Source organism: Pantoea deleyi (genome assembly GCF_022647325.1).
GTDB lineage: Bacteria > Pseudomonadota > Gammaproteobacteria > Enterobacterales > Enterobacteriaceae > Pantoea > Pantoea deleyi.
Genome location: NZ_CP071405.1, coordinates 3,436,962 through 3,550,447, shown reverse-complemented (window position 1 = coordinate 3,550,447; position 113,486 = coordinate 3,436,962). Strand labels below are relative to the sequence as shown.

General features: G+C 57.4%; 105 protein-coding genes and 2 tRNA genes (1 of these 107 only partly in view). 62 read left to right on the top strand and 45 right to left on the bottom strand.

Annotation, left to right across the window (positions count from 1 at the left end):
- The first annotated feature begins 110 nt into the window (after positions 1 to 110).
- From J1C59_RS16685 to J1C59_RS16670, 4 genes are all read left to right on the top strand, one after another.
- Positions 111 to 404 (top strand): co-chaperone GroES, encoded by a 294-nt coding sequence (locus J1C59_RS16685; protein ID WP_003848316.1) that lies wholly within the window; start codon positions 111 to 113, stop codon positions 402 to 404.
- 48 nt (positions 405 to 452) lie between these two features.
- Positions 453 to 2,102 carry a chaperonin GroEL gene (groL, locus tag J1C59_RS16680; RefSeq protein WP_128083967.1) on the top strand — a complete coding sequence of 550 codons (1,650 nt, stop codon included), beginning with the start codon at positions 453 to 455 and terminating at the stop codon, positions 2,100 to 2,102.
- Positions 2,103 to 2,312: 210 nt separating this feature from the next.
- Positions 2,313 to 2,468 (top strand): YegP family protein, encoded by a 156-nt coding sequence (locus J1C59_RS16675; protein ID WP_128083968.1) that lies wholly within the window; start codon positions 2,313 to 2,315, stop codon positions 2,466 to 2,468.
- A gap of 314 nt (positions 2,469 to 2,782) precedes the next feature.
- Positions 2,783 to 3,130 (top strand): DUF4156 domain-containing protein, encoded by a 348-nt coding sequence (locus J1C59_RS16670; RefSeq protein ID WP_128083969.1) that lies wholly within the window; start codon positions 2,783 to 2,785, stop codon positions 3,128 to 3,130.
- A 54-nt stretch (positions 3,131 to 3,184) separates the two neighbouring features.
- Here the strand turns inward: J1C59_RS16670 and epmB are convergent, their stop codons facing one another.
- Positions 3,185 to 4,213, bottom strand: coding sequence for an EF-P beta-lysylation protein EpmB (gene epmB, locus J1C59_RS16665; RefSeq protein ID WP_128083970.1), 1,029 nt, complete (start codon positions 4,211 to 4,213; stop codon positions 3,185 to 3,187).
- A 43-nt stretch (positions 4,214 to 4,256) separates the two neighbouring features.
- Between epmB and efp the strand changes: the two genes are divergently transcribed.
- The 3 genes from efp (at position 4,257) to J1C59_RS16650 (ending at position 5,243) form a co-directional block, all read left to right on the top strand.
- A complete protein-coding gene (efp, locus tag J1C59_RS16660; RefSeq protein ID WP_111142263.1) occupies positions 4,257 to 4,823 on the top strand; it encodes an elongation factor P in 567 nt (188 codons plus the stop codon).
- Positions 4,824 to 4,874: 51 nt separating this feature from the next.
- Positions 4,875 to 5,006 (top strand): entericidin A/B family lipoprotein, encoded by a 132-nt coding sequence (locus J1C59_RS16655; RefSeq protein WP_111142262.1) that lies wholly within the window; start codon positions 4,875 to 4,877, stop codon positions 5,004 to 5,006.
- A gap of 102 nt (positions 5,007 to 5,108) precedes the next feature.
- Positions 5,109 to 5,243, top strand: coding sequence for an entericidin A/B family lipoprotein (locus tag J1C59_RS16650; RefSeq protein WP_003848302.1), 135 nt, complete (start codon positions 5,109 to 5,111; stop codon positions 5,241 to 5,243).
- Between the two features lie 52 nt (positions 5,244 to 5,295).
- Here J1C59_RS16650 and J1C59_RS16645 read toward each other — a convergent pair whose 3' ends face one another.
- Positions 5,296 to 5,823: a lipocalin family protein gene (locus J1C59_RS16645; protein ID WP_128083971.1), complete on the bottom strand. Its 528-nt coding sequence runs from the start codon at positions 5,821 to 5,823 to the stop codon at positions 5,296 to 5,298.
- 135 nt (positions 5,824 to 5,958) lie between these two features.
- Between J1C59_RS16645 and epmA the strand changes: the two genes are divergently transcribed.
- The gene (epmA, locus tag J1C59_RS16640) at positions 5,959 to 6,936 is read left to right on the top strand and encodes an elongation factor P--(R)-beta-lysine ligase (RefSeq protein WP_128083972.1); all 978 of its coding nucleotides are present in this window, start codon (positions 5,959 to 5,961) and stop codon (positions 6,934 to 6,936) included.
- A gap of 139 nt (positions 6,937 to 7,075) precedes the next feature.
- Here the strand turns inward: epmA and degS are convergent, their stop codons facing one another.
- The 3 genes from degS to zapG form a co-directional block, all read right to left on the bottom strand.
- Positions 7,076 to 8,137, bottom strand: a complete 1,062-nt coding sequence (gene degS / locus J1C59_RS16635) for an outer membrane-stress sensor serine endopeptidase DegS (protein WP_128083973.1) — start codon at positions 8,135 to 8,137, stop codon at positions 7,076 to 7,078.
- 89 nt (positions 8,138 to 8,226) lie between these two features.
- Positions 8,227 to 9,600: a serine endoprotease DegQ gene (degQ, locus tag J1C59_RS16630; protein ID WP_128083974.1), complete on the bottom strand. Its 1,374-nt coding sequence runs from the start codon at positions 9,598 to 9,600 to the stop codon at positions 8,227 to 8,229.
- A 109-nt stretch (positions 9,601 to 9,709) separates the two neighbouring features.
- Complete coding sequence (gene zapG / locus J1C59_RS16625; RefSeq protein ID WP_128083975.1) at positions 9,710 to 10,111, bottom strand: Z-ring associated protein ZapG; 402 nt, start codon at positions 10,109 to 10,111, stop codon at positions 9,710 to 9,712.
- Positions 10,112 to 10,289: 178 nt separating this feature from the next.
- Between zapG and zapE the strand changes: the two genes are divergently transcribed.
- The 5 genes from zapE (at position 10,290) to sspB (ending at position 13,943) form a co-directional block, all read left to right on the top strand.
- Positions 10,290 to 11,417, top strand: a complete 1,128-nt coding sequence (zapE, locus tag J1C59_RS16620) for a cell division protein ZapE (protein WP_140916836.1) — start codon at positions 10,290 to 10,292, stop codon at positions 11,415 to 11,417.
- Between the two features lie 227 nt (positions 11,418 to 11,644).
- Positions 11,645 to 12,073 carry a 50S ribosomal protein L13 gene (rplM, locus tag J1C59_RS16615; RefSeq protein WP_111142167.1) on the top strand — a complete coding sequence of 143 codons (429 nt, stop codon included), beginning with the start codon at positions 11,645 to 11,647 and terminating at the stop codon, positions 12,071 to 12,073.
- Between the two features lie 15 nt (positions 12,074 to 12,088).
- Positions 12,089 to 12,481, top strand: coding sequence for a 30S ribosomal protein S9 (rpsI, locus tag J1C59_RS16610; protein ID WP_008925401.1), 393 nt, complete (start codon positions 12,089 to 12,091; stop codon positions 12,479 to 12,481).
- A gap of 331 nt (positions 12,482 to 12,812) precedes the next feature.
- Positions 12,813 to 13,454: a stringent starvation protein SspA gene (sspA, locus tag J1C59_RS16605; protein ID WP_009092481.1), complete on the top strand. Its 642-nt coding sequence runs from the start codon at positions 12,813 to 12,815 to the stop codon at positions 13,452 to 13,454.
- A 3-nt stretch (positions 13,455 to 13,457) separates the two neighbouring features.
- Positions 13,458 to 13,943 carry a ClpXP protease specificity-enhancing factor gene (gene sspB / locus J1C59_RS16600; protein WP_128083976.1) on the top strand — a complete coding sequence of 162 codons (486 nt, stop codon included), beginning with the start codon at positions 13,458 to 13,460 and terminating at the stop codon, positions 13,941 to 13,943.
- A 110-nt stretch (positions 13,944 to 14,053) separates the two neighbouring features.
- On the opposite strand, the gene J1C59_RS16595 is transcribed toward sspB, so the two are convergent.
- Both J1C59_RS16595 and J1C59_RS16590 read right to left on the bottom strand, forming a co-directional pair.
- Complete coding sequence (locus J1C59_RS16595; protein WP_128083977.1) at positions 14,054 to 15,811, bottom strand: sulfite reductase subunit alpha; 1,758 nt, start codon at positions 15,809 to 15,811, stop codon at positions 14,054 to 14,056.
- 184 nt (positions 15,812 to 15,995) lie between these two features.
- A complete protein-coding gene (locus J1C59_RS16590) occupies positions 15,996 to 21,527 on the bottom strand; it encodes a glutamate synthase-related protein (protein ID WP_128083978.1) in 5,532 nt (1,843 codons plus the stop codon).
- 890 nt (positions 21,528 to 22,417) lie between these two features.
- Here J1C59_RS16590 and arcB point away from each other — a divergent pair.
- Together arcB and mtgA are read left to right on the top strand one after the other, a co-directional pair.
- Positions 22,418 to 24,751: an aerobic respiration two-component sensor histidine kinase ArcB gene (arcB, locus tag J1C59_RS16585; protein ID WP_128083979.1), complete on the top strand. Its 2,334-nt coding sequence runs from the start codon at positions 22,418 to 22,420 to the stop codon at positions 24,749 to 24,751.
- Between the two features lie 887 nt (positions 24,752 to 25,638).
- Positions 25,639 to 26,358, top strand: a complete 720-nt coding sequence (mtgA, locus tag J1C59_RS16580; RefSeq protein ID WP_128083980.1) for a monofunctional biosynthetic peptidoglycan transglycosylase — start codon at positions 25,639 to 25,641, stop codon at positions 26,356 to 26,358.
- Between the two features lie 3 nt (positions 26,359 to 26,361).
- Here mtgA and npr read toward each other — a convergent pair whose 3' ends face one another.
- From npr to J1C59_RS16525, 11 genes are all read right to left on the bottom strand, one after another.
- The gene (gene npr / locus J1C59_RS16575; protein WP_128083981.1) at positions 26,362 to 26,634 is read right to left on the bottom strand and encodes a PTS phosphocarrier protein NPr; all 273 of its coding nucleotides are present in this window, start codon (positions 26,632 to 26,634) and stop codon (positions 26,362 to 26,364) included.
- Positions 26,631 to 27,485 (bottom strand): RNase adapter RapZ, encoded by an 855-nt coding sequence (gene rapZ / locus J1C59_RS16570; protein WP_003851114.1) that lies wholly within the window; start codon positions 27,483 to 27,485, stop codon positions 26,631 to 26,633. Before rapZ ends, npr begins: the two co-directional genes overlap by 4 nt.
- Positions 27,486 to 27,532: 47 nt before the next feature.
- Positions 27,533 to 28,012 carry a PTS IIA-like nitrogen regulatory protein PtsN gene (gene ptsN, locus J1C59_RS16565; RefSeq protein ID WP_008925405.1) on the bottom strand — a complete coding sequence of 160 codons (480 nt, stop codon included), beginning with the start codon at positions 28,010 to 28,012 and terminating at the stop codon, positions 27,533 to 27,535.
- 154 nt (positions 28,013 to 28,166) lie between these two features.
- The gene (hpf, locus tag J1C59_RS16560) at positions 28,167 to 28,454 is read right to left on the bottom strand and encodes a ribosome hibernation promoting factor (protein ID WP_128083982.1); all 288 of its coding nucleotides are present in this window, start codon (positions 28,452 to 28,454) and stop codon (positions 28,167 to 28,169) included.
- Between the two features lie 21 nt (positions 28,455 to 28,475).
- Positions 28,476 to 29,909: an RNA polymerase factor sigma-54 gene (gene rpoN / locus J1C59_RS16555; protein WP_128083983.1), complete on the bottom strand. Its 1,434-nt coding sequence runs from the start codon at positions 29,907 to 29,909 to the stop codon at positions 28,476 to 28,478.
- Between the two features lie 48 nt (positions 29,910 to 29,957).
- Positions 29,958 to 30,683: an LPS export ABC transporter ATP-binding protein gene (lptB, locus tag J1C59_RS16550; RefSeq protein WP_009092467.1), complete on the bottom strand. Its 726-nt coding sequence runs from the start codon at positions 30,681 to 30,683 to the stop codon at positions 29,958 to 29,960.
- Positions 30,684 to 30,688: 5 nt separating this feature from the next.
- On the bottom strand, positions 30,689 to 31,240 hold the full coding sequence (lptA, locus tag J1C59_RS16545; protein WP_111139601.1) for a lipopolysaccharide ABC transporter substrate-binding protein LptA: 552 nt from the start codon (positions 31,238 to 31,240) through the stop codon (positions 30,689 to 30,691).
- The gene (gene lptC, locus J1C59_RS16540) at positions 31,215 to 31,787 is read right to left on the bottom strand and encodes an LPS export ABC transporter periplasmic protein LptC (protein WP_128083985.1); all 573 of its coding nucleotides are present in this window, start codon (positions 31,785 to 31,787) and stop codon (positions 31,215 to 31,217) included. The genes lptA and lptC overlap by 26 nt, the downstream gene beginning before the upstream one ends.
- Entirely contained in the window at positions 31,784 to 32,350 is a 567-nt protein-coding gene (gene kdsC, locus J1C59_RS16535; protein ID WP_128083986.1) for a 3-deoxy-manno-octulosonate-8-phosphatase KdsC, read from the bottom strand. Before kdsC ends, lptC begins: the two co-directional genes overlap by 4 nt.
- A 13-nt stretch (positions 32,351 to 32,363) precedes the next feature.
- The gene (kdsD, locus tag J1C59_RS16530; protein WP_140916837.1) at positions 32,364 to 33,347 is read right to left on the bottom strand and encodes an arabinose-5-phosphate isomerase KdsD; all 984 of its coding nucleotides are present in this window, start codon (positions 33,345 to 33,347) and stop codon (positions 32,364 to 32,366) included.
- A 16-nt stretch (positions 33,348 to 33,363) separates the two neighbouring features.
- Positions 33,364 to 34,344, bottom strand: coding sequence for a calcium/sodium antiporter (locus tag J1C59_RS16525; RefSeq protein ID WP_128083987.1), 981 nt, complete (start codon positions 34,342 to 34,344; stop codon positions 33,364 to 33,366).
- Between J1C59_RS16525 and J1C59_RS16520 the strand changes: the two genes are divergently transcribed.
- The 8 genes from J1C59_RS16520 (at position 34,343) to murA (ending at position 39,377) form a co-directional block, all read left to right on the top strand.
- The gene (locus tag J1C59_RS16520) at positions 34,343 to 34,600 is read left to right on the top strand and encodes a hypothetical protein (protein ID WP_139805861.1); all 258 of its coding nucleotides are present in this window, start codon (positions 34,343 to 34,345) and stop codon (positions 34,598 to 34,600) included. The genes J1C59_RS16525 and J1C59_RS16520 overlap by 2 nt on opposite strands.
- Positions 34,572 to 35,387, top strand: coding sequence for a phospholipid ABC transporter ATP-binding protein MlaF (mlaF, locus tag J1C59_RS16515; RefSeq protein ID WP_128083988.1), 816 nt, complete (start codon positions 34,572 to 34,574; stop codon positions 35,385 to 35,387). Before J1C59_RS16520 ends, mlaF begins: the two co-directional genes overlap by 29 nt.
- Positions 35,388 to 35,391: 4 nt before the next feature.
- Positions 35,392 to 36,174: a lipid asymmetry maintenance ABC transporter permease subunit MlaE gene (mlaE, locus tag J1C59_RS16510; RefSeq protein ID WP_128083989.1), complete on the top strand. Its 783-nt coding sequence runs from the start codon at positions 35,392 to 35,394 to the stop codon at positions 36,172 to 36,174.
- 4 nt (positions 36,175 to 36,178) lie between these two features.
- A complete protein-coding gene (gene mlaD, locus J1C59_RS16505) occupies positions 36,179 to 36,724 on the top strand; it encodes an outer membrane lipid asymmetry maintenance protein MlaD (protein WP_128083990.1) in 546 nt (181 codons plus the stop codon).
- A gap of 15 nt (positions 36,725 to 36,739) precedes the next feature.
- Positions 36,740 to 37,375, top strand: coding sequence for a phospholipid-binding protein MlaC (gene mlaC, locus J1C59_RS16500; RefSeq protein WP_128083991.1), 636 nt, complete (start codon positions 36,740 to 36,742; stop codon positions 37,373 to 37,375).
- Positions 37,375 to 37,680, top strand: a complete 306-nt coding sequence (gene mlaB / locus J1C59_RS16495; protein WP_128083992.1) for a lipid asymmetry maintenance protein MlaB — start codon at positions 37,375 to 37,377, stop codon at positions 37,678 to 37,680. The genes mlaC and mlaB overlap by 1 nt, the downstream gene beginning before the upstream one ends.
- Positions 37,681 to 37,793: 113 nt before the next feature.
- Positions 37,794 to 38,051, top strand: a complete 258-nt coding sequence (gene ibaG / locus J1C59_RS16490) for a BolA family iron metabolism protein IbaG (protein ID WP_003851098.1) — start codon at positions 37,794 to 37,796, stop codon at positions 38,049 to 38,051.
- 66 nt (positions 38,052 to 38,117) lie between these two features.
- A complete protein-coding gene (gene murA, locus J1C59_RS16485; protein WP_111139592.1) occupies positions 38,118 to 39,377 on the top strand; it encodes a UDP-N-acetylglucosamine 1-carboxyvinyltransferase in 1,260 nt (419 codons plus the stop codon).
- Positions 39,378 to 39,446: 69 nt separating this feature from the next.
- On the opposite strand, the gene J1C59_RS16480 is transcribed toward murA, so the two are convergent.
- Entirely contained in the window at positions 39,447 to 39,731 is a 285-nt protein-coding gene (locus J1C59_RS16480) for a helix-turn-helix domain-containing protein (RefSeq protein WP_140916838.1), read from the bottom strand.
- Between the two features lie 234 nt (positions 39,732 to 39,965).
- The gene (ispB, locus tag J1C59_RS16475; protein WP_140916839.1) at positions 39,966 to 40,937 is read right to left on the bottom strand and encodes an octaprenyl diphosphate synthase; all 972 of its coding nucleotides are present in this window, start codon (positions 40,935 to 40,937) and stop codon (positions 39,966 to 39,968) included.
- A gap of 258 nt (positions 40,938 to 41,195) precedes the next feature.
- Between ispB and rplU the strand changes: the two genes are divergently transcribed.
- From rplU to cgtA, 3 genes are all read left to right on the top strand, one after another.
- Positions 41,196 to 41,507 carry a 50S ribosomal protein L21 gene (gene rplU, locus J1C59_RS16470; protein WP_008925416.1) on the top strand — a complete coding sequence of 104 codons (312 nt, stop codon included), beginning with the start codon at positions 41,196 to 41,198 and terminating at the stop codon, positions 41,505 to 41,507.
- Positions 41,508 to 41,522: 15 nt separating this feature from the next.
- Positions 41,523 to 41,780 carry a 50S ribosomal protein L27 gene (gene rpmA, locus J1C59_RS16465; protein WP_063878150.1) on the top strand — a complete coding sequence of 86 codons (258 nt, stop codon included), beginning with the start codon at positions 41,523 to 41,525 and terminating at the stop codon, positions 41,778 to 41,780.
- Positions 41,781 to 42,021: 241 nt separating this feature from the next.
- A complete protein-coding gene (cgtA, locus tag J1C59_RS16460) occupies positions 42,022 to 43,194 on the top strand; it encodes an Obg family GTPase CgtA (protein WP_128083993.1) in 1,173 nt (390 codons plus the stop codon).
- 146 nt (positions 43,195 to 43,340) lie between these two features.
- Here the strand turns inward: cgtA and dacB are convergent, their stop codons facing one another.
- Positions 43,341 to 44,774: a serine-type D-Ala-D-Ala carboxypeptidase gene (gene dacB, locus J1C59_RS16455; RefSeq protein WP_128083994.1), complete on the bottom strand. Its 1,434-nt coding sequence runs from the start codon at positions 44,772 to 44,774 to the stop codon at positions 43,341 to 43,343.
- Between the two features lie 247 nt (positions 44,775 to 45,021).
- Here dacB and greA point away from each other — a divergent pair, with 247 nt between their 5' ends.
- A complete protein-coding gene (greA, locus tag J1C59_RS16450) occupies positions 45,022 to 45,498 on the top strand; it encodes a transcription elongation factor GreA (protein ID WP_128083995.1) in 477 nt (158 codons plus the stop codon).
- Positions 45,499 to 45,604: 106 nt separating this feature from the next.
- Here greA and yhbY read toward each other — a convergent pair whose 3' ends face one another.
- Positions 45,605 to 45,898, bottom strand: a complete 294-nt coding sequence (gene yhbY, locus J1C59_RS16445) for a ribosome assembly RNA-binding protein YhbY (RefSeq protein WP_010251809.1) — start codon at positions 45,896 to 45,898, stop codon at positions 45,605 to 45,607.
- A 127-nt stretch (positions 45,899 to 46,025) separates the two neighbouring features.
- On the opposite strand from yhbY, the gene rlmE reads away from it, so the two are divergent.
- From rlmE to J1C59_RS16365, 17 genes are all read left to right on the top strand, one after another.
- The gene (rlmE, locus tag J1C59_RS16440; protein WP_128084012.1) at positions 46,026 to 46,655 is read left to right on the top strand and encodes a 23S rRNA (uridine(2552)-2'-O)-methyltransferase RlmE; all 630 of its coding nucleotides are present in this window, start codon (positions 46,026 to 46,028) and stop codon (positions 46,653 to 46,655) included.
- Between the two features lie 113 nt (positions 46,656 to 46,768).
- Positions 46,769 to 48,694 carry an ATP-dependent zinc metalloprotease FtsH gene (gene ftsH / locus J1C59_RS16435; protein WP_111139586.1) on the top strand — a complete coding sequence of 642 codons (1,926 nt, stop codon included), beginning with the start codon at positions 46,769 to 46,771 and terminating at the stop codon, positions 48,692 to 48,694.
- A gap of 78 nt (positions 48,695 to 48,772) precedes the next feature.
- Positions 48,773 to 49,606 (top strand): dihydropteroate synthase, encoded by an 834-nt coding sequence (gene folP / locus J1C59_RS16430; RefSeq protein WP_128083996.1) that lies wholly within the window; start codon positions 48,773 to 48,775, stop codon positions 49,604 to 49,606.
- Positions 49,607 to 49,608: 2 nt separating this feature from the next.
- Positions 49,609 to 50,943, top strand: a complete 1,335-nt coding sequence (gene glmM, locus J1C59_RS16425) for a phosphoglucosamine mutase (protein WP_128083997.1) — start codon at positions 49,609 to 49,611, stop codon at positions 50,941 to 50,943.
- 217 nt (positions 50,944 to 51,160) lie between these two features.
- Positions 51,161 to 51,499, top strand: coding sequence for a preprotein translocase subunit SecG (gene secG, locus J1C59_RS16420; protein ID WP_128083998.1), 339 nt, complete (start codon positions 51,161 to 51,163; stop codon positions 51,497 to 51,499).
- A gap of 37 nt (positions 51,500 to 51,536) precedes the next feature.
- A tRNA-Leu gene (locus J1C59_RS16415) sits at positions 51,537 to 51,623 on the top strand.
- Positions 51,624 to 51,682: 59 nt separating this feature from the next.
- A tRNA-Met gene (locus J1C59_RS16410) sits at positions 51,683 to 51,759 on the top strand.
- 211 nt (positions 51,760 to 51,970) lie between these two features.
- A complete protein-coding gene (rimP, locus tag J1C59_RS16405) occupies positions 51,971 to 52,423 on the top strand; it encodes a ribosome maturation factor RimP (RefSeq protein ID WP_139805862.1) in 453 nt (150 codons plus the stop codon).
- Positions 52,424 to 52,447: 24 nt separating this feature from the next.
- Positions 52,448 to 53,935 carry a transcription termination factor NusA gene (gene nusA / locus J1C59_RS16400; protein ID WP_128084000.1) on the top strand — a complete coding sequence of 496 codons (1,488 nt, stop codon included), beginning with the start codon at positions 52,448 to 52,450 and terminating at the stop codon, positions 53,933 to 53,935.
- 17 nt (positions 53,936 to 53,952) lie between these two features.
- Complete coding sequence (gene infB, locus J1C59_RS16395) at positions 53,953 to 56,646, top strand: translation initiation factor IF-2 (protein ID WP_128084001.1); 2,694 nt, start codon at positions 53,953 to 53,955, stop codon at positions 56,644 to 56,646.
- A gap of 65 nt (positions 56,647 to 56,711) precedes the next feature.
- A complete protein-coding gene (gene rbfA, locus J1C59_RS16390) occupies positions 56,712 to 57,119 on the top strand; it encodes a 30S ribosome-binding factor RbfA (protein WP_128084013.1) in 408 nt (135 codons plus the stop codon).
- Positions 57,119 to 58,063, top strand: coding sequence for a tRNA pseudouridine(55) synthase TruB (gene truB / locus J1C59_RS16385; protein WP_140916840.1), 945 nt, complete (start codon positions 57,119 to 57,121; stop codon positions 58,061 to 58,063). The genes rbfA and truB overlap by 1 nt, the downstream gene beginning before the upstream one ends.
- Positions 58,064 to 58,194: 131 nt before the next feature.
- On the top strand, positions 58,195 to 58,464 hold the full coding sequence (gene rpsO / locus J1C59_RS16380) for a 30S ribosomal protein S15 (protein ID WP_003851063.1): 270 nt from the start codon (positions 58,195 to 58,197) through the stop codon (positions 58,462 to 58,464).
- Between the two features lie 310 nt (positions 58,465 to 58,774).
- Positions 58,775 to 60,910, top strand: a complete 2,136-nt coding sequence (gene pnp, locus J1C59_RS16375; protein WP_140916841.1) for a polyribonucleotide nucleotidyltransferase — start codon at positions 58,775 to 58,777, stop codon at positions 60,908 to 60,910.
- Between the two features lie 129 nt (positions 60,911 to 61,039).
- The gene (gene nlpI, locus J1C59_RS16370) at positions 61,040 to 61,924 is read left to right on the top strand and encodes a lipoprotein NlpI (protein ID WP_128084002.1); all 885 of its coding nucleotides are present in this window, start codon (positions 61,040 to 61,042) and stop codon (positions 61,922 to 61,924) included.
- A 105-nt stretch (positions 61,925 to 62,029) separates the two neighbouring features.
- A complete protein-coding gene (gene yrbN, locus J1C59_RS21890; protein WP_098053093.1) occupies positions 62,030 to 62,086 on the top strand; it encodes a protein YrbN in 57 nt (18 codons plus the stop codon).
- A 16-nt stretch (positions 62,087 to 62,102) separates the two neighbouring features.
- Positions 62,103 to 63,995 carry a DEAD/DEAH family ATP-dependent RNA helicase gene (locus J1C59_RS16365; RefSeq protein ID WP_128084003.1) on the top strand — a complete coding sequence of 631 codons (1,893 nt, stop codon included), beginning with the start codon at positions 62,103 to 62,105 and terminating at the stop codon, positions 63,993 to 63,995.
- A 55-nt stretch (positions 63,996 to 64,050) separates the two neighbouring features.
- Here the strand turns inward: J1C59_RS16365 and J1C59_RS16360 are convergent, their stop codons facing one another.
- On the bottom strand, positions 64,051 to 64,797 hold the full coding sequence (locus J1C59_RS16360; RefSeq protein ID WP_140916842.1) for an SDR family NAD(P)-dependent oxidoreductase: 747 nt from the start codon (positions 64,795 to 64,797) through the stop codon (positions 64,051 to 64,053).
- Between the two features lie 174 nt (positions 64,798 to 64,971).
- Between J1C59_RS16360 and J1C59_RS16355 the strand changes: the two genes are divergently transcribed.
- Complete coding sequence (locus J1C59_RS16355) at positions 64,972 to 65,892, top strand: AraC family transcriptional regulator (protein ID WP_128084004.1); 921 nt, start codon at positions 64,972 to 64,974, stop codon at positions 65,890 to 65,892.
- Here the strand turns inward: J1C59_RS16355 and J1C59_RS16350 are convergent, their stop codons facing one another.
- From J1C59_RS16350 to ubiU, 3 genes are all read right to left on the bottom strand, one after another.
- Positions 65,893 to 66,903 (bottom strand): luciferase-like monooxygenase, encoded by a 1,011-nt coding sequence (locus J1C59_RS16350; protein WP_128084005.1) that lies wholly within the window; start codon positions 66,901 to 66,903, stop codon positions 65,893 to 65,895.
- Positions 66,904 to 67,019: 116 nt separating this feature from the next.
- Positions 67,020 to 67,898 (bottom strand): U32 family peptidase, encoded by an 879-nt coding sequence (locus J1C59_RS16345; protein ID WP_128084006.1) that lies wholly within the window; start codon positions 67,896 to 67,898, stop codon positions 67,020 to 67,022.
- A gap of 9 nt (positions 67,899 to 67,907) precedes the next feature.
- Positions 67,908 to 68,903, bottom strand: a complete 996-nt coding sequence (gene ubiU, locus J1C59_RS16340; RefSeq protein ID WP_128084007.1) for a ubiquinone anaerobic biosynthesis protein UbiU — start codon at positions 68,901 to 68,903, stop codon at positions 67,908 to 67,910.
- 200 nt (positions 68,904 to 69,103) lie between these two features.
- Between ubiU and ubiT the strand changes: the two genes are divergently transcribed.
- Both ubiT and J1C59_RS16330 read left to right on the top strand, forming a co-directional pair.
- The gene (gene ubiT / locus J1C59_RS16335) at positions 69,104 to 69,634 is read left to right on the top strand and encodes a ubiquinone anaerobic biosynthesis accessory factor UbiT (protein ID WP_422615477.1); all 531 of its coding nucleotides are present in this window, start codon (positions 69,104 to 69,106) and stop codon (positions 69,632 to 69,634) included.
- The gene (locus J1C59_RS16330) at positions 69,628 to 70,134 is read left to right on the top strand and encodes a GNAT family N-acetyltransferase (RefSeq protein WP_128084008.1); all 507 of its coding nucleotides are present in this window, start codon (positions 69,628 to 69,630) and stop codon (positions 70,132 to 70,134) included. Before ubiT ends, J1C59_RS16330 begins: the two co-directional genes overlap by 7 nt.
- On the opposite strand, the gene J1C59_RS16325 is transcribed toward J1C59_RS16330, so the two are convergent.
- The gene (locus J1C59_RS16325; RefSeq protein WP_167498247.1) at positions 70,118 to 70,411 is read right to left on the bottom strand and encodes a GIY-YIG nuclease family protein; all 294 of its coding nucleotides are present in this window, start codon (positions 70,409 to 70,411) and stop codon (positions 70,118 to 70,120) included. The genes J1C59_RS16330 and J1C59_RS16325 overlap by 17 nt on opposite strands.
- Before the next feature lie 75 nt (positions 70,412 to 70,486).
- Here J1C59_RS16325 and J1C59_RS16320 point away from each other — a divergent pair, with 75 nt between their 5' ends.
- A complete protein-coding gene (locus tag J1C59_RS16320) occupies positions 70,487 to 70,915 on the top strand; it encodes a YhbP family protein (RefSeq protein WP_128084010.1) in 429 nt (142 codons plus the stop codon).
- A gap of 34 nt (positions 70,916 to 70,949) precedes the next feature.
- Here J1C59_RS16320 and J1C59_RS16315 read toward each other — a convergent pair whose 3' ends face one another.
- Complete coding sequence (locus J1C59_RS16315) at positions 70,950 to 71,471, bottom strand: type 1 glutamine amidotransferase domain-containing protein (RefSeq protein WP_111139567.1); 522 nt, start codon at positions 71,469 to 71,471, stop codon at positions 70,950 to 70,952.
- A gap of 144 nt (positions 71,472 to 71,615) precedes the next feature.
- Here J1C59_RS16315 and J1C59_RS16310 point away from each other — a divergent pair, with 144 nt between their 5' ends.
- Complete coding sequence (locus J1C59_RS16310; protein ID WP_140916843.1) at positions 71,616 to 72,251, top strand: NAD-dependent epimerase/dehydratase family protein; 636 nt, start codon at positions 71,616 to 71,618, stop codon at positions 72,249 to 72,251.
- On the opposite strand, the gene nrdG is transcribed toward J1C59_RS16310, so the two are convergent.
- The 3 genes from nrdG to galR all read right to left on the bottom strand — a co-directional run bounded on the left by nrdG (position 72,243) and on the right by galR (position 76,103).
- Positions 72,243 to 72,710, bottom strand: coding sequence for an anaerobic ribonucleoside-triphosphate reductase-activating protein (nrdG, locus tag J1C59_RS16305; protein WP_128086925.1), 468 nt, complete (start codon positions 72,708 to 72,710; stop codon positions 72,243 to 72,245). The genes J1C59_RS16310 and nrdG overlap by 9 nt on opposite strands.
- Entirely contained in the window at positions 72,707 to 74,845 is a 2,139-nt protein-coding gene (gene nrdD, locus J1C59_RS16300; protein WP_128086924.1) for an anaerobic ribonucleoside-triphosphate reductase, read from the bottom strand. The genes nrdG and nrdD overlap by 4 nt, the downstream gene beginning before the upstream one ends.
- Before the next feature lie 256 nt (positions 74,846 to 75,101).
- Positions 75,102 to 76,103, bottom strand: coding sequence for an HTH-type transcriptional regulator GalR (galR, locus tag J1C59_RS16295; protein ID WP_111138561.1), 1,002 nt, complete (start codon positions 76,101 to 76,103; stop codon positions 75,102 to 75,104).
- 190 nt (positions 76,104 to 76,293) lie between these two features.
- Between galR and J1C59_RS16290 the strand changes: the two genes are divergently transcribed.
- The 8 genes from J1C59_RS16290 (at position 76,294) to lplT (ending at position 93,354) form a co-directional block, all read left to right on the top strand.
- Positions 76,294 to 78,567: a molybdopterin guanine dinucleotide-containing S/N-oxide reductase gene (locus tag J1C59_RS16290; RefSeq protein WP_140916844.1), complete on the top strand. Its 2,274-nt coding sequence runs from the start codon at positions 76,294 to 76,296 to the stop codon at positions 78,565 to 78,567.
- 278 nt (positions 78,568 to 78,845) lie between these two features.
- Positions 78,846 to 80,585 (top strand): penicillin-binding transpeptidase domain-containing protein, encoded by a 1,740-nt coding sequence (locus tag J1C59_RS16285; protein ID WP_128086444.1) that lies wholly within the window; start codon positions 78,846 to 78,848, stop codon positions 80,583 to 80,585.
- A 425-nt stretch (positions 80,586 to 81,010) separates the two neighbouring features.
- Complete coding sequence (locus J1C59_RS16280) at positions 81,011 to 82,219, top strand: efflux RND transporter periplasmic adaptor subunit (RefSeq protein ID WP_128086445.1); 1,209 nt, start codon at positions 81,011 to 81,013, stop codon at positions 82,217 to 82,219.
- Complete coding sequence (locus J1C59_RS16275) at positions 82,216 to 85,458, top strand: efflux RND transporter permease subunit (RefSeq protein ID WP_128086446.1); 3,243 nt, start codon at positions 82,216 to 82,218, stop codon at positions 85,456 to 85,458. Before J1C59_RS16280 ends, J1C59_RS16275 begins: the two co-directional genes overlap by 4 nt.
- Entirely contained in the window at positions 85,455 to 88,556 is a 3,102-nt protein-coding gene (locus J1C59_RS16270; protein WP_140916845.1) for an efflux RND transporter permease subunit, read from the top strand. The genes J1C59_RS16275 and J1C59_RS16270 overlap by 4 nt, the downstream gene beginning before the upstream one ends.
- A gap of 3 nt (positions 88,557 to 88,559) precedes the next feature.
- The gene (locus J1C59_RS16265; protein ID WP_140916846.1) at positions 88,560 to 89,927 is read left to right on the top strand and encodes an efflux transporter outer membrane subunit; all 1,368 of its coding nucleotides are present in this window, start codon (positions 88,560 to 88,562) and stop codon (positions 89,925 to 89,927) included.
- Positions 89,928 to 90,016: 89 nt separating this feature from the next.
- On the top strand, positions 90,017 to 92,164 hold the full coding sequence (aas, locus tag J1C59_RS16260) for a bifunctional acyl-ACP--phospholipid O-acyltransferase/long-chain-fatty-acid--ACP ligase (protein ID WP_128084066.1): 2,148 nt from the start codon (positions 90,017 to 90,019) through the stop codon (positions 92,162 to 92,164).
- On the top strand, positions 92,164 to 93,354 hold the full coding sequence (gene lplT, locus J1C59_RS16255; protein ID WP_128084067.1) for a lysophospholipid transporter LplT: 1,191 nt from the start codon (positions 92,164 to 92,166) through the stop codon (positions 93,352 to 93,354). Before aas ends, lplT begins: the two co-directional genes overlap by 1 nt.
- Before the next feature lie 50 nt (positions 93,355 to 93,404).
- Here lplT and ridA read toward each other — a convergent pair whose 3' ends face one another.
- The 4 genes from ridA to argF form a co-directional block, all read right to left on the bottom strand.
- The gene (gene ridA, locus J1C59_RS16250; protein WP_111138546.1) at positions 93,405 to 93,791 is read right to left on the bottom strand and encodes a 2-iminobutanoate/2-iminopropanoate deaminase; all 387 of its coding nucleotides are present in this window, start codon (positions 93,789 to 93,791) and stop codon (positions 93,405 to 93,407) included.
- A 72-nt stretch (positions 93,792 to 93,863) separates the two neighbouring features.
- Positions 93,864 to 94,328: an aspartate carbamoyltransferase regulatory subunit gene (gene pyrI / locus J1C59_RS16245; protein ID WP_128084068.1), complete on the bottom strand. Its 465-nt coding sequence runs from the start codon at positions 94,326 to 94,328 to the stop codon at positions 93,864 to 93,866.
- A gap of 11 nt (positions 94,329 to 94,339) precedes the next feature.
- On the bottom strand, positions 94,340 to 95,275 hold the full coding sequence (gene pyrB / locus J1C59_RS16240; protein WP_128084069.1) for an aspartate carbamoyltransferase: 936 nt from the start codon (positions 95,273 to 95,275) through the stop codon (positions 94,340 to 94,342).
- 301 nt (positions 95,276 to 95,576) lie between these two features.
- On the bottom strand, positions 95,577 to 96,584 hold the full coding sequence (gene argF / locus J1C59_RS16235) for an ornithine carbamoyltransferase (RefSeq protein ID WP_128084070.1): 1,008 nt from the start codon (positions 96,582 to 96,584) through the stop codon (positions 95,577 to 95,579).
- A 161-nt stretch (positions 96,585 to 96,745) separates the two neighbouring features.
- Here argF and rraB point away from each other — a divergent pair, with 161 nt between their 5' ends.
- Complete coding sequence (gene rraB / locus J1C59_RS16230; protein ID WP_111138543.1) at positions 96,746 to 97,168, top strand: ribonuclease E inhibitor RraB; 423 nt, start codon at positions 96,746 to 96,748, stop codon at positions 97,166 to 97,168.
- Between the two features lie 55 nt (positions 97,169 to 97,223).
- The gene (gene miaE / locus J1C59_RS16225) at positions 97,224 to 97,985 is read left to right on the top strand and encodes a tRNA isopentenyl-2-thiomethyl-A-37 hydroxylase MiaE (RefSeq protein ID WP_128084071.1); all 762 of its coding nucleotides are present in this window, start codon (positions 97,224 to 97,226) and stop codon (positions 97,983 to 97,985) included.
- A gap of 34 nt (positions 97,986 to 98,019) precedes the next feature.
- On the opposite strand, the gene J1C59_RS16220 is transcribed toward miaE, so the two are convergent.
- Positions 98,020 to 98,520: a GNAT family N-acetyltransferase gene (locus J1C59_RS16220; RefSeq protein ID WP_128084105.1), complete on the bottom strand. Its 501-nt coding sequence runs from the start codon at positions 98,518 to 98,520 to the stop codon at positions 98,020 to 98,022.
- Between the two features lie 95 nt (positions 98,521 to 98,615).
- On the opposite strand from J1C59_RS16220, the gene J1C59_RS16215 reads away from it, so the two are divergent.
- Positions 98,616 to 99,836, top strand: a complete 1,221-nt coding sequence (locus tag J1C59_RS16215; RefSeq protein WP_128084072.1) for a hypothetical protein — start codon at positions 98,616 to 98,618, stop codon at positions 99,834 to 99,836.
- A 252-nt stretch (positions 99,837 to 100,088) separates the two neighbouring features.
- On the opposite strand, the gene J1C59_RS16210 is transcribed toward J1C59_RS16215, so the two are convergent.
- The 3 genes from J1C59_RS16210 to pepA form a co-directional block, all read right to left on the bottom strand.
- A complete protein-coding gene (locus J1C59_RS16210) occupies positions 100,089 to 102,944 on the bottom strand; it encodes a valine--tRNA ligase (protein WP_128084073.1) in 2,856 nt (951 codons plus the stop codon).
- Positions 102,945 to 102,949: 5 nt separating this feature from the next.
- On the bottom strand, positions 102,950 to 103,408 hold the full coding sequence (locus J1C59_RS16205) for a DNA polymerase III subunit chi (protein ID WP_128084074.1): 459 nt from the start codon (positions 103,406 to 103,408) through the stop codon (positions 102,950 to 102,952).
- Between the two features lie 65 nt (positions 103,409 to 103,473).
- A complete protein-coding gene (pepA, locus tag J1C59_RS16200) occupies positions 103,474 to 104,985 on the bottom strand; it encodes a leucyl aminopeptidase (RefSeq protein WP_009092357.1) in 1,512 nt (503 codons plus the stop codon).
- A gap of 268 nt (positions 104,986 to 105,253) precedes the next feature.
- Between pepA and lptF the strand changes: the two genes are divergently transcribed.
- Both lptF and lptG read left to right on the top strand, forming a co-directional pair.
- Positions 105,254 to 106,354, top strand: a complete 1,101-nt coding sequence (gene lptF, locus J1C59_RS16195) for an LPS export ABC transporter permease LptF (RefSeq protein ID WP_128084075.1) — start codon at positions 105,254 to 105,256, stop codon at positions 106,352 to 106,354.
- A complete protein-coding gene (gene lptG / locus J1C59_RS16190) occupies positions 106,354 to 107,430 on the top strand; it encodes an LPS export ABC transporter permease LptG (protein WP_140916847.1) in 1,077 nt (358 codons plus the stop codon). The genes lptF and lptG overlap by 1 nt, the downstream gene beginning before the upstream one ends.
- A gap of 95 nt (positions 107,431 to 107,525) precedes the next feature.
- Here lptG and J1C59_RS16185 read toward each other — a convergent pair whose 3' ends face one another.
- The 6 genes from J1C59_RS16185 to J1C59_RS16160 all read right to left on the bottom strand — a co-directional run.
- Positions 107,526 to 108,641, bottom strand: a complete 1,116-nt coding sequence (locus J1C59_RS16185; RefSeq protein WP_128084076.1) for a M20 family metallopeptidase — start codon at positions 108,639 to 108,641, stop codon at positions 107,526 to 107,528.
- Entirely contained in the window at positions 108,638 to 109,396 is a 759-nt protein-coding gene (locus tag J1C59_RS16180) for a glutamine amidotransferase (protein WP_128084077.1), read from the bottom strand. The genes J1C59_RS16185 and J1C59_RS16180 overlap by 4 nt, the downstream gene beginning before the upstream one ends.
- Before the next feature lie 12 nt (positions 109,397 to 109,408).
- Positions 109,409 to 110,488, bottom strand: a complete 1,080-nt coding sequence (locus J1C59_RS16175; RefSeq protein ID WP_128084078.1) for a phosphotriesterase family protein — start codon at positions 110,486 to 110,488, stop codon at positions 109,409 to 109,411.
- Positions 110,489 to 110,491: 3 nt separating this feature from the next.
- On the bottom strand, positions 110,492 to 111,493 hold the full coding sequence (locus J1C59_RS16170; RefSeq protein WP_162287370.1) for an ABC transporter permease: 1,002 nt from the start codon (positions 111,491 to 111,493) through the stop codon (positions 110,492 to 110,494).
- A 22-nt stretch (positions 111,494 to 111,515) separates the two neighbouring features.
- Entirely contained in the window at positions 111,516 to 112,262 is a 747-nt protein-coding gene (locus J1C59_RS16165) for an ATP-binding cassette domain-containing protein (protein ID WP_162287371.1), read from the bottom strand.
- A 375-nt stretch (positions 112,263 to 112,637) separates the two neighbouring features.
- Positions 112,638 to 113,486: the 3' portion of a LacI family DNA-binding transcriptional regulator gene (locus tag J1C59_RS16160; protein WP_128084081.1), read on the bottom strand. It continues 174 nt past the right edge of the window; 849 of the gene's 1,023 nt are visible here — the last part of the coding sequence; the start codon falls outside the window, past its right edge; it ends in the stop codon at positions 112,638 to 112,640.

The window sequence follows — 113,486 nt, the reverse complement described above, 5'->3', positions numbered from 1 at the left end:
GAAAGTGGGTGGGGGTGTCCCTATCTCTCAGGTCACGAGGCCGGAAGCCATGCAGCCCGGTGTTCAACCCCAAAACTGAATGATTGGACTTCTCAAAGGAGAGCTATCAAATGAAAATTCGTCCATTGCACGATCGCGTTATCGTCAAGCGTAAAGAAGTTGAAGCTAAATCTGCTGGCGGCATCGTGCTGACCGGTTCCGCAGCTGGTAAATCCACCCGTGGTGAAGTACTGGCTGTCGGCAACGGCCGCATCCTTGAGAGTGGCGACGTTAAGCCGCTGGACGTGAAGGTTGGCGATGTTGTGATCTTCAACGAAGGTTACGGCGCGAAAACCGAGAAAATCGATAACGAAGAGGTGCTGATCATCTCTGAGAGCGACATTCTGGCGGTTGTTGAAGCGTAATTTTTTCGCGTAATTCACTGAACGAAACGAATTTAAGGGATATTTAAAATGGCAGCTAAAGACGTAAAATTCGGTAATGACGCACGCGTAAAAATGCTGCGTGGCGTGAACGTACTGGCAGATGCAGTAAAAGTTACCCTGGGCCCGAAAGGCCGTAATGTGGTTCTGGATAAATCTTTTGGTGCACCGACCATCACTAAAGATGGTGTTTCAGTCGCACGTGAAATCGAGCTGGAAGACAAGTTCGAGAACATGGGCGCGCAGATGGTTAAAGAAGTGGCCTCTAAAGCGAATGACGCAGCAGGCGACGGTACCACCACTGCAACTGTCCTGGCACAATCTATCATCACCGAAGGCCTGAAAGCGGTTGCAGCGGGCATGAACCCGATGGACCTGAAGCGCGGTATCGACCAGGCCGTTGTGTCTGCAGTTGAAAAACTGAAAGCGCTGTCTGTGCCATGCTCAGACTCTAAAGCGATCGCGCAGGTCGGGACTATCTCTGCTAACTCCGATGAAACCGTGGGCCAGCTGATTGCTCAGGCGATGGAGAAAGTGGGTAAAGAAGGCGTGATCACCGTTGAAGAAGGCACCGGCCTGCAGGACGAGCTGGATGTGGTTGAAGGTATGCAGTTCGATCGCGGCTACCTGTCACCGTACTTCATCAACAAGCCAGAAACCGGCGCCGTTGAACTGGAATCGCCGTTCATCCTGCTGGCTGACAAGAAAATCTCTAACATCCGCGAAATGCTGCCAGTGCTGGAAGCCGTTGCGAAAGCAGGCAAACCACTGCTGATCATCGCTGAAGATGTTGAAGGCGAAGCGCTGGCGACGCTGGTGGTCAACACCATGCGCGGCATCGTTAAAGTGGCTGCGGTTAAAGCACCAGGCTTCGGCGACCGTCGTAAAGCCATGCTGCAGGATATCGCTATCCTGACCGGCGGTACCGTGATCTCTGAAGAGATCGGTATGGAGCTGGAAAAAGCCGCGCTGGAAGATCTGGGCCAGGCAAAACGCGTGGTTATCAACAAAGACACCACCACCATCATCGACGGTGTGGGTGAAGAGGCGACAATCCAGGGCCGTGTGACCCAGATTCGTCAGCAGATCGAAGAAGCCACCTCTGATTACGACAAAGAAAAACTGCAGGAGCGCGTAGCGAAACTGGCAGGCGGCGTGGCCGTTCTGAAAGTAGGCGCAGCGACTGAAGTTGAAATGAAAGAGAAGAAAGCCCGCGTTGAAGATGCGCTGCACGCAACCCGTGCTGCCGTCGAAGAAGGCGTGGTTGCGGGTGGTGGTGTGGCGCTGGTTCGCGTTGCCGCTCAGCTGTCTGAACTGCGTGGTCAGAACGAAGATCAGAACGTGGGTATCAAAGTTGCGCTGCGCGCAATGGAAGCACCACTGCGTCAGATCGTCTCTAACGCCGGTGAAGAGCCATCTGTTGTGGCTAACAACGTGAAAGCGGGCGACGGTAACTACGGTTACAACGCGCAGACTGAAGAGTACGGCAACATGATCGACTTCGGTATCCTGGACCCAACCAAAGTGACCCGTTCTGCACTGCAGTACGCGGCCTCTGTTGCCGGTCTGATGATCACCACCGAATGTATGGTCACTGACCTGCCAAAAAGCGATGCACCTGATTTAGGCGCAGGCGCTGGCGGCATGGGTGGCATGGGCGGTATGGGCGGCATGATGTAATCGCCGTTGACGCCTTAGTCAGCTCAGAACCCCCGACCGGAAACGGTCGGGGGTTTTTTTTCGTCTGTTACTTACCCCCGTCACTTACCGAAACCACCCATTTATGTTCTGCATCATGGTCTGAAGCCGCCGGGATGGCATAACGTTGCCCTGAGGTGACTGACACCTCCCTCTGGAACGGACAAATCAAAGACAAAGGGAAACTGAAAAATGAACGATAAATGGACGTTTTACAAAGACGAAGCCGGTAAGTGGCGCTGGAGAAGAACTGCCTCTAACGGCAATATTACCGGCGCATCCAGCCAGGGCTATGTCAACAAGGCTGACTGCATCGACAATGCACGACGTAATGGCTACACGGGCTGATCGCCTGGTCTGATAATCCCGCCCCCGGTCGGAAACGGTCGGGGGTTTTTCTTTTGGGCAGGAAAATAGTATAAGTAGTGGCGCAATCGTTCGTCTTTTCTCTTGATATCTCCCGCTGTCTGCACGCTGGCTGTTGCCGCCTCACCGGATGACCTGCTGCGGTAAGTTCATCGGCACGCGCAAACCTGCCAGCCTGAGCACAGTATGAAATATTAAGGTGATATAACGGGATTAAGGCAATGAATGTTCAGAAAAAAACGATCTTTTTCTGCTACGCTGCCACCCGACTCTGATGATAATAAATGGGGATTACAATGCGGATTAACCTCTTGCCCGGCCTGATCGCTGGCGCGGTATTGCTGGCGGGCTGCAGCAGCTCTACGCAACTCTCTTCAGCCGGACAGCGCGTGACCTTTACCGATCAGCAGCCTGCCAGCACCTGTCAGCTTCTGGGTAACATCACCGGCTCACAGAGCAACTGGCTGAGCGGTGCGGGCGGCGAAACCAGCGCACTGCGCGGTGCGGCCAATGACCTGCGTAACCGCGCAGCGGAAATGGGCGGCAACGTAATTTATGGTGCGACCAGCCCGACGCAGAATCTGCTGTCCGCGTTTGCGCCACTCGACAGCAAAATGAGCGGTCAGGTCTATAAGTGCCCGTAATCTGAAAACGGACATCCTGCCCCGTCCCATCGGCCAGCCAGTTGCTGGCCGTTTTTATTCCTGACGCAGCTGCAAATCCAGCGGCGTTTTGCTGGGCTCGCCGCCAATCTCACGCGCCAGTTTCGGCACCAGATAGCCGGAAACCTGTGACAGGAGTGTCCGCACCAGCTGGCGAGCCTCATCATCGGAGACAAAGAAGTGCGCGGCGCCCTGAACCTTATCCAGTACGTGCAGATAGTAGGGCAGAATGCCGGCATCAAATAAGGCGTTGCTGAGCGTGGCCAGCGTCTGCGCATTATCGTTGATGCCGCGCAGCAGCACGCTCTGATTCAGCAGCGTCACACCGGCCCGCTTCAGGCTGCGCATCGCCGCACGCAACGCCTCATCGATTTCCTGCGCATGGTTGATGTGCGTCACCATCACAACCTGAAGACGCGTCCCGGCCAGCATCTGACAGAGCGGGTCGGTGATGCGCGCCGGTATCACCACCGGCAGACGGCTGTGGATACGCAGGCGCTTCAGGTGTGGGATCTGCTCCAGCGCGGCGATCAGCCAGGCCAGCTCATGATCTTTCGCCATCAGCGGATCGCCGCCGGAAAAGATGATCTCATCCAGCTCAGGATGCGCAGCAATATAGTCCAGCGCCGCCTGCCAGCTACGCTTATTGCCGGGGTTATCCTGATAGGGGAAGTGGCGGCGGAAGCAGTAGCGGCAGTTGACGGCGCAGCCGCCTTTTACCAGTAGCAGAGCCCGGTTTCGGTATTTATGTAGCAGTCCAGGCACAACGTTGCTTTGTTCATCGAGCGGATCGGTGCTATAACCGGGCGCATCGATGAATTCCTGGCGACGGGTTAACACCTGAAGCAGCAGCGGGTCGTGCGCATCGCCCTTTTTCATCCGGCGGATGAAGGCATGCGGAACACGCAGGGCGAAAAGACGTCGCGCATCCGCACCTTCAGCCAGCTCTGTGTGCTGATCGAGGGCTAAAATTCGCAGTAATTCATCAGGTTCGGTGACAACATCCGCAAGTTGCTGCAACCAATCTTCTCTGGAAGGTGTTTTTAGGGTTACAATGTGTGCCATTTTTTTGGCTTAGTACCAGTGTCAATTTTCGTAGAGGGCCTTCATGGCGACTTATTCTAGCAACGATTTCCGTCCCGGTCTTAAAATCATGTTCGAAGGCGAGCCTTATGCCATCGAATCCAGTGAGTTCGTTAAACCGGGTAAAGGCCAGGCATTTGCGCGTGTTAAAATGCGTCGCCTGCTGACGGGTTCTCGCGTTGAGAAAACCTTTAAATCTACCGACTCCGCCGAAGGCGCAGACGTGGTCGATACCAACCTGAACTACCTGTATAACGACGGTGAGTTCTACCACTTCATGCACCCGGAAAGCTTTGAGCAGTTCCCGGTTGAAGAGAAGACCGTGAGCGATGCAGCAAAATGGCTGCAGGACAATGCGGAGTGTATCGTTACGCTGTGGAACGGTCGTCCGATCGCCGTTCAGCCACCGAACTTTATCGAAGCTGAAGTCGTTGAAACCGATCCAGGCCTGAAAGGCGATACCGCAGGCACCGGCGGCAAGCCCGCTAAACTCTCTACCGGCGCGGTCGTGAAAGTGCCACTGTTCGTACAAGAGGGCGAAGTGGTGAAAGTTGACACCCGCTCTGGCGAATACGTGTCACGCGTAAAATAAGTTTCGCAGGCGCATCTTCGGGTGCGCCTTTTTCTTGTCTGAGAGAAAAAAATGTTCAAGCTGGCAAAATTAATCGCGTTCGCGTTGCTGGTCTCCTCTGCATTAAGTGCCTGCAACACATTCCACGGTTTTGGCGAAGATGTCTCCCACCTGGGCGGTGCCATTTCGCGCGCGGCAAAATGACCTTAACGGATTGTCCTTTTTAGCGTTCTGACGGCAGCAACCGGCGGAAATCCGGCTATGCTTAAAACGCTGTACTTTACATCCATCAAAAAGGACATTGTCATGTTAAAGAAAAGTATCGCCGCAATCTTCTCTGTACTGGTGCTCTCTTCTCTGCTGACGGCGTGTAATACCACGCGTGGCGTCGGTGAAGATGTCGAAGCGGGTGGCCAGGCCATTCAGAACAGCACGAAATAACCTGTTATTCCAACCGGTACGAAAGGCTTTTCGTACCGGCTTGTCAGCCCGCTCACTGTTTCTGTTTTACCCAGATCAACTCATCAACCGGGAAACCATCCCGACGCGCCTGTTCTACCAGCTTCTCTTTTACGCCCGGTTCCAGCTGTGGTGTGCGTGACAGTATCCAGAGATAGTGACGATTCGGGCCACACACCATTGCATAGCGGTAGTCGGGATCGAGGGCGATGACGTTATAGCCACCGTAGAAGGGACCAAAGAAAGAGACTTTCAGCGAGGCGCGCTGTGGCTCACCGGTAAAGTACGCTTTGCCGACGCTCTCCTGCCAGCGCTGCTTTTTGACGTTATACCCGCGATTGATCACTTTCAGGCCGCCATCCTCGCGCGGGCTGTAGTTTGCCGTGACCTGTTCCAGGCCGCGCTCAAAGGGGTGATTGAGGCGGGCAATCTCATACCACTGACCGAGGTACCGCTGGCTGTCAAAGTTTTCCACGACCGTAACGTTTTTGGGTGGTGTGGTGCTACAGGCGACTGAGAGAAAAGCACTCAGGCTGGCAACAACTGTTTTCCATGGAGACATAGCAGGATTCCTTTGTGATTTAACCGCTTAAGTATAGAAGCCGAAACGCGGTTTTTGGCGGCGCAGGCGCGAGATTGTTTGCCGCAGACATTGCAGGTAGACTGCCTCCCCTCATTTGCATCAGGAGTCATCACCATGAGCGAAACGGCAAGCTGGCAACCAAGCGCATCCATCGCCAATTTGTTAAAACGCGCCGCTATTTTAGCAGAAGTGCGTCGTTTCTTTGCCGATCGCGGCGTGCTGGAAGTGGACACGCCGGCGATGAGCCAGGCCACCATCACCGATATCCATCTGGTACCTTTCCAGACGCGATTTGTCGGGCCTGGCGCAGCGCAGGGGCGCGATCTCTGGCTGATGACCAGCCCGGAATACCACATGAAACGGCTGCTGGCGGCGGGCAGTGGCCCGATCTACCAGATGGGGCGCAGCTTCCGTAATGAAGAGGCGGGACGTCACCACAATCCGGAATTCACCATGCTGGAGTGGTATCGGCCGCACTACGACATGTACCGTCTGATGAATGAAGTCGACGACCTGATGCAGCAGGTGCTGGAGTGCGACAGCGCAGAGTCGCTCTCCTATCAGCAGGCGTTTATCCGCCATCTGGAACTGGATCCTCTCTCGGCGGATAAAGCGCAGCTGCGTGAAGCAGCAGAGAAGCTGGGCGAAGGTGAGCTGGCGCGTACAGAAGAGGATCGCGATACGCTGCTGATGCTGCTGTTTATGCTGGGCGTCGAACCGAAGATTGGTCAGGATAAGCCGTGCTTTGTGTACCATTTCCCGGCCAGCCAGGCCGCTCTGGCCGAGATCAGCACCGAGGATCACCGCGTGGCCGAGCGCTTTGAGGTCTATTACAAGGGCATCGAGCTGGCCAACGGTTTCCGTGAGCTGACCGACAGCCGTGAACAGCGGCAGCGCTTTGAGCAGGATAACCGTCGCCGTGCGGCGCGGGGTCTGCCCGTCCATCCTATCGATACCTATCTGCTGGATGCGCTGGCCCACGGCATGCCTGCCTGTTCCGGCGTGGCGCTGGGCATTGACCGCCTGATTATGCTGGCGCTGAAGGCGGAGTCATTGAGTGAGGTGATCGCGTTTCCGGTGGATCGCTGCTAATCAGTTATCTGCAAACGATGACGGATGACGGGGGAAGGGATGGCCCGGCTGAAGAGCCAGGGTGGCGAGGCCGATCGCCAGGGATGGCGGCTTTCTTTGCGATCGGCCGGGCCATCCCTGACCTTGCACGGATGTTCAGCTAGCTGCTGCTGTCCGGAAACTCCTGAATGGTCACCGGCAGCGTCAGCTTCTGGTCGTTGCGCAGCACCTGCACATCAATCACCGACCCCGGACGAATCTCCGCGACCTGATCCATCGTCTCCTGCGCGGAGATGGCCGGTTTGCCATTCACGCTGAGCAGAACATCATTGGTCTGAATTCCGGCTTTGTCCGCAGGCCCGTCAGGGGTGATCCCACTGACGATAATCCCCTGAACCCGATCCAGATTGCTGCCCTGTCCATGCAGGGGCGGAAGTTCGCGTCCGGTAATGCCGATATAGCCACGGATCACCCGGCCATCGCGAATCAGCTTATCCATGATTTTCGAAGCCAGCACGGTAGGAATGGCGAACCCGATCCCTTCCGGCGTTTCGCCGTCGTTGCTTTTATCGAAGGTCAGGGTATTGATGCCCATCAGCTCGCCAAGCGAGTTAATCAGCGCACCGCCGGAGTTACCCTGATTGATCGACGCATCCGTCTGCAGGAAATTCTGCCGGCCAGAGGAGCTTAATCCCACCCGGCCCGTCGCACTGATAATGCCCTGCGTCACTGTCTGACCGAGGTTGTAAGGGTTGCCAATCGCCATCACCACATCCCCGATATGCGCCTGACGGTTTGGATTGATTGGAATCACGGGCAGGCCGGAAGCGGTGATCTTCAGCACCGCCAGATCGGTCATGCCATCGGAACCGACCAGCGTTGCCTCAAAGAAACGGCCATCCTGCAGCGCGACGATAATCTGATCGGCATTATTAATGACGTGCTTATTGGTGAGGATGTAGCCTTTTGCATTCATGATTACCCCGGAACCCAGGGTCGTGATGCCACGGTTGTTGTTGCCGTGGGCGCTGCGATTGTACACGTTGACCACGGCGGGCACGGCGCGGCGCACCCCCTGATTGAAGCTAAAGGGTGTTTCGTCGGTGATGTTTTCGTGGTTATAGAGGGCGTCGCTGCCCATACGCAGTGCAGGCAGTGCTGCGAGTAAGATACCCGCCACAATCAGGCCCAGCACCACGGAACGCAAAAGTTTAAGAAACATGGTGTTAAATCACGCCAGGGGAGATCGCAGGGGAGAATAGCATGAGAGCGGCGGACACACACGCGCTTGTGTCCGCCGTAATGCGAGGTTTATCTCAACAACAGATAGATACTTTCATCGCCGCGCACCACATTCAGTGCCAGAACCGGTGGTTTGCCTTCCAGAATTTTGCGCATTTCAGCAATCGTCTGCACCCGGTTGCGGTTAACGCCGATGATCACGTCATCCTTCTGCAGGCCAACCTGCTCAGCTGGCGTGCCTTTTTCGATGGTATCGACCTTCACGCCTTTATCGCCGGTTTTGGTCTGTCCATCACTCAGCGTGGCACCCTGAAGGGCCGGTGACATCAGCTGTGCGCTGGCGGTGGTCTGCGCGCTCTGCTCCAGCGTTACGGTCACGGTTAAAGGTTTGCCTTCACGCAGCAGGCCGAGTTTCACCTGTTCGCCTGGCGGCGTGGTGCCCACTTTTACGCGCAGCTCCGCAAAGCTGGTGATCGGCTTATCGTTGATCGAGGTAATGATATCGCCAGACTTCACGCCCGCTTTCTGTGCGGCCGACTGCGGTAACACTTCCGAGACGAACGCGCCGCGCTGTGCATCGACGTTGAACGCTTTGGCCATGTCCGCCGTCATTTCTGTGCCTTTGATGCCCAGCTGACCGCGCTTCACTTCACCAAATTTGATCAGCTGCTGCGCGAGGTTCATCGCCATATCGCTCGGAATCGCAAAGCCGATACCGATGTTACCGCCGCTGGAGGCGAGAATAGCCGTGTTGATGCCGATCAGTTCGCCGTTGAGGTTCACCAGCGCACCGCCTGAGTTACCGCGGTTAATCGCCGCATCGGTCTGGATAAAGTTTTCCAGCCCTTCCAGGTTGAGGCCGCTGCGACCCAGCGCCGAGATAATCCCGGAGGTCGCCGTCTGACCCAGGCCAAACGGGTTGCCGATCGCCACCGCGAAATCGCCGACTTTCAGCTGGTCAGAGTCCGCGACTTTAACCTGCGTAAGGTTTTTCGCGCCCTGAATCTGGATCAGCGCGATGTCGGTCTGCTCGTCATGGCCGATCAGTTTGGCTTCATATTCACTGCCGTCGCCCAGCTGGACGTTGATCTTGTCTGCGCCATTCACCACATGGTTGTTGGTCAGCACATAGCCTTTGGCGGCATCAATGATCACGCCAGAACCCAGCCCCTCAAAAGGCTGCGGCTGGCTGTTTCCGCCAGGCATCTGACCGAAAAAGCGTTTCAGCGGCTCAGGGATATCCTGCGCCTGCGCACCGGTATCGGTGCCTTCGACGTGAACACTGACCACGGCAGGCAACACTTTTTCCAGCATCGGTGCCAGGCTTGGCAGCGGCTGATCCGCGACCTGTGACGGCAGCGTGGCCATCGCGGCCGGCGCGGCGGCAAGGCTCATCCCGATACTCAAGGCTAATGCGCTAAACAGGCGTGTTTGTTTTTTCATTGCTACAACGCTCTCGCTGCAAAATGTGGGAGGAAGTAATGAGTGTGACAGTCGTTTGTGATCAGGGTTCGCAAAAACAGCGGGCGCAGACGGGCTGCGCCCAAAAAGATTAGTCGCGGGCAGGACGTTCGCCGCGCAGCAGGCCGGATGCGCCTTCAGAATAGTCGCGTGGCATCTGCACCGGGGCCTGATCGTTGTCCGCTTCGGCCTCAGTGAGCTGATAGGCAAACGGATTTTTCTGGCCAGGCAGATTCGGCAGCAGGTCATTTGAGCCTTTTGCCATGTGCTGATAAAGCTGACGATAGTCGCGCGCCATGTTATCCAGCAGCTCTGCGCTCTGCGCAAAGTGGTTGGTCAGCTCTTCGCGATAGTCAGCCAGCTCCGCTTTCGATTTTTCCAGCTCGTACTGCATGCTGCGCTGCTCGCGCAGCTTTCTGTTGCCAAAACGCATGGCGACTGCGCCGACAATAATACCTACCACTAAACCAATTAGCCCGTATTCCCAGGTCATAATGACTCCCGTGTTATTTCCATTGTTCCGTAGGGCGTTGCACCATTTCAATAATAGTCACTATACCCGTTAATCTTATGGTTGTGGAACTCCGGAGCAGCATGGCTTAGTGTAGAACGGCCTTTTTTTCAGCAACCGTGGTATGAATCAGACACCATACAGGGACTTTGAAACAACAATGCAAACCTCAACTCCGCTTGCACGCTATGAGCAGGCGCTGTCGCAGGGCGAATTCAGGCCCGATGACGTACAACGCGAAGCCATTACCCGTTTAGACGCGCTGCAGCAGGCGCTGGTCGCCCGACAGCACTCTGTCGCGCCAGCCGCTTCCGGCCTGCTGGGTCGTCTGTCAAAATTGATCGGCAAAGAGAAAAACGAGACGCCAGAGCCGGTGCGTGGGCTTTACATGTGGGGCGGTGTTGGCCGCGGAAAAACCTGGGTCATGGATCTCTTTTTTCAGTCTATTCCTGGCGATCGCAAACTGCGCCTGCACTTCCACCGCTTTATGCTGCGGGTGCATGAAGAGCTGACGCAGTTGCAGGGGCAGAGTGACCCGCTGCTGATCATCGCGGACAGGTTCAGAGCCGAAACGGACATCCTCTGTTTCGATGAGTTTTTTGTCTCAGATATCACCGATGCAATGCTGCTCGGCACGCTGATGGAGGCCCTGTTCGCGCGCGGCATCGCTCTGGTCGCCACCTCGAATATCCCGCCTGACGATCTCTACCGCAATGGCCTGCAGCGTGCGCGCTTCCTGCCGGCGATTGAACAGATCAAACGGCACTGCGATGTGATGAATGTCGATGCCGGCATCGACTACCGGCTGCGCACGCTGACCTCCGCGCATCTCTGGAACTATCCGCTGAACAGCGAAACCCACGCCGAAATGACGCGGATGTTTAACGCGCTGTCCGGCAGTGAGCCGGAGGCGGCGCCGGTGCTGGAAATCAATCACCGCCAGATGCCAACCCTGGGCGTCAGCGACGGCGTGCTGGCGATTAAATTTACGACCCTGTGCGGGGAAGGGCGCAGCCAGCATGACTACATCGCGCTGTCGCGCCGTTTTCACAGCGTGCTGCTCTATGATGTCCCGGTGATGATTTACAAAACCGAGGATCAGGCGCGCCGTTTCCTGGCGCTGGTCGATGAGTTCTATGAGCGCCATGTGAAGCTGGTCGTGGCGGCGGAGACCTCCCTGAGCGAGATCTATCAGGGCACGCGGCTGAAGTTTGAGTACCAGCGCTGCCTGTCCCGGCTTCAGGAGATGCAGAGCGAAGAGTATCTGCGTTTACCGCACCTGCCGTAAGAATAATCGGGATAAATACCGAAATAGGGTTCGATTTTTGTAATCGACTTCTCTATAATCTTGCGACCCCACGTTACAGCAAAGGATTTTTTTCCCAAATCCTCTGTGTTCCAGTAACTCTATCCGAAGGGGTGGCTTGCTGGTCAAAATGGTCGTGTGAGCCTCATTCGTTTACTTAAGCGTTTGGGATTTCACCAACGTGTAACTTAATTTGGGTAAGCTTTTCGATGAAAACTTTTACAGCTAAACCAGAAACCGTCCAACGTGACTGGTTTGTAGTTGACGCAACAGGCAAAACTTTGGGTCGCCTGGCGACTGAACTGGCGCGCCGTCTGCGTGGTAAGCATAAAGCGGAATACACTCCGCATGTTGATACCGGTGATTACATCATCGTCCTGAACGCAGACAAAGTTGCTGTTACCGGCAACAAGCGTACTGACAAGATCTACTATCACCACACCGGCCACATCGGTGGTATCAAACAGGCGACCTTTGAAGAGATGATTGCTCGCCGTCCTGAGCGTGTGATTGAGATCGCGGTTAAAGGCATGCTGCCGAAGGGCCCGCTGGGTCGTGCTATGTACCGTAAACTGAAAGTTTACGCAGGCAACGAGCACAACCATGCGGCACAGCAACCGCAAGTTCTTGACATTTAATCGGGATTAAAGGCAATGGCTGAAACTCAAAACTACGGCACTGGTCGCCGCAAAAGCTCTACCGCTCGCGTATTCATTAAGCCGGGTAGCGGTAACATCGTAATTAACCAACGTTCTCTGGAACAGTACTTCGGTCGCGAAACTGCCCGCATGGTAGTTCGTCAGCCGCTTGAGCTGCTGGACCTGGTTGGTAAATTCGATCTGTATGTCACTGTTAAAGGTGGCGGTATTTCTGGTCAGGCTGGTGCGATCCGTCACGGTATCACCCGCGCTCTGATGGAATACGACGAATCACTGCGTGGCGAGCTGCGTAAAGCTGGCTTCGTAACGCGTGACGCGCGTCAGGTTGAACGTAAGAAAGTCGGCCTGCGTAAAGCACGTCGTCGTCCTCAGTTCTCCAAGCGTTAATTGTTTGCAGCTCCGGCTGCATCAGTTGGCACAAAAAACCCGCTTCGGCGGGTTTTTTATTTTCTGTTCTCTGCCGCAGTCCCGGCAAAAACCGTAACCCCACGCTCAATTTACCTGCAAAGATTCATTCCACGCCCACAAGCAGCCTAAAATCTGGTAAACTCTGTGTCACTTTGCGCCCGCAGGCCGGTGCGTTATGCGCCTGCCCACTGTCGGGGCGTCAGTATCTGTGGCGCAGCTCACCAGGTTGCGTGCGAGTTCAATGGGCAAGTGAGTCGCCGTGTGGTTGGCTATTCGCAGTATCTTTTTGTGAACAAACTTGGAGGTTTTCATGGCTGTCGCTGCCAACAAACGTTCGGTAATGACGCTGTTTTCTGGTCCTACTGACATTTTCAGCCATCAGGTTCGTATCGTCCTGGCGGAAAAGGGTGTCAGCGTAGAGATCGAGCAGGTCGAAATGGATAACCTGCCGCAGGATCTGATTGACCTCAATCCGTATCGCACGGTACCGACGCTGGTAGATCGTGAGCTGACGCTGTATGAATCACGCATCATCATGGAATATCTGGACGAGCGCTTCCCGCATCCACCGCTGATGCCGGTTTACCCGGTTGCCCGTGGTGACAGCCGCCTGATGATGCACCGCATCGAGCAGGACTGGTACAGCCTGATGCGTAAAGTTGAGAACAGCAGCGGTCAGGAAGCGGAAGCTGCACGCAAGCAACTGCGTGAAGAGCTGCTGGCCATCGCCCCTCTGTTTGGTCGTACGCCTTACTTCATGAGCGAAGAGTTCAGCCTGGTGGATTGCTACCTGGCTCCGCTGTTATGGCGTCTGCCTTCTATGGGCATCGATCTGATCGGCTCTGGTTCAAAAGAGCTGAAAGGTTACATGAACCGCGTATTTGAGCGTGACTCTTTCCTCGCTTCATTGACTGAAGCTGAACGTGAAATGCGCCTGCAAGCCCGGGCTTAACGTATGGAAATGTCGCAACTTACTGCACGTCGTCCCTATCTGCTGCGCGCCTTCTATGACTGGCTGCTCGACAACCAGCTGACGCCGCATCTGGTAGTCGACATCAATCTGCCGGGTGTGCAGGTGCCGCTGGAGTATGCGCGTGATGGGCAGATCGTTCTGAACATCGCGCCACGCGCCGTAGGCAACCTCGATCTGGCCAACGACCAGGTGTCATTTAACGCCCGCTTCGGCGGCGTACCGCGCCAGGTGAATGTGCCGATGGCGGCGATTCTGGCTATCTATGCGCGTGAAAACGGCGCCGGAACGATGTTCGAACCGGAACCGGCTTACGAGCTGGGTACGCAGGAGACGTCAGAAGGGCAGGAAGAGACCATGATGTCCGTGATTGATGGCGATCGTCCTGACGATGCCGGTGATGATGAGACACCGCCTGATAACGATCCGCCGCCGCGTGGTGGACGCCCTTCACTGCGCGTCGTGAAATAGTCATCTTCCCATCGTGAATACCCGCTGACCGGCGGGTATTTTTTTGCCTGCGAGCCATAAAAAAATCCGGCTGCCTGCGCAAGCCGGATTTTCTCAGCTGACCGCCGCGATCAATAGACGTCGCGCAGGTAGCGTTTTTCTTTTTTCAGTTGGTCGACATAGTCCGCTGCGCGCTCGGTAGAGAGCCCGCCAAACTGCCGGACCACTTCATACAGCGCGTTATCCACATCCTTCGCCATGCGTGAGGCATCGCCACAGACGTAGAAGTAAGCCCCTTCCTGCAGCCAGGCGTAAAGCTCGGCACCCTGCTCAAGCATCCGGCTCTGCACGTAGATCTTCTTCTCCTGATCGCGTGAGAACGCCAGATCCAGGCGGGTCAGCAGACCGCTGTCGCGCCAGGCCAGTAACTCATCCTGATAGATAAAGTCATGTTCCTGATGCTGATCGCCGAAGAACAGCCAGTTTTTGCCCTGTGCGCCGGTGGCCTGGCGCTCCTGCAGGAAGGCGCGGAAGGGCGCGATGCCGGTGCCCGGTCCCACCATGATCAGCGGCGCGCTGTTGTTAGCCGGTACGCGGAACGCTTTGTTAGGTGAGATAAAGATGGCGGGCTTCTCGCCGCGACGCACGCGCTCGGCCAGATAGGTCGAGCAGACGCCACCGCGATTACGGCCACCGCTGTGATAACGCACGGAAGCCACGGTCAGGTGAACCTGATCAGGATGCGCTTTCGAGCTGGAGGAGATCGAGTAGGCGCGGTGCTGCAGCGGACGCAGCAGGGCCACAAACTCAGGCACCGCCAGCGTGCGTGTCAGCTCAAGCTGCAGCAGATCGAGGGTATCTTTGCCCCACAGCCAGACGCCCAGCGCATCTTTATCATCATGCTGCAACACATGACGCAGCTCCTGGTTGGTGGTGTTCTGACCGACCCATTCGATTAACTTGCGCGACGGCTCGGAGATCTCGAACTGATAGGTCAGCAGGTCACCCAGGCTGCGGTCAAAGCCCGGCACCGGCGTCTGGTAGTCAGCGTTAAGCTGCGTCAGCAGCAGGCTGACCAGCGACGGCTCGTTGACCGGGATGACACCCAGCGCATCGCCCGCTTCATATTTCAGGCCGCTGCCAGCGAGGTCAAACTCGAAATGACGGATATCCTTGGCCGACTGCTCACCTGACAGGCGCTTATTGGTGATCAGCGCCGCGGCATACGGATTCGATTTGTTGCTGCCCGGGATCACCGGCGCTTCCGGCGCGCTTTCCAGCACGGTGCCGCTGCTGCCCGCGCTGGCGGCGAACTGTGGCATGGAGCTGTTCAGCCACTCGCTGGAAGGCTCTTCGTAGTCGATGTCGCAGTCGATACGATCGACCACGCGTTTCGCGCCCAGCTGCTCCAGGCGCATATCGATAAATTTACCCGCCTGGCAGAAGCCGTCGTAGCCGGTGTCACCAATCGCCAGTACGGCGAAGTGCATCTGCTCCAGACGCGGCGCGGTACTGGCCGAGATCGCATCCCAGAACAGCTGCGCGTTGTCCGGCATTTCGCCTTCGCCATAGGTCGAGGTGACGATCAGCACATGGCGCATCGTGGCGAACACGTCGAGATCGACATCGCCCAGCGCCTGAACCACCGGCACCAGACCTTTCGCGCGGGCAGATTTCGCTGCGGTCTGCGCCAGCGCTTCGGCGTTACCGGTCTGGGAACCGTAAAGGATATGCAGCTGCGTGGTGGCGGCAGCGCCCGTTCCGGCGGCAGGTTGCTGTTTGTCTTCTAACACCAGCAGTCGGGAGTGAAGACCGGCAAGAAAGCCAGCCAGCCAGTACTTCTGATCGCCGTTGAAAGGGGCATCTTCTGGAATATAAGGAATTTTCATGGGTACTTTTACTCAATCCCGTTCTCGCCCGTCATCAGTGGCGTTGTCCGGTGTGAAAGCGGTTCCGCTGTCCCGCGCCGCAGCGTCTGCGGCAGGGGAGAGCGGTTCTGCTTCTGTCCGGTACAACGATTAACCCGGGCAATGATCATTAATAATATTCAGTTCCGCCTGATCCCGGTCAGGGTCAGGAGAGTTTACCCACTGCCGCTGCGATTTCCGGCAGTGCCGCACGTGCAAACAGCTCTTCAAAGTCAGGCAGGTGGCCCAGCACTTCCCGGTTACAGGCATCCTGATACATGATCCAGCCATAGGTCGCCAGGCTGTCCATGGAGCGGATGTTACGCTGCGTCAGGGCGGCTTTGTAATCTGACATACGCTTGGTGCCAATCAGGCTGGCCAGTTCATCATCGTTGTAGCTTTCGATGGCGGAACGGGCATGACGCTGCAGCTTGCTGACCAGCGCAAAGTCTTCGGTCATCAGCAGATTACGCACGGCTTTTTCGACCGCCGGATCTTCGACCGGTGTGCCTTTCGGCAGTTTCGCCAGGGCCAGCTGCTGGGCAAAGCTCAGCACGGTGTAGTTATTCAGCAGGACGAACATCTCCAGCGTATCGGTCGCGCCATAGGCCGGAACGGCGCCGTTAGCGATGGTTTTACCCTGACGCCATGCTGCCTTGAACTTCGCAACCTGATGACCCGCCAGCGCCGTCGACAGCTCTTCGAGCAGATCTTTGCGGCTTTTGGCTTTCAGGATCTCGCCGCCATCCTGGTAGAGCAGCAGCGAACGCGGCATCACATACACAAAGTGGTGACACTCGGTTTCCCAGTTTTCCAGCAGCCAGGCGGCGCGTGGCGACCGGGTAGCGGCCAGATGCCAGTTCAGCATGGTCAGCACCGCCTGCTTATGCACCTGCGCCATCTCGTCCTGATCGGCAATCGAGCCGAACTGCACGGAATCCCCGGCTGCATGGCTGGCCAGCGTGCCGTAGGGATCGTACTGGTAGGCGAAGCCACCGCTCATGCCGTTACCAAAGCCTTTACCAAAGGTTCCCAGGTTGAGGATGGCACCGTTGGTCATATATTCGCAGCAGAAGTCACCGACGCCTTCCACCACCGCCGTCGCGCCAGAGTTACGCACCGCGAAACGGTCACCCGCCTGGCCCTGGACGAACAGACGCCCGCCGGTGGCGCCGAACAGCGCAAAGTTACCGATCAGCACGTTGCCATCGCTATCCTGCGCGCCGCCGCCAGGCGACATCACGATAAGCTCACCGCCACACTGGCCTTTGCCGACACCGTCGTTACAGGTGCCGTAATGGGTCAGCTGCATACCGTCGTTGCAGAAAGCGCCAAATGACTGACCGGCGGATCCGGTGGTGGCGATTTTCACGCTTTCAGGAGCCAGATAGCGGCGACCGCGATCGTCGGTCAGAACGGCAGGCATCGCCCGTAACTGCTCCGCCGTCAGCTGATGGTTCAGCATGCGTTCGATATCGATCGCCAGCTGGCCGCCAACGCTTTTGTTACGGTTATTCAGGACGATGTTGTCACCCAGGGTGACAGCAGGATTCCCCTGATCCACCAGCGACAGCTTCAGCTGCTCAACCCAGCCATCATCCAGCTCAAAATCTTTTTCCAGATAGACAGGCTTGTCGATTTTCAGCTCCGGCACCACGGTGAGCATGGCGCGTAAATCGAGTTTGCCCACTTCCAGCGGGTGATCCATCAGGTGCAGCAGGTCGGCGCGGCCGCGTGCTTCACGCAGAGAGCGCAGGCCCATACGCGCCAGGATCTCACGCACCTCGTGCGCCACGTTGAGGAAATATTGCGCCAGCTGACGTGGATCGCCATCAAAGGCTTCGGCATTGGTGGTTAACCCGGCCGGACACTTCACGTTGCAGTTCTTCGCCATCACGCATTTCAGCATCATCAGCGCGGTGGTACCAAATTCAAAACTGTCACCGCCCAGCAGCGCCGATTTCACCACGTCGCTGCCGGTCTGTTGCGCGCCCGAGCAGCGCAGCAGCACTTTCTCGCGCAGGCCGTTTGCACAGAGCGCCTGGTGGACCTCGGCGATGCCGATCTCCGCCACACGTCCGGTATATTTCAGGCTGGTCACCGACGCTGCGCCGGTGCCGCCGGTGTTACCCGCGACGTTAATCACGTCAGCGCCCGCTTTCGCCACGCCGACCGCGATGGTGCCGATCCCTTCCGACGAAACCAGCTTAACGATCACGCGTACCCGCGCGGCTTTGCAGTCGTGGATCAGCTGCGCCAGATCTTCGATGGAATAGGTATCGTGATGCGGCGGAGGCGAGACCAGCTCGACCCCAGGTGTACCGCCACGCGCCGCCGCAATCTCGACGGTGACTTTGGCGGCCGGCAACTGACCACCTTCGCCGGGCTTCGCGCCCTGGCCGATTTTAATCTCCAGCTCTTCCAGCATCGGATCGGCCAGATAAGCGGCCCAGACGCCGAAGCGGCCCGACGCCAGCTGCTTGATGCGTGAGGCGCGGATGGTGCCGTGACGCGAATAGTGTTCGCCACCTTCACCACAGTTACTCATGCCACCAACCATGTTGGTGCCGTGTGCCACCGCTTCATGCGCCGGTGCGACCAGCGCGCCGTGGCTCATGGCCCCGGAAGCAAAGGTGCGGGTAATTTCACAGGCTGGCTGTACTTCGCTCAGCGGCAGTGAGGGCAGGGTGGTGAAAATACGGGACAGGTAATCTGCCGCTTTGCCATACGCGGTGACCTTCAGACCGCCGCTGACCACCTCGCTGCTCTCGATGTCGTCGCCGAAGCGCGATTTCAGGGCGCGGGAGAGATTCTGCAGGCGTTCGCTTTCAGGTTTCAGCCCCTCAATGGCATCGGTCAGACGCAGCATAAAGTGGTTCAGGCTGCCATCTTCCGCCTCGCACACCATGCCACGAATGGCAAAGCCGTTGTTGGTCAGGGAGTAGCGGCCCAGCTTGCGGCGGAACTCTGCTTCGCTGTCGATATGGGTCAGATCCGCCGGGAAGGTCAGAATGTCGCGCAGCGCCGCCGGGCGACGTTTACGCTCTTCATACATCAGGCTTGAGAACTGACGGTAATCGGCCGTAATGGCAAAATTATTGATGACCTCATCCGGAATGCGCTCGAAGCTGCTGTCTTTAAACGTCTCTGGCTTGATGCCAAAGGCGTTATCGAGCCGGGCCAGCGTCATCAGACGGATGAAGTTATCCTCTTCGCGGGCTTTGTCGGCAAAGCGAATCGGCTCTTCGGTCATGTCGATAAAGGTCCGCACGGCGATGGTGCCGTAAGAGTGACCGGCCCCCTCTGCGCGCTCTTTAAACAGGCCCAGCAGCGGCACGTCAGATTCACCCTCAATCCTGAGCGCGCTCTGATGCCAGTCAACCGCCATCTGGGCGATGGTGGCGAAGCCTGCGCCGCCCACCGGCGTTTTAATGTTCGGGAAATACTTTTTCAGCACCGGATCGTCGGTGTTGAGGAAGTTAGGCTCGAAGAATTCACCACAGCTGTAGCTCTCCACGGTGCAGAGACCCACTTTGCCCATGGTTTTCATCAGCGCTTTTTCGGCGGCTTTGGCATAGCGCTTAAAGGCTTTGTTGCCCTCTTCGCCTTCACCATATTTCTCCTCTGCGCGCATCTGAACGCCCAGCGGATAGATTGCAGAGGCACCGAAGCCCAGGGTCGCGGCGATGTGGTGCGAGGAGATGCTCTGGCCGCTTTCTACTACCAGCGAGACATCCAGACGCAGCCCTTCCTGCACCAGACGCTGGTTGATGGCAGAAACCACCAGCAGCATCGGGATCGCGGCGTGCTTCGAGGAGATGTGGCGATCGGTCAGTACGGCGATGCCGCCCTGAGATCGGGCAAAATCCACCACCTGCTGTGCCAGGTCGTCGATCGCTTTTTCCAGCGCGTTGGCGTTCGCCGTCATGCTCAGCAGATCTTTGCCGACCACCGGCTCATAAAGCATCTCAAAACGGGCATAAGGCGCAATGGTCTGCTCGCGTAAGCGCAGCATATCCAGATGGCTGAGGATCGGGGTAGGCACCACGATCTGACGGCCTTTGCTGCGACCCAGATGCGGTTTTGCGCCCAGCGCGACCCGCAGCGTCATGCCATCTGCTTCACGGATGGAGTCGAGCGGCGGGTTAGTTACCTGTGCAAAGCGCTGAGAGAAGTAGTGCGCCATGCCGCCTTCGTGATCGGATAAGCCGTTGATGGCGTTGCCGTAACCCATCGCAGAGATCTTCTCTGCGCCGGTGTTCAGCATCGGGTCCATCATGAACTTGAAGCTTTCCTGGTTGTAGTAGTAGGCAACAAAACGCTGATAGGTTTTCAGATCGCCACGATAGCGCAGCGGTGAACCCTGCTGCTCCGCCGGGATCTCGGGCAGGTCATCCAGTCCGACGCGGGCTTCACGCAGCAGCGCCAGATAATCTTTTTCCGCAGCCAGTTTTTCCAGCGCCTGCAGCGTGGTGTAGCTGCGTTTTTCACGATGATCGAAATAGAGCATCCCACCCGCTTCGATACGGCCACGGCGCAGCACGCTTTCCGGTGGGAAGGCGATCTGGCCCGCTTCCGACATCGCACCGATATAGTCCGCGGTTTCGACGGAACGCAGAGGACGCAGGCCAAGGCGGTCGAGACGCGCACCGATCACTTCGCCGTTGCCGAAGATTAACGCGGCAGGGCCGTCGTTCTTCTCTTCGTACAGGGAGAAATACTCCAGCATGGCGCGGACTTCGGGCGACAGCTCGGTGTCGTTCTCCCAGGCGGGCGGCATCATGGAGACCACGGCGGTGATCAGGTCGAGGTTGTCCTCCATCAGGCGGCTGTGGATGCTCTGATCCAGCCGTGAGCTGTCGGACTGACCTTTCGGCCGCACGATTTTCTTGCCACGGGCCAGCGCCAGCGCGGCTTCCGCGATGCGGTTTTTACGATCCGTGTTCAGCTCACCGTTGTGCGCCATCAGACGGAACGGCTGCGCCATCGTGGTATGAGGATCGGTGTTGGTTGAGAAGCGGGTATGGAAAAACAGCCCACGCACCTGATGATCGGGATCGGTCAGATCTTTGAAGTAGGGGATCACTTCATTGGAGTTCAGGCGGGCCTTAAACACCTGCGTACGCGAGGAGAGCGACAGCGGATAGAGTCCGCCAAATTCGCTGTCGGTAAACGCACGGGCTTCAATCGTTAACAGGGCGCGATAGATGCGTTGTTCGAAGTCGTTCTGATCGACCACGTCCTGCGGGGCAGTGAAAATCCACTGCAGAATCGGTAACTGGAACTGCACGGCGGCCGGGCGCGTTACGCTGCTGTCCAGCGGCATATCACGCTTCATGATGATCGGCAGGCCAAAGCTGCTCAGTGTCTCATCCACCAGGCGCTCGGCGTTTGCCCGCAGCTCTGCATCTTTCGGCACAAAGAAGTTGCCGACGCCAAAGCGACCCGCTTCCAGCGGCTCGCCGGTAATCTTGCGGAAGAAATGCAGCGACAGGTCGACGTTGACCCCCGCGCCGTCACCCACGCCTTCTGCTGACATCCCGCCGCGGTGGGGCACCGTACACAGGGCGCTGTGCGCCATCTGCAGAATCTCGTGGGTCTGCTCGCCGTCCTTACGCGTAATGAAACCTACACCACAGCTGTCACTGCCTGCTGTCGGATCATACAAGCCATAGGATTGAGGTTTTTTAGTGGACATTGAGGGTCTCCTTAAACTGCTTTGACATTACCTGCACTGTTTCAGGGTCTGAGCGCTACCAGGGCGCAGCTTTACTTTTCTCGCCATGATCTGTCGAGCACGCGTCATAGCCCTGAGCATTTCTCTCCAGACATCGGTAAAACGTCTTTTATTGAGCTGCTCTGATTTCCGGTCTCGTAAAGGAGATGACTTAAACCACGCGGGAGTCTTCTTGTTGCATAGATATGCCGAGACAATGACCCGTCTGGAAAGCTTTCAGCGGATTTCCAACTTATCGGGAAAGCGTAATCAGGTCAAATAGGGCGGTCAGGCGGGCTAATCAGAGGTTTTATGGGTTTAAGTTGATGAATATTATGCGTTTTATGGTTTAAAATGTGCCACTCTGGCACCCGGCGATCGGCCGAGAAATGTGAACTGACTCACTGTAGGGCAGGCGTCAGATCTCTGCACAATGCTGGTGAGAGTGGGATAAACAGCATTAAATGCTGTTCAGCACAGATGATACATAGCATGTATCTGTTTTTCTTATGTCCGCCTTTTTGAATGAAACCACGACGGGTTATAAGAAAAATTAATCAGCATAGGTATGCTTAAAACATCACTAAAGATGAATGAGTATTCATATAAACGGGATGGACCTGCGCAACAGAACGTTGCCAGGATATTGAAAAAAGGCCGTACAGAGAAATCTGAGATTCGCTGGCGGCCTTACAGATTATGCATTTGGCACAATCAGTCAAGGGTTTTAACCGTTTTGTCCTTAACGTCGCCGAACGGCCGCGCGGATGCACCATAATGGCGCATCTGCGTCCGGATCTTCGCGTGACGGGCTGCGACGTCACCGGGCTATCTGCGTTATAGTGAGGCGGTTTCTCTTTCAGGGAGTGGGTATGAAGCAAATTCGTCTGTTGGCGCAGTACTACGTTGATTTGATGGTCAAGCTGGGACTGGTGCGGTTCTCGCTGCTGCTGGCGTCGGCGCTGGTGGTGCTGGCGATGATCGTCCAGATGGCGGTCACGATGGTACTGCGGGGCCATGTTGAGAGTATCGACGTGGTACGTTCGGTCTTTTTCGGGCTGCTGATCACGCCCTGGGCGGTCTATTTCCTGTCGGTGGTGGTCGATCAGCTGGAGGAGTCGCGGCAGCGGCTGGCCCGGCTGGTGGATAAGCTGGAGGAGATGCGTACCCGCGATCTGGAACTTAACCAGCAGATGAAAGAGACCATCACGCAGCTGAATCAGGAGATCAGCGACCGTAAAAAAGCGGAGCTGGCGCGTGAACAGGTGATGGACAAGCTGCGTGAAGAGGTGACGCGTCGCGAACAGGCGCAGATCGAGCTGGAACAGCAATCCTCTTTCCTGCGCTCCTTCCTGGATGCCTCGCCGGACCTGGTGTTCTATCGCAACATCGACAAACAGTTCTCCGGCTGTAACCGGGCGATGGAGCTGCTGACCGGCAAAAGCGAAAAACAGCTGATTGGCCTGACGCCGCGTGACATCTACGATGATGAAGCGGCGACCAAGGTGCTGGAGACGGATGAGAAGGTGTTCCGCCATAACGTCTCGCTGACCTATGAACAGTGGCTGCAATATCCCGACGGCCGCAAAGCCTGTTTTGAGATCCGTAAAGTGCCCTATTACGACCGCGTCGGTAAGCGCAGCGGGCTGATGGGCTTTGGCCGCGATATAACCGAGCGTAAGCGCTATCAGGACGCGTTAGAGAACGCCAGCCGGGAAAAGACCACCTTTATCTCAACGATCAGCCACGAGCTTCGTACGCCGCTTAATGGCATTGTCGGCCTGAGCCGGATTCTGCTGGACACCGATCTGAATCAGGAGCAGCTCAAATACCTGAAAACCATCCATGTCTCGGCCATCACGCTGGGCAACATCTTCAACGATGTGATTGAGGTGGACAAGATTGAACGCCGTAAAGTGCAGCTGGATAACCAGCCGCTCGATTTCACCGGCTTCCTCGCCGATTTAGAAAATCTCTCCGGTCTGCTGGCGCAGCCTAAAGGGCTGAAGTTTGTGCTCGCGCCGCAGCTGCCCCTGCCGCACATGATCGCCACTGACGGCACACGCCTGCGTCAGATTCTGTGGAACCTGATTGGCAACGCGGTGAAGTTCACCCAGCAGGGGGAGATCCTGGTGCGGGTGGCCTACGAGCAGGATGAGACCCTGCGCTTCGAGGTGCAGGATTCCGGTATGGGGATCCCGCAGGATGAGCAGGATAAGATCTTTGCGATGTACTATCAGGTCAAAGATCAGCACGGCGGTAAACCGGCGACCGGCACCGGCATCGGACTGGCGGTGTCCCGCCGTCTGGCGCAGGCGATGGGCGGCGATATTCGTGTTCACAGCGCGCCAGGGCAGGGCTCCTGCTTTACCGTCGAGATCCACGCGCCGCGCATTGCGGAAGAGGTGGAAAACGAAGGCGTGGAGGACAGCCTGCCGCTACCGGCCCTGCACGTCCTGCTGGTTGAGGATATTGAGCTGAACGTCATCGTGGCGCGTTCGGTCCTGGAGAAGCTGGGCTGCAGCGTCGAGGTCGCCATGACCGGCCAGGCGGCGCTGGCGATGTTTGACCCGCTGGAGTTTGATCTGGTGCTGCTGGACATTCAGCTGCCGGATATGACCGGGCTGGATGTCTCACGCGCTATTCGCCAGCAGTATCAGGGCACCCATCTCCCACCGCTGGTGGCGCTCACCGCCAACGTCCTCAAAGACAAAAAAGAGTATTTCGACGCGGGCATGGATGATGTGCTCAGCAAGCCTCTGGCGGTTCCGGCACTGACGGCGATGATCAAAAAGTACTGGGATTATCAGTCTGAACCGGAAGAGGAGACCTCTGCCGGGCGCGATGATAAAACTCTGATGCTGCTGGATGTCGCGATGCTTGAACAGTATATCGAGCTGGTTGGACCGGGCCTGATCACCCAGAGCCTGACGATGTTCGAAAAAATGATGCCGGATTACCTGGCCGTGCTGGAATCCAACCTGATGGCGCGGGATCAGAAAGGGATCGCCGAAGAGGGCCACAAAATCAAAGGCGCGGCGGGTTCAGTGGGACTGCAGCGGTTACAGATGCTGGCGAAACAGATTCAGAGTCCGGAGCTGCCGGCGTGGTGGGACAACGTGACGGAGTGGATTGATGAGCTGAAGCACGAGTGGCGACACGATGTGCAGGTATTGCGCGACTGGGTGGCAGGACAGGAACGCTGATACGCCAGAAAAAAATGACCCCAGCCGAGGCCGGGGTGCGCGAATACTGCGCCAACACCAGGGAAATCATTGCGGCCGCTATGATCTGAATAATTAATGCAGCCGCAGGGTATTGGTTAACACTGTCATCACCTTAGCAAATCCCTCTTCACATGCGACAAGATTCATTAAAAATTGTGATATTGAGCAGCGTTTAAATACAGAAAACATTAATTTGGCAACACAGTCAAGTAAGGAATCAATTTACGTGCTGCATTGCTGAAAAAATAGCCATTTTTGCCCTTTTTCGGGTAGTTTTAACGCGCCTGTGAAGGCGAAGCGCGCCGCAGAGGCTATCGGTGACGTCACCGTTAACACCGGCATCACCGGCAGCGCTAAGGCGCTGATATTGCAAGTAAGCGCCCCGAAATGACACGAATAATTCAAAACCATCCGGAATGGTAAAAAAGAATCTGATGCTTTCTCTTTTTATCCGGATGACTTAAGGACAATTACTGAGCGAAAACAGGACCAGCGCAAAGACGACTGTCGCCGTTAAGCGCTGTTTATTTAAACGTTATAACGATAATTCTGATTAATATATAGACCGTAAAAGGATCAGAAAAAAATGAAAGTTAAGCAGAGTGAATCATTTTAACCGGCGCTTATTATCCATTATTAAGTGTTTATCTGGAAAGCAAACGCGAGGCCGTGAGGAATGGAACCGATTCCTTTTTGCCGGAAGTCCTTGAACTATTTCGAACTGTTGCAGCATGTTGATGCAAAATGATTGAATAAAGTCTGGAAACGGCCGGCTGAATTCCAGCAAAATTCGTAAAAAGCCCGTTAACGGGGCAGTGATTACATGTGTGATTGATTAACGTCTGAAACAGGTATGGGAAGATTGCATGAACAAGCATAAAGGAAGCATCGGACAGCGTGTCAGACGGATCGTGGGCCGTATTGTACTGGTCTGGCTGGGCCTCTGGCTGGCGGGAATTTTACTCTTTGCCTTCCTGCCGGTTCCGTTCTCCGCGGTGATGGCGGAACGGCAGATCGGGGCCTGGCTGCGCGGTGATTTTAGTTATGTCGCCCATTCAGACTGGGTCGGGCATGATGCGATCTCACCCTGGATGGGGCTGGCCGTCATCGCCTCGGAAGACCAGAAGTTTCCCACCCACTGGGGGTTTGATGTGGCGGCGATTGAGTCGGTGCTGGACAGGAAGGAGAGCCAGATGCGTGGCGCCTCCACGCTGTCACAGCAGACGGCGAAGAATCTCTTTCTGTGGGATGGGCGTAGCTGGTTGCGGAAAGGGCTGGAAGCGGGTCTGACGGTGGGGCTGGAAACGGTCTGGACGAAACGGCGCATTCTGACCGTCTATCTCAACATTGCCGAGTTCGGGCCGGGGATCTTTGGCGTCGAGGCGGCATCGCAGCGCTACTTCCACAAGCCAGCCAGCCGGCTGACGGCGGCAGACGCGGCGCTGCTGGCGGCGGTGCTGCCTAACCCAATTCGCTACCGTGCGGCGGCGCCCTCCGGCTATGTCAGAGAGCGGCAGCAGTGGATCCTGCGTCAGATGCGTCAGCTGGGCGGCGAGGGCTTTTTACAGCGTAATCAGCTCGACTAAGCCTTAATCTTCATCGAAGCCCGCTTCGAACAGTTCGATGACCGCCGCCAGCGCCGGGACTTCTTCCGGGCCGCTGGCTTCGATCTCAATATGCCCGCCTTTGGCCGAGTCGAGCATCAGCAGCGCAATCACGCTGCTGGCTTCGGCTTCGGTGCCCGCCTCGTTACGCAGCAGCACGTCGGCGTCAAAGCTCTGCACCAGCTCAAAGAGCTTCATTGCCGGACGGGCGTGCATACCCAGCTTATTCCTGATTTCTACAGTTTGTCTGACGGTCATGATTTGCGCTTTTCCAGCGTGCGATGGCGTGACTGTACATTCTTACCGCGTGAACGGAAGTAATCGGCCAGCTGCTCGGCAATATAGACGGAGCGATGTTTACCGCCGGTACAGCCAATCGCCACGGTAAGATAGCTACGGTTGTTGGTTTCCAGCATCGGCAGCCAGAGTTCTAAATAGCTGCGCGTCTGGTAGATAAAATTGTGTACTTCGGTGTGGCGATCGAGGAAGGCGGCTACCGGACGATCGAGGCCGGTCATCGGTCGCAGCTTGGGATCCCAGTGTGGATTGGGCAGAAAGCGTACGTCAAACACATAGTCTGCATCAATGGGGATGCCATGCTTGAAGCCGAAGGATTCAAACACCATGGTCAGCTCGCGTTCGCGCTTGCCCAGCAGGCGGGTACGCAGCATCTCGGCCAGCTCATGCACCGACATCTCGGAGGTGTCGATGATCAGGTCGGCGCGGGAGCGCAGCGGCTCCAGCAGATCGCTCTCTTCGTCAATCGCGCTCTCCAGCGACAGGTTCTTGCTGGAAAGCGGGTGCAGACGGCGCGTATCGCTGTAACGCCGAATCAGGGTATTGCGATCGGCGTCGAGAAAAAGCAGCTGCGGTGAAAAGGAGTCGGGCAGATTATTCAGCGCGGTTTCGAAAATTTCAGGGGATTCAGGCATGTTCCGGACATCGATACTGACCGCCGCCGAAATATTGCGCTCAGCCAGCGAGTTCGCTAACTCAGGCAGCAGCACGACCGGCAGGTTGTCGACGCAGTAGAATCCCATATCTTCCAGCGCACGGAGCGCCACTGACTTCCCCGAGCCTGAACGACCGCTAACGATCATCAGCACCATGACCTTCTCTCCCGTTTTAAAACCGGCACCCGGCCGGTAAAGACGCGTTACTGCTCTGTCTGGATTTCCGTAATAATGGCGTAGAGCTCTTCATCACTCTGCGCCGCGCGCAGACGGCGGCAGACCGTTTTATCTGCCAGACGTTTTGCCACCAGTGAAAGGGTGTGCAGGTGCGTTTTGCACTGGTCAGCCGGCACCAGTAAGGCAAACAGCAGATCGACCGGCTGGTTATCGACGGCATCGAACGCAATCGGCTGTTCGAGGCTGATAAAGACCCCGACCGCACGCAGCGTATCCTCTTCCAGCTTGCCGTGAGGAATGGCGATACCGTTGCCGATACCGGTACTGCCCATGCGTTCACGGGTCAGGATCGCTTCAAAAAGCGTCTGGTGCGGCAGGTTGAGCTGCTTTGCGGCCAGTTCGCTGATGATTTCCAGCGCACGTTTTTTGCTCTGGCAGTGTACGCCGCTGCGGGTGCAGTCAGGCGAAAGCACCGTGCTCAATTCCAGTGTAAGATCGTTGTTCATTATCGTTTCACTTGCGAGTTCACCAGGCCATTCACCGCCAGCGCGTCCAGACGCGGGAGACAAACGGCGCCTCTGCTCAGATGACAAAACGGGGCGGATTATCCGCCCCATCCTGTCGGCTCTGCGCGGCAGGCGCGCGTAGCTGGCGTGAAGGTTAGTGTTTTTTCAGTTTATCTTTGTGTTTGGTCAGCTGACGGGCGAGCTTGTCGATCAGCCCGTCAATGGCCGCATACATATCTTCCGCTTCCGATGTGGCGTGCAGCTCGCCACCGTTCACGTGAAGCGTTGCGTCCGCCACCTGAGTGACTTTCTCAACTTTCAGGACAATATAGACCTGATTGATATGTTCGAAATAGTGTTCCAGTTTGGCAAATTTACCGTTGACGAATTCACGCAGAGGTTCGGTGATTTCAACGTGTTGCCCGGTCAGGTTCAGCTGCATAGGTCTTCCTTCTCATTTCTGTCAAACCAGCTGTTTACGCTGGTTCGATGGCGGGATGGACAAAGACTCACGATATTTGGCGACGGTTCGCCGTGCCACCATAATCCCCTGATCAGATAACATGGAGGTCAGTTTACTGTCGCTCAAGGGTTTGGCTGGATTTTCCGCCGAAATTAATTTTTTCACCAGCGCCCGGATCGCCGTCGAAGAGGCTTCACCGCCACCTTCGGTATTGACGTGACTGGAGAAAAAGTACTTCAGTTCGAAGATCCCCCGCGGGCTGTGCAGATACTTCTGCGTCGTCACACGGGAAATGGTCGACTCGTGCATCTCAACGGCCTGGGCGATATCGGCCAGCACCATCGGACGCATAAACTCTTCACCCTGCTCGAAAAACGCCTGCTGCTGTTCAACGATACAGCGCGTCACCTTCAGCAGCGTATCGTTGCGGCTCTCCAGGCTCTTGATCAGCCAGCGCGCTTCCTGCAGATTACTGCGGATGAACTGGCTGTCGCTTTCGTTGCGCGTGGCGCCACCCATCGCGGCATAGTGCTGGTTGATCTTCAGGCGCGGCACGCTGTCGGCGTTCAGTTCAACCGTCCAGCGGCTGCCGACCTTGCGCACCAGCACGTCGGGAATGACATACTCCGGTTCGCCGGTGTTAATCGACTGGCCCGGACGCGGATCCAGCGACTGAATCAGCAGCATCGCCTCTTTCAGCACCTCTTCCTTCAGGCGCGTCACCCGCATCAGGCTGCGAAAATCGTGATTCGCCAGCAGGTCAAGATGTTCGCCGACGATCAGGCGCGCCTCTGCCAGCATCGGCGTTTCGGGCGCATACTGCGAAAGCTGCACCAGCAGACAGTCACGCAGGTCGCGCGCGCCGACGCCGATCGGGTCGAAGCGCTGGATGCGTTTCAGCACCGCTTCCACTTCATCCACTTCCAGCTCGTCGTTGCCGATGCTGTCCAGGATCTCTTCAAGCGAAACGGTAAGATACCCGGTGTCATCGATAGCGTCGACGATAGAGGTCGCAATCGCGCGATCGGTGTCACTGAACGGCGTCAGCCCGACCTGCCACATCAGATAATCCTGCAGGGACTGGGTGGTCTCGCCCTGATAGACCGGTAACTCATCATCCTGATAGTCGGTGCCGGTGCCTGACGGCGTGCCAGCCGTGTAGATCTCATCCCAGGTGGCATCCAGCGGCAGTTCATCGGGCATCTCTTTCTGCTCAAGGGCTTCGCGGGTGTCCAGCGCCTCGGCCTCGGACGATTCCCGGGCGTCGATCTCTTCGTGCAGTTCGGTCTGCTCAAGCAGCGGATTGCTTTCCAGTGCAAGCTGTAACTCCTGCTGGAGTTCAAGCGTAGAGAGCTGCAGCAGACGAATGGCCTGCTGCAGTTGTGGCGTCATTGCCAGCTGTTGGCTGAACCTGAGTTGTAAACCTTGCTTCATAGACAGGATGGTAGTTCCCAGGTAAACATCAGTATTAACGACACCTTATCAGAGTCTGAACTCTTCACCCAAATAAACCCGCTTCACCTGCTCATCGGCGAGGATTTCGTTCGGGGTTCCGTGCGCAATCAGGTGGCCCTGGCTGACGATGTAAGCCCGCTCACAGACCGCTAAGGTTTCACGCACGTTGTGGTCGGTGATCAGCACGCCCAGGCCGCTGTCACGCAGATGCTCGATGATCTTTTTGATGTCGATAACGGAGATCGGGTCAACACCAGCAAAGGGCTCATCCAGCAGGATAAACTTCGGGTTGGCCGCCAGCGCACGCGCGATCTCAACACGACGGCGTTCACCGCCCGACAGCGCCTGGCCCATGCTGTCGCGCAGGTGTTCGATGTGGAACTCTTCCATCAGTTCGCGGGCGCGATCCTGACGCTGCTCTTCCGTCAGATCGTCGCGGATCTGCAGGACGGCCATCAGGTTATCGTAGACGCTCAGGCGACGGAAAATAGAGGCTTCCTGCGGCAGATAGCCGATGCCGCGACGTGCGCGGGCGTGCAGTGGCAGGATGCTGATATCTTCATCATCGATGACAATACGACCCGCGTCGCGGGGCACGATCCCCACCACCATGTAAAAGGTGGTGGTCTTACCGGCACCGTTCGGGCCCAGCAGGCCGACAATCTCGCCGGACTTTACCTGCAGACTGACATCTTCTACCACGCGACGGCCTTTATAGGCCTTCGCCAGGTTTTCTGCGATTAATGTGGCCATAGCTATCAGTTACTCTTCTTTCCGCTGGTGGACGAACCTTTATCCTGAAGTTGCGACGGCACCAGGACGGTGGTGACGCGCTTGTTCTGGCCCTGGCTGTAAGCCTGCATTTTCTGCTCTTTCACCAGGTAGGTAATACGATCGCCTTTGATGTTGCTGTCCTGCTGCTCAATGAACGCATTGCCGGTCAGTTCAACGAAGTCATTAGCCAGTTCGTAGTGCAGTTTGGCGGCGTGACCCTGCACTGGCTTGCCGCTGTCCTGCATCTGATAGAAGGTCGCGGGGTTGCCGTAGGCGTCGACGATGGTCTTCTTGCTGTCGCCACCCGGACGGGTCACCACGACTTTATCGGCCGTGATTTTAATGGAGCCCTGGGTCACGATGACATTGCCGGTAAAGGTCGCGACGTTGCCCTGCAGGTCCAGCGCCTGATTCTGCGAGTCAATGTTTACGGGCTTGTCCGAGTCACCGGTCAGGGCCAGCGCGGGAACGCTGGTTGCCAGCAGTACCGAGGCCAGCAGGAGCTTCAGGCTATTTTTGTTCATTTTGAATTTCATAAGAGGTTTTGACCTTCTCGATTAACTCGGCGTTTTTCGTCCGTAAATTGCCGCGCATTTTCATGCCAGTGGAGTTAAAGCTGCGGCCATACAATGTCACCTGATCATCAGAGGTAACGTCCTGAGTGACAAGATTGATCTGCGCATTATCGGTTTTAATGCGTTCAAGCTGAGAATCCTGCGTCAGGGTATTCAGCTCAACATGGCCATAAAGATAAAGCATACGATCTTTGGTGAGCTTTGCTTTATCTGCCCGTAGCGACCAGGTCGGGATTTTGTTCTCATCAAAGGTGGTCATTACCGGATTGTCGAACCAGCTCAGCTCGTCGTCCGAGAAATAGGTCACTTTGTCCGAGGTCAGTTTATAGGACAGCGCGCCCTGCGGGTTATAAACCACAGTGTGTGAATCGGCACTGGTATAGGTCGGTGACTGCGTGCTATTGCCGACCGGCGTGCCATCGTCATCCTGGTTAGTAAGATTCCAGCCGATCAAAACCAGTGCAATCAAGGTCAGAATCAGCGTTATCCAACGCCTGCTTTTACTCATACTGATTGCCCTTTGGCATCCTCAAATTTGTTCTGCGCCATTAAGATCAGATCACACACTTCACGTACCGCGCCGCGTCCGCCGGCGATCCGCGTAACATAGTGCGCGCGCGGCAGCAGAATCGGATGTGCATCCGCCACCGCCACGCTTAATCCTGCTTTCGCCATTACCGGCCAGTCGATCAGATCGTCACCGATGTAGGCGACCTGGTCGTCGGAAAGAGACAGTTTATCCAGAAGTTCACGATAGGCCAAAAGCTTATCCGATTGTCCCTGATAAAGATGGCGGATGCCGAGCGTTTTGCAGCGATCTTCCATCAGTCGGGCATTGCGGCCGGTAATAATAGCCACTTCCACATCAGAGGTCAGCAGGCAGCGGACGCCGTAGCCATCCCGCACGTTGAATGCCTTTAACTCTTCGCCATTGTTCCCCATGTAGATCACGCCGTCGGACATCACGCCATCGACGTCGCAGATCAGCAGACGGATCTGGCTGGCGCGCGCCATCACCTCGGCGCTGACCGGGCCGTAGCAGGTATCAATCGGGGAGGTTGCCTGTTGCATTTTCTCTTCCTGTTCAGACTACGCCAGCGCGCAGCATGTCATGCATATGTACCACGCCGAGCAGATGGTCGTCATCGGCCACCAGAATCGAGGTAATGTTTTTTGTCTGCATCAGATTCAGCGCTTCAACCGCCAGCATGTTCGGCCGGACGCGAATGCCGCCAGGCGTCATCACTTCACCAATGGTGGCACGCTGAAAATCGATGCCCATATCAAAGATGCGGCGCAGGTCACCATCGGTAAAGATCCCCTCAATTTTCATCAGGCCGTCGACGATCACCGTCAGGCCCAGATTCTTGCGGGTGATCTCCAGCAGCGCATCACGCAGAGAGGCGTCGCGGGTGACGTGCGGCAGTTCATCGCCGCTGTGCATAATATCCGCCACATGCAGCAGCAGCTTGCGGCCCAGCGCGCCACCGGGGTGGGAGAGGGCAAAATCTTCTGCCGTGAATCCGCGCGCTTCCAGCAGCGACACCGCCAGCGCATCGCCCATCACCAGGGTCGCCGTGGTGCTGGTGGTCGGGGCTAGGCCCAGCGGGCAGGCTTCCTGGGGGACGTGCACGCAGAGATGCACATCCGCCACCCGGCCCATCGCGCTTTCGGGCCGCCCGGTTATGCAGATCAGTGCGATGTGCTGACGCTTTAACACCGGGATCAGGGCAAGGATCTCATTCGACTCTCCGCTGTTGGAGATGGCGATCACCACATCATTTCTGCTCACCATGCCCAGGTCGCCATGGCTGGCTTCCGCCGGATGAACGAAGAAGGCGGGCGTGCCGGTGCTGGCGAAGGTCGCCGCCATTTTTTTACCGATATGGCCAGACTTCCCCATGCCCATCACCACCACTTTACCCTGGCAGCCGTAGATCAGGGCGCAGGCGCGGGCGAAATCGTCATTGATATATTGATCGAGCTGTTCCAGTCCTTCACGCTCGATGCGGAGCACGGTCTTGCCCGCTTGCTGAAAATCAAAGGCCGTTGGTTGCTGATATGACATAGTGAGTCTGTCCTTGTTAACCGTTCATGAATGCCGGCTGTATCCACAGCAGCGTCACCCAGACGAAGAAACCACAGAATAAAATCAGGCCCGCCGTCCGGCCTACCCGTCGGCGACGAAGCAGGCAGAGCAGGGCAAACAGTGCGCTGACGCCCAGCATCACCCAGTAATCGCGGGCAAAGGCATGATAATCGACGCTGCCCGGATGAATCAGTGCCGGCAGTCCCAGCACGATGGCAATATTATAAATGTTGGCACCGATCAGGTTGCCGATCGCAATATCATCTTCGCCTTTCAGCGCGCCAGCAAGCACCGTGGCCAGCTCGGGCAGGCTGGTGCCCACGGCGATCAGGGTCAGGCCCATCACCAGTTCGCTGACGCCAAAGTAGTCGGCAAAGGCCGTGGCGTTGTCGATCACCATCCGCGTCGACATCGGCAGAATAATCAGCGCCACCGCCAGCCACAGAAAGGCCACCGTGTTGCCGCTCTCTTCGCGTGGCAGTTCAGCCAGCTGCTCGCGCGTCAGGGTGTCGTTGTTGTCCTGCTCCGCTTTACGCGCGATGCGAATCACCACCATCAGATAAATAGCGGCAATCGCGATCAGGCCAATTCCATCAAGTCGGCTAAGCTGATTGTCAAACAGCATGAAACCGCTGAGCAGGGTGACCAGTAACATCAACGGCAGCTCACGGCGAATCAGATTGGAGTGAACGCTGAGCGGATGTATTAGCGCAGCGGCACCCAAAATCAGTAGAATGTTGGTAATGTTCGAGCCCAGCGCGGTGCCCACTGCCAGATCCATCTGGCCATGCTGCGCCGCTGAAAAGGAGAGGATCATCTCTGGCAGCGAGGTGCCGATGCTGACGACGGTCATGCCGATAATCAGTGGCGGAATGCCAAATGAACGACACAATATAGAGGCGCTAAACACCAGACGATCGGCACCATAAGCCAGTAAAAGCAAACCGATAATCAGCAGTGCAGAAGCTACGAACATGAAAAATCCTTGCATTAAAACCCGGGCCGGCAATGCCTTTCCCGACCGGTTTACGGTTCTGTTTGGCGAGACAGGCGCTGATTTTGACCGTCTGAACGGCAAAAGTAAATTTAATGACCATTTTCGGCAAATCTTAGCGGTAAGTTTCTGTAAAGCTATCGTGAATCATGACCGAACAGGCTACCATCGTACCCCATGTTTACGCCCGATCCTGACAAGAGGTGACAATGATCCAGCAGCAAACGAATCTGGTTGAGGTTCGTGGCGTGAGTTTTTCGCGCGGAGATCGCACAATCTTCGATGACATTTCGCTGACCGTGCCAAAAGGCAAAGTGACGGCGATTATGGGGCCATCGGGGATAGGAAAAACCACTCTGCTACGCTTGATTGGGGGGCAGCTTCAGCCGACCCAGGGTGAAATCCTGTTTCGTGGCGAAAACATTCCGTCATTATCCCGCGCTAAATTGTATGAAGCGCGCAAGAAAATGAGCATGCTGTTCCAGTCCGGCGCGCTGTTCACGGACCTGACGGTCTATGAAAATGTGGCCTGGCCTCTGCGTGAGCATACGCAGCTCCCTGCGCCGCTGCTGCACAGCACCGTGCTGATGAAGCTGGAGGCGGTGGGCCTGCGTGGCGCCGCGCAGCTGAAACCGGCTGAGCTGTCGGGCGGCATGGCGCGTCGTGTGGCACTGGCGCGTGCTATCGCGCTTGAGCCGGAACTGATCATGTTCGACGAGCCTTTCGTCGGTCAGGATCCCATCACCATGGGCGTGCTGGTTAAGCTTATCGATGAACTGAACCATGCGCTGGGCCTGACCTGCATTGTGGTCTCGCACGACGTACCGGAAGTACTGAGTATCGCGGACTACGCCTATATCGTGGCCGGACAAAAAATTATCGCACAGGGCACCACGCCCGCACTGCGTGAGAATAACGACCCGCGAGTTCGCCAGTTTATCGATGGCGATGCGGATGGTCCGGTTCCCTTCCGTTTTCCTGCCGGCGACTATCTCGCAGAGTTAACCGGCTCAGGGAGTAATTAAACAGATGGTCTTGAAGGCGCTGGCGTCGTTTGGTCGTCAGGGAATTGAAACGTGCGCCAGTTTTGGACGCGCAGGCTTAATGCTGTTTCACGCGCTGGTCGGCAAACCGGCGTTCCGTAAACATGCGCCGCTACTGGTTAAGCAGCTCTATAGCGTAGGCGTGTTGTCGTTACTGATTATTGTGGTCTCGGGCCTGTTTATTGGCATGGTGCTCGGCCTGCAGGGGTACCTGGTGCTGACCACCTACGGGGCCGAAACCAGTCTGGGGATGCTGGTGGCGCTGTCGCTGCTGCGCGAGCTGGGGCCGGTGGTAACCGCGCTGCTGTTTGCCGGACGGGCGGGATCGGCGCTGACGGCCGAAATCGGCCTGATGAAAGCGACCGAGCAGCTCTCCAGCATGGAGATGATGGCGGTGGATCCGCTGCGCCGCGTCGTCTCGCCACGCTTCTGGGCGGGATTTATCAGCATGCCGCTGCTGGCTCTGATCTTTACCGCCGTCGGTATCGCGGGGGGCGCGCTGGTGGGCGTGAGCTGGAAGGGCATTGATCCGGGCTTCTTCTGGTCAGCCATGCAGAACGCGGTCGATTTCCGGACTGACGTGGTTAACTGCATTATCAAAAGCGCCGTATTTGCCGTCACGGTGACCTGGATTGCCCTCTTTAATGGCTATGACGCGATTCCCACTTCTGAAGGGATCAGTCGCGCGACGACGCGTACCGTAGTACATGCTTCACTGGCGGTGCTCGGGTTGGATTTTGTGCTGACAGCACTGATGTTTGGGAATTGATGCAATGCAAAGCAAAAAAAGCGAAATCTGGGTTGGCATTTTTATGATCATGGCGTTGATCGCCGCACTGTTTCTCTGTCTGCGCGTCGCCGATCTGAAGTCGATGGGCACCGAGCCGACGTGGAAACTCTACGCGACCTTCGACAACATCGGCGGCCTGAAAGTGAGTTCGCCGGTGAAAATCGGCGGCGTCGTGATTGGCCGGGTGACGGACATCGAACTGGAGCCAAAAACGCTGCTGCCACGGGTGACCATGGACATCAGCGATCAGTATGCCGATAAAATTTCCGATACCAGCTCGCTGGCGATCCGCACCCAGGGCCTGCTGGGTGAGCAGTTCCTGTCGCTCAACTTAGGATTTGACGATCCTGAGCTGGGCTCGGCGATGCTGAAAGATGGCGATACGCTGCGCGATACGAAATCAGCCATGGTGCTTGAAGATTTGATCGGCCAGTTCCTTTATAAGAGCGGCGATAACAAGCAAAACAGCGACAACAAGGATGCGCAGGAAGGCAGCAGTGCTGCGCCTGCGGCACCGGCTCAACCTTAAAGAAGAGGGTATACCATGTTTAAACGTTTACTGATGATTGCCATGCTGGTGGTGGCCGTGCCGCTGACGGCAACCGCCGCTGACCAGAGCAATCCTTACAAACTGATGAACCAGGCGGCGGAGAAAACCTTTACCCGTCTGAAGAACGAGCAGCCGAAAATTAAGCAGAACCCTAACTATCTGCGTGAGATTGTCCGTCAGGAACTGCTGCCCTATGTGCAGATCAAATATGCCGGCGCGTTAGTGCTGGGTCGCTACTACCGTGACTCCACACCGGCTCAGCGTGAAGCCTATTTCAGCGCCTTTGCGGACTATCTGGCGCAGGCTTACGGTCAGGCTCTGGCCCTCTACAACGGGCAGAGCTATCAGGTGCAGCCTGAACAGCCGCTGGGCGATGCCAACATTGTCGCCATCCGCGTCTCCATCATCGATCCTAACGGCCGTCCGCCGGTTCGCCTCGACTTCCAGTGGCGTAAAAACAGCCAGAGCGGAAACTGGCAGGCGTATGACATGATCGCCGAAGGCGTCAGCATGATCACCACCAAGCAGAATGAGTGGAGCGACCTGTTGCGCACCAAAGGTATTGATGGTCTGACGGCGCAGCTGAAATCCTCTGCCGCTCAGCCTATCACGCTGGATAAACAACAATAATGCACGAATCGTTACGCTGGGAGCGGGAAGCCAGCACGCTGCTGCTGAAAGGCGAACTGGATCGCGACACGCTGATGGGGCTCTGGCAGCAGCGTGAGACCCTGATCCGGGATGTCGACACCATCGACGTTGCGGCGCTGGATCGCGTTGACTCCTCCGGGCTGGCTCTGCTGGTGCACCTGCGGGAAATTGCGCGTGCCCAGGGGATTACGCCACGCTTTACGGGCATCAGCGACAAACTGCAGTCGCTGATTACGCTTTACAATCTGCAACAGATTATTGTTTCTGCGGATAAAAGCGCCTGATTTCCGCCTGTTATGCTAAGCCCCTGTTTTTGACAGGGGCTTTTGCGTATTTAAGAGTCAGCCGCTTTCCTCTACTATGTCAGCCTTATTATTATTAAGCGAAGTTAAGACCAATGGAAAACAGTGAAATTCAGGCCGTGCTGATGGCAGCACTGCCTTTAGACGAAGTGCATGTGATGAGCAATGACGGCAGCCATTTTCAGGTCATCGCCGTTGGCGAACTGTTTGGTGAGCTGAGCCGCGTGAAAAAACAGCAGGCTGTCTATGCGCCGCTGATGGAATTCATCGCCGATAACCGCATGCATGCTGTCTCTATCAAAACCTATACTCCCGCTGAATGGGCGCGTGACCGTAAACTCAACGGTTTCTGATCCCCGGCGGGGTGAACTCGCGGTCAGCGAGTCCAATCTTTAGCTAGTTAATTGAGAGCCGTGTTAATGGACAAATTTCGTGTGCAAGGCCCCACCCGCTTAAGTGGTGAAGTAACCATTTCCGGGGCGAAGAACGCCGCGCTTCCTATTCTGTTTGCTGCCCTGCTGGCCGAAGAGCCGGTAGAGATTCAGAACGTACCAAAACTGCGCGACATCGATACCACCATGAAGCTGCTGAGCCAGCTGGGTGCGAAGGTGGAACGCAACGGTTCTGTGCACGTCGATGCCAGCGCGGTCGATGTTTTCTGTGCGCCTTACGATCTGGTTAAAACCATGCGTGCCTCTATCTGGGCGCTGGGGCCGCTGGTGGCACGTTTTGGTCAGGGTCAGGTTTCCCTGCCGGGTGGCTGCGCGATCGGCGCACGTCCGGTTGACCTGCACATTACCGGTCTTGAACAACTGGGTGCAGAGATCAAGCTGGAAGAGGGCTACGTGAAAGCCTCCGTCAATGGCCGCCTGAAGGGCGCGCTGATTGTGATGGATAAGATCAGCGTGGGCGCCACCGTCACTATCATGAGTGCGGCGACGCTGGCGACCGGTACGACCGTGATCGAGAATGCGGCGCGTGAGCCGGAAATTGTCGATACCGCGAATTTCCTGAATACCCTGGGTGCGAAAATCAGCGGCGCAGGCAGCGACAAAATCACCATCGAAGGCGTCGAGCGTCTGGGTGGCGGTGTCTATCGCGTACTGCCCGACCGTATCGAAACCGGCACCTTCCTGATCGCGGCAGCCATCTCGGGCGGCAAAGTGGTCTGTCACAAAACCCAGCCGGATACGCTGGATGCGGTGCTGGCTAAGCTGCGCGATGCGGGTGCCGATATCGAAACCGGAGAAGACTGGATCAGTCTGGATATGCACGGCAAGCGGCCAAAAGCGGTCAACGTGCGCACCGCACCGCATCCGGGTTTCCCGACCGACATGCAGGCGCAGTTCACCCTGCTGAACATGGTGGCCGAAGGCACAGGCGTGATCACCGAAACCATCTTCGAAAACCGTTTCATGCATATCCCGGAACTGATTCGTATGGGCGGACATGCTGAGATCGAAAGCAACACCGCGATCTGCCACGGCGTTGAAACCCTGTCGGGCGCGCAGGTGATGGCAACCGATCTGCGCGCGTCAGCCAGCCTGGTGCTGGCGGGTTGTATCGCAGAAGGCACGACGTTCGTCGACCGCATCTATCATATCGATCGTGGCTATGAGCACATCGAAGATAAGCTGAAAGCGATGGGCGCGAATATCGAGCGCGTCAGCGAAGAGTAATCCCGCTGAAACGCTGAAGAGCCAGCCCTCCGGGGCTGGTTTTTTTTCGCCTGAGGATCGTCAGGGATCTCAGACGCTGCCGGAACGATCGACAGGCGTCCGGATACGTTTTTTGCGATCCAGCAGGCAGTGGGTCTCCGGATCGTAATAGCGGCTGGGCCAGATCTCGCCGGGATGGACGTTGATCGCGTCGGCGATCAGCCATTCTCCCTTGGGCCAGGGGCGCGTCAGCGCATTCGCCAGCGTGGATGAACTCAGGCCGGCTGCGCGGGACAGCGCCGCCAGCGTCATTCCCCGCTTATGCAGCGCCGCGATAACATCAGCCGGATGCCAGTCTTCCTTTCGTTTTTGCATAACCTGTCTCCTTTTCCCTGTCATGACGCCATCCGGCAGTACGCCGGATGGCTTTTCCTGTTATCTGGAAATATGACTTTTTTATAGCAAATAATTTCCGGTAGTTTCCAGTAATATTTGCCTCCGCTGTCCGGTCTGTGTGGCCGTGCGCAAAAGGGATGCAACCGCAGAGCGGTAACAGAGAAAAGTGGGAGAAGGGCAATAAAAACGGAGCCGGGCGGCTCCGTCAGAGGATTAAAAGTCGCGCTGCACGGACATGTGTGCCAGCGACTCCAGCGCGCTGCGCCAGGGGGATTCAGGCAGGATACGCAACGCCTCAATGGCTTTATCCGCCTCCTGCTCGGCGCGGCTGCGCGTCCACTCCAGCGACCCGCACTGGTGCATCGCCTCCAGCACCGGCTCCAGCAGATGACGGCCATTGCCCTGTTCGATCGCTTCCCGGATCATCTTCGCCTGCTCAGGCGTGCCGTGCTGCATTGCATGCAGCAGAGGCAGTGTCGGTTTGCCTTCGCTCAGGTCATCGCCGGTGTTTTTACCGAGCGTCTCGCCGTCTGCGCTGTAATCCAGTAAATCGTCGATTAACTGGAAAGCGGTACCCAGATAGCGCCCATAATCCTGCAGGGCTTTTTCCGCTTCCGGGGTGGCGTCAGCCAGGATCGCAGAGGCCTGGGAGGCCGCTTCAAACAGGCGCGCGGTCTTGCTGTAGATGACGCGCATGTAGCTCTCTTCGGTGATATCCGGGTCGTTCACGTTCATCAGCTGCAGGACTTCGCCCTCAGCGATCACGTTTACCGCTTCGGACATCAGCGCCAGGATACGCAGCGACCCCATGCTGGTCATCATCTGGAAGGCGCGGGTGTAAATAAAGTCACCGACCAGCACGCTTGCCGCATTGCCAAACGCCGCGTTCGCGGTCGCTTTGCCACGACGCATATCGGATTCATCCACGACATCGTCATGCAGCAGCGTGGCGGTGTGGATAAATTCGATCAGCGCCGCATTGGTCACGTGCAGATCGCCCTTGTAGCCCATGGCGCGTGCGGATAGCACGGCAATCATGGGACGGATACGCTTGCCTCCACCACTGATGATGTAGTAGCCCAACTGGTTGATGAGCGAGACATCTGAATTCAGCTGGTCGAGGATGGTCTGGTTAACGGCAGCCATATCCTGTGCGGTTAATTCATTAATCTGTTCTAAGTTCATTCGTCTTTTCAGCTATGACTCGTTATCTCTGCCATGGTAAGTGGTTTACCCAGCCAGCGTTCAGGTAATCTGTTACTGATTGTACTTGAATTTTGTGGCTGAGAAACGGTTGCATTTACCCTGTGTTTTTTTTCTGCAAGAGTGTGCAAAGTGCTCTTGTCTTCTTCTGGAGTTTTGCGTAGAATTCGCGCCCTATTGTGAATATTTAGCGCGCCGCCTGATGAACTAAAAAAGGCAAGCGCAGAAGCGGAGTTTTATATGTACGCGGTTTTCCAAAGTGGTGGTAAACAACACCGAGTAAGCGAAGGTCAGACCGTTCGCCTGGAAAAGCTGGACATCGCAACCGGTGAAACCATCGAGTTCGACCAGGTTCTGATGATTGCTAATGGCGAAGACGTGAAAATCGGCGCGCCACTGGTTTCAGGCGGTATGATCAAGGCAGAAGTTGTTGCTCACGGTCGTGGCGAGAAAATTAAGATCGTTAAGTTTCGTCGTCGTAAGCACTACCGTAAGCAAGCTGGCCATCGCCAGTGGTTCACTGATGTGAAAATCACTGGTATCACGGCGTAAGAGGAGATCTGACAAATGGCACATAAAAAGGCTGGTGGTTCGACTCGAAATGGTCGTGACTCCAATGCAAAACGTCTGGGTGTTAAGCGTTTCGGTGGCGAATCTGTTCTGGCAGGTAGCATCATCGTTCGTCAGCGTGGCACCAAATTCCACGCTGGTAACAACGTAGGTTGTGGTCGTGACCACACCCTGTTTGCTACCACAGACGGCAAAGTAAAATTCGAAGTTAAAGGTCCGAACAACCGTAAATACATCAGCATCGTTGCTGAGTAAGGTTGTCGTGACGCAGACGTTTAACGTCTGAACGCACGAATTAAAGGCCCCGCAGCTCCTGCGGGGCTTTTTACATTCTGCGCTCTGTTGCGGTAACGCAACGCATCACAAAAGTTTGCTGTACACTTTATGTACGCTCTGGCGAAAGCCAATTCTGATTTATCCGCCGCTGGTCAGCGCAGAAGACCCTGGCGGACCCGTCTGCAGAGTGCTGCAGGCGATTGTGTGACGGAGAGTTAAAATGAAGTTTGTTGATGAAGCGACAATTCTGGTCGTCGCCGGCGATGGCGGTAATGGTTGCGTCAGCTTCCGCCGCGAAAAATATATCCCGAAGGGCGGCCCTGACGGGGGTGATGGTGGTGATGGCGGTGACGTTTATCTGATCGCCGACGAAAACCTCAATACCCTTATCGATTATCGTTTCGAAAAATCGTTCCGCGCCGAGCGTGGGCAGAACGGCCAGAGCCGTGACTGTACCGGCAAACGCGGTAAAGATATCGAAGTTAAAGTGCCGGTCGGCACCCGTGTTATCGATCAGGGCACCGGCGAAACACTGGGCGACATGACGCGCCACGGCCAGAAACTGATGGTCGGCAAAGGCGGCTGGCATGGCCTGGGCAATACCCGTTTCAAATCCTCAGTGAACCGCAGCCCGCGTCAGAAAACCATGGGTACGCCGGGCGAGAAGCGCGATCTCCAGCTGGAGCTGATGCTGCTGGCCGACGTTGGGATGCTGGGCCTGCCGAATGCCGGTAAGTCGACCTTTATCCGTGCTGTCTCAGCCGCTAAACCCAAAGTGGCGGACTATCCGTTTACGACGCTGGTGCCGAGCCTCGGCGTGGTGCGTATGGACAGCGAGCAGAGCTTTGTCGTGGCCGATATCCCTGGCCTGATCGAAGGGGCGGCCGAGGGCGCGGGCCTGGGCATTCGCTTCCTGAAACACCTTGAGCGCTGCCGCGTTCTGCTGCACCTGATCGACATCGATCCTATCGATGAAAGCGATCCGGTCGAAAATGCGCGCATCATTCTGGGCGAGCTGGAAAAGTACAGCGAGAAGCTGTTCAACAAGCCACGCTGGCTGGTCTTCAACAAGGTTGACCTGATCGGTGAAGAAGAGGCGCAGGCTCGCGCGAAAGCGGTAGCGGAAGCGCTGGGCTGGGAAGATAAGTATTACCTGATCTCAGCCGCAAGCCGCACCGGTGTCAACGAACTCTGCTGGGACGTGATGAGCTTCATCAACGCGAATCCGAAAGAAGCAGAGCTTGAAGAGAAGCAGCCGGAGAAAGTGGAATTCATGTGGGATGATTACCACAAGGAAACCCTTGAGAACGCGGTGGAAGCCGAAGACGACGAGTGGGATGACGACTGGGATGATGAAGACGACGAAGGCGTTGAAATTATCTATCAGCGTTAATCTGACCGCAGCATAACGTGATACCCGAAGCCCCCTTTCAGCTGGAAGGGGGCTTCGTTGTTTTCGGGGCCGCTTATCAGCGCACGCCAATCGCGCGAAAAAAACGCAGCAGGTCAGTGGCCCGCTGCGTGCATCAGCGCTGTCGATCAGTTGTTCTGATTGATGTCGCGATAGAGACGGCTCTCGAATCGTACCAGCGGAATGCGGCGGGTCCGTTGATCTTCCGGCGGAACCGCATAGCCGGAGAGGAACTGGACAAAGGCGACCCGGGCACCGCTGGAGGTCGTGATAAAGCCTGCCAGGTTATAGACACCCTGCAGCGAACCGGTTTTCGCCGAGACCTTGCCATCCAGCCCCGCCTCGTGCAGCCCGCCACGGTACTGCAGCGTGCCATCGTAGCCCGCCAGCGGCAGCATCGAAATGTAATCCAGCGTATTGTCATTCTTCGCAATAAACTGCAAAACCTGCATCATGGTCTGCGGCGAAATCAGATCGTGGCGCGACAGCCCGGATCCATCCACCTGAATGCTGTTGCCCATGTCGATATTGGCTTTGGCTTTCAGGATCCGGCGAACGGCATCCTGTCCGGCGCGGAAGGTGCCCGGCACGTTGAAGTAGTGGTGGCCGATGGTACGAAATACGGTGTCGGCAATCATGTTGTCTGACTTCTTCAGCATGGTGTGCAGCAGCGTGTGCAGCGGCGCGGACTGCGTTGAGGCCAGTACGGTGCCCGGCTCAGTCACCTGAGTCTGGCGCACCAGATGGCCACTGTAGTCGATCTCGGATGCGCGCAGTTCCGCTTTCAGTATCTCACCCGCCCAGGCCGCGCCATCCTGCACGGCAAAGGCCAGCGGTAAGGGTTCGGCACGCTGGCGCATACAGCCGGTCAGGGTATAACGGTTCAGTTCGCCCGGCACAACATCCAGCTCACAATACTGTCCTTCGCCGCTGTTGCGCCCGATAGTGCGGACCTGGCTGTACATGTGGGCCGGATAATAGGAGGCGATGCGCACGAAGGCGTTCTCGCCCGGAGTATTCGCACTGTAGAGCGACACCGAGAAGCAGTTCTTATCGACGATAGCCGCGCCCGGCGGGGCGCTGAAGCACTGGGTCATATCGTTCCACGGCCAGCCTGGCGCCATGTCGTGACTGGCAAAGACCGAGGTATCGACAACCAGATTGCCTTTGATGTGGTTGATGCCCTGTTTTTTCAGTGCCGCCACCATATTGCGCAGATCCTGACGGCTTAAGGTGGGATCGCCGCCGAAACGCGCCACTAAGTCGCCATTCAGGGTGCCATCGATAATGGCACCGCGGGTCTCAAACGTGGTCTGAAAACGGTAGTCACCACCCAGTTCCAGCAACGCCGCCAGCGCCGTGACCACTTTCATGGTACTGGCGGGCAGGGCCATCTGTTTGCCGTGGTAATCAATAATCGGTGTGGACGCACCCACTTTCTGCACCATCAACGCCAGATTGGCGCCGTCTGGCAGGTACTGCATGTATTCATCAACTGGCGCTGCGTGCGCCTGCAGCATAAATGCGCAGCTTAATCCGGTAACAAGTCGTGAAAATCGCATAATCTCGCGGTAACTGGCAGGTGAGGGCGTCAATACTACGTCGCTGGACGGGTCAAAGTAAACGATGACCCGCAGGGAACTCTGGGGTAAAATACGTATCAAATTGCAAAACTCTTTTCTGGCCTGGAAGCATCTCCGGGTCAGGTTTCTTTTATTTGCAAAACGGGCTAATGCGCTGCAGAAGGCTTTTTCTGCAGTCACCGGTCAGGATGACATCGTAAAACAGGAAAGATGGCGAGGAGCTTAAATGAATCAGATTCCGATGACGTTAAGAGGCGCTGAGAGATTGCGCGAAGAGCTGAACGAGCTGAAAACCGTGAAGCGTCCGCGCATTATCGCCTCTATCGCTGAAGCACGCGAACATGGCGATTTGAAAGAGAATGCGGAGTATCACGCCGCGCGTGAAGAACAGGGCTTCTGTGAAGGCCGTATTCAGGAGATTGAAGCCAAACTCTCCAATGCGCAGGTCATCGACGTGACGCAGATGCCGAAAACCGGCCGGGTAATCTTTGGTGCCACGGTTACCGTGCTCAACGTTGAAACCGACGAGGAGGCGACCTATCGCATCGTGGGCGATGACGAAGCGGACTTTAAGCAAAATCTGATTTCGGTCAATTCGCCAATGGCGCGTGGTCTGGTGGGCAAAGAAGTCGACGATGTGACCGTCGTGAAAACCCCGGGCGGCGACGTGGAGTATGAGATCCTGAAGGTGGAATACCTTTAAGATGTTGCTACGCTTTGAAAAGCGTTGAAGCACAATGTAAAGAAAGGAAAAAGGCCGCATTGCGGCCTTTTATCTGAGGTAAGAGCATGTCACTTTCTTTGCCCACCTAGCGTGGCAGAGAAATCTTGCTCTCTTTAGACGGGCGATACAGCACCAGCGTTTTGCCGATCACCTGTACGTTGCTGGCACCGGTCTCACGCACGATAGCCTCAACGATCAGCTGCTTCGTTTCACGATCTTCTGAGGCGATTTTTACCTTGATCAGTTCGTGATGTGACAGAGCCTGCTCGATTTCGGCCAGCACGCCTTCAGTCAGGCCATTACCGCCCAGCATAACGACAGGTTTGAGCGGATGGGCGAGGCCCTTGAGGTGCTGTTTTTGTTTGGTACTTAGATTCATCGTAGTATTTTACTTACTCAGGGATTGAAAACGGTTCATTCTACCGCCATCTCGGGTATATCACCAAATCGACGCAACCCATTGCGTGCAGGTTTATCGCTACGATGACGATTTAGTTGGAAATATTATGACGGGTAAAAAGCGTTCGGCCAGCTCCAGCCGCTGGCTTCAGGAACACTTTAGCGATAAATATGTGCTTCAGGCGCAGAAAAAAGGGTTGCGTTCGCGCGCCTGGTTTAAACTTGATGAAATACAACAGGGTGACAAGCTTTTCAAACCCGGTATGACCGTGGTAGATCTGGGTGCTGCACCCGGTGGCTGGTCGCAATATGTGGTACAGCAAATCGGGAATAAAGGGCGCGTTATTGCCTGTGATATCCTGCCAATGGATCCAATTGTCGGTGTCGATTTCCTTCAGGGCGATTTTCGTGAAGAATCGGTGATCAATGCGCTGCTTGAGCGTGTTGGTGATCAACAGGTTCAGGTTGTCATGTCTGACATGGCGCCGAATATGAGTGGTACACCTGCCGTAGATATTCCCCGGTCGATGTATTTAGTGGAGCTGGCGCTGGAGATGTGTCGGGATATCCTGGCACCCGGCGGCAGTTTTGTAGTGAAAGTGTTTCAGGGAGATGGCTTCGATGAATACCTGCGGGAAATTCGCTCCCTGTTTACGAAAGTGAAAATTCGTAAGCCGGACGCTTCACGTTCACGTTCACGTGAAGTGTACATTGTGGCGACTGGGCGCAAACTATAACCAAATTGCTGGAGAGGTCCGCAGCGTTGCTGCGATTCCATGTATGCAGGATCTATAGTACCCTACGCTATCTGTTAACACCGTTGTAATATGAGGTTAATCCCTTGAGTGACATGGCGAAAAACCTGATTCTCTGGTTAGTCATCGCGGTCGTGCTGATGTCAGTATTCCAGAGCTTTGGGCCCAGCGAGTCGAATGGCCGTCGGGTTGATTATTCAACCTTCCTGTCGGAAGTGAACCAGGATCAGGTCCGCGAGGCACGTATTAACGGGCGTGAAATTAACGTTATTAAAAAAGACAGCAATAAATACACCACCTACATTCCTGTCAACGATCCTAAGTTGCTCGATAACCTCTTGACCAAAAACGTCAAAGTGGTAGGCGAACCGCCTGAAGAGCCAAGCCTGCTGGCCTCAATCTTCATTTCGTGGTTCCCGATGCTGCTGCTGATCGGTGTGTGGATCTTCTTTATGCGTCAGATGCAGGGCGGCGGCGGAAAGGGCGCGATGTCCTTCGGCAAGAGCAAAGCCCGCATGCTGACGGAAGACCAGATCAAAACCACGTTTGCTGACGTAGCCGGCTGTGACGAAGCGAAAGAAGAAGTTGGCGAGCTGGTCGAATATCTGCGTGAGCCAAGCCGTTTCCAGAAGCTGGGCGGTAAGATTCCAAAAGGCGTGCTGATGGTGGGGCCGCCGGGTACCGGTAAAACCCTGCTGGCGAAAGCGATTGCCGGTGAAGCGAAGGTGCCGTTCTTTACCATCTCCGGTTCTGACTTCGTGGAAATGTTTGTTGGTGTCGGTGCATCCCGTGTGCGTGACATGTTCGAACAGGCGAAAAAAGCCGCGCCCTGCATCATCTTTATCGATGAGATCGACGCCGTCGGTCGTCAGCGCGGTGCCGGTTTAGGCGGTGGTCACGATGAGCGTGAGCAGACCCTGAACCAGATGCTGGTTGAGATGGATGGTTTTGAAGGCAACGAAGGCATTATCGTTATCGCCGCCACAAACCGTCCTGACGTACTGGACCCTGCGCTGCTGCGTCCGGGCCGCTTTGACCGTCAGGTCGTGGTGGGCCTGCCGGATGTCCGCGGTCGTGAGCAGATCCTGAAAGTCCATATGCGTCGTGTGCCACTGGCCACCGATATCGATGCTGCAATCATTGCGCGCGGTACACCGGGCTTCTCTGGTGCAGACCTGGCTAACCTGGTCAACGAAGCTGCACTGTTTGCCGCCCGCTCGAACAAGCGTGTGGTTTCTATGGTGGAGTTCGAGAAAGCGAAAGACAAAATCATGATGGGTGCGGAACGTCGCTCCATGGTGATGACGGAAGCGCAGAAAGAGTCCACCGCCTATCATGAAGCGGGCCACGCCATTATCGGTCGTCTGGTTCCTGAGCATGATCCGGTGCATAAAGTGACCATTATTCCGCGCGGTCGTGCGCTGGGTGTGACCTTCTTCCTGCCTGAAGGCGACGCGATCAGCGCCAGCCGTCAGAAACTGGAAAGCCAGATCTCTACCCTCTACGGCGGTCGTCTGGCGGAAGAGATCATCTACGGTGCTGAACATGTTTCTACCGGCGCGTCGAACGACATCAAAGTCGCGACCAACCTGGCACGTAACATGGTGACGCAGTGGGGCTTCTCTGAAAAACTGGGTCCGTTGCTTTATGCAGAAGAAGAAGGTGAAGTCTTCCTCGGCCGTTCGGTCGCGAAAGCGAAACACATGTCTGATGAAACGGCCCGCATCATCGACCAGGAAGTTAAACACCTGATCGACAGCAACTACCAGCGCGCACGTCGCATTCTGGGTGAGAACATGGACATCCTTCACGCGATGAAAGACGCGCTGATGAAGTATGAAACCATCGATGCTCCGCAGATCGATGACCTGATGGCCCGTCGCGAAGTGCGTCCGCCAGCAGGCTGGGAAGACCCAGGCAGCAACTCAGACAACAACGGTACGCCAAAGGCGCCACGTCCGGTCGATGAACCGCGTACGCCGAACCCAGGCAACACCATGTCTGAGCAGTACAACAAATAAGACGCAACATCGTCAGACAAAACCCCGGCTGGTCCGGGGTTTTTTACATCCGGATAGTGACCCAAAGGAGTTTTCGCCATGAAGTTGTTCGCCCGTGATTCCCATCTCGATTTATCGTTTCCGCATGTGATGGGCATTCTGAACGTCACGCCGGACTCCTTTTCAGATGGCGGCAGGCACAACGCGCTGGTCGATGCGCTGACGCACACCAACGAGATGGTTAACGCCGGTGCCACCATCATTGACGTGGGCGGTGAATCGACCCGTCCCGGAGCGGACGAGGTCAGCGAGGAGGAGGAGCTGGAGCGGGTGATCCCGGTGGTCGAGGCCATTGCCCGGCGCTTCGAGGTCTGGATTTCAGTCGATACCTCCAAGGCGGCGGTGATCCGGGAAGCGGCGCGAGTGGGTGCTCACATCATTAATGACGTCCGGTCGCTCTCTGAACCGGGTGCGCTGGAGGCCGCGGCCGCTACCGACCTGCCTGTCTGTCTGATGCACATGCAGGGTGAACCGCGCACCATGCAGGAGGCTCCACGGTATGACAATATCCTGAGTGAAGTGGACACTTACTTCGCTCAGCAGATCGCGCGCTGTGAGGCGGCAGGGATCAAAAAAGCGCGACTGATACTCGACCCGGGCTTCGGTTTCGGTAAAAATCTCAGCCACAATTATGAGCTGCTGGCGCATCTCGGCGATTTCCATCACTTCGGCCTGCCACTTCTGGTGGGAATGTCGCGTAAGTCGATGATTGGCCAGCTGTTAAATGTCGGTCCGTCGCAGCGTTTAACCGGCAGCCTGAGTTGCGCGGTCATTGCTGCCATGCAGGGCGCGCAGATCATTCGCGCGCATGATGTCAAAGAGACGGCCGAAGCGATGCGCGTGGTCGAAGCGACCCGAAGAGCAAAAGGATAATCATGAGTAATCGTAAATATTTTGGTACAGACGGCATTCGCGGCAAAGTCGGTGAAGCCCCCATCACCCCCGATTTTGTCCTGAAGCTGGGCTGGGCCGCAGGTAAAGTGCTGGCGCGTCACGGTTCCAAAAAGATCATCATCGGTAAAGATACGCGCATATCTGGCTATATGCTGGAGTCTGCGCTGGAAGCGGGCCTCGCCGCCGCCGGCCTGACGGCCGCATTTACCGGCCCGATGCCGACGCCCGCCATCGCCTATCTCACCCGCACCTTCCGTGCGGAGGCCGGAATTGTGATCTCAGCTTCGCACAACCCGTTCGATGACAACGGCATTAAGTTCTTCTCATCCGAGGGCACTAAACTGCCTGATGACGTTGAGGAAGCGATTGAGCTGGAGATGGAGAAGCCGATTACCTGCGTTGAATCCGCGCAGCTCGGTCGTGCCAGCCGCATCGTGGATGCCGCAGGACGCTACATCGAATTCTGCAAAGGCACGTTCCCCAGCGAACTGAGCCTGAATGGCCTGAAGATAGTGGTGGACTGCGCCAATGGTGCCACCTACCACATCGCCCCGAATGTCCTGCGTGAACTGGGCGCGACCGTGATCGCTATCGGCGTTCAGCCGGACGGCATGAACATCAACAAAGCGTGTGGTGCCACCGATCTGGAACTGCTGCAGCAGCGTGTTCTGGCGGAGAAGGCCGATATCGGTCTGGCCTATGACGGCGACGGCGACCGCATCATGATGATTGACCATCTGGGCGAAAAAGTGGATGGCGACCAGATCCTCTACATCATTGCACGCGAAGCACTGCGCCAGGGTCAGCTGCGCGGTGGGGTCGTCGGGACGCTGATGAGCAACATGGGGCTGGAGCTTGCGCTGAAACAGCTCGGCATTCCGTTCACCCGCGCCAAAGTGGGCGACCGCTATGTGCTGGAGAAGATGCAGGAGAAGGGCTGGCGTCTCGGTGCCGAGAACTCCGGTCATGTCATCCTGCTGGATAAGACCACCACAGGCGACGGCATCGTAGCAAGTTTGCAGGTACTCACTGCCATGGTCCGCAACCACATGAGCCTGCATGACCTCTGCAGCGGCATGAAGATGCTGCCTCAGGTGCTGGTCAACGTCCGCTTTGCGGGTGAACACGATCCCCTGCAGAGTGATGCCGTAAAAAGTGTGACGGCCGACGTCGAAAAAGCGCTGGCGGGACGCGGACGTGTGCTGCTGCGCAAATCGGGAACGGAGCCGTTGATTCGCGTGATGGTTGAGGGCGAAAATGAGGCGCAGGTGACCGAACTGGCCAATCGTATCGCCGACCAGGTTAAAGCAGTTTAATGCGGTTACAGGCCGTTCGCGGTGCGCAGAACTGCCTGTAAAATCACCGGGATGGCGCTTTTTTCTGCAATCAGTGCAGGCGGTGAAAATTGCACTTGCAGAGATATGCGCCTTTGGTTAGTATTCACACCCGCTTCTGATGGGTGATGACGAGACTCCCCATCAATACTGGTTGAAGCTTTAACTGTACGATTATCGTGCAAGGAACAGGTTGAATATGTACGAAGCTCTTTTAGTTGTTTTCCTTATTGTAGCGATCGCCCTCGTGGCCATGATCATGCTGCAGCAAGGCAAAGGCGCTGATATGGGAGCCTCATTCGGTGCAGGCGCATCCGGTACAGTGTTTGGTTCATCGGGTTCAGGTAACTTCCTGACACGTACAACCGGCATTTTAGCGGCACTGTTCTTCATCATCAGCCTGGTTCTGGGTAATCTGAACAGCAACAAGTCTTCGAAAGGAAGCGAGTGGGAAAATCTTTCTGCGCCGGCGCAGTCTTCTCAACAGACTGAAAAGCCAGCTCAACCGGTTACGCCGGGCAGCGATATTCCTAAGTAAGGTCGTCAGCACAACGCATCGTTGTGGTCAGTGTAGTGCCGTGGTGGTGGAATTGGTAGACACGCTACCTTGAGGTGGTAGTGCCCGATTGGGCTTACGGGTTCAAGTCCCGTCCTCGGTACCAAATCGTAGTATCCCTTGCATTTTATGCAGGTCTGGCGTATTATTCGCCACGTTTTCGGACGCGGGGTGGAGCAGCCTGGTAGCTCGTCGGGCTCATAACCCGAAGGTCGTCGGTTCAAATCCGGCCCCCGCAACCACTTTCCCTTTGAGTTCTTTTTCAAATATACTGTATGCATCGACGGACGCATTCACGGCTATTTTTTGAAAGAAAATTCTTTGGATGGAGTCCGGGCCGCTTAGCGGCATACAGGGTCCAGTGATTAAAAGCCCCGACTATTCGGGGTTTTTTGTTATTAGCGAATCGTAATACTGGGCTATAGGCCCTTTTTTTATGTCTTGGGGGTGGGCTTGTCCACATTAGAGCAAAAATTGACAGAGTTGGTATCGGCTCCCGTAGAAGCGCTGGGTTACGAACTGGTTGGAATTGAATTCGTTCGTAGTCGCACATCTATCCTGCGCATCTATATTGATAGTGAAGATGGCATCAATGTCGATGATTGCGCCGATGTCAGCCACCAGGTAAGCGCCGTAATGGATGTAGAAGATCCAATTACCGTGCCTTACAACCTTGAAGTCTCTTCACCGGGACTCGATCGTCCTCTGTTCACCGCAGAACACTACACCCGCTTTATGGGGGATGAAGTGAGTCTGGTGTTGCGTATGGCCGTTCAGAACCGCCGTAAATGGCAGGGAATCATCAAGTCAGTTGATGGCGAGATGATCACGGTGCACGTAGAGGGTAACGATGAAGTGTTCGCGCTGAGTAACATTCAGAAAGCGAACCTGGTCCCCCACTTTTAAAAGTCCGGATTGAGGCTAACCAGGATGAACAAAGAGATCTTAGCTGTTGTAGAAGCCGTTTCTAACGAAAAAGCCCTGCCGCGTGAGAAAATCTTCGAAGCGCTGGAGAGCGCGCTGGCGACTGCGACCAAGAAAAAGTATGAGCAGGAAATTGAGGTACGCGTCAGCATTGATCGCCGCAGTGGCGACTTCGATACTTTCCGCCGCTGGGAAATCGTTGAAGAGGTAACTCAGCCGACGCGCGAGATCACGCTGGATGCGGCCCGTTACGAAGATGAAGCACTCAATCTGGGCGATTTCGTTGAAGATCAGATTGAATCGGTCACCTTTGACCGTATCACCACCCAGACCGCGAAACAGGTTATCGTGCAGAAAGTGCGCGAAGCCGAACGCGCAATGGTGGTTGATCAGTTCCGTGAGCAGGAAGGCGAAATTATCACGGGCGTGGTGAAGAAAGTTAACCGCGACAACATTTCCCTCGACTTAGGCAACAACGCTGAAGCGGTGATTCTGCGCGAAGATATGCTGCCCCGCGAAAACTTCCGCCCGGGCGACCGTATCCGCGGCGTTCTCTACTCTGTCCGCCCGGAAGCCCGTGGCGCGCAGCTGTTTGTGACGCGTTCCAAACCCGAAATGCTGGTTGAACTCTTCCGCATCGAGGTGCCGGAAATCGGCGAAGAACTGATTGAAATTAAAGCCGCCGCTCGTGATCCGGGTTCGCGCGCGAAGATTGCAGTCAAAACCAACGACAAACGTATCGATCCGGTCGGTGCCTGTGTGGGCATGCGCGGCGCGCGTGTTCAGGCTGTTTCCAGCGAGCTGGGCGGCGAGCGTATCGATATCGTGCTGTGGGACGATAACCCGGCGCAGTTTGTTATTAACGCCATGGCGCCGGCTGATGTGGCGTCAATCGTGGTTGATGAAGATAACCACACGATGGATATCGCCGTCGAAGCTGGCAACCTGGCTCAGGCGATCGGCCGTAACGGCCAAAACGTGCGTCTCGCTTCGCAGCTCAGCGGCTGGGAGCTGAACGTGATGACCGTCGATGATCTGCAGGCTAAGCATCAGGCTGAAGCGCATGCGGCGATCGATATGTTCACCAAACATCTCGACATCGACGAAGAGTTCGCCACCGTACTGGTGGAAGAGGGCTTCTCCTCGCTGGAAGAGCTGGCCTACGTGCCAATCAACGAGCTGCTGGAAGTCGACGGCCTCGACGAAGAGACCATTGAAGCCCTGCGTGAACGAGCAAAAAATGCGTTAACCACCCTGGCACTGGCGAAAGAAGAGAGTCTTGGAAATCAGGAGCCCGCTGAGGATCTTCTGAATCTTGAAGGCCTCGATCGTGCGCTGGCGTTCCGCCTGGCGTCGAAAGGCGTCTGCACGCTGGAAGATCTCGCTGAGCAAGGTGTTGACGATCTGACGGATATTGAAGGCCTGTCTGATGAACAAGCCGGCGCGCTGATTATGGCCGCACGTAATATCTGCTGGTTCGGCGATGACGCGTAATAACAGGAAGGAACAGCATGACAGATGTAACCGTAAAATCGCTGGCCGCAGAAATTCAGACTCCGGTCGATCGCCTGGTACAGCAATTTGCTGATGCGGGGATCCCGAAGTCTGAAAATGATGCCGTGACCCAGCAAGAGAAAGAAACCTTACTATCTCACCTGAACCGTGAACACGGTCAGGTCGGTTCAGCTAAGCTGACGCTGCAGCGTAAAACGCGCAGCACCTTGAATATTCCAGGCACCGGGGGTAAAAGTAAGTCGGTGCAAATTGAAGTCCGCAAAAAGCGTACCTATGTGAAGGGTGATGCAGAGGCTGAGCAAGCTCAGGCAGAAGCTGAAGCCGAGGCGCAGCGTGAAGCGGAAGAGCAGGCGCAACGCGAGGCTGAAGAAAAAGCCCGTCGCGAAGCTGAACAGAAAGCGCAACGTGAAGCCGAAGACAAAGCCAGGCGCGAAGCCGCTGATAAGGCCAAACGTGCAGCAGCGGAAAATGACAAAGTGACAAATCAACCTACCGACGAAGTGACCAGGGCTGCGCAGTCAGACAAAGCCCGTCGCGAAGCTGAAGCCGCTGAACTGAAGCGTAAAGCTGAAGAAGAAGCCCGCCGTAAGCTCGAAGAGGCTGCCCGCCTTGTGGCAGAAGAAGCCCGCCGCCTGGCTGAAGAGAAATCAGCAGAGTGGGAAAAACCGGAAGAAGAGGATAAGGGCGACTATCACGTCACCACTTCGACCCACGCCCGTCAGGCAGAAGACGAAAACGACCGTCAGGTTGAAGCAGGCCGTGCGCGTGCGCGTACCACGGCTAAAGCGACTCGTCCGGCGAAAAAAGGCAACAAGCATTCCGAAGCCAAAACTGACCGTGAAGAAGCGCGTGCGCAGGTTCGTGGCGGTAAAGGCGGTAAGCATCGCAAACCAAGCGCACTGCAGCAGGGCTTTAACAAGCCGGCGCAGGCCGTTAACCGCGATGTGGTGATTGGCGAAACCATCACCGTTGCAGAACTGGCTAACAAAATGGCCGTCAAAGGTTCTCTGGTCATCAAAGCGATGATGAAGATGGGCGCGATGGCGACCATCAACCAGGTCATCGACCAGGAAACCGCACAGCTCGTCGCCGAAGAGATGGGCCACAAAGTGACCCTGCGTCGTGAAAACGAGCTGGAAGAGGCGGTAATGGACGATCGTGATACCGATGCGGCGCAGGAATCGCGCGCGCCGGTTGTGACCATCATGGGCCACGTCGACCACGGTAAAACCTCTCTGCTGGACTATATCCGCTCCACCAAAATCGCCTCTGGCGAAGCGGGCGGCATTACACAGCACATCGGTGCTTACCACGTTGAAACCGACAACGGTATGATCACTTTCCTGGATACCCCGGGCCACGCCGCGTTTACCGCGATGCGTGCACGTGGTGCGCAGGCGACAGATATCGTTATCCTGGTTGTCGCTGCGGACGATGGCGTGATGCCACAGACCATCGAAGCCATCCAGCACGCCAAAGCGGCAAAAGTGCCGGTTGTGGTTGCGGTGAACAAGTGCGACAAGCCAGAAGCGGATCCGGATCGTGTTAAAAACGAACTGACTCAGTACGGTATCATTCCGGAAGAGTGGGGCGGCGAAAACATGTTCGTCAGCGTCTCTGCGAAAGCCGGTACCGGTATTGATGACCTGTTGAATGCAATCCTGCTGCAGGCGGAAGTGCTGGAACTGACCGCTATCCGTGCAGGTATGGCGAGCGGCGTGGTGATCGAATCGTTCCTCGACAAAGGTCGTGGTCCGGTCGCTACCGTACTGGTACGCGAAGGTACGCTGAACAAGGGCGACATCGTTCTGTGTGGCTTCGAATATGGCCGCGTTCGTGCAATGCGCGATGAGCTGGGCCGCGAAGTCATGGAAGCGGGTCCATCTATCCCGGTTGAGATTCTGGGCCTGTCCGGCGTGCCGGCAGCGGGTGATGAAGCAACCGTGGTACGTGACGAGAAGAAAGCCCGTGAAGTGGCGCTCTATCGTCAGGGCAAATTCCGCGAAGTGAAACTGGCTCGCCAGCAGAAATCTAAGCTTGAGAACATGTTTGCGAACATGACCGAAGGCGAAGTGTCTGAACTGAACATCGTGCTGAAAGCAGACGTTCAGGGTTCTGTGGAAGCGATCTCCGACTCCCTGCTGAAACTCTCCACCGACGAAGTGAAGGTGAAGATTGTAGGTTCAGGCGTGGGCGGTATCACCGAAACCGACGCAACCCTGGCAGCTGCATCCAACGCCATCCTGATTGGCTTCAACGTGCGTGCCGATGCCTCTGCGCGTCGCGTCATTGACTCAGAAAGCCTGGATCTGCGCTACTACTCCGTCATCTATAACCTGATTGACGAAGTGAAAGCGGCGATGAGCGGTATGCTGGCACCAGAGTACAAACAGCAGATCATCGGTCTGGCTGCGGTACGTGACGTGTTCAAATCACCGAAGTTTGGCGCGATTGCCGGTTGTATGGTGACGGAAGGTAACATCAAACGTCACAATCCAATCCGCGTTCTGCGTGACAACGTGGTGATTTACGAAGGCGAGCTGGAATCCCTGCGTCGCTTCAAAGATGACGTCAACGAAGTGCGTAACGGCATGGAGTGCGGTATCGGCGTGAAGAACTACAACGACGTTCGCGTTGGCGATATGATCGAAGTGTTTGAAATCATCGAAATTAAACGCACCATCGAGTAATAGACTGCTGATGTGTTGCAATTTGGGAGGCCTCTGGCCTCCCGAATTATTTGGGAGAAATAATGATGGCGAAAGAATTTGGTCGCCCGCAGCGCGTGTCACAAGAGCTGCAGAAAGAGATTGCAATGATCCTGCAGCGTGAGATCAAAGATCCCCGTCTGGGCATGATGGTCACCGTGTCAGGTGTCGAAGTGTCACGCGATCTCGCCTATGCAAAAGTGTTTGTCACTTTCCTCAACGATCAGGATGAAGACGCGGTTAAGCAGGGTCTGAAAGCTCTGAAAGAGGCGTCCGGCTATATCCGCATTCTGCTAGGCAAAGCGATGCGTCTGCGTATCGTGCCTGAGCTGACCTTCTTCTACGACAACTCACTGGTGGAAGGGATGCGCATGTCCAACCTGGTGACCAGCGTTGTGAAGAACGATGAAGAGCGCCGTGGCCAGGACGCCACTGGCGATGACGAGGAGGCGTAATGAGTCGTCCGCGTCGTCGCGGCCGCGACGTCCATGGCGTGTTGTTGCTGGATAAGCCACAAGGCGTCTCGTCGAATGATGTTCTGCAGAAAGTGAAGCGTATTTTTAATGCGAATCGCGCAGGACACACCGGCGCGCTGGACCCGCTGGCGACCGGCATGCTGCCGATCTGCCTGGGTGAAGCAACCAAGTTTTCGCAGTATCTGCTGGACTCCGACAAACGCTACCGCGTCATCGCCCGGCTGGGTGAACGGACCGACACCTCTGATGCCGATGGCAACATTGTGCAGACGCGGCCGGTCAGCTTCACGCAGGCCGAACTGGACAGCGCGCTGGAGAGCTTCCGTGGCGATACGCTGCAGGTGCCTTCAATGTTTTCGGCGCTGAAGCATCAGGGCCGTCCGCTGTATGAATATGCGCGTCAGGGCATTGAGATTGCACGCGAGCCGCGCCCGATTACGGTCTATGAGTTGCAGTTTATCCGCTGGCAGGATAACGAGCTGGAGCTGGAGATTCACTGCTCCAAAGGCACCTACATTCGCACCATCATCGATGACCTGGGCGAAAAGCTGGGATGTGGCGCGCATGTGATCATGCTGCGTCGCGTTCAGGTTGCGCGTTATCCTTTTGAACGGATGGTGACTCTGGAGCAGCTCAACACGCTGCTGACCGAAGCAACCGAAGCGGATATCCCGCTGGAGACGCAGCTCGATCCGCTGCTGCTGCCGATGGACAGTCCCGCTTCCGATTTCCCGGAAGTGAATATTCCTTCTGCGGTAGCCGACTTCTTCCGTCAGGGGCAGCCGGTGCAGGCCAGTCACGCGCCCGCGCAGGGGCTGGTCAGGGTATCGGAAGGCGAAGCGCGCAGGTTTATCGGTATGGCAGAAATCGCGGCCGATGGCCGGCTCGCACCACGCCGTTTAGTGGTCGAATATCAGGATTAAGCGGCGCCTTCACTTTTCGCTGATGGGGCATTTGCGTTGCTATCAGGCGCAGAGTAGAATAGCGCGGCTTTAAAGCGGGATGCTGAATTAGAGATCGGCACCCATACATTCATTTATTACTGGAGTTTATTATGTCTCTAAGCGTAGAAGCTAAAGCAGAGATCGTTGCTAAATATGGTCGTGGTGCTAACGACAGCGGTTCAACCGAAGTTCAGGTTGCCCTGCTGACCGCGCAGATCACCCATCTGCAGGGTCACTTCTCTGAGCACAAAAAAGACCACCACAGCCGCCGCGGTCTGCTGCGCATGGTATCTCAGCGTCGTAAGCTGCTGGACTACCTGAAGCGTAAAGACGTTGCACGCTACAGCAGCCTGATCGAGAGCCTCGGTCTGCGTCGCTAAGTCTGAAAAATCTGGTCGTCGGGGCGTTATGCGGGCATTTGCACGGTGTGCAGCTTACGATCAGATTTGTGCGAGTTTCGTGAAGAGGGGGCCTTTATGGCCCCTTTTTTCGAGCAAGCGGCAGCAATCCGGGCCAAACTAATGTATTGTTGCTTAGTGTGATCTTGAGTTTGCAGAATTTCGCGCGGCTAATGAGAGGCTTTACCGCAGGGGCGGTCGAGGGTTGTCATTAGTCGCGAGGATGCAACTGAAGATTGGTAATCAATGGCGGGCTACAGATAGCCCTGCCCCGAAGTTAAGGACTTTGATTTTGCTGAATCCGATCGTACGCAAATTCCAATATGGTCAACATACCGTCACGCTGGAAACCGGCATGATGGCTCGCCAGGCGACGGCTGCTGTGATGGTGAGCATGGACGATACTGCCGTGTTCGTTACCGTAGTCGGCCAGAAAAAAACCAAACCAGGTCAGGATTTCTTCCCACTGACCGTCAACTATCAGGAGCGTACTTACGCTGCTGGTCGTATCCCGGGCAGCTTCTTCCGTCGTGAAGGCCGCCCAAGCGAAGGCGAAACCCTGATCGCGCGTCTGATTGACCGCCCGATTCGCCCGCTGTTCCCGGAAGGCTTCATCAACGAAGTTCAGGTTATCGCTACCGTTGTGTCTGTGAACCCACAGGTTCATCCGGACATCGTTGCGATGATCGGTGCTTCCGCTGCGCTGTCGCTGTCTGGCCTGCCATTCAACGGCCCAATCGGTTCTGCACGCGTGGGTTACATCAACGACCAGTACGTCCTGAACCCGACTGCCGATGAGCTGAAACAGTCTCGTCTGGATCTGGTTGTTGCCGGTACGCAGAATGCCGTTCTGATGGTGGAATCTGAAGCTGAGATCCTGTCAGAAGAGCAGATGCTGGGCGCCGTGGTCTTTGGTCACGATCAGCAGCAGGTTGTTATCGAAAACATCAACGCTCTGGTTGCAGAAGCGGGTAAACCGCGCTGGGACTGGCAGCCAGAAGCCGCCAACACGCCACTGATCTCGCGTGTGGCTGCCCTGGCCGAAGCGCGCATCAGCGACGCTTACCGCATCACGGATAAGCAGGAGCGTTACACCCAGGTTGGCGTCATCAAAGACGAAACCATTGCGGCGCTGCTGGCTGAAGACGAAACGCTGGATAGCGCTGAAATCGGCGACATCGTACACAGCCTTGAGAAGAACGTCGTTCGTACCCGTATCCTGAACGGCGAACCACGTATCGACGGCCGTGAAAAAGATATGATCCGCGGTCTGGACGTGCGCACTGGCGTTCTGCCACGTACTCACGGTTCATCACTGTTTACCCGTGGTGAGACGCAGGCACTGGTGACCGCAACGCTGGGTACGACCCGTGATGCGCAGAACCTGGATGAGCTGATGGGCGAACGTACCGACAGCTTCCTGTTCCATTACAACTTCCCTCCATACTCTGTCGGCGAAACCGGCATGGTAGGTTCGCCGAAGCGTCGTGAAATTGGTCACGGTCGTCTGGCGAAACGCGGCGTGTTAGCGGTAATGCCAAAAGCGGAAGATTTCCCTTACACCGTGCGTGTGGTTTCTGAAATCACCGAATCTAACGGCTCCTCTTCAATGGCCTCTGTCTGCGGTGCCTCTCTGGCGCTGATGGATGCGGGTGTGCCAATCAAAGCCGCCGTTGCGGGTATCGCAATGGGCCTGGTGAAAGAAGATGAGAAGTTTGTTGTTCTGTCAGACATCCTGGGCGACGAAGATCACCTGGGCGACATGGACTTCAAAGTAGCCGGTAGCCGTGAAGGTATCACCGCGCTGCAGATGGATATCAAAATCGAAGGCATCACGCGTGAAATCATGCAGGAAGCGCTGAACCAGGCCAAGGGTGCGCGTCTGCACATTCTGGGCGTCATGGAACAGGCTATCAGCACGCCACGCACTGAGATTTCTGAATTTGCGCCACGCATCTACACCATCAAAATCAGCTCTGACAAGATCAAAGATGTGATCGGTAAAGGCGGCTCAGTGATTCGTGCACTGACCGAAGAGACCGGCACAACGATCGAAATCGAAGATGACGGTACCGTGAAAATCGCTGCGACCGACGGTCTGAAAGCGAAAGAAGCGATTCGTCGTATCGAAGAGATTACGGCTGAGATCGAAGTTGGCCGCATCTATAGTGGTAAAGTGACCCGTATCGTTGACTTCGGTGCCTTCGTGGCTATCGGCGGCGGTAAAGAAGGTCTGGTTCACATTTCACAAATCGCGGATAAGCGCGTTGAGAAAGTGACCGACTACCTGCAGATGGGTCAGGAAGTACCGGTGAAGGTGATGGAAGTTGACCGCCAGGGCCGCGTACGTCTGAGCATCAAAGAAGCGACAGAATCTAAGCCGCAGACTGAAGACGCTGCAGCGGTGACCACGCCTGACGCGGAATAAATCGTTGCTGATTTGCCCCTCTCTGCCTGGCAGAGAGGGGCGTTTGTATCATCGCGAGGGCGGGAATCCTTGTGCAGGGCAGGCGGATGACAGGATGGTTATCCCAATGTTTGTATTCGGGAGTGGGAAATGAAGCCTTTTCTGCGCTGGTGTTTTGTTGCGACAGCTCTGACGCTGGCAGGATGCAGCAACTCCAATTGGCGTAAGAACGAAGTTCTTGCAGTGCCGTTACAGCCCACACTGCAGCAGGAAGTGATACTGGCGCGCATGGAACAAATTCTTGCCAGTCGCGCTCTCACCGATGATGAACGCGCACAGCTGTTATATGAGCGCGGAGTGTTGTATGATAGTTTAGGTCTGCGGGCACTAGCGCGGAACGATTTTTCGCAAGCGCTGTCTATCAGACCAGATATGCCCGAAGTGTTTAACTATTTAGGCATATACTTAACGCAGGCGGGCAACTTTGATGCCGCCTATGAAGCGTTCGATTCTGTACTTGAGCTTGAACCAACTTACAACTATGCGCATTTAAATCGTGGTATCGCCCTCTATTACGGTGGTCGATACAAGTTAGCGCAAGATGATCTGCTGGCGTTTTATCAAGACGATCCTAACGATCCTTTCCGCAGTCTGTGGCTCTATCTCGTTGAACGTGAGATGGATGCTGACAAGGCAAAAGTCGCGCTAAAACAGCGTTACGACAAAGCGGTCAGAGACCAATGGGGATGGAATATTGTCGAGTTCTACCTTGGAGATATCAACGAGAAAGCGTTGATGGAAAGTCTCAAGGCGGACGCAACGGATAACACCTCGCTCGCTGAACATCTCAGTGAAACCAACTTCTATTTAGGTAAGTACTACCTAAGTCTGGGGGAGAAGGACGACGCGAAAGCGTTGTTCAAACTGGCGGTGGCCAACAACGTCAATAACTTTGTTGAACACCGATACGCATTGTTGGAACTGGCGCAACTCGGCCAGGCACAAGACGATTTATCAGAATCTGACCAGCAATAGCTGACGAACTTAATTTGCCTGTAAAACCCGTTAAGTCATCATCTTAAAGGATGAGGGCTTTTCTGTTCGTCAAAACTTCTAATTTGAGCCGGTTCACACTTTTTGATGAAAATGACTGAAAGTTTTCACGACGAGTTATGTAGACTGGCCGCCGCAATCTAAGAGGCACGTGTACTACATGACTGATATTCAAACCACTTTTGCTGACCTTGGCCTGAACGCCGACATCCTTGAATCACTGAATGGCATGGGCTACGTCAAGCCCTCCCCAATCCAGGCTGAGTGTATTCCTCACCTGCTGGCGGGCCGTGACGTGTTAGGCATGGCGCAGACCGGGAGTGGTAAAACTGCGGCGTTCTCTCTGCCGCTGTTAAACAACATTGACCCTGCTGTTAAAGCACCTCAGATCCTGGTGCTGGCACCTACCCGCGAACTGGCGGTACAGGTTGCTGAAGCAGTCACTGAATTCTCTAAACACATGCGCGGCCTGAACGTGGTTGCCCTGTACGGCGGCCAGCGTTATGACGTGCAGCTGCGCGCACTGCGTCAGGGACCACAGGTTGTTGTGGGTACCCCTGGCCGTCTGCTTGACCACCTGAAACGTGGCACGTTAGATCTCTCTAACCTGCGCGGCCTGGTGCTGGACGAAGCCGACGAAATGCTGCGTATGGGCTTCATCGAAGACGTTGAAACCATCATGGCGCAGATCCCGGAAGGTCATCAGACCGCACTGTTCTCTGCCACCATGCCGGAAGCGATTCGTCGCATCACTAAACGCTTCATGAAAGATCCACAGGAAGTGCGTATTCAGTCAAGCCTGACCACGCGCCCTGACATCAGCCAGAGCTACTGGACCGCTTACGGTCGTAAAACAGATGCACTGGTTCGCTTCCTGGAAGCGGAAGATTTCGATGCGGCCATCATCTTCGTGCGTACTAAAAACGCCACGCTGGAAGTGGCCGAAGCCCTGGAGCGTAGCGGCTATAACAGCGCGGCTCTGAACGGTGACATGAACCAGGCACTGCGTGAGCAGACGCTGGAGCGCCTGAAAGATGGTCGTCTGGACATCCTGATTGCAACCGACGTTGCGGCCCGTGGCCTGGACGTTGAGCGCATCAGCCTGGTTGTGAACTACGACATCCCGATGGATGCAGAATCTTACGTTCACCGTATCGGCCGTACCGGTCGTGCCGGTCGTGCTGGCCGCGCGCTGCTGTTCGTTGAGAACCGCGAGCGTCGTCTGCTGCGCAACATCGAACGTACGATGAAGCTGACGATCCCTGAAGTAGAACTGCCTAACGCAGAACTGCTGGGTCAGCGCCGTCTGGCCAAGTTCGCCGCGAAAGTCCAGCAGCAGCTGGAGAGCAGCGATCTGGATCAGTACCGTGCTCTGCTGACCAAGATGCAGCCAGAAGATGAGCTGGATCTGGAAACCCTGGCAGCCGCACTGCTGAAGATGGCACAGGGCGAACGTCCGCTGATTCTGCCACCAGAAGCACCACGTCCGCCACGTCGCGAATACCGCGATCGTGATGACCGTGATGGCCGTCGTGACAGCCGTGAAGCGCGTTCTCCGCGTGATAGCCGTGATGGCGACCGTCCACGTCGCGAACGTCGTGACGTTGGCGAGATGCAGCTGTACCGCATCGAAGTGGGTCGCGATGATGGTGTTGAAGTACGTCACATCGTCGGCGCTATCGCTAACGAAGGCGACATCAGCAGCCGTTACATCGGTAACATCAAGCTGTTTGGCAACCACTCGACTATCGAGCTGCCGAAAGGCATGCCAGGCGATGTGCTGCAGCACTTCACCCGTACGCGTATTCTGAACAAGCCGATGAATATGCAGCTGCTGGGTGATGCACAGCCAAACGAAGGCCGTGGTGACCGTCGTCCTGCGGGCGGTGATCGTCGCAACGGTCCAGGCGCTGGTAACCGTGAAGGTGGTCGTCGCTTCTCTTCTGAGCGCCGTGAAGGTGGTCGTGAAGGCGGACGCAGCTTCAACCGTGAAGGTGGCCGCGGCCCACGTCGTGAAGATGGCGCAGCCGCTCCACGTCGTCGCGATGCATAACGCCATCCTGTCGTAATAAAAAGGGAAGCCACTGGCTTCCCTTTTTTTATGCCTGTCAGGCCCCGCCGCTGATTGTCACGCGATCGCCGCTGACCCAGGCGGACTCTTCCGACGCCAGAAACAGCGCAACCTGCGCCACATCCTCCGGCAGGCCAAATCGCCCCAGCGGCGTTGCAGCCAGCAGCTGCGCCTTCAGCTGTGGACTCATTCTCTTCGCAGCCAGTAAACCCTCTGTGAGTATCATCCCCGGCGCCAGCGCGTTCACCCGGATATGCCGGGGGCCCAGTTCGCGCGCCAGCCCCTGGGTCAGCGTATCCACCGCCCCTTTGGTCGCCGCCCAGAGGACGGAGCCGGGCGTGCTGTTTTTACTGTTCAGGGCGCTCAGGTTAATAATGCTGCCGCCGTGAGCGGGAAAGTGACGAATCGCCTCCTGACAGACCAGCAGCGTGCCGATCAGGTTAACGTTAATCTGCTGCTGCATCTCCTCCTGCGTCAGTGCCTCAAACTCGCCATGATGGAAACAGCCCGCATTGTTCACCACAATGTCGGGTGCGCCGAAACAGGAGAGCGTCGTGGCGAAGAGGCGTTCCACCTCCCGATGCGAAGCGATGTCCGCCTGCACCGCCACGGCTTCACTGCCCAGTGCGGTGATATCGCTGACCACATCCGCAGCGCCGGCCTCATCCTGACGATAGTTCACCACGACCCGGGCGCCCGCCGTGGCAAAGGCGATCGCGATCGCCGCGCCAATGCCTTTGGATGCACCGGTCACCAGTGCGACTTTATTCTGCAGTGCCTTCATTATGTTGTTCTCCGCCGTAATGATTGCGTCGACAGACTATGCGCGCTGGTGCAGACAAGCGGGTAGCGCAATCCTGCAAGCTTTTTGCACGATCCTGCAAATCTGAGGCAACGGGACAGGCTTTCCGCTCCGCGTCAGGTACTATCAGCAGGGTGTGCGGCAGGGGAGAGCAGAATGCGCGAGAGTGACAAGTGGCAGGTGCTGGCTGAGCTGATCGACCATCATGCACCGGAAGATGGGCGGCACGGCAGTGCGATAGACTGCCTGTTCTTTGCCCGGGTTTCGGCACCGACGGAGCCGATGCACTTTGCCCAATGGGCCAGCTTTGCGCTGGTGGCGCAGGGCGGCAAGGCGCTGCATATCGGGGACGAGGTGCTGCACTACGGTCCGGGAGATCTGCTGCTGGTGACGCTGGATATGCCGGTGCGCGCCTGCGTAACCCAGGCCACGCCGGACAAGCCGAATCTGGGGATTGGCATCGCGATCAATGAGTCGCGGCTGAGGCGCTACCTCGAACAGTTTCCGCCGACGCTGCCGCTGCCGATCCCGGACAGTGAGCGCGGCGTCACCGTGCATAAGGTGTCGCCTTTGCTGGTGGATGCGGTGATCCGGCTGGTGCGCCTGCTGGATCACCCCAGCGATATCGAGGCGCTGGCCCCGCTTATCGAGCAGGAGATCTTTTACCGGCTGCTGACCGGACCGGAAGGGTCGCGGATATTGAATATGGCGCTGGCCGAACGGCCCGGCCACCGGGTGGCACAGGCGGCGCGCTGGCTGCGGGAGAATTTTCATCAGCCGCTGAAGATCGATCGGCTCGCCAGCAGCGTCGGCATGAGTGTCTCTTCGCTGCATCATCATTTTAAAGCCGTCACGGCGATGACGCCGATGCAATATCAGAAACAGCTGCGGCTCAACGAGGCGCGGCGTCTGATGCTGGTGGAAAAGCTGGATGCCGGGACGGCAGGCTATCGGGTGGGATATCAGAGCGCGTCACAGTTCAGCCGGGAGTATCGCCGCCTGTATGGGCAATCCCCGGCCAGAGACAGTCGTCAGCAGGCGGTGAGCCAGGAGAGCCTGCGCCCACCGCAAAACTAGTTACAGGCTGTTTGCCGCTTCCATCGCAATCGCAAAGGAGCGCAGGCGGGCCTCGGTGTCAAAAATCTGTCCATTGACCATGATCTCATCTGCCTGCGTTTCGCGCATCAGTGAGGCCAGACCGTGCCGCACCTTATCGGCATCGCCGACCAGCGACATGCTCAGCGCCTGCTGAACGCCATACTGTTCTGACGGCGACCAGAGGTTATCCATGTTCTCCACCGGCGCCGGTAGCGGACCCGGTTTTCCACGGCGCAGGTTGATAAACTGCTGCTGCTGCGAGGTAAACAGGAAGCGCGCATCACGCTCACTGTCAGCCGCGATCACGTTAATGCAGACGGTGGCATAAGGCTTGTCGAGGCGCGCCGAAGGCTGGAAATTCTCGCGGTAGACGTGCAGAGCCTGGAACAGCTGGTCGGGCGCAAAATGGGAGGCAAACGCAAACGGCAGACCCATTTTTGCCGACAGCTGCGCGCTGTAGAGGCTGGAACCGAGCAGCCAGACCGGGATCTTCAGGCCCAGACCGGGCACCGGCTGAACCGGGAGCTGCGTATCCGCCCCGGCATCAAACCAGTTGATCAGTTCGGCCACATCTTCGGGAAAGGTGTCGGCGTGCAGATTGGCCTGATGACGACGCAGCGCCATCATGGTGCGCTGGTCGGAGCCTGGCGCCCGGCCCAGACCGAGATCGATACGGCCAGGATAGAGCGAAGCCAGCGTGCCAAACTGCTCGGCGATCACCAGCGGCGCGTGGTTAGGCAGCATGATGCCGCCCGACCCCAGCTTCAGTGTCTCGGTGTTAGCTGCCAGATAGCCGATCAGCACCGCCGTTGCGGCGCTGGCGATCCCCGTCATGTTGTGATGTTCAGCCAGCCAGTAGCGTTCGTAGCCCAGCTTTTCAGCCTGACGCGCCAGCGCCAGCGAATTGTGGAACGCATTGCGTGCGGTCGCGCCCTGGGGGATCGGCGCAAGATCCAGCACGGACAGGCGAAGAGGTTTTTTATCAGACATGACTACTCCCGTTGTATGGCACAGGCGTAGAAAACCTGCACCATTTAGTATTACGCATCATGCCTTATATTAAAACTGCTAACCTCAGCAGGAATATAGCCGGTATGTGCTTTTACTCAGGATGCCAGCGTCATACCGGCCAGTTTACGCCAGTAACCGTTACAATCGCTGCCTTTCGCGACCATTAGCGGCGCCTCACCATTTTCATTGGCACGGAAACGATCGATTTCGGCCAGCGTGGATGCATCCTGCGGCGAGAGCCGCACGCAATCGACATGGTTGCGCATACCGGCCAGGTCGTTGCCCAGGTTATAGCAGTAGCCACTCATGGTCTGAATACCATTCAGGACAAACACCTGCTGCCCTTCCTGAGAGTTGACGCGACGGCCTGTGGGGTAGCGGATGCAGCAGGTTTCGCAATCATCCCTGGTGCGGTTTTCCGAGCGGGCAGTAAAGCAGCGCGCGGAGAGCGCCAGAGGCAGATGACCGTAGCCCAGCACCTCCACGTCAAACTGCTGGCGGATCCCCCGCGCCTCGCACTGCGCCAGCAGCTGCAGCAGCCAGTCACGCGACATCTCCACCGGCATACACCAGCGCGTCATCCCCTCTTTGACCAGCAGTTGCAGCGTGTCGGCGTTATAGACATTCAGCGTCGGCCCCGCGACAAACGGCAGATGGCGCTCAGCGGCCATGTTGACCGTGCCGATATCATTGGCCTCGATCAGAAACTCCCCGTTGTCGACGTAGCGCTGCAGCTCTTTCAGCTCGGAGGGCGACTGCAGCAGCGCCAGCGTGCTCAGCACCACCTGTTTGCCGCTGGCCGCGACCGCGCGGGCCAGTTCCATCCAGCGTGCATAGGGTGTGGCGCGGCGTTTACTGCACACCGCTTCGCCGAGATAAATAATATCCGCGCGGCTTCGGGCGGCCTGCTGGTAAAAATCGTCCAGCTTATCGGTTGGCCAGTACCAGAGCACCGGCCCAAGGGCATATTGCATCATCATTCCTTATTGCCATTCACGGTGATAAGCACCCAGCGTGGTTTGTGTGCCTTCGGAGAGATCGCCCAGCGTCTGCATCCACTGCGGCGCGATCGCAAACTGTTCCGGCTGCGCCTTGCAGCGATCGATCGCCTGACGCCAGACGCGCGCCACATCGGCGACGTAGGCGGGGCTGCGCTGACGGCCTTCGATCTTCACCGAGGCGATGCCCGCCCGCAGCAGCTCCGGCAGCAGTTCCAGGGTGTTCAGACTGGTGGGCTCCTCCAGCACGTGATAGCGCTGGTCGTTCACCTCATACCGTCCTTTGCACAGCGTCGGATACCCGGCGCTTTCATCCGGGGCGTAGCGGTCGATCAAGACCTCATTCAGACGCGACTCCATCCCCTGCGGTGTCTGCTGCCAGCGCACAAACTTCGCCGGTGAGCAGGCGCCAGCGCTGTTAGGCGATTCGCCGGTGAGCCAGGAGGAGAGATAGCAGCGGCCTTCCGCCATGATGCACAGGCTGCCAAAGGCGAACACCTCCAGCGGCACCGGCGTACTGCGCGCCAGCTGCTTCACCTGATGAATCGACAGCACGCGCGGCAGCACCACGCGCTGCAGACTGAAGTGGCGATGATAGAAGCGAATCGCCTCCAGATTGGTGGCAGAGGCCTGCACTGACAGATGGCGTTCGACCTCCGGATAACGCGTGGCGGCGTACTCTAGCGTGGCGATATCCGCCAGGATCAGCGCGTCGGCCCCGTTCTGCGCGGCGACATCAATCGCCCGCTGCCAGCGTCCCATGCCATCCGGATGGGCAAAGGTATTGATCGCGACATGCAGTTTGCGGCGATGCTGATGCAGATAGCGCGCCGCTTCCGCCAGCTTTTTGTCGGTAAAATTCAGGCCCGCAAAATGGCGGGCGTTGGTGTCATCTTTCAGCCCCACATACACCGCATCCGCGCCATTCTCTACGGCGGTGCGCACTGCGGGTAAGTTTCCTGCCGGGCAGAGCAGTTCCATAGGTGTTCCTCTCAACATGCAGACGGGCGTCGAGTCTAGGCATCTGGCCCGATTAGCATGTTGATTTAAGGCAGTGAAATGCCAGTTCACCCGCACGGGGGGCGCTTTTTATTCCGCCTGTGACGGCGGTTTTTATTGATCCCGGATGAGGCGCGTCAAAAAGGATATGGCAATATACGTAAAATTTTCTGAAGGGAGTGATGAAAGTGTTAGAGCGGTTACATGCCCATTTTGTGAAAAACGGTCCTAAAATCTTAGGCTTACCCGCAGCGCTTACCCCATTCCCGCTCAAGAAGCGGCTTCTGCAACAACTCTTAAACTGGCAATTTCGTCATGCTTTGGCTGAAGGTGAGTTAGACTTTCTGAACGGTCGCCGGCTGGGTATCGGGATTGCCGATCTTAATCTGCAATGGATAACCACGCTGGAGGATGGCCGACTGGCGGTATTGCAGCAGTCCGAAGCGGATGTCTGGTTTCGGGGCAATGCCAATGATCTGTTGCTTGTGGCAGCACGTAAAGCAGATCCCGACATGCTGTTCTTTCAACGCCGGCTGGTGATTGAAGGGGACACTGAACTGGGACTTGAGGTGAAAAACGTAATGGATGCTATTGAACCCGAGGCTATGCCCGCCGCGTTGCGCACGGCCATTCAGCAGATGGCGGCGTTTGTTGAAGCCGGGATGAAACAGGACGCGAAGGCCACGCAGGCGCGCGCAGGTGCCGCATGTTGATCCGTAGCGAAATTGGTATGGATGCGGCCGGTATCGATGCGCTGCTGAAGCGCTGCTTCGCCACGTCCGCCGAGGCGGACCTGACGCAGGCGCTGCGTGAAGATGGCCTGCTGACCCTGGGCGTGGTCGCCACGGATGATGAAGGGCAGGTGCTGGGCTACGCCGCCTTCAGCCCGGTCAGCGTGCAGGGTGAAGATCGCGGCTGGGTCGGACTGGCTCCGCTGGCCGTCGATGAGACGCTGCGCGGCCAGGGGATCGCCAGCAAGCTCATTTATGAGGGGCTGGATACGCTGAATGAGTTTGGCTACAGCGCGGTCGTGGTGCTGGGCGACCCGGCGCTGTTCGGCCGTTTTGGCTTTGAACCGGCGGCCCGCCACGGTCTGCAAAGCCGCTGGCCAGGCTCCGGGGCGACGTTCCAGGTTTACCGTCTGGCGGATAACGCCTTTGATGGGGCCGAAGGGCAGATCGACTACGCCGAACCCTTTAATCGTCTGCGGTAATCCCCAGCCAGCGCGCCAGATGAGCAGGCTGACCCGCGACCAGCAGTAATTTCTGCTGCCGGGTCAGCTGCTTAACCTGATACTCCAGTCGGGAGGCGCTGGCGCGATCGCCCGCCTCGCAGTGAAACATCAGCTCCAGCGGACCTTTGCCGCGCAGCGCACGGGCGCCGCGCCCGCTCTGATGCTGAGCGACCCGGCGTGCCACATCGGTGGTGATGCCGGTATAGAGACTCCCTTTCGCCGTCCGGACGATGTAGAGTTGCCACTGCTGACTCATCGCAATTACGTTCCCAGAAAAGATGCCGGCCAGTGTAACGCGCTTCACGCTGCCGTGCCCAGCCAGGAGTTTATCTTGTCCGATCACGCCCATCTGGTTCGCTACCTCAGAAAGCAGCATGTGCTGTCGCTCTGCTGCACCGCCGACGATCAACTGTGGTGCGCGAACTGTTACTACGTCTTTGATGAAACACGCATGGCCTTCTGGATCATGACCGAACCCGATACCCGTCACGGTGCATTAATGGCGCAGAATCCGCAGGTGGCGGGCACCGTTAACGGCCAGCCCCGAAGCGTGCTGCTGATCAAAGGCGTGCAATACCGTGGCCGGGTCGTCCGGCTGACGGGGGCGGCGGAAAATCTCGCCAGAACCGCGTATCAGAAACGTTTTCCGGTCTCGCGAAAAGTGTCGGCGCCGCTGTGGGAGATCACGCTGGAGGAGGTGAAGATGACGGATAATGCGCTGGGATTTGGCAAAAAGATCGGCTGGCAGAGAACGGGATAGAACGCCCTTTTCAGCGGAAAAGGGCGTCGCAGGCTTACAGCGCTTCGAGGATCCGCAGGGATTCGCGGTTGAAGGCTGGCAGATCGGCCGGGGTACGGCTGGTGACCAGCTTGTCACCGTCGACGACCACTTCTTTGTCGTGGAAGTCAGCGCCGGCGTTGATCAGGTCAATGGCAACGGCCTTGACCGTCGTCATCTTGCGGCCGCGCACGCCGTTGGCGCTGATCAGCAGCTGTGGGCCGTGGCAGATAGCAAAGATAGGCTTGCCGCTGGCGACAAACTCTTTGGTAAAGGCCACGAAACGATCGTCACCGCGCAGAGCGTCGGGCGAATGGCCGCCTGGCAGTAACAGGGCGTCGAATTCCGCCGGGCTGACGTCATCAATGCTGCGATCGATGGTCACTTCCGCTTCGCCTTTTTTGCCCTTAACCACATTACCGGCTTGTTTCTCAATGGTGACCACGTCGAAACCCGCGCGTTTGTAGACCTCAGCGGGTGAGGTAAACTCTGAGTCTTCAAATTCATCGGTAATCAAAACCGCAACTTTCTTGCTCATTTTTTTCCTCCTAAGACATGCAGAGCGCAGGGCGCGCTTTCCGTTAACGCTCTAAGCCTGGTCGCTAAGTGTGAGAACGCAAGCCAGCCCGTTAAGATCAGCTATCTTTTAACCTGTCAGCAGCGAAATAAGGATGAATCTGAGATGAATCGCGTATTACTGACCGGTGCCACCGGTTTAGTCGGGTCGCATCTGCTGCGCTTACTGATTGAGGATCCGCGTGTCGATGAGATCATCGCGCCCACCCGCCGGCCACTGCCTGCGATGCGCAAAGTGGTGAATCTGGTCGAGGCCGACCTCACCGATGTTCTGGGGCCGCTGCAGGGGGCGCTGGATACGGTATTCTGCTGTCTCGGCACCACCCGCAAAGCGGCGGGCAGCAAACAGGCCTTTATTCACGTTGATTACACCCTGGTGGTGGACACCGGCTTAAGTGGATTACGTCTGGGGGCGAAGCAGATGCTGGTGGTCAGCGCACACGGCGCTAACCGGCACTCGCCGTTCCTGTACAACCGCGTCAAAGGCGAGATGGAGAATGCGCTGCGTCATCAGGGCTGGCCGCGCCTGACGCTGGTGCGGCCCTCTCTGCTGCTGGGCGATCGCGCGCAGAAGCGCGGAGGCGAGCGTCTGATGGCGCCGATCTTTTCGCTGCTGCCGGGCAACTGGCGGGCGGTGCAGGCGCGCGACGTGGCGCGCTGCCTGCACCAGCAGGCTTTCACGCCTGGCGACGAGCGCGTCACGATCGTTGAATCGGGCGCGATCCCGCGTCACTCAGCGTAGCTGCCAGATAATCTGATTACGGCTGCCGCGCCATTGCAGCGTGGCATCCTTCTCCTCCTCGATAAAACGGCCATCGATCAGCACGTCCAGATAGTCCAGCACCGCGCGCTGCGCCGCGTCCAGCGCCGCCATCCGGTAACCGGTCCAGAGCCAGATATCTTTATCCGGACAGCACTGCCGCACCCGTTTAACCAGACGACGAATGTGCGGCACGTTGTGCGGATGCAGCGGATCGCCCCCGCTCAGCGACAGACCCTGGCGCGGAATGCGCGTGTCCTGCAGGTCGGCCAGCAGCTGCTCCTCCATCGCCAGCGTAAAGGGAATGCCGGAATCGATGCGCCAGGTGCTCTGGTTGTAGCAGCCGCGGCACTGATGTTCGCACCCGGCGACAAACAGCGTGCAGCGGGTGCCGGGGCCATTCACGATATCCACATCATAGTAGCGATGGATATGCATCATCCCAGCGGCCCCTCTGCCATATGTTTCACCCGACGCAGAACCTCCTGCTGTTTCCCGGCGTTGAAAGGCCGTGCATCCGGGCTGCCCAGATAGCCGCAGACCCGTCGGGTCACCGAGACGCGCGCCGGATCGTGGTTGCCGCAGTTGGGGCAGGTAAAGCCGCGACTGGTGCAGGCGAACTCGCCGCTGAAGCCGCAGTCGTAGCACTCATCGATGGGCGTATTGGTGCCGTAGTAGGGCACGCGGTCGTAGCTGTAATCCCAGACATCCTCCAGCGCCCGAAGGTTGTGCTGCACGTTCGGGTATTCGCCGTAACAGATGAATCCGCCGTTCGCCAGCGGTGGATAGGGCGCTTCAAAGTCGATTTTGTCGTAGGGATTGACCTTCTTCGCAACGTCGAGATGGAAGCTGTTGGTGTAGTAGCCTTTGTCGGTCACGCCGGGCACTACGCCGAACTGCGCGGCATCAAGGCGGCAGAAGCGGTCGCACAGGTTCTCGCTTGGCGTACTGTAGAGGCTGAAGCCGTAGCCGGTTTCCGCTTTCCAGCGATCGGTCGCCTCGCGCATCCGGGCGATGATCTCTACCCCTTTGGCGCGCAACGCCGCGTCGTCGTAGGGATGCCGCTGACCGCCGCTGAGCGCATTCAGGGTTTCATGCAGGCCGATAAAGCCCAGCGACAGCGATGCGCGGCCATTGCGGAAGATCGGGCCGACCTCATCATCGGCGTTCAGCCGCACGCCGCAGGCGCCCTCCATATAGAGGATCGGGGCGACGCGTGCTTTGGTTTTCTCCAGCCGCGCCACCCGCGTCATCAGCGCCCGCTTAGCCAGCAGCAATCGCACATCGAGCAACGTCCAGAAGCGCGCCTCGTCACCCTCTGCCTCCAGTGCGATGCGCGGCAGATTTACGCTGATCACGCCAATATTGTTGCGGCCCTCATGAATCTGCTCGCCGTTCTCCTCATAGACGCCCAGGAAGCTGCGGCAGCCCATTGGCGTTTTAAAGGAGCCGGTGACTTTTACGACCTGATCGTAATTGAGGATGTCGGGATACATCCGCTTGCTGGCGCACGCCAGTGCCAGCTGCTTGATGTCGTAATTCACGTCACCGGCCCGGCGGTTAACGCCTTCACGTATCGTGAACACCAGTTTAGGGAACACGGCGGTTTTATGATTTCTGCCCAGTCCGGCCAGCCGGTTACGCAGAATGGACTGCTGAATCAGCCGGGCGGCCCAGCTGGTGCCCAGGCCGAATCCAAAGGTGACAAACGGCGTCTGCCCGTTGGCGGTGTGCAGGGTATTCACCTCATACTCCAGCGACTGAAAAGCATCGTAGCACTCTTTCTCCGTCCGCTGGCGGGCATACTGTTCAGCCTGCGGGATCTGCCACTCTTCGGCGATCGCCAGATGGCGGGCATAGCTCAGCTCAACAAACGGGGCGAGCACTTCATCAATGCGGTTGATGGTGGTGCCGCCATAGATGTGGCTGGCGACCTGGGCGATGATCTGCGCGGTCACGGCGGTGGCGGTGGCGATCGATTTCGGCGGCTCGATCCCGGCGTTGCCCATTTTAAAGCCGTTGGTCAGCATGCCTTTCAGATCGATCAGCATACAGTTGAACATCGGGAAGAAGGGGGCGTAGTCGAGATCGTGATAGTGGATCTCGCCGCGCTCGTGCGCCAGCACCACATCGCGGGGCAGCATCTGCTGCTGCGCATAGTGCTTCGCGACGATCCCGGCCAGCAGATCGCGCTGTGTCGGGATCACTTTGCTGTCTTTGTTGGCATTCTCATTCAGCAGCGCGGCGTTGGTCTGATCGACCAGGCCGCGAATGGCGTGATGCAACCGGCTCTGACGATCGCGGGCGACATCGCGATCGTGGCGGTATTCGATCCAGACGCGGGCCAGCTGCGGGTAAGGGCCCGTCATCAGTGTCTCTTCGACCGCGCACTGAATTTCATGAATGGCCACTTCCGGACGATCGGCCAGCTGCCCGGCCACCCGCTCCGCGACCTGAGCGCACCAGGCTCTGTCCTCGATGTCTGCTGCCCGCGCCGCGGCTGCCACGGCCTGCTCAATACGCTGCGCATCAAAGGCCGTCCGGCATCCATCCCGCTTGATTACCACCGTTGCCATTTCTCTCTCCGTAAACTACATATGGGGGTCGAGGAGATTCTATTATCTACATGTAGTGATTTCTGCGAATTAATGCATACAGATTTGACCTGAAACAAGGAAGCCGCAACCGGCAGAAAAAGGGGGCAAAAGCCAGAAGCGGTATCCGGCTCAGGTGCCGGACGGGGGGCAAAAGGCTGCGGCAGGCGCGGCTGCCGCCAGGAAAAAGGGGATGTGCTGACGCGCGCGACGACCGGCAGAACCGGCCACCGCGGCCTCAGGCGGGTCCGCTGACGGAGTGGCGGCGCACCAGCGTCGGGCTGAACATGTGGGTGACTTCCGGCAGCGGCAGATCGTTGGCCAGCGCCAGTGCCAGCTGGGCCGCCTGCTGCGCCATCGTGACGATCGGGTAGCGGACGGTGGTCAGGCGCGGTCGCACATAGCGGGAGACCAGCACATCATCGAAGCCGATGAGTGACATCTCCTCCGGCACGCGGACGCCGTTATCGCTCAGTACCGCCAGTGCACCCGCCGCCATCGAGTCGTTGTAGCAGGCGACGGCGGTAAAATTCCTGCCGCGCCCCAGCAGTTCGGTCATCGCCTGCTCACCGCCCACCTCATCCGGCTCGCCCCAGGTGACCAGCCGGTCGCTGCACGGCAGACCGTGCTCTTTCAGCGCGTCGTAATAGCCCTGCAGGCGATCTTCGGCGTCGGAGATGGTGTGAGTCGAGCAGATAAAGGCGATATTCTGATGGCCGAGCTGGATCAGGTGACGGGTCGCCAGCCAGGCGCCGTAGCGGTCGTCGAGGGCGATGCAGCGCTTTTCAAAGCCTTTGATCAGCCGGTTCAGCAGCACCATACCCGGCACCTGCTTCATCAGCACTTCCAGCTCGGCATCGGGGATTTTCTTGGCGTGAACCACCAGCGCCGCGCAGCGATGCCGCATCAGCTGTTCAATTGCCTGCCGCTCTTTTTGCTCATTATGGTAACCGTTACCAATCAGCAGGAAGTTACCGGTGTCACCGGCGACCTCATCCACGGCTTTTACCATCGCGCCAAAAAAGGGATCGGAAACGTCACCGACAATCAGGCCGAGCGTTTCGGTCGATTGCTGCGCCAGCGCGCGTGCGTTGGCGTTCGGGTGGTACTGAAGCTGCTCCATCGCCTCACCTACGGCCTGTCGGGAGCTGTCGCTGGCTTTGGGAGAATTATTGATTACACGGGAGACTGTGGCGACAGAAACGCCAGCCAGTCGCGCAACATCCTTTATGGTAGCCATGCGTTGACCTGCTTTGGGGAAAACGTTTACACATCGCATCAGTGTTACGGAAAAGGGCGGCCACATCAACCCGACAGAATGCCAGCGTCGTCGCAAAAAGGGGCAAAAACGGCCGCGCTCGCGCATCTTCTGTTGAGGCGCCGCGCCATGTTATGCTCAATCTCTCACCTGGCAACCGTGAAAAACCATAATGAAAACCAAAGTGCCACATCTGGCGCACTGGGGCGCGTTTACCGCCGTCACTGAAAACGATCGCCTGACGGGCTGCGAACCCTTCTTCGCCGATGCCGATCCGTCACCGATGATCCATACCATTCCTGAGCTGGTCTATTCCGACCGTCGTATCCGCCAGCCGATGGTACGGCGCTCGTGGCTGAAGTCACGCGAGAAGAGTGACCGCACGCTGCGTGGCCGGGAAGATTTTGTCGCCGTTGACTGGGAAACCGCGCTGGATCTGGTGGCGGACGAGAATCGCCGTGTGCGCGATCGCTACGGCGCATCGGGCATCTTCAACGGCTCCTACGGCTGGTCATCGGCCGGTCGCGTCAACCACGCCCGTACCCTGGTGCGTCGCTTCTACTTTCAGGGCGGCGGCGGCGTCGATCAGCAGGGTAACTACAGCTGGGGCGCCGCGCAGTTCTTCCTGCCCTATGTGATCGGCACCTATATGCCGCTGACCGGGCGCGTCACGGAATGGCCGCAGGTGGTGGAACATGCCGAAATATTTATCGCCTTTGGCGGGCTGGCGCTGAAAAACGCCCAGGTCGCTTCAGGGGGCGCAGGGCAGCACAGCCTGAAACCGGCGCTGATGCAGCTGGCCGCCAAAGGCACGCCGGTGATTAACATCAGCCCGATGCGTGATGACTGCCCGGAATTTGTGAATGCCGAGTGGATTCCGATTCGCCCCAATACCGATGTGGCGCTGATGCTGGCGCTGGGGCATGAGATCACCCAGCGCGGGGCGGTGGACGAGGCGTTTCTCGCCAGCCACTGCACCGGCTGGCCGCAGCTGCGCGCCTACCTGCTGGGCGAAACTGATGGCGTGGCCAAAACCGCAGGCTGGGCCAGCCGCATCACCGGCATTCCGGCTGACCGCATTGTCCGGCTGGCGCAGCAGCTTACCGGCAGGCGCAGTTTTATCACCTGCTCCTATTCGGTTCAGCGCGCCCATCGCGGCGAACAGCCTTACTGGATGATGATCGCGCTCTCGTCGATGCTCGGTCAGCCGGGCCTGCCGGGCGCGGGATTCTCGTTCGGACACGGCTCAATGAACAGCGTCGGCAATCCGCGTCAGGAGGGACCTGCGCCGATGATGAGCACCGGCCCGAACCCCAGCGGGCTGTCGATTCCGGTCGCACGCATCAGCGATATGCTGCTCAATCCCGGCCAGCCTTATGCGTTCCAGGGCGAAACGCTGCACTATCCCGACATCCACATGGTCCACTGGGCAGGCGGCAATCCGTTCCACCATCACCAGCAGCTGAACCGGCTGGTAGAGGGCTGGCAGCGGCCCGACACGGTGGTGGTGCAGGATATCGTCTGGACGCCTGCGGCGCAGATGGCCGACATCGTGCTGCCGGCCACGACCACGCTGGAGCGCAACGATATCGGCGGCTCCTCCCGCGATCGCTTTGTGCTGGCGATGCATCAGGCGATTAAGCCGCAGCATCAGGCGCGCAACGACTTCGATATTTTTGCCGACCTGGCCGAGCGCCTCGGCTATCGCGACACCTTCACCGAGGGGCGCAATGAGATGCAGTGGATTGAACATCTCTATCAGCAGTGCGCCACGGCGCATCAGCGCAAAGGCATCGATTTTCCGGCGTTTGAGGCGTTCTGGCAGCGCGGCTTCGTGGAAATTCCGGAAGGCGGCAAGCCCTATCAGTTTATGGAAGAGTTCCGGGCCGATCCGCAGGCGCATCCGATCCGCACGGCCAGCGGCAAAATCGAGCTTTTCAGTCAGACCATCGCGGACTATCAGCTGGAGGACTTCGCCGGGCATCCGGAATGGCGTGAGCCGCAGGAGTGGCTGGGATCGCCGGTCAGCCGCGACTATCCGCTGCACATGATTTCGATTCAGCCCGCCGACCGGCTGCACAGCCAGCTGGATGGCACCGACACCGTGCAGGGCAATAAGACTGCTGGCCACGAAACGCTCTATATGCACCCTCAGGATGCGGCGGCGCGCGGGCTGGCAGAGGGCGATGAGATCGAGGTGAGTAACGCCCGTGGCGTGATGCTGGCAGGCGTGCGGATCACCGACGGCGTGACGCCGGGCGTGGTGATTATCGCGACCGGCGCCTGGTTCGATCCGGGCTTCGGCAAAGCCTGGCAGCCCTGGGATCGCGCGGGTAACCCGAACGTGCTGACGCTCGACATCGGCACCTCGTCGCTGACGCAGGGGCCCAACGCCATGAGCTGCCTGGTGGAAATCAAAAAACATCAGGATTGCACAATAGCGTAAGGATCTCATGGCTGGTTACATTTTGCGGGTAACTGTTGCGTTTGAGTGATGGCAGCCGATCAATCCCCCTTGCTACATTCAGGGTCCCAGAGGTATTGATGGGTGAACATCAATAGATTTTCTTGATTACACCAACCTGCGCAGATGCGCAGGTTTTTTTTGCCCGTCATCTGCTGCCGATAACGAACTGATACACAGTTTTCCTGTTATACGGCCAGCGCTTTCTTTATAACTGCTGGCACCAGCCCCTTTCTCTTTATTTTGCGCAGCGGAATGCCATGCCCCGGATTAAAAAACTACTGGGAAAAGACCAGATAAAAGCTCCGTTTAACCCTTTTCGTTTTCGGCTGATCTGCCTGGGTGTGATGACCTGCCTGGTGGTACTGCTGGCGCGCGTCGCGGACCTGCAGTTCCTGAATCAGCCAATGCTGGAACACGAAGCGGATCAGCGTTCGCTGCGAACCGTGACGCTGCCAACCAGCCGCGGCACCCTGCTGGATCGCAACGGTGAAGCGCTGGCGCTCAGCGTGCCATCGCGCGATGTCATCGCCGATCCGCAGCGCGTGCTGGAGAGCAACCCCGATTTTACCAGTGCCAAATGGGCCTATCTGGCGGCCGCGCTCAACACCCGCCCTGAAGAGCTGGCGGCGCAGATCACGGCCAACCCGAAGCGTCGCTTCCTCTATCTGGGGCGCAAAGTTGAACTGGGCATCGCCAAAGATATTAAAGAGCTGAAGCTCAAAGGCATCAGCGAGGTCTATGACGACAGCCGTTTCTATCCGATGAGCGAAGCCTCTGCGCCGCTGATCGGCATCGTGGGTGCGGACAACGTGGGCCTGAACGGACTGGAAAAAGGGTTCGATAAGGTGCTGCAGGGTGAGCCGGGCAAAGAGGTATATCGTCAGGATGCGGCAGGTAACATCATCGCGATGATCAACTATCAGCCGCCGACGCAGCCGCCGACCGTCCAGCTCAGCATCGACAAATATGATCAGTACACGCTCTACAGCAAGCTGCGCGATGGCGTGCTGCTCAACAAGGCCGACTCCGGTGCCGCGGTGCTGGTGAAGATCGACACCGGTGAGATTCTGGCGATGGCCTCCTATCCGTCGTTCAACCCCAACAACTATGAAGGGGCCACCCCGGCGCAGATGCGTAACTCCGCCATCAACGACAGCTATGAACCGGGTTCGACCGTTAAGCCGCTGGTGGTGATGGAGGCGCTGGAGCGTCACCTGGTGCGGCCGGATTCAGTGATCGACACCACGCCCTACAGCGTCAACGGCCATCTGATCCGTGACGTCGGCCACTGGCCGCGCCTGACCATGACCGGGATCCTGCAGAAGTCGAGTGACATCGGCGTTTCGCACATGGCGCTGGCGATGCCTGCTGAAGCGCTGGTGAATACTTACCACGCCTTTGGGCTGGGCAAGCCGACCGGCCTGGGACTGACCGGTGAAAGCGTCGGTTATTTTCCACTGCACCGCGCCCGCTGGGCGGATATCGAACGGGCCACCTTCTCGTTTGGCTACGGGCTGCGCGTAACGCCGCTGCAGATCGCCCGTGAATACGCCACCCTCGGTTCATATGGTATCTACCGTCCGCTGTCGATCACCCGCGTGACGCCACCGGTGCTGGGCAAGCAGGTTGCTAACCCGGAAACGGTGAAAGAGGTGGTGCACATGCTGGAGAGCGACGTGCTGCCGGGCGGAACCGGGCTGAAAGCCGCCGTGCCAGGCTACCGTCTGGCGACCAAAACCGGTACGGCCGAAAAGATGGGTGCCAGCGGCAAATATGATGGCGGTTACGTCAACTACACGGCGGGCCTTGCGCCAGCCAGCCACCCGGAAGTGGCGCTGGTGGTCATGATTAACCATCCGACCGCGGGCGACCACTTCGGTGGCTCGGTTGCAGCCCCGGTTTTCGGCAATATCATGGGGCCGGTGCTGAAGCATATGAATATTGCACCGGATGCCATCTACACCAAACCGGCGGCCAGTCCTTCGGATAAATCTTAGTTAAATCAGAGTGTAAGCGGGGTGTGAAAGATATACACACCTCGTTGCACTTCCCCGAATTCGGTTGCGTTTTCCCGCTGTCTCTGCGCGGTCGATCAGTGCGAGGATAGCGGTCCCAGAGGTATTGATGGGTGTGAAAACAACACTGCTTCGGCAGTGAGATCCCTGTTATTACACCAACCCACGCAGAAGCGTGGGTTTTTTTTGCCTCTCTGCCGGTCCCGCCTTCTACGCTGCTTCAGCTGCCGTTAAATCATCATCGTTCTTAACAAAACCCTGACTGTTTGCCGATAGAAAGGCGCGTCGCCTTTCACTGATAATGGCCGCCGTGAAGCCTGGCGCTTTTTGCGCGCCACAGCCGGTTTTCACTGCCGCATTCCGCACGTTCCGGGATTTCTTTTTCTGCTTATCTGAAGAGTTCGACGATGACTCACCTTTCTCGCCCCGCACGTTCCTCCGGGCTTAAATGGCTGCTTCTGTTACTGGTGATCGCGATTGTCGCTGGCGTTATCTGGCGTCTGTTGTCGTCGGGGCACGGGCCGGATGAGAGAATGCCATCGGGCAGACCGGGTGCGGCTGGCATGATGGGCGGCGGTGCCACGCTGGTTCACAGCGGTGTCGCCAGCACGGCGGATGTGCCGGTGTGGCTGAATGCGCTCGGCACGGTGATCCCCAACGCCAGCGTGACGGTGACCAGCCGCGTTGACGGTCAGCTGGAACAGGTGTTCTTTACCGAAGGGCAGAAGGTCAGCGCCGGGCAGCTGCTGGCACAGATCGATCCGCGCAGTTATCAGGCGACGCTGAACCAGTATCAGGCTGAACTCAGCGAAAACCAGGCGCTGCTGAAAAGTGCCGAGCTGACGCTGGCGCGCTACCGCAAACTGGCGGCACAGGATGCGCTGGCGCGGCAGGATCTGGATAGCCAGATTGCCACCGTCGGGCAATATCGTGGCGCTGTTGCCGCCGATCAGGCGCAGATCGCCAGTGCGAAGCTGAGCATAGAGTATGCCCGCATCACCGCTCCGGTCAGCGGGCGCGTCGGTCTGCGTCAGGTCGATCCCGGCAACATGGTGCAGAGCGCCAGCAGCACCGGCCTGGTGACCATCACCCAGATGCAGCCCGCCGCCGTGACGTTCAGCGTGCCGCAGAGTGACATTCCGGCGCTGGTCAGCGCACTGCATCAGGGGCAGAGCCTGCCCGCCACGCTGTTCGACCAGGACAACCAGCATCCGCTCGCCCAGGGGGAAGTGAAGTTCATCAGTAACCAGATCGATACCGCTACCGGCACCGTGGCGCTAAAAGCAGTGTTCGCCAACCGGGATGAGTCACTGTTTGCTAATCAGTTTGTGAATATCAGGCTGCAGACCCGGATACTGAAAGGCGCAACGGTGATCCCGGCGCAGGCGCTGCAGCTCAGCAGCGACGGTAGCTTTGTCTTTGTGATCAATCAGGACAACCGCGTGACGCGCAAAGCGGTCACCACCGGCCCGGCGTTCGGAGACGATCAGCAGGCGATCCTCAGCGGCGTTTCACCGGGGGATCGGCTGGTGACCGAAGGGATCGATCGTCTGACCAGCGGCAGTAAGGTGTCACTGGCCGATGAGGCTTCCGCTGCCGGTACTGAGCCGAAATGAATCCGTCACGCCTGTTTATTCTGCGTCCGGTCGCGACCATTCTGCTGATGGTCGGCGTGCTGATCGCGGGCATCTTTGCCTGTAAATTCCTCTCGACCTCGGCGCTGCCGCAGGTGGACTATCCCACGATTCAGGTCACCACACTCTATCCGGGTGCCAGCCCGGATGTGATGTCGTCGTCGGTTACGTCACCGCTGGAGCGCCAGTTAGGGCAGATGGCGGGGCTGAGCCAGATGAGCTCGACCAGCGCCAGCGGCGCGTCGATCATTACCCTGAAATTCAGCCTGGAGCTGTCGCTGGATGTCGCCGAGCAGGAGGTGCAGGCGGCGATCAATGCGGCAAATAACCTGCTGCCTGACGATCTGCCCAATCCGCCGACCTACAAAAAGGTCAATCCGGCGGACAGCGCGGTCGTGACGCTGGCAGCCAGCTCCGGCACGCTGCCGCTGACTGAGGTGCAGGACCTGGTGAATACCCGGGTGGCGCTGAAGCTGTCGCAGATTTCCGGTGTCGGGATGGTGACACTGGCGGGCGGCCATCAGCCTGCGATTCGGGTGCAGATGAACCCGCAGGCGCTGGCGGCGCATCATCTGACGCTGGAGGCGGTGAATACGCTGATCGGCAACAGCAACGTCAATGGCTCCAAAGGCGGCTTTGACGGCAAATATCATTCGGTCACTATCGACGCCAACGATCAGCTGCGTACCGCCGACGCGTACGGCAACCTGATCCTGACTTACGAAAATGGTGCGGCGCTGCGCCTGAAAGATATCGCCCATATCGAACAGGGGCCGGAGAACAGCTTCCAGTCGGCATGGGCTGATAACCAGCCTGCGATTGTGATCGGTATACAGCGTCAACCCGGCGCGAACGTGATTCAGGTGGTGGACAACATCAGGGCGCAGCTTCCTGCACTGCAGGCAGCGCTGCCGGATGGGGTGAAGATGACCATTCTCTCCGACCGCACCCAGACCATTCGCGCCTCAATCAGCGACGTGCAGTTTGAGCTGATGCTGTCGATTGCGCTGGTGGTGATGGTGACCTTCCTGTTCCTGCGGAACGTTGCCGCCACGCTGATCCCCAGCGTCGCGGTGCCGCTGTCGCTGGTCGGCACCTTTGGCGTGATGTATCTGGCGGGCTTCAGCCTGAATAATCTGTCGCTGATGGCGCTGACCATCGCCACCGGTTTTGTCATTGATGATGCCATTGTGGTGGTGGAGAACATCTCCCGGCGTCTGGAGCTGGGCGAGTCACCGATGGAGGCGGCGCTGAAAGGCTCACAGCAGATTGGCTTCACCATTATCTCGCTGACCTTTTCACTGATTGCCGTGCTGATCCCGCTGCTGTTTATGGGCGATGTGGTGGGGCGACTGTTCAGAGAGTTCGCGATTACGCTGGCGGTGGCGATTCTGGTATCGATGGGGGTCTCGCTGACGCTGACCCCGATGCTGTGCGCGTATCTGCTGCGCCACATTCCGCCTGAGCAGCAGTCCGGATTTTCCCGTAAGGGCGGCGCGTTGTTTGACCGCCTGGTGCGCGGTTATGACCGTCTGCTGACCGTGGTGCTGAATCATCAGAAACTGACGCTGCTGGTGGCGCTGGCGACCTTCGGGCTGACGGCACTGCTCTATCTGATGGTGCCGAAAGGCTTCTTTCCGACTCAGGATACCGGGCTGATTCAGGGTGTCACCGTTGCCTCACAGGATGTCTCGTTTAACGCGATGGCGACGCGACAGCAGGCGCTCTCGGCACTGATCCTGAAGAATCCGGCGGTGGAGAGTGTTTCATCGACCATCGGGATCGACGGCACCAACACCAGCCTTAACAGCGGACGGTTACAGATCAACCTGAAGCCGTTTGGTGACCGCGACCTCAGCGCCAGTGACGTCATCAGCCAGCTGAACCAGGCGACCGCTGATGTGCCGGGTATCCGGCTCTATCTGCAGCCCGCGCAGGATCTCACGGTCAACGATCAGGTCTCGCCGAGTCGGTATCAGTTCACCCTCGACGACGCTGACAGTGAAAATCTGGTCCGCGAGTCGCCTAAACTGGTGGCGGCACTGCAGCAGCGGCCCGAGTTTAACGGCGTGGTGAGTAACCTGCAGGATCAGGGGCGCGTCGCTTACGTGGCGCTGAACCGGGACAAAGCGGCGCGCTTCGGCATCACGGCGTCGGACGTGGACACCGCGCTCTATAACGCATTTGGTCAGCGCCTGGTTTCGACCATTTTTACCCAGTCGAATCAGTATCGGGTTGTGCTGGAAGTGGCACCGGCCTGGCAGCAGGGGCCGGCGTCATTTGATAATGTCTGGCTGCAGCCCTCCACCAGCAGTAGCAGCACGACGTCATCCAGCAGCACCGCTTCGTCATCAACATCTTCATCAACATCTTCATCTTCATCTTCATCTTCATCTTCATCGACGTCGACGTCCGCTTCGGCTTCTGACACGACATCCGCCCGCAGCGGCATGGTGAAGCTCACCGCCATCGCCACGATTCATCAGCGCACGGGCTCGCTGATGCACATGCGCCTGAATCAGTTTCCAGCGGTGATGATCTCCTTCAACCTCAATCCGGGCTATTCGCTGGAGGATGCGCAGCGGGCAATCGCCGACGTGCGTCAGCAGCTTCAGCTCCCGGAGAGCACCACGCTGCGCTATCAGGGTGAAACCTCGGCATTTCAGAACGCGACCGGCAACACGCTGTGGCTGATTCTGGCCGCGCTGATCACCATGTATGTGGTGCTCGGCATCCTCTACGAAAGTTTTATTCACCCGGTCACGATTCTCTCAACGCTGCCCTCAGCCGCGGTAGGGGCGCTGCTGACGCTGTTGCTGGCGGGCAGCGAGTTCAGCCTGATTGCGCTGATTGGCGTCATCCTGCTGATAGGTATCGTGAAAAAGAACGCCATCATGATGATTGACTTCGCGCTGGAGGCGGAGCAAAAGCAGCACCTCAGCGCGCGTGAGGCTATTCACCAGGCCTGTCTGCTGCGTTTCCGGCCCATCCTGATGACGACGATGGCGGCGATGCTCGGCGCGCTACCGCTGATGCTCGCCTCCGGCTCGGGTGCCGAACTGCGGCAGCCGCTGGGGCTGGTGATCGTCGGCGGGCTGATTGTCAGTCAGGTGCTGACACTCTTCTCCACGCCGGTGATCTACCTCTGGTTTGACGGACTGGCGCAGCGCGGAAATGCCTGGGTGAAACGCCGTCAGCAGCAGGCACGGAGCGGGCAATGAATCTGACCCGGTTGTTTATCTTTCGCCCGGTAGCGACGCTGCTGCTGACGCTGGCGATCCTGCTGGCCGGCGCGCTGGGCTACCGGCTGCTGCCGGTGGCACCGCTGCCACAGGTCGATTTCCCGACTATCATGGTCAGCGCCAGCCTGGCGGGGGCCAGTCCGGAAACCATGGCGGCAACGGTCGCTACGCCGCTGGAACGTGCGCTGGGGCAGATTGCCGGTATCAGCGAGATGACCTCCAGCAGCTCGCAGGGTTCCAGCAGCATCATCCTGCAGTTTGAGCTGGACCGCGACATCAATGGCGCGGCGCGCGACGTGCAGGCCGCGATCAACGCGGCACGCAGCCTGCTGCCGAGCGCGATGGCCTCGCTGCCGACCTATCGCAAGGCAAACCCCTCGGACGCGCCGATCGTCATGCTGGCGCTGACCTCCGCCACCCGCACGCCTGGCGAACTTTACGATCTGGCGGAGAGCAAGATCGAACAGGCGATGGGGCAGGTGCAGGGCGTTGGCGAAGTGTCGCTGATGGGCAGCGCCTTACCGGCGGTGCGGATTGATCTGCAGCCGCGGAAGCTGATCCATTACGGCATCTCGCTGGAGACGGTGCGTACTGCCGTCGCCAGCAGCACCACTAATCTGCCCAAAGGGATCTTACAGGGCAGTGGTCAGTCGTGGCTGGTGGACAGCAATGGTCAGCTGGAGAAGGCGGCCAGCTATCGCGATCTGATCGTTACCTGGCAGCAGGGCAAGGCGGTGCGGCTTCGCGATGTCGCGACCGTCTACGATTCGGTAGAAGATCGCTATCAGGCGGGATTTCTGAATGCCACGCCTGCCGTGATGATCGGCATCAAACGTCAGGCGGGCGCTAACATGCTCGAAACCATCGACGCGATCAAAGCGCAGTTGCCGCTGCTGGAGAAGAGCCTGCCTGCGGACAGCCAGCTGAAGGTGGTGATTGACCGCTCGCCTGGCGTGCGCGCCTCGCTCTATGACACCGAAGAGACGCTGCTGATTGCGGTGCTGCTGGTCATCGCGGTGGTGTTTATCTTCCTGCGCAACATGCAGGCGGTGATCGTTCCGGCACTGGCGTTGCCGGTGTCGCTGATCGGCACCTGTGCGGTGATGTATCTGCTGGGGTACAGCCTGGATAATCTGTCGCTGATGGCGCTGATTATCTCTACCGGCTTCGTGGTGGATGATGCGATCGTGGTGCTGGAGAACATCACCCGTCACATTGAACGCGGGCTAAGCCCGCTGCGGGCGGCGCTGCGCGGGGCGCAGGAGGTGAGTTTCACCGTGCTGTCGATGACCGTGTCGCTGATCGCAGTGTTCATCCCGATCCTGCTGATGGGCAGCCTTGTCGGGCGGCTGTTCCGTGAGTTTGCCGTCACGCTCACGGTGTCGCTGCTGATCTCGCTGTTTGTCTCGCTCAGCCTGACGCCGATGCTTTGCGCGCGCCTGCTTAAACCCAGGCCGCCTGTCAGCCAGCGGCCGCATCCACTCTGGCAGTTTATTGAAAACCAGCTGAGTCGCCTGCTGGCCGCCTACGGGCGCGGGCTGGCCTGGGTGATGCGCCATCAGAAACTGACGCTGCTCAGTCTGCTGCTGACCGTGCTGCTGAATGTTTTTCTGTTTACCGTGGTGCAGAAGGGCTTTTTCCCGAACCAGGACACCGGGCTGCTGATGGGCGCGTTGCGTGCCGATCAGAACATTTCGTTTCAGGCGATGAAGCCAAAAATGCTGATGTTTACCCGAATCATTCAGGCGGATCCGGCGGTCCAGAGCGTGATGTCGTCAATGGGCAGCGGGATGTTCGGCTCCCGCAACAGCGCCAACTTCTTTGTGCGGCTGAAGGACTTTGATCAGCGCGACGCCACGGCCAGCGACGTGGCAAACCGGCTGACGCGCAAAACCAGCCATATCGCCGGGGCACAGATGTTCCTGATGGCGGCACAGGATCTGCACATTGGCGGGCGCAGCGCTAATGCAACCTATCAGTACAGCCTGCAGGCTGACGATCTTGATCTGCTGCGGGTCTGGACGCCGAAGGTGCAGGCGGCGCTGGCGGCCATCCCTCAGCTCAACAGCGTGGACTCTGATTCTCAGACCGGCGGGCAGGAGGTGGTGCTGACAATTGACCGTGACCGCGCCACCCGGCTGGGCGTCAACGTGAAAATGCTCGATACGCTGCTGAACAATGCCTTCAGCCAGCGACAGATCGCGACGCTTTACCACACGCTGAATCAGTATCATGTCGTGATGTCACTGCAGGACAGCGACACCGCAAATCCGGAGACGCTGCAGCAGCTCTATGTCATTAACGACAGCGGTGACCGGGTGCCGCTCGCCGCGTTTGCCCGCTTTAGCGGCGGCAATGCGCCGCTGTCGGTGGCACATCAGGGCCAGTCTGCCACCAGCACGGTAGCGTTCAATCTCAACGAGGGCGTCTCGCTGGAACAGGCGCAGGAACGGATTAAACAGGCAATGGCGAAGCTGGGCCTGCCATCGACCATTCATGCCGGTTTCGCCGGTACCGCCGCCGCGTTTTCACAGCTGACTGCCACCATGCCGTGGCTGATTCTGGCGGCGCTGGCGGCGGTCTATATCGTGCTCGGCGTCCTCTATGAGAGCTATATCCATCCGCTGACCATTCTCTCAACGCTGCCGTCAGCGGGCGTCGGGGCGCTGTTACTCCTGCTGCTGACCCACACACAACTCACGCTGATTGCGCTGATTGGCATCATCCTGCTGATCGGCATCGTGAAAAAGAACGCCATCATGATGATCGATTTTGCCATCGACGCAGAACGGCGGCAGGGGCTGTCGCCGCAGCAGGCGATCACGCAGGCGTGTCTGATGCGCTTCCGGCCCATCATGATGACCACGCTGGCCGCCTTTTTCGGTGCCTTGCCGCTGGCGCTGGGCAGCGGCGGTGACGCCGATCTGCGCAGTCCGCTGGGAATCGCTATCGCGGGCGGACTGGCGCTCAGCCAGCTGCTGACACTGTTTACCACGCCGGTTGTTTATCTGTGGCTCGATCGTCTGGGTCGCGCCACTCAACGTCAATGGCGTCGTCTGCGCCATGCGGAATCCTGAACCATGAAACCTCATCTCCCGTTCATTGTGCTGCTGCTGGCTGGCTGCAGCGTTGGCCCCGACTATCAGCGCCCATCGATGGCGATGCCGGTTCACTATAAAGAGGCACGGGGCTGGCAGCCGGCGACGCCGCGTGATGCGCAAAGCAAAGGCGAATGGTGGTCGGTCTACCATGACGCCACGCTGAGCGGGCTGCTGAGTCAGGTCAGTGTGTCGAATCAGAACGTAGCGACCTACAGTGCGCAGTACCGGCAGGCGCAGGCGCTGGCGGCAGAGTCACGCGCGGCGCTGTTTCCCTCGCTGGGCTATGACGGCAGCGTAACGCGCAGCGGCAGTCAAATCACTACCAGCAGCAGCCATCAGGCGGCGCTGAGCGCCAGCTGGGAGCTGGATCTGTGGGGCAAACTGCGGCGTACGCTGGAGGAGGATCGCGCCAGCGCCTCAGCCAGCGCGGCGGAACTGGCTAATATCACCCTGAGCGCCCAGTCAGAGCTGGCGCAGGACTATTTCCAGCTGCGGATCATGGATCAGAAAATCGCACGCTATCAGCAGAGCGTTGACGCCTATCAGCGCTACCTGAACGTGATCGGCCGCCAGTATCAGGCGGGCACCGCATCGCGTGCCACTCTGGCACAGGCGCAGCTGCAACTGGAGAGTGCCCGCGCCTCGGCGCAGGATGAGCAGTGGCAGCGTGCGCAGATGGAGCATGCCATTGCGCTGCTGGTCGGCAAAGCCCCCGCCGACTTCAGTCTGGCCGCCGCGCCGCTGACCGCTACGCTGCCCGCGATTCCGGCCGCCCTGCCGGGCGAGCTGTTGCAGCGCCGTCCCGACATTGCGTACGCTGAACGCAATATGGCCGCCGCCAATGCGGCCGTGGGTGTGGCGGTGGCCGGGTACTATCCCGATCTTACCCTGAGCGCCAGCGCGGGTGTCAGTTCGTCGGTGCTGCACTCGCTGTTCTCGCTGCCGAGCCGCGTCTGGTCGCTGGGGCCGGAACTCAGCGGCACGCTGTTCGACGCGGGCGCGACCTCAGCGAAGGTCGATCAGGCGCGGGCGGGCTGGGAGGCCAGCGTCGCAACCTATCGTCAGACGGTGCTGACGGCCATGCAGGAGGTGGAGGACAAGCTGGTAGAGCTGAATACGCTGCAGGGCGAGATCGCCGCACAGCAGCGCGCCACCGACGCGGCGCAGACCTCGGCGCGGGTGACGCGTCTGCAGTATGACGCGGGCATGATTAACTACCTGGATGTGGCAACCACGGAGAACAGTAGCCTGAGTGCGCAGCAGAGTTTGCTGACGCTGCAGAGCACGCAGTGGGTCAGCAGCGTGGCGCTGATTGCCGCGCTGGGCGGCAGCTGGCAGGCGCCCTGAGGTCGCGCCGTAACGCCGATAATTCTGTTGTCGAACCGCGTTAAATCCTGCATCGTGAGGGGCTATTTTCATGATGCTAAGGAGCCGGCATGGTTTTCACACTTTTGCGCCTGATATTTCGCCTGTTGTGGCGGGTCGAACTGCGGGGCGATGTCACCGAACTGAACAAACAGAAGGTATTGATCACGCCGAACCATATGTCGTTTCTCGACGGCATATTGCTGGCGCTATTTTTGCCGATCAAGCCGGTCTTCGCTATCTATAGCACCATCAGCGAAAGCTGGTTTATGCGCCTGGTGAAACCCTTTATCGACTTTGTGCCGCTGGACCCGACGCGTCCGATGGCGCTGAAGCAACTGGTCCGGCTGATCGACACCGGTCGTCCGGTGGTGATCTTCCCGGAAGGCCGGATTACGGTGACCGGCTCGCTGATGAAGATTTACAGCGGCGCAGGCTTTGTTGCGGCGCGTTCCGGCGCCAGCGTGGTGCCGGTGCGCATCGAAGGCGCAGAGTTCACGCCGTTTGGCCGTCTGGCGGGCGTATTTAAACGTCGTCTGTTCCCGCGCATTACCCTGAGCATTCTGCCCGCCACCCGTATTCCGATGCCGGAGGCGAAACGGGCGCGCGACCGGCGCGTGCTGGCCGGTGAGCACCTGCACCATGTGATGATGGAAGCGCGCATGGCGGTGCGTCCGCGTGAAACCCTGTTCGAGGCGTTTCTGGCGGCACGAACGCGTTATGGCGCATTTAAGCGCTGCATCGAAGATGTCAATTTCAAACCCGACAGCTACAACGGCCTGCTGAAGAAGTCGCTGGGCGTGGGGCGTATCCTGGAACGCTACAGCCAGCCGCGTGAAGTGGTGGGGCTGCTGCTGCCCAATACCACCGTCACGGCGGCGGCGATTTTCGGTGCCACGCTGCGCGGGCGCGTACCGGCGATGCTCAACTACACCGCGGGCGTGAACGGCATGCGGGCGGCGCTGACCGCCGCGCAGATCAAAACGGTCTTCACCTCGCGCCAGTTCCTGGAGAAGGGCAATCTGTGGCATCTGCCGCAGGGGCTGAATGAGGTGCAGTGGATCTATCTGGAGGATCTGAAAGAGACCGTCACCGGCAAGGACAAGCTGTGGATCCTCGCCCATCTGCTGATGCCGCGCCGTGCGCAGCTGCCTCAGCAGCCGGAAGACGCCGCGATGGTGCTCTTTACCTCCGGGTCGGAAGGCCACCCTAAAGGCGTGGTGCACTCACATAAAAGCCTGCTGGCCAACGTCGAACAGATCCGGACCGTGGCAGACTTCACGCCGCGCGACCGGTTTATGTCGGCGCTGCCGCTGTTCCATGCGTTTGGCCTGACGGTCGGGCTCTTTACCCCGCTGATGACCGGCGCGCAGGTCTTTCTCTATCCCAGCCCGCTCCACTACCGTATCGTGCCGGAGCTGGTCTATGACCGTAACTGCACCGTGCTGTTCGGCACCTCCACCTTCCTGGGTAACTACGCACGCTTTGCCGCGCCCTACGATTTTGCCCGTCTGCGCTATGTGGTCGCGGGCGCAGAAAAACTGCAGGAGCAGACCCGCCAGACTTACATGGAGAAGTATGGCATCCGCATCCTGGAAGGCTATGGCGTCACCGAGTGCGCGCCGGTGGTGGCGATCAACGTACCGATGGCGACAAAAGCGCACACCGTGGGACGGATTCTGCCGGGCATGGATTCACGTCTGATGTCGGTGCCGGGCATTGAGCAGGGCGGGCGGCTGCAACTGCGCGGGCCAAACATCATGAAGGGCTACCTGCGGGTGGAAAACCCAGGCGTGCTGGAAACGCCGGTTGCCGACGATGGCGAAGGCAATATGGAAGCGGGCTGGTATGACACCGGCGATATCGTCAGCTTCGACGAGGGCGGGTTCTGCCAGATTCAGGGACGGGCCAAACGTTTTGCCAAGATCGCCGGGGAGATGGTCTCGCTGGAGATTGTGGAACAGATCGCCCTTAAAGCGTCGCCGGACCGACAGCATGCCGCCTCGCTGCGTCCGGATGGTCAGCGCGGCGAGGCGCTGGTGCTGTTCACTACCGATGCCGGGCTGGCACGCGACAGCCTGCAGAAAGCGGCCCGTGAGCTGGGCGCGCCGGAGCTGGCGCTGCCGCGCGATATCCGGGCGGTGAAACAGCTCCCGCTGCTCGGCAGCGGCAAACCCGATTACGTGACGCTGAAGAAAATGGCGGAAGAGGAGACGTGATGAGCCTGGATCGTAATGCGCCGCTGATGTCGCGCGGCATGATCGCCGTGATTATCGCCCAGTTCTTCTCGGCCTTTGGCGACAACGCGCTGCTGTTTGCCACGCTGGCGGTACTGAAAAGTCAGTTCTATCCCGACTGGAGCCAGCCGGTATTGCAGATGCTGTTTGTCGCCGCCTACATTCTGCTGGCGCCGTTTGTCGGCCAGGTGGCGGACAGCATGGCAAAAGGACGGGTGATGATGCTCGCCAACAGCCTGAAGCTGCTGGGTGCGCTGGTGATCTGCTTCGGCTTCAATCCCTTTGTCGGCTATACCCTGGTGGGCGCGGGGGCTGCGGCTTACTCACCGGCCAAATATGGCATCCTGGGGGAGATCACGCACGGCGACAAGCTGGTGAAAGCCAACGGGCTGATGGAGGCGTCAACCATCGCCGCCATTCTGCTCGGCTCGGTGGCGGGCGGGATGCTGGCCGACTGGCATATTCTGGCGGCGCTGGGGATCTGTGCGCTGACCTACGGCATCGCTGTCATGGCGAACCTGTTTATCCCGAAGCTGCAGGCGGCACGTCCTGGTCAGAGCTGGCAGCCGGGCATGATGGTACGCCGCTTCTCGGGTGCCGTCATGCTGCTGTGGCGTGACGCGGAGACGCGCTTCTCGCTGCTCGGCACCAGCCTGTTCTGGGGCGCAGGCGTGACGCTGCGCTTCCTGCTGGTGCTCTGGGTGCCGGTGGCGCTGGGCATCAGCGACAACACCACGCCAACCACCCTCAACGCTATGGTGGCGATCGGAATTGTGATTGGCGCGGCGGCGGCGGCGAAGCTGGTGACGCTGGAGACCGTGCGTCGCTGTATGCCGGCCGGGGTGCTGATTGGCGTTATGGTTGTGGTCTTCTCGCTGCAGCACTCGCTGCTGAATGCTTATCTGATACTGATGCTGGTTGGCGCGCTGGGCGGGTTCTTTGTAGTGCCGCTGAATGCGCTGCTGCAGGCGCGGGGCAAAGAGAGCGTCGGCTCTGGTAATGCCATTGCGGTGCAGAATCTGGGTGAGAACAGTGCCATGCTGATCATGCTGGGACTCTATACGCTGGCGATCAGGGCGGGAGCGCCTGCGGTGGCGACGGGCATCGGCTTCGGTGTGCTGTTTGCGCTGGCGATAGCGCTGCTGTGGCTGTGGCGGCCGGCTAAGCGGTAAACACGGCGCCGCCGCCTGCCGGCGTTCACAGCAGGCGGCGGCGTACCCTCTTAGCGACGGACGGCAATCGCTTCGATTTCGATCTTCACATCTTTTGGCAGACGCGCCACTTCAACGCAGGAGCGCGCCGGGAAGTGAGCCTGATGTTCGGTGAAAAACGCTTCATAGGTCGCATTGACCGTAGCGAAATCATTTAAATCCTTGACGAAAACCGTGGTCTTCACGATATCGCCCACCTTCAGACCCGCCGCTTCTACAATCGCCTTCACGTTTTCCAGCGACTGACGCGCCTGTGCGGCAACGTCATCGGCAACCTGGCCGGTCGCCGGATCAACCGGGATCTGACCAGAGGTAATGATCATGCTGCCCAGATCGACGCCCTGAACATAGGGACCGATAGCGGCAGGGGCTTTTTCAGTACTGATTTCACGAGACATCATGGCTCCTTTGATTATGTCGTCAGGCGGCGATACCGCCGCTCAGGCCCATTATAAGGTCGGACAGGGCGATTACCAGTGACCCAGCACCACATGGCGGGCGAACTCTTTCTCGCAATATTTGCACTTCAGGTGCACATCATCGGCGCGCTGCTTGACGGCAAAGCTGGAGAAGACCGGCTCGCTGCGGCTGATGCAGTTGCTGTTGGGACAGGTCAGCACCCGCTCAACGTGATCCGGCAGGGTCGGGGCGATCTTGGCCACCACTTCGTAGTCATTGATGCGGTTGACCGTGGCATGTGGCGCATAGACCGCCAGCTGATTTACCTGATCGTCAGTGAGAAAGGTGTTCTCGATCTTGATCAGATCCTTGCGGCCCATCTCACCGGATGGCAGGTTCAGGCCGATGGTAATGCGCTGATCCGTTTCGGTCAGCCGGAACAGAGAGAGCAGTTTAAAGCCGATCTGCGCCGGAATGTGGTCGATAACCGTGCCGCGCTTGATCGCTTCGACCTGCAATTTGTTGTCCTGAGTCATGGGGTCTCTCCTTACAGGGCGGGTTCGCTGTTTAAAACCAGTGCCAGCAGAGCCTGGCGCGCATAGATGCCGTTACCCGCCTGCTGGAAATACCAGGCGTAGGGGGTCTTATCGACATCGGTGGTGATCTCATCAATACGGGGCAGCGGGTGCAGCACTTTCATGTTGTCGCGCGCCGTGCCGAGATCGGTCGCCCGCAGGATGAACTGCGCTTTGACGTTGGCATACTCTGACGGGTCGAGCCGCTCTTTCTGAACCCGCGTCATGTAGAGGATGTCGAGTTGCGGCATCACCTCTTCGAAGCTGTCGTGGCGTGACCAGGGGATCTGCTTCTCATCCAGCATATCGGTAATGTAGGCGGGCATCGCCAGTGCATCGGGCGCAATAAAGAAGAAGCGGTTACCTTCAAACTTCGCCAGCGCCTGGGTCAGCGAGTGGACGGTGCGGCCATACTTCAGGTCGCCGACCATCGCCACATTCAGCTGATTCAGACGGCCCTGGGTCTCCTGGATGGTAAAGAGATCCAGCAGCGTCTGGGTCGGATGCTGGTTCGCACCGTCTCCGGCGTTGAGGATCGGGATGCCATTGGAGAACTCGGTCGCCAGCCGGGCCGCGCCTTCCTGGGGATGACGCATCACAATCGCATCAACATAGGTGCTGATGACCGAAATGGTGTCGGCCAGGGTTTCCCCCTTCTTGCCCAGCGAGGTGTTGCTGCCGTCAGCAAAGCCGACCGCTGATGCGCCCAGACGATGGATTGCGGTTTCAAACGACAGGCGGGTACGGGTGGACGCCTCAAAGAAGCAGCTGGCGATCACCTTGTGCTTCAGCAGTTCCGGCTGCGGGTTGGCTTTGAGCTGCGCCGCCGTCTGCAGCGCCAGTTCCAGCTCTTCGCGACTGAGGTCGTTAATTGAAATAATGTGCTTGCGATATAGCGGGTTAGCCATAGCTGTCTCCTCTGCGCGGCCGGATTGCGGACAAAAAAAAGCCCCTGCTTAAGGGGCTTTTTTAAGATCGGGTCGATGACCGAAAGAAACAGCAGCACCGCCTGCGGTCAGGCGTGATTGAGCATCAAATTGTCCGCTGTGCTGTCGCATATTTCCTCCGGCAAATTGGGCCGCATTATACCCGTTCGTCGTGGAGCAGCAAGAGGAAAACGTTTGCGGGCCGGTTGCCGGTGCGTGTCCGGCAGCGGGACATGGCGACGGACGCTGTCCGGTGAGAACAGCGTCCGGTGGCCGCGGCCTGTCAGCGCTGGCCCAGCGTCGCCACCATCACCGCTTTGATGGTGTGCATGCGGTTCTCGGCCTGATCGAAGACGATGCTGTGCGGCGACTCAAAGACCTCATCGCTGACTTCCATGCCGTTGGGCAGATCGTACTGTTCCGCCATCTGCTGGCCCAGCGTGGTCTGATCGTCATGGAAAGCGGGCAGGCAGTGCAGGAATTTCACCTGCGGGTTGCCGGTCAGATCGAGCATCGCCCGGTTGACCTGATAGTCACGCAGCAGGGCAATCCGCTCGGCCCAGACCTCTTTGGCTTCCCCCATCGACACCCAGACATCGGTGTAGATGAAATCGGCGCCTTTCACGCCACTGGCAATATCGTCGGTAAGGGTAATCTTTCCACCGGTCTGCTGCGCCACTTCGCGGCACTGGGCCACCAGTTCCTCCTCCGGCCAGCAGCTCTTCGGGGCCACCAGACGCAGATCCAGACCGGCCAGGGCGGCGGCTTCCAGCATGGTATTCCCCATGTTGTTGCGCGCATCACCGACGTAGACCAGCGTCATCTCGCTGAGTTTTTTACCCGGCAGATGCTCCTGCATCGTCAGCAGGTCGGCCAGCAGCTGGGTGGGATGGAACTCGGTGGTCAGGCCGTTCCACACCGGCACACCGGCATGTTCCGCCAGCGTTTCCACCAGCGCCTGACCGTAGCCGCGATACTGAATGCCATCGTACATCCGGCCCAGCACGCGGGCGGTGTCACGCATCGACTCTTTATGGCCGATCTGACTGCCGCTCGGGCCAAGATAGGTGACGTTTGCACCCTGGTCGTAAGCGGCAACTTCGAAAGAGCATCGGGTACGGGTCGAGTCTTTTTCGAAGATGAGCGCGATGTTTTTGCCTTTCAGATACTGCACTTCGCTGGCGCTTTTTTTCGCCTGTTTTAATTCAGCAGAAAGGGAGAGCAGGTAATCGATTTCGGCGGGGGTAAAATCCAGAAGTCTGAGAAAATGACGCTGATACAGCTGACTCATACAACGCTCCGGTAAGCATTAAAGTGAATTAAAATTCAATCTAACCGTATGAATATTCATTTTCAAGTCTCGGGGCGAATAAACTTTTCGTTTTGTGTAGTGGCGCGACAGGCAGTGTGGGAAAATAATTGTTTATTGCCGAACTCAGAGAGGACATCGTCATGGCATATGAAGCATTACTGGAAGAGCAGCAGGAAGAGACACGGCAGATCATTGAAGAGCTGCTGGAGGATGGCAGCGATCCTGATGCGCTCTATACCATCGAGCACCATCTCTCCTGCAATAACTTTGACTCACTGGAGAAAGCCGCCGTCGACGCGTTCAAGCTGGGTTATGAAGTGACCGAGCCGGAAGAGCTGGAGCTGGAAGATGGCACCACGGTGATGTGCGTCGATATCATCAGCGAATCCGCGCTGAACCCGGAACTGATCGATGCGCAGGTGGAGCAGCTGGTGAACCTGATCGGCAAGTACAACGTCGATTACGACGGCTGGGGCACCTATTTCGAAGATCCCGATGCCGAAGATGAAGATGATGAAGACGACGCCATCGAAGATGAAGACGATAATGGTGTTCGCCACTAAGTAGCCGGGGCGGAGATCTCTCCGCCTGTCACCTCTGCCACGCCTTTTTGACATCATGAACTACGCACCTTTACTTGAACCGATCTATCAGTTTCTGCACTGCCGCACGCCCCAGGCCTGGATTGACGAGGCGCGCAAGCCGGAAAATCTGACCCTGCTGTTAACCGACCATCTGGTCTGCGAGCTGAAAGCCGCCCAGACCGCGGTCTGGCTGATCCGCAAATATGTGGCTGACAAACCCAGCGGCGATGCGATTCTGGCGTGGCTGAAACCCTATGAAGATTTTATCTTTCGCGAAGATGGCGACAGCGATTTTATCAACGCCCACAGGAATCTTACTAAACGCATCATCGTGCGTAACGCGCTGCCGTGGGCGGATGATCTGGTTGAGAAGATGGTGCTGCTGATCAAAGAGGAGCTGCATCACTTCTATCAGGTGTGGGAAATCATGCAGTCGCGCGGGCTGGTCTATCAGAAGATCACCTCGAGCCGCTACGCCAAATCGCTGCTGCGCGAAGTGACGACCCATGAGCCGGAAACGCTGGTGGATAAACTGATTTGTGGCGCCTACATCGAGGCGCGCTCCTGTGAGCGTTTCGCCAGTCTGGCACCTTATCTTGATGATGAGCTGGCGAAATTCTATCTCTCGCTGCTGCGCTCCGAGGCGCGGCACTATCAGGACTATCTGACCCTGGCGGCGCAGATCGCGGCGAAAGATATCTCGCCACGGGTGCAGGCGATTGGCATCACAGAAGGGCGGTTAATCAGCGAGCCGGACAGCGAGCTGCGCTTTCACAGCGGCGTACCGGCGTTCTGACTCTGCAAGATCAGCGGGGCGGTCAGCCCCTGTTTTACAGCACCTTCAGCATCCGCACTTCGCAGTCGACATGGCCGGTGCAGCCCATCGCGCCGTCGATATGCTCAAAGCCCAGCGACTCGTAGAGTTTAATCGCCCGCGTCAGGCTGGCAGTGGTTTCCAGATAGCAGCGGCGGAAGCCGTGACGGCGTGCATGGTCCATCGCCCGCAGCGCCAGTTCGCGCGCCAGGCCCTGACCGCGAACGGCAGGCAGAAAATACATCTTCTGCAGTTCGCAGATATCGGGCGCGCTGCAGGCGAGAGGCGCGACGCCACCGCCGCCAGCGACCCTGCCCTGATACTCAACAATCCAGTAGGCACTCTGTTCAGCACTGTAAAGCTCAAACAACTGGTCGAGCTGGGGATCGGAGACGGTATAGCCTTTGTCCGCCGTCAGGCCGAACTCGGCGGACACATCGCGGATCACCTGGGCAATGTGCGGATTATCGGCGGCAGTAATTGGCCGCACCTGGAGAAGCTGAGAATCATAAATCATGTTGGGCTGGGATGAGACAGAGCGGTTAGACATTTACCAGAAATAACATTATCGTCATGTAAAAGCAATATTGCTGATAATGCAGGGAGGCAGAAATGACAGCATTTCGTTGGTTAGTTAAAAATTATAAAAACTTATCTTTTGTTTTTATTGTTATTGGTTTTATAAACGTTTGGGCTTATTTTAAATGGATTGGTCGATTGGATTTTTTTTCATTGGTAGTGGGGAATCTTTCGGCGAGTTTAAGTATATTGATATCTTCATTAGTCTTTTTTCTTGCTATTTCCATCATGTTCTTCATTCCTACAGCCCTTTGTTCTTTAATGGGGCTGAAAAGCTCAATTAAAGATAAAAAGAAACTCAGTATTCGGGAAAGACTTGAGACTGAATATAATGAAGGTTGTACTGCCATAACTTCTTTGGTTGCTATTCTTGTTGCACTTGCTGTTTTCCTCCTAAACGAAAATATCAGTATTAGGCTTTTTCTTATTCCTGCCCTAGTGGGTTTAGTTACCCATGTAATCTGTAATTACTTTACAGGCAATAAAAGTCAACGGCATTTGAGGCTTTTTATTCTTCGTCTGGAATCTATTCATAAGCGTAAAAATCTGGAAAAAGATTATTTGACTAAGTGGTTTTGCTGGGAGAGATTTAAGGCTAGCCAGGTAATTATAAATATTTTTTATTGCTGCATGTCGCTATGTATCGCCTTTATTTCGATCATGCCTCTTTTTGTTTTTATAGATATGGGAGTGTATTTTACTGGCGAGAATATTTTGGCTCAGTACTCTATCATAGTAATTTTATATTTTTTACTTTTCATGCCTGCGCTCATAATCCTTTTTAGGAATAAAAATGGTAAAGTTCAGACAGTTCATCCTGCATTAATGCTGGCGCCTTTTATAGTTTTGGTTGTCTTTGGTGTTTTTCCTGGTTTACTTATTCAAATAAATCAGCGAGGGATTGAATTGGTCGGTATGGCATCCTGGGAAGAAAAGGTTTTTTCCTTTAATGTAGATGATTTCCCTGCATACTATTTTCCTAAAGATAAATGGGGTGTGACAAGAGAAGTAGGTAAATCCCGTCTTGTTAAAGGACTCCAGGTTTTTTCAAATAGTGAAGTCTGGCTTGTCTGTCCTTCAAGTCTATATGAGCTACGTACAAAAGCCATACAAAACAATGCGCTAATTTGGAGGGAAGATAAAGATTCTCAGAATAAGTTGAAAGATTTAAGTCAGTATTGTTTGATAGCCAGAAATAATCAGGTAAGAACTGATGCTGCTTTAAAAAATCTGTATGAATCTATGTTGCCATAAATAATAAATATAGTTATTTAATGGATATTCTTTCTCCCATCAGTTTGATTGAGATTTTTTCTGGCTAAATTGACCGTTGTGGGATGGTAACTTAATCAACTCATGGGACGCATTTGAAGACATACCCATTTTTTAATCACATAACATGTAGATGCAATGTCATCACAGAACTACGAGCTTTGCTAAGTATCAAATACTGACAAAAAAACCCCGCGCCAGCGCGCAGGGTTTTTTTCAGAGCAACGGCATCAATCAGAGTGCCGCAATGACCGCCTGCTGTTCAATCAGTTTTGCTTTTGACTGCTGCAGTTCCGCGACGCGCTCGCGCTCTTTCGCGACCACCGCTTCCGGGGCGCGCGAAACAAAGCCTTCGTTCGCCAGCTTGGTCTCGATCTTCTCGATCTCCACATCCAGCTTAACCAGCTCTTTCGCCAGACGCTCCAGCTCGGCGGTTTTATCCACCAGATCCGCCATCGGGATCAGCAGCTCTGCGCCTTCAACCAGCTTGGTTACCGACACCGGGCCTTTCTCGCCTGCAGGCAGAATGGTCAGGCTTTCCAGACGCGCCAGGCGCGACAGGAAGTTGCGGTTCGCCTCGACGCGACGCAGCGCGGCCGGGGAGCAGTCACGCAGCAGCACATCCAGCGGTTTGCTCAGCGCGATGTTCATTTCGGCACGGATATTACGCACCGCCACGATCGCCTGCTTCATCCACTCGATGTCCGCTTTCGCTTCGGCATCCTCTTTCGCCGCATCGTACTGCGGGAACGGCTGCAGCATGATGGTGCCGTCGCTGATGTTTTTCAGCACTTTCACACGCTGCCAGATGGTTTCGGTGATAAACGGAATGATCGGGTGCGCCAGGCGCAGCAGCGCTTCCAGCACCTGCACCAGCGTATGGCGGGTGCCGCGCAGTTCCGCTTCGCTGCCGCTGTTCATCACCGGCTTGGTCAGCTCCAGATACCAGTCACAGAACTGGTTCCAGGTGAAGTCATACAGGATGTTGGCGGCGATATCGAAGCGATAGCTGTCCAGCGCTTCGCGGTACGCTTTAACCGTGTTGTTGAACTCGGTCAGGATCCAGCGATCGGCCAGCGACAGCGTCATGTCGCCGCCGTTCTGTCCACAATCCTGATCTTCGGTGTTCATCAGCACAAAGCGGCTGGCGTTCCACAGCTTGTTACAGAAGTTACGATACCCTTCCAGGCGCTTCATGTCCCAGTTGATGTCGCGGCCGGTTGAGGCCAGCGCCGCCAGGGTGAAACGCAGCGCATCGGTACCTGATGGCTCGATGCCGTCCGGGAACTGCTTCTCGGTACGTTTGCGGATCTTCTCTGCCAGCTGCGGCTGCATCATGTTGCCGGTACGTTTTTCCAGCAGCGCCTCCAGCGAGATGCCGTCGACCATATCCAGCGGATCAATCACGTTGCCCTTGGATTTCGACATCTTCTGACCCTCTTCATCGCGGATCAGGCCGGTCATGTAGACGGTTTTAAAAGGCACCTGCGGTTTGCCATTTTCATCTTTGATGAAGTGCATGGTCAGCATGATCATGCGGGCAATCCAGAAGAAGATGATGTCGAAGCCGCTGACCAGCACGCTGGTCGGATGGAAGGTGCGCAGCGCTTCGGTGTTTTCCGGCCAGCCCAGAGTAGAGAAGGTCCACAGGCCTGAGGAGAACCAGGTATCCAGCACGTCATCATCCTGACGCAGCGCCACATCGGCGGCCAGGTTGTTCTCTGCACGGACTTCCTCTTCGGTGCGGCCGACATAGACGTTGCCGTTCTCGTCATACCACGCCGGGATGCGATGACCCCACCAGAGCTGACGGGAGATACACCAGTCCTGAATATCGCGCATCCAGGAGAAGTACATGTTTTCATACTGCTTCGGCACGAACTGGATGTCACCGTTCTCAACCGCTTCAACCGCGACTTTCGCCAGCGGGGCAGTGCGCACATACCACTGGTCGGTCAGCATCGGTTCGATGACCACGCCGCCACGGTCGCCGTAAGGCACGGTCAGGTCGTGAGGTTTGATCTCATCCAGCAGACCCAGTGCATCGACGGCGGCGACAATCGCTTTACGCGCGGCAAAGCGTTCCATTTTCTGGAAGGCGGCCGGGATCTCGTCAGAGCAGGCGTCGCTTGCTTCACCGTTGGTGTCGTAGACCTGAGCGCGTTCGCGGATATCACCGTCGAAGGTCAGGATGTTGATCATCGGTAAACGATGACGACGACCTACTTCGTAGTCGTTGAAGTCATGTGCCGGGGTGATCTTGACGCAGCCGGTGCCTTTTTCCATGTCGGCGTGTTCGTCACCGACGATCGGGATCAGACGGCCCACCAGCGGCAGCATCACAAATTTGCCGATCAAATCTTTGTAGCGCGGATCTTCCGGGTTAACGGCCACGCCGGTATCACCCAGCAGGGTTTCCGGACGGGTGGTAGCCACCACCAGATAATCTTTGCCGTCGGCCGTTTTTGCGCCTTCAGCCAGCGGATAGCGGATGTGCCACATTGAGCCTTTGCTCTCGCGGTTTTCCACTTCCAGATCGGAGATTGCGGTGCGCAGTTTCGGGTCCCAGTTCACCAGGCGTTTGCCACGGTAGATCAGGTTCTCTTTATAGAGACGGACAAACACCTCTTTAACGGCGTTGGAGAGCCCTTCGTCCATCGTGAAGCGTTCGCGCTCCCAGTCGACGGAGTTACCCAGACGGCGCATCTGACGGGTGATGGTGCCGCCCGACTCGGCCTTCCACTGCCAGATTTTGTCGATGAAGGCGTCGCGGCCATAATCCTGGCGCGTTTTACCCTCTTCAGCCGCAATTTTGCGCTCAACCACCATCTGCGTGGCGATGCCCGCGTGGTCGGTACCCGCCTGCCACAGGGTGTTTTTTCCCTGCATGCGCTGGTAACGGATCATGGTGTCCATGATGGTTTGCTGGAAGGCGTGACCCATGTGCAAGCTACCGGTGACGTTCGGCGGCGGGATCATGATGCAAAAGCTTTCCTGGCTGGTATCGCCATTCGGTTTGAAGTAGCCCTGCTTTTCCCAATGCTCGTAAAGCGGCTGCTCGATATCTTGCGGGTTATATGTCTTTTCCATTTCTGCTATGTCGTTTGCGGCTGTGGTGGCGCTGCCGTATTCAATTGGAATCCAACGCTGCGATACGCTTTATAGCGGTCGCGCGCCAGTTGTTTGAGAGCGTCCTCGTGAGGAACGAAGTCTATCACTTCATGGAAAGCAGTAGCAAAATCTGCGAAGTGGGGCAGCAGGCTAATCAGCAGGTCGCGCGGGGAACTGCCGCGACGCTGAGGCCAGGCCAGCTCGACGGGCGCGCCATAGCGGGGGCCTTCACCCGCCAGGTTGTGTGGCACAAAGGCGTTCGCCGGTCGTTGCCACAGCGCTTCATCCAGACGAATGGCCTGCTGTTCATCTTCACAGGCGATCAATATCCGCTTTCCGGCCCGCCAGCGTGTTTCAGCCAGATCGCACACCAGCGCTTCAACGGCGCTCAGGCCATCACTGGGGGCATCGGTTTCCAGCACGTAGAAGGTTGCGTTTTTCATCGGTTAGCTCATCAGAAGATCAGGGGCGGAATCAGATCCGCCCCTGCTGTCAGAAAAGAGGGCGCTTAGTCGTCGCCGTTCAATCCTGCCCGATTCAACAGGAACTGCGACAGCATCGGAACCGGTCGGCCGGTCGCGCCTTTGGCCTTGCCGGAGCGCCAGGCGGTGCCGGCGATATCCAGGTGCGCCCAGTTATATTTACGGGCAAAGCGGGCCAGGAAGCAGGCTGCGGTAATCGCGCCGCCAGGACGGCCGCCAATATTACCCATATCGGCAAAGTTGGACTCCAGCTGCTCCTGGAACTCATCCGCCATCGGCAGACGCCAGGCGCGGTCGCCCGACTGCTCCGAGGCGCTGATCAGCTCATGCGCCAGCGGATTGTGGTTCGACAGCAGGCCGCTGATGTGGTGGCCCAGCGCGATCACGCAGGCACCGGTCAGCGTTGCCACGTCGATCACCACTTCCGGATCGAAACGTTCGACGTAGGTCAGCGCGTCACACAGCACCAGACGGCCTTCGGCGTCAGTGTTCAGCACTTCAACCGTCTGACCCGACATGGTGGTCAGCACATCGCCCGGACGCATTGAGCGGCCATCCGGCATGTTTTCACATCCGGCCAGCACACCCACCACGTTCAGCGGCAGGTTCAGCTCTGCCACCATCCGCATTACGCCGTAGACGGCCGCCGCGCCGCACATGTCATACTTCATTTCGTCCATGCTGTCGGCAGGCTTGATGGAGATGCCGCCGGAGTCAAAGGTCAGCCCTTTACCTACCAGCACAATCGGGCGCGCCTCGGCGTCCGGATTGCCTTTGTATTCGATCACCGACATCAGGGATTCATTCTGCGAACCAGCACCGACGGCGAGATAGGCGTTCATGCCCAGCTCTTTCATCTGCTGTTCGCCAATCACCCGGGTCGTGACATTTTTGCTGAAGGCATCGGCCAGCTGACGCGCCTGCGACGCCAGATAGGCGGCGTTGCAGATATTCGGTGGCATGTTGCCGAGATCTTTCGCGGCTTTCATACCGGCTGCGACGGCTAAGCCATGCTGGATCGCCCGTTCGCCGCTGGTGAGTTCACGGCGGGTCGGCACGTTGAAGACCAGTTTGCGCAGCGGACGACGCGGCTCCGCTTTGTTGCTCTTGAGCTGATCGAAATTGTAGAGCGCCTCTTTTGAGGTCTCCACCGCCTGACGCACTTTCCAGTAAGTATTACGGCCTTTAACGTGCAGCTCGGTCAGGAAGCAGACCGCTTCCATCGAACCGGTGTCGTTAAGCGTATTAATGGTTTTCTGAATCACCTGCTTATACTGACGCTCATCCAGCTCGCGTTCTTTGCCGCAGCCAATCAGCAGAATACGCTCAGACAGGATATTTGGCACATGATGCAGCAGCAGTGTCTGGCCCACTTTCCCTTCCAGCTCGCCGCGGCGCAGCAGGGCGCTGATGTAGCCGTCGCTGATTTTATCCAGCTGCTCGGCAATCGGTGACAGACGACGCGGTTCGAAAACGCCAACGACAATGCAGGCACTGCGCTGTTTTTCCGGGCTTCCGCTTTTTACACTGAACTCCATGCACTCTCCTGAATCTTAAAGACAACGGCCGCTGCTGCCGCTAGAATGTAGCGCGCTCATGACCCATTTATTCATTGTCGCAGCATGACATTCTGCCGCTGGAGGTCATAATGAATCAGGGTGACAAGATGTTGTTTTTTCACCACCCGGACGCGTTTTTCATACAATTTTAGCTACGACGACGGCCATTGATGAAGAAAAATGGCTGATAAGCGTTGAAACTAGCGATTTTCCTGCAAAAAGACAAGTTTTCACAGGCGTACTAAGCGTGATCATCATTAGATATCTGGTTCGGGAAACGCTCAAAAGCCAGCTGGCTATCCTGTTTATCCTGCTGCTCATCTTCTTTTGTCAGAAGTTAGTCAGGATCCTGGGTGCCGCGGTGGATGGCGAAGTGCCGACAAACCTCGTTCTGACCTTGTTAGGACTGGGTGTGCCTCAAATGGCACAACTTATACTGCCCTTAAGTCTGTTTCTGGCGATCCTGATGACGCTGGGACGACTGTACACGGAAAGTGAAATTACCGTGATGCACGCCTGCGGCCTGAGTAAGGCCGTCCTGGTCAAAGCCGCGATGGTACTGATGCTGTTTACCTCACTGGTGGCGGCCGTCAACGTTATCTGGCTGGGCCCCTGGTCATCCCGCTATCAGGATGAGGTGACGCAGAACGCCAAGGCGAACCCGGGCGCGGCGGCGATGGCTGCCGGGCAGTTCCAGACCTCCAGCGACGGCAGCGCCGTGCTGTTTGTCGAGGATGTGAAGGGTAACCAGTTTGGTAACGTCTTCCTGGCGCAGCTGCGGCCAAAAGGCAACGCGCGACCTTCCGTGGTGCTGGCCGACAGCGGTCACATGGAGCAGCATAAAGATGGCTCTCAGGTCGTGACGCTGGATAAAGGCACGCGCTTTGAGGGCACCGCGCTGCTGCGCGATTTCCGCATCACTGACTTCCACGATTATCAGGCGGTGATTGGGTATAAAGCGGCGACGCTCGATCCCAACGATTCCGAGCAGGCGAGTATGACCGACCTGTTCGCGAATAAAACCCCGGATTTCAGGGCCGAACTGCACTGGCGCCTGACGCTGGTCTTCTCGGTGCTGGTGATGGCGCTGATGGTGGTGCCGCTCAGTGTGGTGAACCCGCGCCAGGGCCGCGTGCTGTCGATGCTGCCTGCCATGCTGCTCTATCTGATCTTCTTCCTGCTGCAAAGCTCACTGAAGTCGAGCGGTGCAAAAGGGCGGCTGGATCCGGCGATCTGGATGTGGGTGGTGAACATCAGCTATCTGGTGCTGGCGGTGCTTCTTAACCTGTGGGATACGGTGCCGATGCGTCGGATTCGCGCCCGCTTCACCCGCGGAGGGTCGGTCTGATGTTTCGCGTTCTTGACCGCTATATCGGTAAAACCATTTTTAATACCATCATGCTGACGCTGTTCATGCTGGTGTCGCTCTCCGGCATCATCAAGTTCGTCGATCAGCTGCGCAAGACCGGCCAGGGCAGCTACAGCGCCCTGAGCGCCGGTTATTACACCCTGCTCAGCGTGCCCAAAGATATTGAGATTTTCTTCCCGATGGCAGCCCTGCTGGGTGCGCTGCTGGGACTGGGCGCGCTGGCGCAGCGCAGCGAGCTGGTGGTGATGCAGGCGGCGGGCTTTACCCGCATGCAGGTTGCGCTCTCCGTCATGAAGACGGCGATCCCACTGGTGCTGCTGACGATGGCGATTGGTGAGTTTGTGGCACCGTCGGGCGAACAGATGGCGCGTAACTACCGGGCTCAGCAACTTTACGGCGGCGCACTGGTTTCAACGCAGAACGGTCTGTGGGCCAAAGATGGCAACAACTTCATCTACATTGAGCGCATCAAAGGCGACAATCAGATTGATGGCGTCAGCATCTATAACTTCAACGACCAGCGTCGTCTGCAGAGCGTGCGCTACGCGGCGACGGCGACCTGGGATGCGGATAAGAAGCGCTGGCTGCTGTCGCAGGTGGATGAGTCAAATCTGACCGATCCGAAGCAGATCACCGGTTCCCAGAGCCTGAGCGGCGAATGGAAAACCAACCTGACGCCAGACAAGCTGGGTGTGGTGGCACTGGATCCGGATGCGTTGTCGATTCGTGGCCTGCACAGCTACAGCAAGTATCTGAAGCAGAGTGGTCAGGAAGCGGGACGTTATCAGCTGAATATGTGGAGCAAGATTTTCCAGCCACTGTCGGTGGCGGTGATGATGCTGATGGCGCTGTCGTTTATCTTCGGTCCGCTGCGTAGCGTATCGATGGGTGTGCGTGTGGTGACCGGGATCAGCTTCGGCTTCCTGTTCTACGTGCTGGATCAGATATTCGGCCCGCTGAGCCTGGTTTATGGGCTGCCGCCGGTTCTGGGGGCGATTCTGCCAAGCTTCGCGTTCTTCGCAATCAGTATGTTTATGCTGATTAAGCGGCGCTAAGCCTCTCCGCAAAAAGGCCGCCTCTCAGGGCGGCCTTTTTCATGGCAGGCAGCGTGTGCCCGTTTTTTCATCCGGCCGTCTGATGCCGCCCGCCATTACCGCATCCAGTCGTTAATCAACCCCCCATACAACACTTCCGCTTCCGCTAACCGGCTCAGCAGGCAGTATTCATCGGTCTGGTGCGCCATTGATGGCTCGCCGGGTCCGAGGATAATGCAGGGCGGCGAACCCAGTGCGGGCAGCAACAGTGACGCATCCGTAAAGTAGGGCACTATTCGCGGTGTCAGCGGCGCATCATGTAACGCCTGACAGTGCTGATAAACAGAATGAATCCAGGCCTGATTCGCTTCGCTCAGCACCGCCGGCAGATCCACCAGCGTCGTCACCGTTACGCTGTCTCCCAACAGGGTGATCAGTTGCTGACGAATGGTGGCGTGCTGCAGGTTGGGGGCGCTACGGATATCCACGTCAAACTGCGTGCGATCGGGCACAGAATTAATGTTCAGACCGCCTGTAATGCGTCCGACGTTGATGGTCGGCTGCTTCATCAGCGGATGCGGTGCGCCGGGTGAGAAGTGCTGAATCCTGCCCAGCGCCTCCGCCGCCAGATAAATGGCATTTATGCCCAGCTCCGGCATGGCGCCATGGGCTGTTTTCCCGCGCGTTTCACAGCGTAACCATAACGCCCCTTTGTGGCCGATAACCGGATAGTTGGCGGTAGGCTCGCCGACAATCAATGCGCCAACATCAGGCAGATCAGCATTAGCAATCAGCGCCCGCGCGCCGTCACAGCCCGTTTCCTCCCCGCCGGTGATTAACAGCACGACGCCGGGGCCCCGCCGAATCGCCTGCTGATTCGTCACACAGGCAACAGCAAAAGCCGCGACAGCGGCCTTCATGTCACTCGATCCGCGCCCGTAAAGTCGGTCTCCCACAATTTCACCGAAAGGATTGTACTGCCAGTCGGCATTGCCGAGCGGTACGGTATCCAGATGGCCGGTAAACGCCAGCTGCGGGCCGGGCTGACTGCCAGCCAGACGGGCAACCAGGTTCAGGCGATTTTCACCAAAGGAGGAGAGGGTGACGTCAAAGCCCTGTTCCCTTAGCCAGTTCGCCAGAAAGTGCATGCAGGCCGCTTCATTGCCCGGTGGATTAATGGTGTCAAAGCGCAGCAGCTGTTGTGCCAGCCACTGGCTCTGGCTCTGGCTCATGAGCCGCGCTCCGTTAACCAGTTCAGACAGTTGATCCACAGCTGGCGATAACCCTGCCACCGGGCAAATTCCTGCGGCAACCAGTGCGCAGACATATCGCTGGTCCAGACCAGTGAGCGACCCTGCTGATATTCGCGCACCGCCAGCAGCGGATGGGGTGTGCCCTCAACGGTCGCCAGCAGCTTGCCTTCAGGGTGCATTTCCACTTCGTTATAGCCCAGCAACCACGGCCATTCGTCTGGCATGTCGGTGAACAGCGCGTGGGATTCCGTCACGCTGGGGTAAACGCCTTCGGGCGTTTCAATACGGTCGTCCCATGCCAGGCAGCGCACCGGCAGGACTTTTTCGACGGCCGTGTTGCGATAGCGCGCGCCGCCATTAATACCCTGAAAACTAAAGTAGCCGCCAATCATCATCAGCGCGCCGCCTGCGGCCACATAGTCGTGGATCAGCGTCAGGCGGTTCGCCGTGCGCTCACTCTTCAGCCAGGTATCCGGATGCAGCAGCAACGTATTTGCACCGATGTCCGACAGAATGATGGCATCCCACTGCTGGAGCCCGGCCAGCGTCAGGGGAAAATCGGTGGCGGCAGCATGGGCGGGCATGTAGGTGATGGCATAATCACTGTCGGCCAGCGCCGCCATAAAGTCGGTTGCGCCATTATGCCAGGTCGCGGTGGCAAACTGATCGAAGCCTTTAACGTGAACAGACGTGCTGGTCCAGGACTCGCCAGCCAGTAAAATTTTCTTCTGCATTACGGTTCTCCCTTACCCACCAAAAACGCGCTGTGGGTTAGCAATCAGTAGGTTTTCAAGTTGTTCGCCGCTTATGCCGTGGCGTTTCAGGCGCGGAACAAAATGTTTAAGGATGTAGCCATAGCCGTGACCGCCGTAACGGGTCAGCATGGTTTTCAGAAACACGTCCTGGGACAATAAAATCTGATCGATGAAGCCATCATCGATCAGTTCGCGAATGGCACGGGCATTCTCTTCGTCGGAGGGCGACTGAGCGGACTCATCGGCGTAGTAATAGCTCATGCCGATCATGTCGTACTCCAGAAAGGCTCCGCGCTGCGCGAGTTCGCGCTGGTAACGTTTGTCGGCAAAGCTGGGGTTCATGTGGCATAGCACCACATGGCGCAGGTCTGCTCCTTCATCTTCAAGGATATCCAGCACCTGATGCCCTAATCGTGCCCAGCCGGGCAGGTGCACCTCAACCGGCACACGTGTCGCGGCACTGGCACGGCCCGCCGCCCGCAGGGATTTCTCCTCGCTGGGCGTAAAGCGGCTGGATACGCCAATTTCACCGATCAGGCCAGCCAGCACCTCAGGTTTTTCATCGTTGCCGCCAAGGTCATAAATCAGCTTCTCAGTCAGGGCTTCGAGGCTGATCGTTTTTACCCAATCCGGATGCGAGGGCTCCAGATATAACCCGGTACTCATGATGATATTCAGCCCGGTCAGGCGCGCGATGCGTTGCAGGGCTTTGGGATCGCGGCCAATGCCGATATTTGTGGGATCCACCACGGTATCGCCGCCCAGCGCCCGGAACTTCATGAGCTCCTCAATCGCTAAATCCACGTCAAACAGCTGGCAGTTATCGCGGCTCATAAGCGGATTAAGCGACAGCTCACCCAGGTTTTCGATGCTGACCGGCATTTCTGCCAGATGACGGTCGCCACAGCAGCAGGGCGGTACCCATTTGCCGGACGCATCCAGCAAAATATGTTCGTGCATCAGCGTCACACCCATCTCACTGACAGGGAGCGGGCCGAGTACGGTCATGACATAGCCACTGTTGATGCCCAGCGGCAGGGGATCGGGGTGACGAAAAATTGAATGTTTCATGGGCTACCCTTTCGCTGCCGATCGCGTCGGGTTGAGAATGCGGGTGTTCAGCCAGATCGCCAGCAGAATAATCGTACCGGTGGCGATCTGCGTGTAAAACGGGGAGATATGGGACAAAATCAGGCCGTTCTGGATGATGGCAATCGACAGCGCGCCTAACAGCGTGCCGATAACGGTGCCAAAGCCGCCGAACAGGCTGGTACTGCCCAGCACCACCGCAGCGATCACCTGCAACTCAAAGCCTTCACCCTGATTGGAGGATCCGCTGCCGAGACGGGCGGTGATGATCATGCCCGCCAGCGCCGCCGCCATGCCGCTGAGAATGTAGACCTTCATGGTCACGGCTTTGGTGTTAATCCCGCTACGGCGTGCGCCTTCCGCATTCGCGCCAATCGCCGTGACATAACGACCAAAACGCATATAGTTCAGCACGATATGGCCCGCGACCAGCACCACGATGCCAATCAGCGCGGGCATCGGTACGCCCAGCACCCAGGCGCGTCCCATAAAGGCAAACAGGCTGTCGGCAGGGATGGGAATCGAGTAACCCTGCGTGACCAGCAGCGCCACACCGCGCACCACGGCCAGTGTAGCCAGCGTGACGATAAAGGCCGGAATGCCTTCGTAAGCAATAAAGAAGCCGTTGATGGCACCGACCAGTGCGCCCAGCAGCAAGCCGCCCAGCAACACCACCGGCCAGGGCAGGCCCCAGCTATTCAGGGCGATAGCAGAGAGGGCGCCGACCAGTGCCAGTGTCGATCCCACAGAAAGGTCAATCCCACCGGTGGTGATCACCAGCGTCATCGCCGTGGCGACGATCAGCAGCGGCGCACTCTGGCGAATGATATTCAGCCAGTTCGTGCTGCTGAGAAAGTTGCCGGTGATCAGGGAGAACACCACGCAGCAGAACACGAAAAACAGTGCGATGCTGACAACACCAGAGTGGTTGTGCAGAAGGCGGCGCGGCAGCGAGTGCTGTGCCATTCGGGAACTACTCAGATTCATAATAGTCATCCTGTTACCTCGCTCAGTGCGCGGCGGCCGAGCGGGCGACAAATTTCTCACCCACGATCAGATTAACGATCTCAGTCAGATCCGTTTCGGCCACCCTGCGCTCCGCCACATTGGTGCCTTCGTACATCACCATGATGCGATCGCAGACCAGGAAGAGATCCTGCAGGCGATGCGTGATCAAAATGACACTTACGCCACGGGCCGAGACCCGACGGATCAGCTCCAGCACCGCTTCCACTTCGGCGACAGCCAGCGCGGCGGTGGGTTCATCCATGATCAGCACTTTAGGGTCGAAAGCGGCAGCACGCGCAATGGCAATCGCCTGGCGCTGTCCGCCGGATAAATTGCGCACCAGCAGCCGGGTGTCCGGGATAGAAATACCCAGCCCCTTTAGCATCTCCCGTGCGTCAGCGTGCATCTTCTCTTCATCCAGAAATGGAATGCCGAGAATGGATTTCATTGGCTCACGGCCCATAAACAGATTGCCTGCGACATCGACCGTGTCGCAGAGCGACAGGTCCTGATAAACCATCTCGATATGGCAGCGGCGTGAATCCGCCGGGGTAGTGAAATGCTGCGCCTCACCATCAATGCGGATCGTGCCGCTGGTGGGCACGACAGCACCTGACAGCACCTTGGTCAGCGTGGATTTCCCCGCGCCGTTGTCACCGACCAGGCCCAGGACCTCACCCGGTGCCAGCTGCAGATTGACGCCGCGCAGAGACCGTATCGCGCCGTAGGTCTTGGTAATATTCACCATCTCTACCCGTGTCAGGGCAGTTTGTTCTTGCTGCATGTGATCACTCCCATCACCGCTAACGGGACCGTTACTCTGCATGTAAAAGGCGTTATCCGGCCCGGTTTACGCCCTTGTAAACCGGTTTACCAGCAGGATACAGCCTTTGTTAAAACACACAGAACAACACGCTTCAACGATATTTGTTTGCCGGGTAGGACATTGCAGCTTCCGTGCCAGACTACTCACCAGGGAGATACTCGCGGTCTAACCCCTTGTAATAACGCGCTTTTAACGTTTTACGTCAGGTAAACCGGTTTACTTAAAATAACACTGCTACATTTAAAAGCTCATTATTTGCGCCACAACTGTGCACTTTTGCGCCATTCTGGGACGTTGTTAACATTTCTGTATTGAATCGCGCGCCACCCATTCTACCGGCAGGCGGGTTTCGGCGGGCACGGGGAGCGCATCATTGAGGATACGCAACATGATCCCGACCGCCGTGCGGCCCAGTTCACGCGCAGGCTGGCGAATGGTTGAAATACGGGGCTGGGTAAAGTCGGCATAAGTCGCATCATCAAAGCCGACCAGCGACAGCGCGTCGGGCGCTTTGAGTCCACGCGCGCGCAGGCCATCCATCAATCCCAGCACGAGAAAATCACTGGCGGCAAAGACGGCGGTAGGGCGTCTGGCATGGCTAAACAGCTGTTCCAGCGCCTGTTTGCCCGACTCTCGCTGGTATTCGCCATACATCACCCATTCGGGCGGCACATGCAGGCCAGCCTGCTCCATTGCGGTGCAAAACCCCTGGTAACGTTCGCGTACACTCATCAGTTCGTCCGGGCCGCCGACAAAGGCGATATGCCGGTGACCTGCAGCGATCAGTTTTTCGGTCGCAATCCGGCCGCCCTGAACGTTGTCGACAAACACCTTAGGCACCGCGCTACCGGGAATGTCCTCATCCAGCAGCACGATGCGCTGGTGGCGGTTAATTTCCTTGCGCAACAGACCGTTATCCGGATGGTTGGTGATAAACAGCAGGCCATCTACCTGGCAGGTATCCAGCCAGCGGATAAACTGACTCTCTTTGTCTGGATGGTTGCGGGTAATACACAGCACCAGGCTGTAGCCGTGGGCAGAGGCGGCTTCTTCGGCGGCATCTGCCAGTTCGGCAAAGAAGGGGTTGGTAATATCAGGCAGCACCAGCCCCAGGGTTTCGCTGCCGCCCTTGCTGAGGCGGCGCGC

What these genes read in the sequence shown, in the direction of transcription:
- J1C59_RS16685 (WP_003848316.1), top strand. Translation starts at nt 111, where the DNA reads ATGAAAATTCGTCCATTGCACGATCGCGTTATCGTCAAGCGTAAAGAA.
- groL (WP_128083967.1), top strand. Translation starts at nt 453, where the DNA reads ATGGCAGCTAAAGACGTAAAATTCGGTAATGACGCACGCGTAAAAATG.
- J1C59_RS16675 (WP_128083968.1), top strand. Translation starts at nt 2,313, where the DNA reads ATGAACGATAAATGGACGTTTTACAAAGACGAAGCCGGTAAGTGGCGC.
- J1C59_RS16670 (WP_128083969.1), top strand. Translation starts at nt 2,783, where the DNA reads ATGCGGATTAACCTCTTGCCCGGCCTGATCGCTGGCGCGGTATTGCTG.
- epmB (WP_128083970.1), bottom strand. Translation starts at nt 4,213, where the DNA reads ATGGCACACATTGTAACCCTAAAAACACCTTCCAGAGAAGATTGGTTG.
- efp (WP_111142263.1), top strand. Translation starts at nt 4,257, where the DNA reads ATGGCGACTTATTCTAGCAACGATTTCCGTCCCGGTCTTAAAATCATG.
- J1C59_RS16655 (WP_111142262.1), top strand. Translation starts at nt 4,875, where the DNA reads ATGTTCAAGCTGGCAAAATTAATCGCGTTCGCGTTGCTGGTCTCCTCT.
- J1C59_RS16650 (WP_003848302.1), top strand. Translation starts at nt 5,109, where the DNA reads ATGTTAAAGAAAAGTATCGCCGCAATCTTCTCTGTACTGGTGCTCTCT.
- J1C59_RS16645 (WP_128083971.1), bottom strand. Translation starts at nt 5,823, where the DNA reads ATGTCTCCATGGAAAACAGTTGTTGCCAGCCTGAGTGCTTTTCTCTCA.
- epmA (WP_128083972.1), top strand. Translation starts at nt 5,959, where the DNA reads ATGAGCGAAACGGCAAGCTGGCAACCAAGCGCATCCATCGCCAATTTG.
- degS (WP_128083973.1), bottom strand. Translation starts at nt 8,137, where the DNA reads ATGTTTCTTAAACTTTTGCGTTCCGTGGTGCTGGGCCTGATTGTGGCG.
- degQ (WP_128083974.1), bottom strand. Translation starts at nt 9,600, where the DNA reads ATGAAAAAACAAACACGCCTGTTTAGCGCATTAGCCTTGAGTATCGGG.
- zapG (WP_128083975.1), bottom strand. Translation starts at nt 10,111, where the DNA reads ATGACCTGGGAATACGGGCTAATTGGTTTAGTGGTAGGTATTATTGTC.
- zapE (WP_140916836.1), top strand. Translation starts at nt 10,290, where the DNA reads ATGCAAACCTCAACTCCGCTTGCACGCTATGAGCAGGCGCTGTCGCAG.
- rplM (WP_111142167.1), top strand. Translation starts at nt 11,645, where the DNA reads ATGAAAACTTTTACAGCTAAACCAGAAACCGTCCAACGTGACTGGTTT.
- rpsI (WP_008925401.1), top strand. Translation starts at nt 12,089, where the DNA reads ATGGCTGAAACTCAAAACTACGGCACTGGTCGCCGCAAAAGCTCTACC.
- sspA (WP_009092481.1), top strand. Translation starts at nt 12,813, where the DNA reads ATGGCTGTCGCTGCCAACAAACGTTCGGTAATGACGCTGTTTTCTGGT.
- sspB (WP_128083976.1), top strand. Translation starts at nt 13,458, where the DNA reads ATGGAAATGTCGCAACTTACTGCACGTCGTCCCTATCTGCTGCGCGCC.
- J1C59_RS16595 (WP_128083977.1), bottom strand. Translation starts at nt 15,811, where the DNA reads ATGAAAATTCCTTATATTCCAGAAGATGCCCCTTTCAACGGCGATCAG.
- J1C59_RS16590 (WP_128083978.1), bottom strand. Translation starts at nt 21,527, where the DNA reads ATGTCCACTAAAAAACCTCAATCCTATGGCTTGTATGATCCGACAGCA.
- arcB (WP_128083979.1), top strand. Translation starts at nt 22,418, where the DNA reads ATGAAGCAAATTCGTCTGTTGGCGCAGTACTACGTTGATTTGATGGTC.
- mtgA (WP_128083980.1), top strand. Translation starts at nt 25,639, where the DNA reads ATGAACAAGCATAAAGGAAGCATCGGACAGCGTGTCAGACGGATCGTG.
- npr (WP_128083981.1), bottom strand. Translation starts at nt 26,634, where the DNA reads ATGACCGTCAGACAAACTGTAGAAATCAGGAATAAGCTGGGTATGCAC.
- rapZ (WP_003851114.1), bottom strand. Translation starts at nt 27,485, where the DNA reads ATGGTGCTGATGATCGTTAGCGGTCGTTCAGGCTCGGGGAAGTCAGTG.
- ptsN (WP_008925405.1), bottom strand. Translation starts at nt 28,012, where the DNA reads ATGAACAACGATCTTACACTGGAATTGAGCACGGTGCTTTCGCCTGAC.
- hpf (WP_128083982.1), bottom strand. Translation starts at nt 28,454, where the DNA reads ATGCAGCTGAACCTGACCGGGCAACACGTTGAAATCACCGAACCTCTG.
- rpoN (WP_128083983.1), bottom strand. Translation starts at nt 29,909, where the DNA reads ATGAAGCAAGGTTTACAACTCAGGTTCAGCCAACAGCTGGCAATGACG.
- lptB (WP_009092467.1), bottom strand. Translation starts at nt 30,683, where the DNA reads ATGGCCACATTAATCGCAGAAAACCTGGCGAAGGCCTATAAAGGCCGT.
- lptA (WP_111139601.1), bottom strand. Translation starts at nt 31,240, where the DNA reads ATGAAATTCAAAATGAACAAAAATAGCCTGAAGCTCCTGCTGGCCTCG.
- lptC (WP_128083985.1), bottom strand. Translation starts at nt 31,787, where the DNA reads ATGAGTAAAAGCAGGCGTTGGATAACGCTGATTCTGACCTTGATTGCA.
- kdsC (WP_128083986.1), bottom strand. Translation starts at nt 32,350, where the DNA reads ATGCAACAGGCAACCTCCCCGATTGATACCTGCTACGGCCCGGTCAGC.
- kdsD (WP_140916837.1), bottom strand. Translation starts at nt 33,347, where the DNA reads ATGTCATATCAGCAACCAACGGCCTTTGATTTTCAGCAAGCGGGCAAG.
- J1C59_RS16520 (WP_139805861.1), top strand. Translation starts at nt 34,343, where the DNA reads ATGAAAAATCCTTGCATTAAAACCCGGGCCGGCAATGCCTTTCCCGAC.
- J1C59_RS16525 (WP_128083987.1), bottom strand. Translation starts at nt 34,344, where the DNA reads ATGTTCGTAGCTTCTGCACTGCTGATTATCGGTTTGCTTTTACTGGCT.
- mlaF (WP_128083988.1), top strand. Translation starts at nt 34,572, where the DNA reads ATGATCCAGCAGCAAACGAATCTGGTTGAGGTTCGTGGCGTGAGTTTT.
- mlaE (WP_128083989.1), top strand. Translation starts at nt 35,392, where the DNA reads ATGGTCTTGAAGGCGCTGGCGTCGTTTGGTCGTCAGGGAATTGAAACG.
- mlaD (WP_128083990.1), top strand. Translation starts at nt 36,179, where the DNA reads ATGCAAAGCAAAAAAAGCGAAATCTGGGTTGGCATTTTTATGATCATG.
- mlaC (WP_128083991.1), top strand. Translation starts at nt 36,740, where the DNA reads ATGTTTAAACGTTTACTGATGATTGCCATGCTGGTGGTGGCCGTGCCG.
- mlaB (WP_128083992.1), top strand. Translation starts at nt 37,375, where the DNA reads ATGCACGAATCGTTACGCTGGGAGCGGGAAGCCAGCACGCTGCTGCTG.
- ibaG (WP_003851098.1), top strand. Translation starts at nt 37,794, where the DNA reads ATGGAAAACAGTGAAATTCAGGCCGTGCTGATGGCAGCACTGCCTTTA.
- murA (WP_111139592.1), top strand. Translation starts at nt 38,118, where the DNA reads ATGGACAAATTTCGTGTGCAAGGCCCCACCCGCTTAAGTGGTGAAGTA.
- J1C59_RS16480 (WP_140916838.1), bottom strand. Translation starts at nt 39,731, where the DNA reads ATGCAAAAACGAAAGGAAGACTGGCATCCGGCTGATGTTATCGCGGCG.
- ispB (WP_140916839.1), bottom strand. Translation starts at nt 40,937, where the DNA reads ATGAACTTAGAACAGATTAATGAATTAACCGCACAGGATATGGCTGCC.
- rplU (WP_008925416.1), top strand. Translation starts at nt 41,196, where the DNA reads ATGTACGCGGTTTTCCAAAGTGGTGGTAAACAACACCGAGTAAGCGAA.
- rpmA (WP_063878150.1), top strand. Translation starts at nt 41,523, where the DNA reads ATGGCACATAAAAAGGCTGGTGGTTCGACTCGAAATGGTCGTGACTCC.
- cgtA (WP_128083993.1), top strand. Translation starts at nt 42,022, where the DNA reads ATGAAGTTTGTTGATGAAGCGACAATTCTGGTCGTCGCCGGCGATGGC.
- dacB (WP_128083994.1), bottom strand. Translation starts at nt 44,774, where the DNA reads ATGCGATTTTCACGACTTGTTACCGGATTAAGCTGCGCATTTATGCTG.
- greA (WP_128083995.1), top strand. Translation starts at nt 45,022, where the DNA reads ATGAATCAGATTCCGATGACGTTAAGAGGCGCTGAGAGATTGCGCGAA.
- yhbY (WP_010251809.1), bottom strand. Translation starts at nt 45,898, where the DNA reads ATGAATCTAAGTACCAAACAAAAACAGCACCTCAAGGGCCTCGCCCAT.
- rlmE (WP_128084012.1), top strand. Translation starts at nt 46,026, where the DNA reads ATGACGGGTAAAAAGCGTTCGGCCAGCTCCAGCCGCTGGCTTCAGGAA.
- ftsH (WP_111139586.1), top strand. Translation starts at nt 46,769, where the DNA reads ATGGCGAAAAACCTGATTCTCTGGTTAGTCATCGCGGTCGTGCTGATG.
- folP (WP_128083996.1), top strand. Translation starts at nt 48,773, where the DNA reads ATGAAGTTGTTCGCCCGTGATTCCCATCTCGATTTATCGTTTCCGCAT.
- glmM (WP_128083997.1), top strand. Translation starts at nt 49,609, where the DNA reads ATGAGTAATCGTAAATATTTTGGTACAGACGGCATTCGCGGCAAAGTC.
- secG (WP_128083998.1), top strand. Translation starts at nt 51,161, where the DNA reads ATGTACGAAGCTCTTTTAGTTGTTTTCCTTATTGTAGCGATCGCCCTC.
- nusA (WP_128084000.1), top strand. Translation starts at nt 52,448, where the DNA reads ATGAACAAAGAGATCTTAGCTGTTGTAGAAGCCGTTTCTAACGAAAAA.
- infB (WP_128084001.1), top strand. Translation starts at nt 53,953, where the DNA reads ATGACAGATGTAACCGTAAAATCGCTGGCCGCAGAAATTCAGACTCCG.
- rbfA (WP_128084013.1), top strand. Translation starts at nt 56,712, where the DNA reads ATGGCGAAAGAATTTGGTCGCCCGCAGCGCGTGTCACAAGAGCTGCAG.
- truB (WP_140916840.1), top strand. Translation starts at nt 57,119, where the DNA reads ATGAGTCGTCCGCGTCGTCGCGGCCGCGACGTCCATGGCGTGTTGTTG.
- rpsO (WP_003851063.1), top strand. Translation starts at nt 58,195, where the DNA reads ATGTCTCTAAGCGTAGAAGCTAAAGCAGAGATCGTTGCTAAATATGGT.
- nlpI (WP_128084002.1), top strand. Translation starts at nt 61,040, where the DNA reads ATGAAGCCTTTTCTGCGCTGGTGTTTTGTTGCGACAGCTCTGACGCTG.
- J1C59_RS16365 (WP_128084003.1), top strand. Translation starts at nt 62,103, where the DNA reads ATGACTGATATTCAAACCACTTTTGCTGACCTTGGCCTGAACGCCGAC.
- J1C59_RS16360 (WP_140916842.1), bottom strand. Translation starts at nt 64,797, where the DNA reads ATGAAGGCACTGCAGAATAAAGTCGCACTGGTGACCGGTGCATCCAAA.
- J1C59_RS16355 (WP_128084004.1), top strand. Translation starts at nt 64,972, where the DNA reads ATGCGCGAGAGTGACAAGTGGCAGGTGCTGGCTGAGCTGATCGACCAT.
- J1C59_RS16350 (WP_128084005.1), bottom strand. Translation starts at nt 66,903, where the DNA reads ATGTCTGATAAAAAACCTCTTCGCCTGTCCGTGCTGGATCTTGCGCCG.
- J1C59_RS16345 (WP_128084006.1), bottom strand. Translation starts at nt 67,898, where the DNA reads ATGCAATATGCCCTTGGGCCGGTGCTCTGGTACTGGCCAACCGATAAG.
- ubiU (WP_128084007.1), bottom strand. Translation starts at nt 68,903, where the DNA reads ATGGAACTGCTCTGCCCGGCAGGAAACTTACCCGCAGTGCGCACCGCC.
- ubiT (WP_422615477.1), top strand. Translation starts at nt 69,104, where the DNA reads ATGAAAGTGTTAGAGCGGTTACATGCCCATTTTGTGAAAAACGGTCCT.
- J1C59_RS16330 (WP_128084008.1), top strand. Translation starts at nt 69,628, where the DNA reads ATGTTGATCCGTAGCGAAATTGGTATGGATGCGGCCGGTATCGATGCG.
- J1C59_RS16325 (WP_167498247.1), bottom strand. Translation starts at nt 70,411, where the DNA reads ATGAGTCAGCAGTGGCAACTCTACATCGTCCGGACGGCGAAAGGGAGT.
- J1C59_RS16315 (WP_111139567.1), bottom strand. Translation starts at nt 71,471, where the DNA reads ATGAGCAAGAAAGTTGCGGTTTTGATTACCGATGAATTTGAAGACTCA.
- J1C59_RS16310 (WP_140916843.1), top strand. Translation starts at nt 71,616, where the DNA reads ATGAATCGCGTATTACTGACCGGTGCCACCGGTTTAGTCGGGTCGCAT.
- nrdG (WP_128086925.1), bottom strand. Translation starts at nt 72,710, where the DNA reads ATGATGCATATCCATCGCTACTATGATGTGGATATCGTGAATGGCCCC.
- nrdD (WP_128086924.1), bottom strand. Translation starts at nt 74,845, where the DNA reads ATGGCAACGGTGGTAATCAAGCGGGATGGATGCCGGACGGCCTTTGAT.
- galR (WP_111138561.1), bottom strand. Translation starts at nt 76,103, where the DNA reads ATGGCTACCATAAAGGATGTTGCGCGACTGGCTGGCGTTTCTGTCGCC.
- J1C59_RS16290 (WP_140916844.1), top strand. Translation starts at nt 76,294, where the DNA reads ATGAAAACCAAAGTGCCACATCTGGCGCACTGGGGCGCGTTTACCGCC.
- J1C59_RS16285 (WP_128086444.1), top strand. Translation starts at nt 78,846, where the DNA reads ATGCCCCGGATTAAAAAACTACTGGGAAAAGACCAGATAAAAGCTCCG.
- J1C59_RS16280 (WP_128086445.1), top strand. Translation starts at nt 81,011, where the DNA reads ATGACTCACCTTTCTCGCCCCGCACGTTCCTCCGGGCTTAAATGGCTG.
- J1C59_RS16275 (WP_128086446.1), top strand. Translation starts at nt 82,216, where the DNA reads ATGAATCCGTCACGCCTGTTTATTCTGCGTCCGGTCGCGACCATTCTG.
- J1C59_RS16270 (WP_140916845.1), top strand. Translation starts at nt 85,455, where the DNA reads ATGAATCTGACCCGGTTGTTTATCTTTCGCCCGGTAGCGACGCTGCTG.
- J1C59_RS16265 (WP_140916846.1), top strand. Translation starts at nt 88,560, where the DNA reads ATGAAACCTCATCTCCCGTTCATTGTGCTGCTGCTGGCTGGCTGCAGC.
- aas (WP_128084066.1), top strand. Translation starts at nt 90,017, where the DNA reads ATGGTTTTCACACTTTTGCGCCTGATATTTCGCCTGTTGTGGCGGGTC.
- lplT (WP_128084067.1), top strand. Translation starts at nt 92,164, where the DNA reads ATGAGCCTGGATCGTAATGCGCCGCTGATGTCGCGCGGCATGATCGCC.
- ridA (WP_111138546.1), bottom strand. Translation starts at nt 93,791, where the DNA reads ATGTCTCGTGAAATCAGTACTGAAAAAGCCCCTGCCGCTATCGGTCCC.
- pyrI (WP_128084068.1), bottom strand. Translation starts at nt 94,328, where the DNA reads ATGACTCAGGACAACAAATTGCAGGTCGAAGCGATCAAGCGCGGCACG.
- pyrB (WP_128084069.1), bottom strand. Translation starts at nt 95,275, where the DNA reads ATGGCTAACCCGCTATATCGCAAGCACATTATTTCAATTAACGACCTC.
- argF (WP_128084070.1), bottom strand. Translation starts at nt 96,584, where the DNA reads ATGAGTCAGCTGTATCAGCGTCATTTTCTCAGACTTCTGGATTTTACC.
- rraB (WP_111138543.1), top strand. Translation starts at nt 96,746, where the DNA reads ATGGCATATGAAGCATTACTGGAAGAGCAGCAGGAAGAGACACGGCAG.
- miaE (WP_128084071.1), top strand. Translation starts at nt 97,224, where the DNA reads ATGAACTACGCACCTTTACTTGAACCGATCTATCAGTTTCTGCACTGC.
- J1C59_RS16220 (WP_128084105.1), bottom strand. Translation starts at nt 98,520, where the DNA reads ATGATTTATGATTCTCAGCTTCTCCAGGTGCGGCCAATTACTGCCGCC.
- J1C59_RS16215 (WP_128084072.1), top strand. Translation starts at nt 98,616, where the DNA reads ATGACAGCATTTCGTTGGTTAGTTAAAAATTATAAAAACTTATCTTTT.
- J1C59_RS16210 (WP_128084073.1), bottom strand. Translation starts at nt 102,944, where the DNA reads ATGGAAAAGACATATAACCCGCAAGATATCGAGCAGCCGCTTTACGAG.
- J1C59_RS16205 (WP_128084074.1), bottom strand. Translation starts at nt 103,408, where the DNA reads ATGAAAAACGCAACCTTCTACGTGCTGGAAACCGATGCCCCCAGTGAT.
- pepA (WP_009092357.1), bottom strand. Translation starts at nt 104,985, where the DNA reads ATGGAGTTCAGTGTAAAAAGCGGAAGCCCGGAAAAACAGCGCAGTGCC.
- lptG (WP_140916847.1), top strand. Translation starts at nt 106,354, where the DNA reads ATGTTTCGCGTTCTTGACCGCTATATCGGTAAAACCATTTTTAATACC.
- J1C59_RS16185 (WP_128084076.1), bottom strand. Translation starts at nt 108,641, where the DNA reads ATGAGCCAGAGCCAGAGCCAGTGGCTGGCACAACAGCTGCTGCGCTTT.
- J1C59_RS16180 (WP_128084077.1), bottom strand. Translation starts at nt 109,396, where the DNA reads ATGCAGAAGAAAATTTTACTGGCTGGCGAGTCCTGGACCAGCACGTCT.
- J1C59_RS16175 (WP_128084078.1), bottom strand. Translation starts at nt 110,488, where the DNA reads ATGAAACATTCAATTTTTCGTCACCCCGATCCCCTGCCGCTGGGCATC.
- J1C59_RS16170 (WP_162287370.1), bottom strand. Translation starts at nt 111,493, where the DNA reads ATGAATCTGAGTAGTTCCCGAATGGCACAGCACTCGCTGCCGCGCCGC.
- J1C59_RS16165 (WP_162287371.1), bottom strand. Translation starts at nt 112,262, where the DNA reads ATGGTGAATATTACCAAGACCTACGGCGCGATACGGTCTCTGCGCGGC.